At 70.5% G+C, this 113,784-nt stretch carries 98 protein-coding genes and 2 pseudogenes (1 of these 100 only partly in view); 57 read left to right on the forward strand and 43 right to left on the reverse strand.

What is annotated here, in order from left to right:
* From ACIHIX_RS16035 to ACIHIX_RS16055, 5 genes are all read right to left on the reverse strand, one after another.
* Positions 1-370: DUF475 domain-containing protein (locus ACIHIX_RS16035; protein WP_399955638.1), on the reverse strand; the 370-nt coding region annotated here is incomplete at its 3' end.
* Between the two features lie 148 nt (positions 371-518).
* A complete protein-coding gene (locus ACIHIX_RS16040; protein ID WP_399955641.1) occupies positions 519-1,094 on the reverse strand; it encodes a TerD family protein in 576 nt (191 codons plus the stop codon).
* A gap of 103 nt (positions 1,095-1,197) precedes the next feature.
* Positions 1,198-1,773 (reverse strand): calcium homeostasis/redox stress adaptation protein, encoded by a 576-nt coding sequence (locus ACIHIX_RS16045; RefSeq protein ID WP_329339676.1) that lies wholly within the window; start codon positions 1,771-1,773, stop codon positions 1,198-1,200.
* Between the two features lie 130 nt (positions 1,774-1,903).
* Positions 1,904-2,362, reverse strand: a complete 459-nt coding sequence (locus ACIHIX_RS16050; RefSeq protein ID WP_399955644.1) for a peroxiredoxin — start codon at positions 2,360-2,362, stop codon at positions 1,904-1,906.
* 125 nt (positions 2,363-2,487) lie between these two features.
* Positions 2,488-2,925, reverse strand: a complete 438-nt coding sequence (locus tag ACIHIX_RS16055; protein WP_181387409.1) for a DUF3052 domain-containing protein — start codon at positions 2,923-2,925, stop codon at positions 2,488-2,490.
* Positions 2,926-3,280: 355 nt separating this feature from the next.
* Here ACIHIX_RS16055 and aceE point away from each other — a divergent pair, with 355 nt between their 5' ends.
* Both aceE and ACIHIX_RS16065 read left to right on the forward strand, forming a co-directional pair.
* On the forward strand, positions 3,281-6,013 hold the full coding sequence (aceE, locus tag ACIHIX_RS16060) for a pyruvate dehydrogenase (acetyl-transferring), homodimeric type (RefSeq protein WP_399955648.1): 2,733 nt from the start codon (positions 3,281-3,283) through the stop codon (positions 6,011-6,013).
* Positions 6,014-6,103: 90 nt separating this feature from the next.
* A complete protein-coding gene (locus tag ACIHIX_RS16065; protein ID WP_399955651.1) occupies positions 6,104-6,889 on the forward strand; it encodes a potassium channel family protein in 786 nt (261 codons plus the stop codon).
* On the opposite strand, the gene ACIHIX_RS16070 is transcribed toward ACIHIX_RS16065, so the two are convergent.
* The gene (locus ACIHIX_RS16070) at positions 6,886-7,194 is read right to left on the reverse strand and encodes a small hydrophobic protein (protein ID WP_399955653.1); all 309 of its coding nucleotides are present in this window, start codon (positions 7,192-7,194) and stop codon (positions 6,886-6,888) included. The two genes, ACIHIX_RS16065 and ACIHIX_RS16070, sit on opposite strands and share 4 nt — an antisense overlap.
* A 286-nt stretch (positions 7,195-7,480) precedes the next feature.
* A complete protein-coding gene (locus ACIHIX_RS16075) occupies positions 7,481-9,097 on the reverse strand; it encodes an MFS transporter (RefSeq protein ID WP_399955657.1) in 1,617 nt (538 codons plus the stop codon).
* Between the two features lie 66 nt (positions 9,098-9,163).
* Here ACIHIX_RS16075 and ACIHIX_RS16080 point away from each other — a divergent pair, with 66 nt between their 5' ends.
* The 3 genes from ACIHIX_RS16080 (at position 9,164) to ACIHIX_RS16090 (ending at position 12,002) form a co-directional block, all read left to right on the forward strand.
* Positions 9,164-9,790: a TetR family transcriptional regulator gene (locus tag ACIHIX_RS16080; protein ID WP_399955660.1), complete on the forward strand. Its 627-nt coding sequence runs from the start codon at positions 9,164-9,166 to the stop codon at positions 9,788-9,790.
* Between the two features lie 82 nt (positions 9,791-9,872).
* A complete protein-coding gene (locus ACIHIX_RS16085) occupies positions 9,873-11,090 on the forward strand; it encodes an alpha/beta hydrolase (protein WP_399955663.1) in 1,218 nt (405 codons plus the stop codon).
* A 57-nt stretch (positions 11,091-11,147) separates the two neighbouring features.
* On the forward strand, positions 11,148-12,002 hold the full coding sequence (locus ACIHIX_RS16090; protein ID WP_399957258.1) for a DUF4429 domain-containing protein: 855 nt from the start codon (positions 11,148-11,150) through the stop codon (positions 12,000-12,002).
* A gap of 20 nt (positions 12,003-12,022) precedes the next feature.
* On the opposite strand, the gene ACIHIX_RS16095 is transcribed toward ACIHIX_RS16090, so the two are convergent.
* Together ACIHIX_RS16095 and ACIHIX_RS16100 are read right to left on the reverse strand one after the other, a co-directional pair.
* Complete coding sequence (locus ACIHIX_RS16095) at positions 12,023-13,039, reverse strand: aldo/keto reductase (RefSeq protein ID WP_399955665.1); 1,017 nt, start codon at positions 13,037-13,039, stop codon at positions 12,023-12,025.
* On the reverse strand, positions 13,036-13,503 hold the full coding sequence (locus tag ACIHIX_RS16100; RefSeq protein WP_329339660.1) for a MerR family transcriptional regulator: 468 nt from the start codon (positions 13,501-13,503) through the stop codon (positions 13,036-13,038). Before ACIHIX_RS16100 ends, ACIHIX_RS16095 begins: the two co-directional genes overlap by 4 nt.
* 96 nt (positions 13,504-13,599) lie before the next feature.
* Between ACIHIX_RS16100 and ACIHIX_RS16105 the strand changes: the two genes are divergently transcribed.
* A complete protein-coding gene (locus tag ACIHIX_RS16105) occupies positions 13,600-14,070 on the forward strand; it encodes a GNAT family N-acetyltransferase (RefSeq protein WP_399955668.1) in 471 nt (156 codons plus the stop codon).
* A gap of 18 nt (positions 14,071-14,088) precedes the next feature.
* Positions 14,089-14,913, forward strand: a complete 825-nt coding sequence (locus ACIHIX_RS16110) for a serine hydrolase domain-containing protein (protein ID WP_399955671.1) — start codon at positions 14,089-14,091, stop codon at positions 14,911-14,913.
* Between the two features lie 173 nt (positions 14,914-15,086).
* Here the strand turns inward: ACIHIX_RS16110 and ACIHIX_RS16115 are convergent, their stop codons facing one another.
* The gene (locus ACIHIX_RS16115; protein WP_399957261.1) at positions 15,087-15,737 is read right to left on the reverse strand and encodes a pirin family protein; all 651 of its coding nucleotides are present in this window, start codon (positions 15,735-15,737) and stop codon (positions 15,087-15,089) included.
* A 74-nt stretch (positions 15,738-15,811) separates the two neighbouring features.
* Here ACIHIX_RS16115 and fasR point away from each other — a divergent pair, with 74 nt between their 5' ends.
* From fasR to fabF, 5 genes are all read left to right on the forward strand, one after another.
* Positions 15,812-17,017, forward strand: a complete 1,206-nt coding sequence (gene fasR / locus ACIHIX_RS16120) for a fatty acid biosynthesis transcriptional regulator FasR (protein ID WP_399955674.1) — start codon at positions 15,812-15,814, stop codon at positions 17,015-17,017.
* A gap of 89 nt (positions 17,018-17,106) precedes the next feature.
* Positions 17,107-18,021 (forward strand): ACP S-malonyltransferase, encoded by a 915-nt coding sequence (locus tag ACIHIX_RS16125; protein WP_399955677.1) that lies wholly within the window; start codon positions 17,107-17,109, stop codon positions 18,019-18,021.
* A gap of 17 nt (positions 18,022-18,038) precedes the next feature.
* On the forward strand, positions 18,039-19,040 hold the full coding sequence (locus ACIHIX_RS16130; RefSeq protein ID WP_399955680.1) for a ketoacyl-ACP synthase III: 1,002 nt from the start codon (positions 18,039-18,041) through the stop codon (positions 19,038-19,040).
* A gap of 82 nt (positions 19,041-19,122) precedes the next feature.
* Positions 19,123-19,371, forward strand: coding sequence for an acyl carrier protein (locus tag ACIHIX_RS16135; protein WP_015660680.1), 249 nt, complete (start codon positions 19,123-19,125; stop codon positions 19,369-19,371).
* Between the two features lie 85 nt (positions 19,372-19,456).
* Positions 19,457-20,728 carry a beta-ketoacyl-ACP synthase II gene (gene fabF / locus ACIHIX_RS16140; RefSeq protein WP_399955683.1) on the forward strand — a complete coding sequence of 424 codons (1,272 nt, stop codon included), beginning with the start codon at positions 19,457-19,459 and terminating at the stop codon, positions 20,726-20,728.
* Positions 20,729-20,795: 67 nt separating this feature from the next.
* Here the strand turns inward: fabF and ACIHIX_RS16145 are convergent, their stop codons facing one another.
* The gene (locus ACIHIX_RS16145) at positions 20,796-21,290 is read right to left on the reverse strand and encodes a DUF3145 domain-containing protein (protein WP_399955685.1); all 495 of its coding nucleotides are present in this window, start codon (positions 21,288-21,290) and stop codon (positions 20,796-20,798) included.
* A 269-nt stretch (positions 21,291-21,559) separates the two neighbouring features.
* Between ACIHIX_RS16145 and ACIHIX_RS16150 the strand changes: the two genes are divergently transcribed.
* Both ACIHIX_RS16150 and ACIHIX_RS16155 read left to right on the forward strand, forming a co-directional pair.
* Positions 21,560-22,453 (forward strand): SGNH/GDSL hydrolase family protein, encoded by an 894-nt coding sequence (locus tag ACIHIX_RS16150; RefSeq protein ID WP_399955688.1) that lies wholly within the window; start codon positions 21,560-21,562, stop codon positions 22,451-22,453.
* A gap of 15 nt (positions 22,454-22,468) precedes the next feature.
* On the forward strand, positions 22,469-23,443 hold the full coding sequence (locus tag ACIHIX_RS16155) for an aldose epimerase family protein (protein WP_399955691.1): 975 nt from the start codon (positions 22,469-22,471) through the stop codon (positions 23,441-23,443).
* 94 nt (positions 23,444-23,537) lie between these two features.
* Here ACIHIX_RS16155 and ACIHIX_RS16160 read toward each other — a convergent pair whose 3' ends face one another.
* Positions 23,538-25,970: a glycoside hydrolase family 3 protein gene (locus tag ACIHIX_RS16160; RefSeq protein ID WP_399955693.1), complete on the reverse strand. Its 2,433-nt coding sequence runs from the start codon at positions 25,968-25,970 to the stop codon at positions 23,538-23,540.
* Positions 25,971-26,072: 102 nt separating this feature from the next.
* Between ACIHIX_RS16160 and ACIHIX_RS16165 the strand changes: the two genes are divergently transcribed.
* Positions 26,073-26,651 carry a TetR/AcrR family transcriptional regulator gene (locus ACIHIX_RS16165; RefSeq protein ID WP_399955696.1) on the forward strand — a complete coding sequence of 193 codons (579 nt, stop codon included), beginning with the start codon at positions 26,073-26,075 and terminating at the stop codon, positions 26,649-26,651.
* A 9-nt stretch (positions 26,652-26,660) separates the two neighbouring features.
* Here ACIHIX_RS16165 and ACIHIX_RS16170 read toward each other — a convergent pair whose 3' ends face one another.
* Genes ACIHIX_RS16170 through ACIHIX_RS16180 form a run of 3 tightly spaced genes read right to left on the reverse strand, consistent with a single transcriptional unit; the run spans position 26,661 to position 28,223 of the window.
* A complete protein-coding gene (locus ACIHIX_RS16170) occupies positions 26,661-26,990 on the reverse strand; it encodes a YrdB family protein (protein ID WP_399955698.1) in 330 nt (109 codons plus the stop codon).
* A gap of 24 nt (positions 26,991-27,014) precedes the next feature.
* Positions 27,015-27,416, reverse strand: a complete 402-nt coding sequence (locus ACIHIX_RS16175) for a RidA family protein (RefSeq protein WP_399955701.1) — start codon at positions 27,414-27,416, stop codon at positions 27,015-27,017.
* Positions 27,417-27,425: 9 nt separating this feature from the next.
* The gene (locus tag ACIHIX_RS16180; RefSeq protein WP_399955704.1) at positions 27,426-28,223 is read right to left on the reverse strand and encodes an NAD(P)-dependent oxidoreductase; all 798 of its coding nucleotides are present in this window, start codon (positions 28,221-28,223) and stop codon (positions 27,426-27,428) included.
* A 50-nt stretch (positions 28,224-28,273) separates the two neighbouring features.
* Between ACIHIX_RS16180 and ACIHIX_RS16185 the strand changes: the two genes are divergently transcribed.
* Both ACIHIX_RS16185 and ACIHIX_RS16190 read left to right on the forward strand, forming a co-directional pair.
* The gene (locus ACIHIX_RS16185; protein WP_399957264.1) at positions 28,274-29,227 is read left to right on the forward strand and encodes a LysR family transcriptional regulator; all 954 of its coding nucleotides are present in this window, start codon (positions 28,274-28,276) and stop codon (positions 29,225-29,227) included.
* A 178-nt stretch (positions 29,228-29,405) separates the two neighbouring features.
* Positions 29,406-30,641 (forward strand): pyroglutamyl peptidase, encoded by a 1,236-nt coding sequence (locus tag ACIHIX_RS16190; protein WP_399955707.1) that lies wholly within the window; start codon positions 29,406-29,408, stop codon positions 30,639-30,641.
* Here ACIHIX_RS16190 and ACIHIX_RS16195 read toward each other — a convergent pair.
* Genes ACIHIX_RS16195 through ACIHIX_RS16205 form a run of 3 tightly spaced genes read right to left on the reverse strand, consistent with a single transcriptional unit; the run spans position 30,613 to position 32,933 of the window.
* Positions 30,613-31,227: a LysE family translocator gene (locus tag ACIHIX_RS16195; RefSeq protein WP_399955710.1), complete on the reverse strand. Its 615-nt coding sequence runs from the start codon at positions 31,225-31,227 to the stop codon at positions 30,613-30,615. The two genes, ACIHIX_RS16190 and ACIHIX_RS16195, sit on opposite strands and share 29 nt — an antisense overlap.
* Positions 31,224-32,009 (reverse strand): EI24 domain-containing protein, encoded by a 786-nt coding sequence (locus ACIHIX_RS16200; protein WP_399955713.1) that lies wholly within the window; start codon positions 32,007-32,009, stop codon positions 31,224-31,226. The genes ACIHIX_RS16195 and ACIHIX_RS16200 overlap by 4 nt, the downstream gene beginning before the upstream one ends.
* Positions 32,010-32,069: 60 nt before the next feature.
* Positions 32,070-32,933: a hypothetical protein gene (locus ACIHIX_RS16205; RefSeq protein ID WP_399955716.1), complete on the reverse strand. Its 864-nt coding sequence runs from the start codon at positions 32,931-32,933 to the stop codon at positions 32,070-32,072.
* A gap of 170 nt (positions 32,934-33,103) precedes the next feature.
* Here ACIHIX_RS16205 and ACIHIX_RS16210 point away from each other — a divergent pair, with 170 nt between their 5' ends.
* Both ACIHIX_RS16210 and ACIHIX_RS16215 read left to right on the forward strand, forming a co-directional pair.
* Positions 33,104-35,650 (forward strand): M14 family zinc carboxypeptidase, encoded by a 2,547-nt coding sequence (locus tag ACIHIX_RS16210; protein ID WP_399955719.1) that lies wholly within the window; start codon positions 33,104-33,106, stop codon positions 35,648-35,650.
* Complete coding sequence (locus ACIHIX_RS16215; protein ID WP_399955721.1) at positions 35,647-36,798, forward strand: serine hydrolase domain-containing protein; 1,152 nt, start codon at positions 35,647-35,649, stop codon at positions 36,796-36,798. The genes ACIHIX_RS16210 and ACIHIX_RS16215 overlap by 4 nt, the downstream gene beginning before the upstream one ends.
* Before the next feature lie 94 nt (positions 36,799-36,892).
* Here the strand turns inward: ACIHIX_RS16215 and ACIHIX_RS16220 are convergent, their stop codons facing one another.
* Positions 36,893-37,312, reverse strand: a complete 420-nt coding sequence (locus ACIHIX_RS16220; RefSeq protein WP_399955723.1) for an organic hydroperoxide resistance protein — start codon at positions 37,310-37,312, stop codon at positions 36,893-36,895.
* 96 nt (positions 37,313-37,408) lie between these two features.
* On the reverse strand, positions 37,409-38,407 hold the full coding sequence (locus tag ACIHIX_RS16225) for an NADP-dependent oxidoreductase (protein WP_399955725.1): 999 nt from the start codon (positions 38,405-38,407) through the stop codon (positions 37,409-37,411).
* Positions 38,408-38,496: 89 nt separating this feature from the next.
* Between ACIHIX_RS16225 and ACIHIX_RS16230 the strand changes: the two genes are divergently transcribed.
* The gene (locus tag ACIHIX_RS16230; protein ID WP_399955727.1) at positions 38,497-38,934 is read left to right on the forward strand and encodes a MarR family winged helix-turn-helix transcriptional regulator; all 438 of its coding nucleotides are present in this window, start codon (positions 38,497-38,499) and stop codon (positions 38,932-38,934) included.
* A 239-nt stretch (positions 38,935-39,173) separates the two neighbouring features.
* On the opposite strand, the gene ACIHIX_RS16235 is transcribed toward ACIHIX_RS16230, so the two are convergent.
* The 6 genes from ACIHIX_RS16235 to ACIHIX_RS16260 form a co-directional block, all read right to left on the reverse strand.
* Complete coding sequence (locus ACIHIX_RS16235; RefSeq protein WP_399955729.1) at positions 39,174-40,133, reverse strand: hypothetical protein; 960 nt, start codon at positions 40,131-40,133, stop codon at positions 39,174-39,176.
* A gap of 146 nt (positions 40,134-40,279) precedes the next feature.
* Positions 40,280-41,311 (reverse strand): galactofuranose ABC transporter, permease protein YjfF, encoded by a 1,032-nt coding sequence (gene yjfF, locus ACIHIX_RS16240; RefSeq protein ID WP_399955731.1) that lies wholly within the window; start codon positions 41,309-41,311, stop codon positions 40,280-40,282.
* Positions 41,311-42,393 (reverse strand): ABC transporter permease, encoded by a 1,083-nt coding sequence (locus ACIHIX_RS16245; protein ID WP_399955733.1) that lies wholly within the window; start codon positions 42,391-42,393, stop codon positions 41,311-41,313. The genes yjfF and ACIHIX_RS16245 overlap by 1 nt, the downstream gene beginning before the upstream one ends.
* Complete coding sequence (locus ACIHIX_RS16250; RefSeq protein WP_399955734.1) at positions 42,390-43,940, reverse strand: sugar ABC transporter ATP-binding protein; 1,551 nt, start codon at positions 43,938-43,940, stop codon at positions 42,390-42,392. Before ACIHIX_RS16250 ends, ACIHIX_RS16245 begins: the two co-directional genes overlap by 4 nt.
* A 774-nt stretch (positions 43,941-44,714) precedes the next feature.
* Positions 44,715-45,722, reverse strand: coding sequence for an ABC transporter substrate-binding protein (locus ACIHIX_RS16255; RefSeq protein ID WP_399955735.1), 1,008 nt, complete (start codon positions 45,720-45,722; stop codon positions 44,715-44,717).
* A gap of 112 nt (positions 45,723-45,834) precedes the next feature.
* Positions 45,835-46,854 (reverse strand): LacI family DNA-binding transcriptional regulator, encoded by a 1,020-nt coding sequence (locus ACIHIX_RS16260; protein ID WP_399955736.1) that lies wholly within the window; start codon positions 46,852-46,854, stop codon positions 45,835-45,837.
* A 289-nt stretch (positions 46,855-47,143) separates the two neighbouring features.
* Between ACIHIX_RS16260 and ACIHIX_RS16265 the strand changes: the two genes are divergently transcribed.
* The 8 genes and pseudogenes from ACIHIX_RS16265 to ACIHIX_RS16300 all read left to right on the forward strand — a co-directional run bounded on the left by ACIHIX_RS16265 (position 47,144) and on the right by ACIHIX_RS16300 (position 57,294).
* Complete coding sequence (locus ACIHIX_RS16265) at positions 47,144-48,304, forward strand: mandelate racemase/muconate lactonizing enzyme family protein (protein WP_399955737.1); 1,161 nt, start codon at positions 47,144-47,146, stop codon at positions 48,302-48,304.
* Complete coding sequence (locus ACIHIX_RS16270) at positions 48,301-49,305, forward strand: zinc-binding dehydrogenase (RefSeq protein WP_399955739.1); 1,005 nt, start codon at positions 48,301-48,303, stop codon at positions 49,303-49,305. Before ACIHIX_RS16265 ends, ACIHIX_RS16270 begins: the two co-directional genes overlap by 4 nt.
* Before the next feature lie 154 nt (positions 49,306-49,459).
* A complete protein-coding gene (locus ACIHIX_RS16275) occupies positions 49,460-50,428 on the forward strand; it encodes a hypothetical protein (protein ID WP_399955741.1) in 969 nt (322 codons plus the stop codon).
* Between the two features lie 141 nt (positions 50,429-50,569).
* The gene (gene chvE / locus ACIHIX_RS16280) at positions 50,570-51,676 is read left to right on the forward strand and encodes a multiple monosaccharide ABC transporter substrate-binding protein (RefSeq protein ID WP_399955744.1); all 1,107 of its coding nucleotides are present in this window, start codon (positions 50,570-50,572) and stop codon (positions 51,674-51,676) included.
* Positions 51,677-51,724: 48 nt separating this feature from the next.
* Entirely contained in the window at positions 51,725-53,275 is a 1,551-nt protein-coding gene (mmsA, locus tag ACIHIX_RS16285; protein WP_399955747.1) for a multiple monosaccharide ABC transporter ATP-binding protein, read from the forward strand.
* On the forward strand, positions 53,272-54,516 hold the full coding sequence (gene mmsB, locus ACIHIX_RS16290) for a multiple monosaccharide ABC transporter permease (protein ID WP_399955749.1): 1,245 nt from the start codon (positions 53,272-53,274) through the stop codon (positions 54,514-54,516). Before mmsA ends, mmsB begins: the two co-directional genes overlap by 4 nt.
* A gap of 51 nt (positions 54,517-54,567) precedes the next feature.
* Positions 54,568-55,629: pseudogene (locus ACIHIX_RS16295) on the forward strand (aldose epimerase family protein); the annotation flags it as partial.
* A 162-nt stretch (positions 55,630-55,791) separates the two neighbouring features.
* A complete protein-coding gene (locus ACIHIX_RS16300; RefSeq protein ID WP_399955752.1) occupies positions 55,792-57,294 on the forward strand; it encodes a pyridoxal phosphate-dependent aminotransferase in 1,503 nt (500 codons plus the stop codon).
* A 67-nt stretch (positions 57,295-57,361) separates the two neighbouring features.
* Here ACIHIX_RS16300 and ACIHIX_RS16305 read toward each other — a convergent pair whose 3' ends face one another.
* The 3 genes from ACIHIX_RS16305 to ACIHIX_RS16315 form a co-directional block, all read right to left on the reverse strand.
* Positions 57,362-58,795 carry a family 43 glycosylhydrolase gene (locus tag ACIHIX_RS16305; protein ID WP_399955755.1) on the reverse strand — a complete coding sequence of 478 codons (1,434 nt, stop codon included), beginning with the start codon at positions 58,793-58,795 and terminating at the stop codon, positions 57,362-57,364.
* Complete coding sequence (locus ACIHIX_RS16310) at positions 58,777-59,748, reverse strand: arabinan endo-1,5-alpha-L-arabinosidase (protein WP_399955758.1); 972 nt, start codon at positions 59,746-59,748, stop codon at positions 58,777-58,779. Before ACIHIX_RS16310 ends, ACIHIX_RS16305 begins: the two co-directional genes overlap by 19 nt.
* A 182-nt stretch (positions 59,749-59,930) precedes the next feature.
* Entirely contained in the window at positions 59,931-61,184 is a 1,254-nt protein-coding gene (locus tag ACIHIX_RS16315) for a DUF3500 domain-containing protein (protein ID WP_399957267.1), read from the reverse strand.
* A gap of 169 nt (positions 61,185-61,353) precedes the next feature.
* Between ACIHIX_RS16315 and ACIHIX_RS16320 the strand changes: the two genes are divergently transcribed.
* Positions 61,354-62,331: a serine hydrolase domain-containing protein gene (locus tag ACIHIX_RS16320; protein WP_399955761.1), complete on the forward strand. Its 978-nt coding sequence runs from the start codon at positions 61,354-61,356 to the stop codon at positions 62,329-62,331.
* A 271-nt stretch (positions 62,332-62,602) separates the two neighbouring features.
* Positions 62,603-63,373, forward strand: coding sequence for an intradiol ring-cleavage dioxygenase (locus ACIHIX_RS16325; protein WP_399955763.1), 771 nt, complete (start codon positions 62,603-62,605; stop codon positions 63,371-63,373).
* A gap of 283 nt (positions 63,374-63,656) precedes the next feature.
* Here the strand turns inward: ACIHIX_RS16325 and ACIHIX_RS16330 are convergent, their stop codons facing one another.
* The gene (locus ACIHIX_RS16330) at positions 63,657-64,313 is read right to left on the reverse strand and encodes a DUF4360 domain-containing protein (protein ID WP_399955765.1); all 657 of its coding nucleotides are present in this window, start codon (positions 64,311-64,313) and stop codon (positions 63,657-63,659) included.
* Between the two features lie 226 nt (positions 64,314-64,539).
* On the opposite strand from ACIHIX_RS16330, the gene ACIHIX_RS16335 reads away from it, so the two are divergent.
* Positions 64,540-65,412 (forward strand): intradiol ring-cleavage dioxygenase, encoded by an 873-nt coding sequence (locus tag ACIHIX_RS16335; protein ID WP_399955768.1) that lies wholly within the window; start codon positions 64,540-64,542, stop codon positions 65,410-65,412.
* A gap of 9 nt (positions 65,413-65,421) precedes the next feature.
* On the opposite strand, the gene ACIHIX_RS16340 is transcribed toward ACIHIX_RS16335, so the two are convergent.
* A complete protein-coding gene (locus tag ACIHIX_RS16340) occupies positions 65,422-66,336 on the reverse strand; it encodes a sulfite exporter TauE/SafE family protein (protein ID WP_399955771.1) in 915 nt (304 codons plus the stop codon).
* A 136-nt stretch (positions 66,337-66,472) separates the two neighbouring features.
* Positions 66,473-66,943 carry an RrF2 family transcriptional regulator gene (locus ACIHIX_RS16345; protein ID WP_399955774.1) on the reverse strand — a complete coding sequence of 157 codons (471 nt, stop codon included), beginning with the start codon at positions 66,941-66,943 and terminating at the stop codon, positions 66,473-66,475.
* Between the two features lie 93 nt (positions 66,944-67,036).
* Between ACIHIX_RS16345 and ACIHIX_RS16350 the strand changes: the two genes are divergently transcribed.
* Together ACIHIX_RS16350 and ACIHIX_RS16355 are read left to right on the forward strand one after the other, a co-directional pair.
* Positions 67,037-69,667 (forward strand): beta-galactosidase, encoded by a 2,631-nt coding sequence (locus tag ACIHIX_RS16350; protein WP_399955777.1) that lies wholly within the window; start codon positions 67,037-67,039, stop codon positions 69,665-69,667.
* Positions 69,668-69,701: 34 nt separating this feature from the next.
* Positions 69,702-70,817 carry a hypothetical protein gene (locus ACIHIX_RS16355; RefSeq protein WP_399955780.1) on the forward strand — a complete coding sequence of 372 codons (1,116 nt, stop codon included), beginning with the start codon at positions 69,702-69,704 and terminating at the stop codon, positions 70,815-70,817.
* 4 nt (positions 70,818-70,821) lie between these two features.
* Here ACIHIX_RS16355 and ACIHIX_RS16360 read toward each other — a convergent pair whose 3' ends face one another.
* The 5 genes from ACIHIX_RS16360 to ACIHIX_RS16380 form a co-directional block, all read right to left on the reverse strand.
* Positions 70,822-72,333 (reverse strand): alpha-N-arabinofuranosidase, encoded by a 1,512-nt coding sequence (locus tag ACIHIX_RS16360; protein ID WP_399955783.1) that lies wholly within the window; start codon positions 72,331-72,333, stop codon positions 70,822-70,824.
* Between the two features lie 67 nt (positions 72,334-72,400).
* On the reverse strand, positions 72,401-73,372 hold the full coding sequence (locus ACIHIX_RS16365; protein ID WP_399955786.1) for an arabinan endo-1,5-alpha-L-arabinosidase: 972 nt from the start codon (positions 73,370-73,372) through the stop codon (positions 72,401-72,403).
* Positions 73,369-74,226 (reverse strand): carbohydrate ABC transporter permease, encoded by an 858-nt coding sequence (locus tag ACIHIX_RS16370; RefSeq protein WP_399955788.1) that lies wholly within the window; start codon positions 74,224-74,226, stop codon positions 73,369-73,371. Before ACIHIX_RS16370 ends, ACIHIX_RS16365 begins: the two co-directional genes overlap by 4 nt.
* Complete coding sequence (locus ACIHIX_RS16375) at positions 74,223-75,161, reverse strand: carbohydrate ABC transporter permease (protein WP_399955791.1); 939 nt, start codon at positions 75,159-75,161, stop codon at positions 74,223-74,225. Before ACIHIX_RS16375 ends, ACIHIX_RS16370 begins: the two co-directional genes overlap by 4 nt.
* The gene (locus ACIHIX_RS16380; protein WP_399955794.1) at positions 75,158-76,507 is read right to left on the reverse strand and encodes an extracellular solute-binding protein; all 1,350 of its coding nucleotides are present in this window, start codon (positions 76,505-76,507) and stop codon (positions 75,158-75,160) included. Before ACIHIX_RS16380 ends, ACIHIX_RS16375 begins: the two co-directional genes overlap by 4 nt.
* Before the next feature lie 288 nt (positions 76,508-76,795).
* Between ACIHIX_RS16380 and ACIHIX_RS16385 the strand changes: the two genes are divergently transcribed.
* The 3 genes from ACIHIX_RS16385 to ACIHIX_RS16395 are packed head-to-tail and all read left to right on the forward strand — an operon-like array spanning position 76,796 to position 80,026.
* On the forward strand, positions 76,796-77,392 hold the full coding sequence (locus tag ACIHIX_RS16385) for a toxin-antitoxin system, toxin component family protein (protein WP_399955797.1): 597 nt from the start codon (positions 76,796-76,798) through the stop codon (positions 77,390-77,392).
* 44 nt (positions 77,393-77,436) lie between these two features.
* Positions 77,437-78,621 carry an MAB_1171c family putative transporter gene (locus ACIHIX_RS16390; protein ID WP_399957270.1) on the forward strand — a complete coding sequence of 395 codons (1,185 nt, stop codon included), beginning with the start codon at positions 77,437-77,439 and terminating at the stop codon, positions 78,619-78,621.
* Entirely contained in the window at positions 78,614-80,026 is a 1,413-nt protein-coding gene (locus tag ACIHIX_RS16395) for an FAD-dependent oxidoreductase (protein WP_399955800.1), read from the forward strand. Before ACIHIX_RS16390 ends, ACIHIX_RS16395 begins: the two co-directional genes overlap by 8 nt.
* Positions 80,027-80,029: 3 nt before the next feature.
* Here ACIHIX_RS16395 and ACIHIX_RS16400 read toward each other — a convergent pair whose 3' ends face one another.
* Together ACIHIX_RS16400 and ACIHIX_RS16405 are read right to left on the reverse strand one after the other, a co-directional pair.
* Positions 80,030-80,887 carry an SMP-30/gluconolactonase/LRE family protein gene (locus tag ACIHIX_RS16400; RefSeq protein ID WP_399955803.1) on the reverse strand — a complete coding sequence of 286 codons (858 nt, stop codon included), beginning with the start codon at positions 80,885-80,887 and terminating at the stop codon, positions 80,030-80,032.
* Complete coding sequence (locus ACIHIX_RS16405) at positions 80,884-81,657, reverse strand: IclR family transcriptional regulator (RefSeq protein WP_399955806.1); 774 nt, start codon at positions 81,655-81,657, stop codon at positions 80,884-80,886. The genes ACIHIX_RS16400 and ACIHIX_RS16405 overlap by 4 nt, the downstream gene beginning before the upstream one ends.
* A 209-nt stretch (positions 81,658-81,866) precedes the next feature.
* On the opposite strand from ACIHIX_RS16405, the gene ACIHIX_RS16410 reads away from it, so the two are divergent.
* Both ACIHIX_RS16410 and ACIHIX_RS16415 read left to right on the forward strand, forming a co-directional pair.
* Positions 81,867-83,927, forward strand: coding sequence for a TerD family protein (locus ACIHIX_RS16410; protein ID WP_399955809.1), 2,061 nt, complete (start codon positions 81,867-81,869; stop codon positions 83,925-83,927).
* Between the two features lie 31 nt (positions 83,928-83,958).
* Positions 83,959-85,305 carry a TerD family protein gene (locus ACIHIX_RS16415; RefSeq protein ID WP_399955812.1) on the forward strand — a complete coding sequence of 449 codons (1,347 nt, stop codon included), beginning with the start codon at positions 83,959-83,961 and terminating at the stop codon, positions 85,303-85,305.
* 42 nt (positions 85,306-85,347) lie between these two features.
* On the opposite strand, the gene ACIHIX_RS16420 is transcribed toward ACIHIX_RS16415, so the two are convergent.
* Together ACIHIX_RS16420 and ACIHIX_RS16425 are read right to left on the reverse strand one after the other, a co-directional pair.
* A complete protein-coding gene (locus tag ACIHIX_RS16420) occupies positions 85,348-86,589 on the reverse strand; it encodes a helix-turn-helix domain-containing protein (RefSeq protein WP_399955815.1) in 1,242 nt (413 codons plus the stop codon).
* A gap of 3 nt (positions 86,590-86,592) precedes the next feature.
* Complete coding sequence (locus tag ACIHIX_RS16425; protein ID WP_165951142.1) at positions 86,593-86,745, reverse strand: hypothetical protein; 153 nt, start codon at positions 86,743-86,745, stop codon at positions 86,593-86,595.
* 182 nt (positions 86,746-86,927) lie between these two features.
* On the opposite strand from ACIHIX_RS16425, the gene ACIHIX_RS16430 reads away from it, so the two are divergent.
* From ACIHIX_RS16430 to ACIHIX_RS16475, 10 genes are all read left to right on the forward strand, one after another.
* Positions 86,928-87,905 (forward strand): DUF3068 domain-containing protein, encoded by a 978-nt coding sequence (locus ACIHIX_RS16430; RefSeq protein ID WP_399955819.1) that lies wholly within the window; start codon positions 86,928-86,930, stop codon positions 87,903-87,905.
* A 199-nt stretch (positions 87,906-88,104) separates the two neighbouring features.
* Positions 88,105-89,256, forward strand: a complete 1,152-nt coding sequence (locus ACIHIX_RS16435) for a glycosyltransferase family 4 protein (protein WP_399955822.1) — start codon at positions 88,105-88,107, stop codon at positions 89,254-89,256.
* Between the two features lie 56 nt (positions 89,257-89,312).
* Positions 89,313-90,038: a class I SAM-dependent methyltransferase gene (locus ACIHIX_RS16440; RefSeq protein WP_399955825.1), complete on the forward strand. Its 726-nt coding sequence runs from the start codon at positions 89,313-89,315 to the stop codon at positions 90,036-90,038.
* On the forward strand, positions 90,035-94,219 hold the full coding sequence (locus tag ACIHIX_RS16445; RefSeq protein WP_399955828.1) for an alpha-(1->3)-arabinofuranosyltransferase family protein: 4,185 nt from the start codon (positions 90,035-90,037) through the stop codon (positions 94,217-94,219). Before ACIHIX_RS16440 ends, ACIHIX_RS16445 begins: the two co-directional genes overlap by 4 nt.
* Positions 94,216-95,574, forward strand: a complete 1,359-nt coding sequence (locus tag ACIHIX_RS16450) for a condensation protein (RefSeq protein ID WP_399955831.1) — start codon at positions 94,216-94,218, stop codon at positions 95,572-95,574. The genes ACIHIX_RS16445 and ACIHIX_RS16450 overlap by 4 nt, the downstream gene beginning before the upstream one ends.
* Positions 95,571-96,314 carry a methyltransferase domain-containing protein gene (locus tag ACIHIX_RS16455; RefSeq protein WP_399955834.1) on the forward strand — a complete coding sequence of 248 codons (744 nt, stop codon included), beginning with the start codon at positions 95,571-95,573 and terminating at the stop codon, positions 96,312-96,314. The genes ACIHIX_RS16450 and ACIHIX_RS16455 overlap by 4 nt, the downstream gene beginning before the upstream one ends.
* 24 nt (positions 96,315-96,338) lie before the next feature.
* Positions 96,339-97,250, forward strand: coding sequence for a hypothetical protein (locus ACIHIX_RS16460; RefSeq protein ID WP_399957273.1), 912 nt, complete (start codon positions 96,339-96,341; stop codon positions 97,248-97,250).
* The gene (locus ACIHIX_RS16465) at positions 97,247-97,465 is read left to right on the forward strand and encodes a Trm112 family protein (RefSeq protein WP_399955837.1); all 219 of its coding nucleotides are present in this window, start codon (positions 97,247-97,249) and stop codon (positions 97,463-97,465) included. The genes ACIHIX_RS16460 and ACIHIX_RS16465 overlap by 4 nt, the downstream gene beginning before the upstream one ends.
* Positions 97,462-98,292 carry an FkbM family methyltransferase gene (locus ACIHIX_RS16470; protein WP_399955840.1) on the forward strand — a complete coding sequence of 277 codons (831 nt, stop codon included), beginning with the start codon at positions 97,462-97,464 and terminating at the stop codon, positions 98,290-98,292. Before ACIHIX_RS16465 ends, ACIHIX_RS16470 begins: the two co-directional genes overlap by 4 nt.
* A complete protein-coding gene (locus tag ACIHIX_RS16475; RefSeq protein ID WP_399955843.1) occupies positions 98,249-98,839 on the forward strand; it encodes a hypothetical protein in 591 nt (196 codons plus the stop codon). Before ACIHIX_RS16470 ends, ACIHIX_RS16475 begins: the two co-directional genes overlap by 44 nt.
* A 12-nt stretch (positions 98,840-98,851) precedes the next feature.
* Here ACIHIX_RS16475 and ACIHIX_RS16480 read toward each other — a convergent pair whose 3' ends face one another.
* Positions 98,852-99,727, reverse strand: coding sequence for a RimK family alpha-L-glutamate ligase (locus tag ACIHIX_RS16480; protein WP_399955846.1), 876 nt, complete (start codon positions 99,725-99,727; stop codon positions 98,852-98,854).
* Between the two features lie 126 nt (positions 99,728-99,853).
* Here ACIHIX_RS16480 and ACIHIX_RS16485 point away from each other — a divergent pair, with 126 nt between their 5' ends.
* The 7 genes from ACIHIX_RS16485 (at position 99,854) to ACIHIX_RS16515 (ending at position 110,256) form a co-directional block, all read left to right on the forward strand.
* A complete protein-coding gene (locus ACIHIX_RS16485; RefSeq protein ID WP_399955849.1) occupies positions 99,854-100,888 on the forward strand; it encodes a MerR family transcriptional regulator in 1,035 nt (344 codons plus the stop codon).
* A gap of 94 nt (positions 100,889-100,982) precedes the next feature.
* The gene (locus ACIHIX_RS16490; RefSeq protein ID WP_399955853.1) at positions 100,983-102,467 is read left to right on the forward strand and encodes an acyl-CoA synthetase; all 1,485 of its coding nucleotides are present in this window, start codon (positions 100,983-100,985) and stop codon (positions 102,465-102,467) included.
* On the forward strand, positions 102,460-103,785 hold the full coding sequence (locus tag ACIHIX_RS16495) for a carboxyl transferase domain-containing protein (protein ID WP_399955856.1): 1,326 nt from the start codon (positions 102,460-102,462) through the stop codon (positions 103,783-103,785). The genes ACIHIX_RS16490 and ACIHIX_RS16495 overlap by 8 nt, the downstream gene beginning before the upstream one ends.
* Before the next feature lie 182 nt (positions 103,786-103,967).
* On the forward strand, positions 103,968-105,005 hold the full coding sequence (locus ACIHIX_RS16500; RefSeq protein ID WP_059191590.1) for a rod shape-determining protein: 1,038 nt from the start codon (positions 103,968-103,970) through the stop codon (positions 105,003-105,005).
* Positions 105,006-105,020: 15 nt separating this feature from the next.
* Positions 105,021-106,406, forward strand: a complete 1,386-nt coding sequence (locus ACIHIX_RS16505) for a GAF domain-containing sensor histidine kinase (RefSeq protein ID WP_399955860.1) — start codon at positions 105,021-105,023, stop codon at positions 106,404-106,406.
* A gap of 86 nt (positions 106,407-106,492) precedes the next feature.
* Positions 106,493-109,108, forward strand: coding sequence for an ATP-binding protein (locus tag ACIHIX_RS16510; protein ID WP_399955863.1), 2,616 nt, complete (start codon positions 106,493-106,495; stop codon positions 109,106-109,108).
* Positions 109,105-110,256, forward strand: coding sequence for a hypothetical protein (locus ACIHIX_RS16515; RefSeq protein ID WP_399955866.1), 1,152 nt, complete (start codon positions 109,105-109,107; stop codon positions 110,254-110,256). The genes ACIHIX_RS16510 and ACIHIX_RS16515 overlap by 4 nt, the downstream gene beginning before the upstream one ends.
* 340 nt (positions 110,257-110,596) lie before the next feature.
* Here the strand turns inward: ACIHIX_RS16515 and ACIHIX_RS16520 are convergent.
* Positions 110,597-110,800 (reverse strand): annotated as a pseudogene (locus ACIHIX_RS16520) (MEDS domain-containing protein); the annotation flags it as partial.
* A 328-nt stretch (positions 110,801-111,128) separates the two neighbouring features.
* On the opposite strand from ACIHIX_RS16520, the gene ACIHIX_RS16525 reads away from it, so the two are divergent.
* Both ACIHIX_RS16525 and ACIHIX_RS16530 read left to right on the forward strand, forming a co-directional pair.
* A complete protein-coding gene (locus tag ACIHIX_RS16525) occupies positions 111,129-111,824 on the forward strand; it encodes an ANTAR domain-containing response regulator (protein WP_399955869.1) in 696 nt (231 codons plus the stop codon).
* A 246-nt stretch (positions 111,825-112,070) separates the two neighbouring features.
* Positions 112,071-113,784, forward strand: the 5' portion of a protein-coding gene (locus ACIHIX_RS16530; RefSeq protein ID WP_399955872.1) for a M4 family metallopeptidase. The gene runs 689 nt beyond the window's last position; 1,714 of the gene's 2,403 nt are visible here — the first part of the coding sequence; the start codon lies at positions 112,071-112,073; its stop codon lies off the right edge, out of view.

A 113,784-nucleotide genomic window follows, 5' to 3' on the forward strand; every position in this document is an offset into this window, starting at 1 on the left:
CACCGAACGCGGCGATCGCCGGGTGGGCGTCGGTGACGAGTTCCTGGTAGTGGTCCTTGTTGTTGAGGGCGAGGTCGACGGCCTCGATCGGCCCCATCTTGGCGCTGATCGCGACGATGACGACCGGGAAGACCAGTCGCATGCCGAACACGGCGATGAGGACACCGACGGTGAGGAAGATCTTCTGCCAGAAGGCATTCATCTTCTTCAGGATCCCGGCGTTGACCACCGCGTTGTCGAAGGACAGCGAGATCTCCAGGACCGAGAGGATCGCGACGATGCCGAAGGCCTCCCACCCCCCGTAGAAGACCGCTGCGACGAGGCCGAGCGCGGTGATCGCGAACGACCAGCCGAAGGTTTTCAGAACCACTGGCTACCCAATCCTTGTGTACGGGTCTCCCCCGCGCCGTACTCGGCTTTACGAAGACTTTGAAGCCGAAGTCTAGTCCCGAGCCCTTCGCCGCCCACCAGGGACCGGCTTTTGCTCATAACGCGTTATGAGACCTTGTCCCGGCGGGTCAGGAGACGTGGACCCCGAAGTCCAGGGCGATGCCCCTGAGTCCGGACGCGTACCCCTGTCCGACCGCGCGGAACTTCCACTCGCCGCCGTAGCGGTAGACCTCGCCGAAGATCATCGCGGTCTCGGTGGAGGCGTCCTCGGAGAGGTCGTAGCGGGCGAGTTCCTGGCCGTCGGCCTGGTTCACCACGCGGATGAACGCGTTGCTGACCTGGCCGAAGGTCTGGCCGCGGTTGTCCGCGTCGTGGATCGAGACCGGGAAGACGATCTTGTCGCACTGGGCCGGCACCTTGGAGAGGTCGATCAGGATCGACTCGTCGTCGCCCTCGCCCTCACCGGTGAGGTTGTCGCCGGTGTGCTCCACCGAGCCGTCGGGGCTCTTGAGCTGGTTGTAGAAGATGAACCACTCGTCGCCCATGACCCGTCCACCGGCGCAGATCAGCGCACTGGCGTCGAGGTCGAAGTCGGCTCCGGTGGTGGAGCGTGCGTCCCAGCCGAGCCCGATCATCACCTGAGTGAGGTTGGGTGCGGCCTTGGACAGGGAGACGTTGCCCCCCTTGGCGAGCGTGACGCCCATGATGTGGTCCCTCCCCGTGTGCTGCTGTTTCTCTGGTGGTCCTGCGCGTCCGGCGCCGCACGTAAACCGTGCGGCGCCGGACGATGAGACCTTGTGACGTGTCTCAAACGTTGACGCCGAAGTCCTGCGCGATGCCGCGCAGGCCCGAGGCGTAGCCCTGGCCGATGGCGCGGAACTTCCACTCCGCGCCGTGCCGGTACAGCTCACCGAAGACCATGGCGGTCTCGGTGGAGGCGTCCTCGGAGAGGTCGTAGCGGGCGATCTCGGCCTCGCCCGCCTGGTTCACGACGCGGATGAACGCGTTGCGGACCTGGCCGAAGGACTGCTGGCGGTTCTCGGCGTCGTAGATCGAGACCGGGAACACGATCTTCTCGATGTCGGCCGGGACGGCCGCGAGGTTGACCTTGATCTGCTCGTCGTCGCCCTCGCCCTCACCGGTGATGTTGTCGCCGGTGTGCTCGACCGAGCCGTCGGGGCTCTTGAGGTTGTTGAAGAAGACGAAGTTGGCGTCGCTGCTGACCTTGCCGGAGTTGTTCAGCAGCAGTGCGCTGGCGTCCAGGTCGAAGTCGGTACCGGTCGTGGTGCGGACGTCCCAGCCCAGACCGATGATGACCGCGGTCAGGCCGGGGGCCTCCTTGGTCAGCGATACGTTGCCGCCCTTGCTGAGGCTGACTCCCACGAGTCCTCCATTGGTGTCCAGGGGCGGGGAGCCCCGCCATGCGTTTGATACCGGATCAACGAGTCGATCCTAGTGACGGGTTCCCGCCCTACGCAGGGCTTGGGACCCAACAATCACAGGGTGTCCCGACTCAGATGGCGTCGAGGGCCTTCACGTACTCGTTCAGGTCACGGGCGTCGGGCAGCGCGTTGACGACGGTCCAGCGGACCACGCCCTCCTTGTCGATGACGAAGGTGCCGCGCACCGCGCAGCCCTTGTCCTCGGCGAAGACGCCGTAGGCGCGGGAGACCTCGCCGTGCGGCCAGAAGTCGCTCAGCAGCGGGTATTCGAGGCCCTCCTGCTCGGCGAAGACGCGCAGGGTGTGGATGGAGTCGTTGGAGACGGCGAGGAGCTGGGTGTCGCGGTCGGAGAACTGCGGCAGGTTGTCGCGCAGCTCGCAGAGCTCGCCGGTGCACACCCCGGTGAAGGCGAAGGGGTAGAAGAGCAGGACGACGTTCTTGCTGCCACGGAAGTCCGACAGCTTCACGGACCTGCCGTGGTTGTCCTTGAGCTCGAAGTCGGGGGCCTTTTCGCCGACCTGGATGGCCATCGTCGTGAATCCCTTTCGGATGGGACTGTTCGGGTGACACCCACCCTACGCAGTGATCACGACAGACTGACGGACGGGCTGAGCACGACGCGCGGCTCAGCCCGTCCGGGGCTAGCGGATGGAGGTCACCGCTTCGACTTGGCGCCCTTCGGCGTCACCAGACGGCTGCCGCTCCAGTCCTTGCCGACGCTGACGCTCTTGGAGGCCGAGAGCCCCGCCGTCGTCGCGGCTTCGGAGATGTCGCTGGGCTCGACGTAGCCGTCACGGCCGGTCTTCGGCGTCAGCAGCAGGATCGAGCCGCCCTCCTCGATGTACGTGGTGGCGTCCACCAGTACGTCGGTGAGGTCGCCGTCGTCATCGCGGAACCACAGCACCACGGCGTCTGCGACGTCGTCGTACTCCTCGTCCATCAGCTCACCGCCGATGACTTCCTCAATGGCCTCGCGGAGCTCCTGGTCGACGTCGTCGTCGTAGCCGATCTCCTGGACCACCTGCTCGGGCTGGAACCCCAGCCTTGCGGCAGGGTTCGTCCGCTCCTCCGCGTGGTCCGCGGTCGCGCTCACGGGTTGCCTCCTGATCATGTCTTAGGGAATGACTCAGCCACGCGCGTGCGCGAAGCATTGGCCGTAGTCCACACGGGCGGGACGGATCGCGCAAGTACCCGGCCGTTCAGACCGCCGAAACGGTGACGTTCCTGGCCGTGTCACCGCAACTCCAGGCACGCCATTCCGCCCATAAGTGACCTACACCACACCTTTCTGCCCCCTTTGTGTGGTTGTGAACCAGGAGGACACTCGAGAGTGCAGTCGCAGCAGTTTCGTTACCTCGCGGTAGAGATGACGTTTCGCGCCCCGAGGTACACGATGGGGGGCGGTGCAGACATACAGAAATACGGCCCTCTGACAGGTAAGGAACAGCGTGGCTTCCGGATCCGATCGCAACCCGATCATCATTGGCGGCCTTCCGAGTCAGGTTCCTGACTTCGATCCCGAGGAAACCCAGGAGTGGCTCGACTCCCTCGACGCCGCCGTCGACGAGCGCGGCCGGGAGCGGGCCCGCTATCTGATGCTGCGGCTGATCGAGCGAGCCCGCGAGAAGCGCGTGGCCGTGCCCGAGATGCGCAGCACGGACTACGTCAACACGATCGCCACCAAGGACGAGCCGTTCTTCCCGGGCAACGAGGAGATCGAGCGGAAGGTCCTGAACGCCACCCGCTGGAACGCCGCGGTCATGGTCTCCCGCGCCCAGCGGCCCGGCATCGGGGTCGGCGGCCACATCGCCACCTTCGCCTCCTCGGCCTCGCTGTACGACGTGGGCTTCAACCACTTCTTCCGCGGCAAGGACGAGGGCGACGGCGGCGACCAGGTCTTCTTCCAGGGCCACGCCTCCCCGGGCATCTACGCCCGCGCGTTCCTCCTCGACCGGCTCAGCGAGCAGAACCTCGACGCGTTCCGCCAGGAGAAGTCGAAGGCGCCGTACGGCCTCTCCAGCTACCCGCACCCGCGGCTCATGCCGGACTTCTGGGAGTTCCCGACCGTGTCGATGGGCCTCGGCCCGATCGGCGCGATCTACCAGGCGCGGATGAACCGCTACATGCACGCGCGCGGGATCGCCGACACCTCGAAGTCGCATGTGTGGGCGTTCCTCGGCGACGGCGAGATGGACGAGCCGGAGTCGCTCGGCCAGCTGACCATCGCCGCCCGTGAGGGCCTCGACAACCTGACCTTCGTCGTCAACTGCAACCTCCAGCGCCTGGACGGCCCGGTGCGCGGCAACGGCAAGGTCATCCAGGAGCTGGAGTCGGTCTTCCGCGGCGCCGGCTGGAACGTCGTCAAGCTGGTCTGGGACCGCTCCTGGGACCCGCTGCTGGCCCAGGACCGCGACGGGGTGCTGGTCAACCGGATGAACACCACGCCGGACGGCCAGTACCAGACGTACGCGACCGAGTCCGGCGCGTACATCCGCGAGCACTTCTTCGGTGACGACCACCGGCTGCGGGCGATGGTCGAGAACATGAGCGACGACCAGATCCTGCATCTGGGGCGTGGTGGTCACGACCACAAGAAGATCTTCGCGGCGTTCGCGGCGGCCAAGGCGCACAAGGGCCAGCCGACGGTGATCCTCGCCAAGACGGTCAAGGGCTGGACGCTGGGCCCGAACTTCGAGGGCCGCAACGCGACCCACCAGATGAAGAAGCTGACGGTCGACGACCTCAAGGGCTTCCGCGACCGGCTGCACATCCCGATCACCGACCAGGAGCTGGAGTCCGGCGCCCCGCCGTACTACCACCCGGGCCGGAACTCGGAAGAGATCCAGTACATGCACGACCGCCGCAAGAGCCTCGGCGGTTACGTCCCCACGCGCGTGGTGCGGGCCAAGCCGCTCGCGCTGCCGGACGACAAGACGTACGCGACCGTGAAGAAGGGTTCCGGTCAGCAGTCCATCGCCACCACCATGGCGTTTGTACGACTGCTCAAGGACGTCATGCGGGACAAGGAACTCGGCAAGCGGTTCGTGCTGATCGCGCCGGACGAGTACCGCACCTTCGGCATGGACTCGTTCTTCCCGAGTGCGAAGATCTACAACCCGCTCGGCCAGCAGTACGAGTCGGTGGACCGTGATCTGCTCCTGGCCTACAAGGAGTCGCCGACCGGTCAGATGCTGCACGACGGCATCTCGGAGGCGGGCTGCACGGCCTCGCTGATCGCGGCGGGTTCGGCGTACGCCACGCACGGCGAGCCGCTCATCCCGGTCTACGTCTTCTACTCGATGTTCGGTTTCCAGCGCACCGGCGACCAGTTCTGGCAGATGGCCGACCAGTTGGCGCGCGGTTTCGTCCTGGGCGCGACCGCGGGACGTACGACGCTGACCGGTGAGGGTCTTCAGCACGCGGACGGCCACTCGCAGCTGCTCGCCTCCACCAACCCGGGCTGTGTCGCGTACGACCCGGCGTACGGGTTCGAGATCGCGCACATCGTGCAGGACGGTCTGCGCCGGATGTACGGTCCGCAGGCCGAGGACGTCTTCTACTACCTCACCGTCTACAACGAGCCGATCCGGCACCCGGCCGAGCCGGAGAACGTCGACGTCGAGGGCATCCTGAAGGGCATCCACCGCTTCAGCGAGGGCACTTCGGGCTCCATCCCGGCGCAGATCATGGCGTCCGGTGTCGCGGTGCCGTGGGCGGTCGAGGCGCAGCAGATCCTCGCCGAGGAGTGGAACGTCAGGGCGGACGTCTGGTCGGCGACCTCCTGGAACGAGCTGCGGCGCGAGGCGGTCGACGTCGAGCGGCACAACCTGCTGCACCCCGAGGAGGAGCAGCGCGTGCCGTACGTGACGCAGAAGCTGTCGGGTGCGCAGGGGCCGTTCGTGGCCGTGTCCGACTGGATGCGGGCGGTGCCGGACCAGATCGCGCGCTGGGTGCCGGGCACGTACCAGTCGCTGGGCGCGGACGGGTTCGGTTTCGCGGACACCCGGGGCGCGGCCCGCCGCTTCTTCCACATCGACGCGCAGTCGATCGTGCTGGGCGTGCTGACCGAGCTGGCGAGGGAGGGCAAGGTCGACCGGTCGGCGCTGAAGCAGGCGATCGACCGCTACCAGCTCCTCGACGTCTCGGCGGCGGACCCGGGGGCGGCGGGCGGCGACGCGTAGCGCTGCCGTTGCGCGCTGATGCACCTGTGCGCTGAAGGGCGGTGGGGCCTCACGGCTCCACCGCCCTTACTGCTTCTTTACGATGCGGTCATGAAGGAACCTTCGGCGCAGGACCGCTGGGAACACCTGACCCAGCGGCCTCTGATGGCGCTCGCGGTGCTGTTCGCCGTCGCCTATGCCGTGCCGATCGTCGACGACTCGGCCGGCCATGAGGTGGCGGCCCTGTGCACGGGCGTCGAGTGGGTGGTGTGGGCGGCGTTCGCCGTCGACTACGTCGTACGGCTGTCGGTCGCGCGGGACCGGCGGGAGTTCGTACGGCGGCACTGGCTCGACCTGGGGGCGGTGGTGCTGCCGCTCCTCCAGCCGCTGCGGTTGCTGCGGCTCGTCGCCACGCTGCTGCTGGTGCAGCGCAGGGCTCGGATGGCCTCGCAGATCCGGCTGACGACGTATGTCGCGGGGGCGGTGGTGGGGCTGCTGATGTTCGGCTCCCTGGCGGTCCTCTCGGTGGAGCGGGACTCACCGAACGGGAACATCCGGACGCTGGGTGACGCGGTGTGGTGGTCGTTCACGACGATGACGACCGTGGGGTACGGCGACCACGCCCCGACCACCGGCCTGGGCCGTGTGATCGCGGTCGGCCTGATGCTGTCCGGCATCGCCCTGCTCGGTGTCGTCACCGCGAACATCGCCGCGTGGTTCATCGCCCGCTTCGAGAAGGACGACGTGGAGGAACGCCGCCAGACGGAGGCGATCGTGGCCCTGACGGAAGAGGTACGGGCGCTGCGGGCGCAGGTCGCGGAGTTGCAGCAGCGCTCAGACACCGAGGCGGGCCCCCGGCTCACCAGACCAGGGGCCCTCCCTCACTCCCCCGGCTAGAACATGCCGTTCCCCGGGGACGCCGCCCCCGCCAGCCAGATGACTGCCAGGAGCGTGTCTATGGCGCCCAACACGAAAGCGACCAGGGCCGTGACCGGGCGCGAGCGCGACCAGGTGCGGCCCATGGCCAGCCATCCGCACACGATCGCGACCGGGCCGAGGATGATCCCCAGCACGAAGAAACCCGCGACCGCGCAGATGACTCCGATGATTCCGAGCGTCGCGCGGTCCGGCCCGGTCCGTGACCACGTCCGGCCACGTGAGCGGGGGTGCCTGCGCGTTCCTTGTCCGAAGCCCGCCATCATCAACAACTCCCAGAACCCCTAGGCAAGTTGGGTTCGAGGAGGCGAGTACCCACGGGTGAGTTTCCAATCCTCCTCCGGACTTGCGGCGCGCCGCCCCCCTCCGGCAGCGCGCCGCAACGCCGGTCACCCGTCCCGCACTTGCCTGAGGAACATGCCGTACCGGAGGGCTTCACCTACTGTGACGTGCGGTGCGTGCCGAGGGCGAGGAATCTTTAGCCTCTTCACTCTGATGAGGGAAGTTGTTCTTAATTTGCCCTGAATTCCGGTCAGATGACGTCAAAAGACCTCAGATATGTCCTACTCCCGCGCCCGCCTCCGCGTTCGCGCCCCTCTTGGTCAGCAGCGCGACGAAGATCGCCGCGGCGGCCACCCCGGCGGCGACCAGCGACGCCAGACTCATGCCGGAGATGAAGGTGTCGTGCGCGACGTCGGTGATCTTCGCGGCGATCGCCTCCGGAGTGCCCTTGGCGATCGGCGGTACGCCCACCTGGACCGCCTCGGAGGCCTTGGCCTGGTCGGCCGGGGTGAGTTCGGGCAGCCCCGCCGCCTTCCAGTTGCCGGCCAGGTCGCTGTCGACCTTGGACGCCATCACGGCACCGAGCACGGCGGTGCCGAGGCTGCCGCCGATCTGCATCGCCGCCTGCTGGAGACCGCCGGCCACCCCGGACAGCTCCATGGGCGCGTTGCCGACGATGACCTCGGTCGCGCCGACCATGACCGGGGCGAGGCCGAGGCCGAGCAGGCCGAACCAGAGGGACATCACGGCGCTGCCGGTGTCGGTCTCCAGGGTCGACATGCCGTACATCGCGATCGCGGTGGCCGCCATGCCGCCGGCCAGCGGGACGCGCGGGCCCAGCTTGGTGATCAGCACGCCCGCGAGCGGGGAGCCGACGATCATCATGCCGGTGAGCGGAAGGAGGTGCAGGCCCGCGTCGATCGGGCTCATGCCGTGGACGTTCTGGAGGTAGAACGTCACGAAGAACAGGCCGCCCATGAAGGCGATGGCCATCAGGACCATCAGGACCACGCCCGCGGAGAGGGCGACCGAGCGGAAGAGGCCCAGGGGGATCAGCGGCTCGCCGACCTTGGTCTCCCAGAAGGCGAAGAGCGCGAAGCCCAGCACCGACGCGGCGATGAACGCCCACGTCTTGCCGTCGCCCCAGCCCCACTCCGGGGCCTTGATGAGGGCCCAGACCAGGCAGAACATCGCGCCCGACAGCAGGCCGATGCCGAGCAGGTCGAAGGAGCGCGGGGCGTTCTCGGCCCGGTGGTCGAGCAGGATCAGCACCCCGAGCACGAGGGCGAGGAGGCCGACCGGGACGTTGATGAAGAACACCGACTGCCAGTTGACGTGCTCGACCAGCACACCGCCGAGGATCGGGCCGCCCGCGGTGGAGGCACCGATGACCATGCCCCAGATGCCGATGGCCATGTTGAGCTTCTCGGCCGGGAAGGTGGCGCGCAGCAGACCCAGCGCGGCCGGCATGAGCAGCGCGCCGAACAGGCCCTGGAGGACGCGGAAGGTGACGACCGCGGCGATGCTGCTGGAGAGCCCGATCGCACCGGACGCGGCGGCGAAGCCGACGACCCCGATCAGGAACGTCTGCCGGTGGCCGAAGCGGTCACCGAGCTTGCCCGCGGTGATCAGGGAGACCGCGAGGGCGAGGAAGTACCCGTTGGTGATCCACTGGACCTGCGCGAAGGTGGCGCCGAGGTCCTTCTGGATGGCCGGGTTGGCGATGGCGACGATGGTGCCGTCGAGGGCGACCATCATGACGCCGACCGCCACGGTTATGAGCGTGAACCAGGGGTGGCCGCGCAGCCCCGAGGCCGGTGACGCCGACGGGGCGGACGTCGCGTCGTCCCCCGGCCCCGTCTTGTCGAGCGTGGTCTGACTAGTCATGCTCCGAGGCTAGTGACAGCCACTGACAATTGACAAAGCAATTCACAAGTCGGTAACTGACACAGCATGGAAAACCTGCGCGAACGCAAGAAGCAGCGCACCCGTGAGGCCCTGCTGCGGGCCGCCCTCGAACTGTTCACCACGCGCGGGTACGAGCAGACGACCGTCGACGACATCGTCGGCGCCGTCGATGTCTCCCAGCGCACCTTCTTCCGGTACTTCGCCAACAAGGAGGAGGCCGCCCTCGCGGTGGTGGAGCTGGCGGTGGCGCACTTCGTCGAGGCGGTGCGCGACCGGCCGCCGCACGAGGCGCCGATGGAGGCCCTGCGGCAGGCGGTCGTGGAGGGCTGGGACTCGCTCAACGACACCATCGAGTCCGTCGTACCGGTGGAGCTGTACCTGCGGATGTACCAGGTCGTCGAGTCGACGCCGGTGCTGCTCGCGGCCCATCTGCGGCGGTCCATGGAGGTCGAGGAGACGCTCGCGCGGGTGATCGCCGAGCGCGAGGGGCTCGATGTGGACGCGGACCTCAGGCCACGGCTCGTGGTGGCCGTCTTCAGCGGGGTGATGCGGGTGACCGAGCGCCGGTGGAGCACGGGCGCCGACCTCGGCCTGGACGCGATGCGGGCCCTGACGGCGTCGTATCTCGAACAAGTGGGCCCGGCACTCACAGGCGACTGGCGAACCCACTGAGGTCATCGTCACCCCGGCCGAAACGTGATCCCCGTCACTCGGTTAACGCGAGACCCTCTCGTTCTCCTAGTGTGTCCTTTCAGTGACTTCCTTCGACACCTCTCCCCAACTCAACGTCTGGCGCGCACTGCTCGCGCTGGCCGTGGTGTTCGTCATGCTGGCGACCACCGGCTGGACCGCGCTCAAGGGCCACCGGGCCACCACCCCGCTCCAGGCCTCGCTCAGCGCCTGGGAGGACGGCCGGATAGCGGGACACGACCTCCCCGACCCGGACGCCTCCCCCGTCCGGCTCGCCGCGTTCTTCGCCTCGCTCACCGCTCCCCAGCGCGCCACACTCGCCCGCCGCTACTCGCTCGCGGTCGGCAACATGAACGGCGCACCCGTCGAGCTGCGCTACCGCGCCAACCGGATCGCGCTGGACAAGGCCCGCAAGACCGAGCGCAAACGCATGCACGACCCCCGCCTCTCGCCCGACGGGCAGCAGGAAGCGGGCCGTCGTATGCACCGCTACGAGGCGTTGATGAGCGGCAAGCGGCACATCCTCGCCTTCGACCCGGAGGGTTCGGGCCGGGTCGCCGAGGTCTTCGGCAGCCTCAGCAAGGCGGAGCGGATCTCGGTCGTCGTCCCCGGCGTCGACACCGACCTGCTCACCTTCCAGCGCACCTACCGCAAGTACTCCGCCCCGGTCGGCATGGCCAAGTCCCTGTACGCGGCCGAGAAGGCGGCGAGCCCCTCGACCCGTACGGCCGTGATCGCCTGGGCCGACTACACCGCGCCCGGCGGACTCGGCCTCGACTCGGCGACCGGCGTCCGCGCGGCGGAGGGTGCGATCCGGCTGAACGCGCTGGTGCGGGCGCTGCCCGGCAGCGCGCCCGTCTCCCTGTTCTGCCACAGCTACGGCTCGGTGGTCTGCGGGGTCGCCGCACGTGAACTGCCCGGCCGGGTCGCCGACATAGCGGTGGCCGGCAGTCCCGGGATGCGTGTCGAGAAGGCGTCCCATCTGCACACCTCGGCGCAGGTGTGGGCGATGCGGGACGCGGACGACTGGATCCAGGACGTGCCGTACCTGGAACTCGGCGGGCTCGGCCACGGAGCCGACCCGGTGTCCTCCGCGTTCGGGGCCCGGGTGCTGTCGGCGGCGGACGCGAAGGGGCACAGCGGCTATTTCGAGCCGGGTACCGAGAGCCTGCTGAACTTCGCTGACATCGGCGTCGGCGCATACCGGTCGGTCCACTGCGCCGACGCGGACAAGGCGTGCCGGGCGGGTTTGTCCGGCACCACGACGGACGGACGCGCGTAGAGGCGCAGGAATTGCGGTCTGCGCAGGGAGGCGACGGAGGAGCTCGTGCCGCATACGATGAGCCGCATGGGTGACGTACTGGCCGGATTTCATGCCGCCTGGGAGTTCGAGTCCGACTCTGTGCTCATCCGCTACGAACGAGGTATTCGAACACCCAAGCTCTTCCAGTCCCTGGGCGAGCGTCGGATTCCCCTGCGGGCCCTGTCCGGGGTGACCCTGACCCCCGGCAAACGCGGCACGGTCGTCCTGCGCGCCGAGCCCCGCCCCGGTGCCGACCCCCTGATGGAGGCGGCAGCCGGGCAGCTGAAGGAAGGCTGCGATCCGTACCGGCTGGTGCTGCCGGCCGAGCGGGCCGTCCTCGCCGAGTACTACGCCGACGAGCTGCGGGCCTCGCTGCCCGCGGACGACGGACCCGCGGATCGTTTCCTGGTGCCGGCGCCCGAGGTGCCGCTGTCTTTCAAGGCGTACGACGGGAAGGCGTCCTTCGACGGGAAGACCGTGTTCTTCCGGTGGTTCTGGACGGGGGCGTCGTCGGCGAAGTGGAAGGCGGGCGACCAGAGTTTCGCCGTCTCCGAGCTGAGCGGGGTGGAGTGGCGCTCACCGGAGGTGTTCGAGGGGCATCTGCGGTTGCTCCGCGGGGACGTGGTGTCGCCTGCGCAGGCCGACCAGGATCCGGCGACGGTGGTGTTCGGGCTGGGGTACGGGCCCGTGCACGAGTCGTTGCCGTTCGCTGCGGCGGTGCTGGCGGCGGTACGGGAACGCGGGCCGGCCGCGGTGGTCCCGGCTGCGGCGCGCCGGGACCCTGCGGACATCGCTGAGCGGATTCGCCATCTGGGAGAGCTGCATCAGGCTGGGCTGGTCACTGATGAGGAGTTCTCGGTGAAGAAGGCGGAGTTGTTGGCCGAGTTGTGAGGTGGTGCCCTTAGGCGTCTCTACTCACGGCCGGCAGAGGTGAACGTCATGTCCGCGTATCGATCGCCTGCCACCTTCCCGGCGATCGGCTCCAGCAAGGCCATGTCCCCCTCCGTCAGTTGGATCCTTGCCGCCCCCACGTTCTCCTCCACCCTGCTTGCCTTCCTCGTGCCCGGGATCGGGATCACCGGCAGCTCGTGCACCTGGGACTGCTGCTGGACCCAGGCCAGCGCGACCTGGCCCAGCGACGCCCCATGGGCCTCGGCGACCGTGCGGACGGGGTCCAGGAGGGCCACGTTGGCCGCCGCGTTCTCGCCGGTGAAGCGGGGCTGTTGACGGCGGAAGTCGCCGGCGGTGAGGTCCTTGTCGGCGTTGGCGAAGGAGCCGGTGAGGAAGCCGCGGCCGAGCGGGGAGTAGGGGACGAGGGTGACGCCGAGGTCGCGGGCGGTGGGGACCACGCCGGACTCGATGTCGCGGCTGAACAGGGACCACTCCGACTGGACGGCGGCGATGGGGTGGACGCCCTGGGCCGCCCGCAGTTCGGTGCCGGTGACCTCGCTGAGGCCCAGGTGCTTGACCTTGCCCTCGCGGACCAGCTCGGCCATGACGCCGACGGTCTCCTCGATGGGGACGTTCACATCGCGCCGGTGCATGTAGTAGAGGTCGATGACGTCGACGTCGAGGCGCCTGAGGCTGGCCTCGACGGCCTGGCGGATGTAGGGCGGGTCGTTGCGGATGATGCGCCGGGTCGGGTCGTCCGGCGGGACGGCCAGGGCGAACTTGGTGGCGATCACGACCTCGTCGCGGTGGGCCTTGAAGAACGGGGAGAGGAACCTCTCGTTCTCCCCGGCGCCGTACGCGTCCGCGGTGTCGTAGAGCGTGACGCCCAGTTCCAGGGCGCGTTCCAGGGTGGCCCGCGACTCGCCCGCGTCCGCGGGGCCGTAGGCGAAGCTCATGCCCATGCAGCCGAGGCCCTGCACTCCCACCTCGGGGCCGTCGGCACCCAGTCGTGCGGTGGGGATCGTGCTGTCGCTCATCCGGCTTTCTCCGTTTCGTAGGCGTGACCGGCGTCGGCATAGAAGCTGATCTTCCGGTCGAGAACGGCGAGGGTGTCCTGGAGTTCCGCGATCCGGGACAGGACGTCCTGCCGGGTCGTCTCCAGGAGCTCGAACCGTTCGGTGAACGTGTGGTCGCCCTCGCGCACCAGTTCCGCGTACCGCACCATGGCGGCGACCGGCATGCCGGTGAGCCTGAGCTTGCCGACGAGGTCGAGCCAGTCCAGGTCGCGGTTGCTGTACCGGCGCTGTCCGGTGTGCGAGCGGTCGATGTGCGGCATCAGGCCGATGCGCTCGTACCAGCGCAGGGTGTGCGCGGACAGGCCGGTAAAGGCGACGACCTCGCTGATCGTGTAGCTGTCCTGGCCCTCGGGCCGCCGGTGTGGGTGCGGCGGGGCGGCACAGCTGTCGGTCCTGGTACCCGGGGTGGTCTCCATCACCGTCATGACCCTTACGCTAAAACCTTGGAGTGCACTCCAAGCAAGCGGAACAGGTAAGAATTCGCAGGACGTCGGCCGGGCACGGTCACTAGCGTGCGGGCCATGACTCTCGTACGACGTGCCGTGCCCGAGGACGCCGGGGAAGTGCTGCGCCTCCGCCAGGTGATGATCGACTCGATGGCGGACGCCGATCCGTCCACAGCGTGGCACATCGAGTCGCTCCCGGTACTGACGGGACGGCTCGCGGAGGCGGACGGGGACTTCGCGGCGTTCGTGGTCGATCACCCGGAGCGGGCGGGCACGTTGGCCGCCCTGGTGTGCGGGACGGTGGAGTACCGGATCGGCAAGGCTGGCAACCCGCGGGGCGTCACCGGTTTCGTCTTCAGCGTCGCCACCGACCCGGACGCCAGGCGGCGCGGGTACGCGCGTGCAGGCATGACCGCGCTGCTGGAGTGGTTCCGCGAGCGCGGGGTCCGGCGCGTCCAGCTCACCGCGTCCGTCGAGGCCAGGGCGCTGTACGACGCTCTCGGGTTCCGGCCGAAGCCCGACCCGTTGCTGGAGCTGAGGCTCTGAGCGCTTAGGCTCGGCGGCATGTCGTTGAAGAGCCTCGCGCTGATCGAGAACTGGCCGGTTCCCACCGCTGCGGCGGGGGTGGTGCGGGCCGACGGTACGGTGCTCGGCGTGCAGGGGCCGGCCGGCCGGCGCTTCCCCTTGGCCTCGGTCACCAAGCCGCTCGCGGCGTACGCGGCGCTCGTCGCGTACGAGGAGGGGGCGATCGAGCTCGACGAGGCGGCGGGACCCGCCGGGTCGACGGTTCGGCATCTGCTCGCCCACACCTCCGGGCTGGCCTTCGACGAGCACAAGGTGATGGCGCCGCCCGGGGAGCGGCGGCTGTACTCCAACGCCGGGTTCGAGCAGCTCGGCGACCACATCGCCAAGGCGACGGACATCCCCTTCGCCGAGTATCTGCGCCAGGCGGTGCTGGAGCCGCTGGGGATGACGGGGACGAGTCTGGAGGGCTCTCCGGCGAAGGACGGGGTGTCGACCGTCGAGGATCTCGTCCGGTTCGCGGCCGAGGTGCAGGCGCCCAGGCTGCTCGACCCGCGCACGGTCGCCGACGCCATGACCGTCCAGTACCCGGGCACCAAGGGTGTCCTGCCGGGCTACGGCCACCAGAACCCCAACGACTGGGGCCTCGGCTTCGAGATCCGCGACTCCAAGTCCCCGCACTGGACGGGCTCTTCGTCCTCCCCGCGCACCTTCGGGCACTTCGGCCAGTCCGGTACGTTCCTCTGGATCGACCCGGCCGCGGGGGCCGCCTGCGTGGCGCTGACGGACCGGGCGTTCGGGCCGTGGGCGGTCGAGGCGTGGCCGCCCTTCACCGACGCCGTGCTCGCCGAGATCAGCGGCCGCTAGGTCGTGTCCGTAAAGTCCCGTCGTCCGCCCGGAGGGCGGGCCGGGCGGCGTCAGGTGCTTGCTCTCGGCGTGCCGGGCACGAACCCGCGTACTGGTTGTACGTGGGTTCGTGCCCGGTGCGGCGAGAGTGCGTGCATGGCGGCTCCCGGCAGGCGGGACTTTGCGGACACGACCTAGGCCATCTCCCACAGCAGCAGTTCGGCTCGCGTCACGGCCACCGCGTCCAGCCCCTCGGCGTCGGTGATCCGGGCCGCGTCGCCGGGGCCCAACTCCTCGGTGTCCAGCCGCACTTCACCGCGTACGACATGGACGTAGACATACGGGGCGTCGGGCACCGCCGTTCGCTCCCCCGGCCCCAGCCTCCGTGCGTGGAGCATCGCGGCCGCCCCGGGGACGGCGTACGGGGTGGAGTCGGCGATGCCGCGGACGATCTCGTACGAGGGGTCGCCGCCGGGGTCGCGGGGGGCCAGCCACATCTGGAGGAAGGTCAGCGGCTCCACGCCGTCGTTGCGCTCGACGTGCCGGACGCCGCCCGCGGAGCTCAGGCGCTGGACGTCTCCGGGGCGGACCTTCGTCTCATGGCCCGCGCTGTCGCGGTGCGTGAGCTCGCCCTCCACCACCCAGGTCACGATCTCGGTGTGGCTGTGCGGGTGCTCGTCGAAGCCGGCGCCGGGGGCGAGACGCTCCTCGTTGCAGGCGATCACCGCGCCGAAGCGGAGGTTGTCGGGGTCGTAGTGGGAGCCGAAGGAGAAGGCGTGACGGGAGTCGATTCCGGCCGCCCGGTCGCCCCCTGGATAGCGCTCGTCGGCGCGTCGCACGTCCATCACGGACCCCACCGTAGACCCCGTCCCGGACCCCGCCAGCGCATGCTCCCGTCCGGATAAGGCAGTCTTGTCCCGTGCCCGAACCCGAAACCGGCAACACCGCAGCCGCCGCAGCCGCCGCCCACTCGCACTCCGCGACCCTGAAGAGGCTGGAGAGGTCGTCCGGGTCGCTCGCCGCGCAGGCCATCGCGCGGATGGACGAGACGCTGCCGTGGTACCGGGCCATGCCCCCGGAGAACCGTTCCTGGATCGGTCTCGTCGCCCAGGCCGGTATCGCGGCCTTCACCGAGTGGTTCCGGTATCCCGACGCTCCGCAGGCCATCTCCACCGACGTCTTCGGGACCGCTCCGCGCGAGCTGACCCGGGCGATCACCCTGCGGCAGACCGTCGAGATGGTGCGCACCACCATCGAGGTCATGGAGTCCGCCATCGACGAGGTGGCCGCTCCCGGCGACGAGGGCATTCTGCGGGAGGCCCTCCTCGTCTACGCCCGGGAGATCGCCTTCGCCACGGCCCAGGTGTACGCCCAGGCCGCGGAGGCACGGGGTGCCTGGGACGCGCGTCTGGAGTCACTGGTCGTCAACGCCGTGCTCAGCGGCGAGGCCGACGAGGGGGCGGTCAGCCGCGCCGCCGCGCTCGGCTGGAACGCTCCCGAACATGTGTGTGTCGTCCTCGGCACCGCTCCCGACGGGGACTCCGAGCTGACCGTCGAGGCGATCCGGCGGGCCGCCCGGCATGCCAAGCTCCAGGTGCTCACCGGTGTCCTCGGGGACCGGCTCGTCGTCATCGCGGGCGGCAGCGACAACCCGATCGCCGTCGCCAAGTCGCTGATCGGGCCCTATGCGGCGGGGCCGGTGGTCGCCGGGCCCGTCGTGCCCGACCTGCTGGCCGCGACCCGGTCCGCACAGGCCGCCGCGGCCGGGCTGAAGGCCTGTTCCGCCTGGCAGGACGCCCCGCGCCCGGTCCTCGCGGACGATCTCCTCCCGGAGCGCGCGATGGCCGGTGACCCCAGCGCTCGCGAGCAACTGGTGGAGGAGATCTACAGACCGCTGGAGGAGGCCGGATCGGCGCTTCTGGAGACGCTCTCCGTCTATCTCGAACAGGCGAGCAGTCTCGAAGGCGCGGCCCGGATGCTCTTCGTCCATCCCAACACCGTGCGCTACCGGCTTCGACGTGTGACTGACGTCACCGGCTGGTCGCCTTCGGACGTACGTTCCGCGTTCACGCTGCGGATCGCGCTGATCCTGGGGCGTCTGGCCGACGGGGATCTCCCGCTCTAGCCTTTTGTCGGGGGTCCACAAAACCCCCTCGTGTTCTTCGTCCCTGTCCCCACGGGCGGCCATGGCCGTCCACAAGAGAGAGTGTGAGAGTGCTCGTACTCGTCGCTCCCGGCCAGGGCGCCCAGACGCCCGGCTTCCTGACTCCCTGGCTCGAACTCCCCGGTGCCGCCGACCGCGTCGCCGCGTGGTCGGACGCCATCGGCCTGGACCTCGCCCACTACGGCACACAGGCCGACGCGGACGCCATCCGGGACACGGCTGTCGCCCAGCCGCTCCTGGTCGCGGCCGGGATCCTGTCCGCCTCGGCACTCGGTGCCGTCGCCCCGGGCGCGGTCGCGGGCCACTCCGTCGGTGAGTTCACCGCCGCCGCCCTCGCCGGTGTCCTCGACGACACCGCCGCGCTGACCCTCGTACGCAAGCGCGGGCTCGCCATGGCCGAGGCCGCCGCGGTCACCGAGACCGGAATGTCGGCGCTGCTCGGCGGCGACCCGGAGACCTCCGTCGCGCACCTGGAGAAACTCGGCCTGACGCCGGCGAACGTGAACGGCGCGGGCCAGATCGTGGCCGCCGGCACGCTGGAGCAGCTCGCCGCGCTGAACGAGGACAAGCCCGAGGGCGTCCGCAAGGTCATCGCCCTGAAGGTGGCCGGCGCCTTCCACACGCACCACATGGCGCCCGCGGTCGACGCGCTGGCGAAGGCCGCCGAGGCCGTCACGCCCGCCGACCCGACGCTCCCCTACGTCTCCAACAAGGACGGGCGGACCGTCGCCACCGGCACCGAGGTGCTGGCACGGCTGGTCGGCCAGGTCGCCAACCCGGTCCGCTGGGACCTGTGCATGGAGACCTTCAAGGAGCTCGGCGCGACCGCGATCATCGAGGTCTCCCCCGGCGGCACGCTGGTCGGCCTCGCCAAGCGCGCGCTGCCCGGCGTCAAGACGCTGGCCCTCAAGACCCCCGACGACCTCGACGCCGCTCGCGAGCTCATCGCCGAGCAGAGCGCCTGAAAAGGAGCCAACGAGCAATGTCGAAGATCAAGCCCAGCAAGGGCGCCCCGTACGCGCGGATCATGGGCGTGGGCGGCTACCGTCCGACCCGGGTCGTGCCCAACGAGGTGATCCTCGAGACGATCGACTCCTCCGACGAGTGGATCCGTTCGCGCTCCGGCATCGAGACCCGGCACTGGGCGAACGACGAGGAGACCGTCGCCGCCATGTCGATCGAGGCGTCAGGCAAGGCCATCGCCGACGCCGGGATCTCAGCCGAGCAGATCGGCGGCGTGATCGTCTCGACCGTCTCGCACTTCAAGCAGACCCCGGCCGTGGCGACGGAGATCGCCGACAAGCTGGGCACGCGGAAGGCCGCCGCGTTCGACATCTCCGCGGGCTGCGCCGGTTTCGGCTACGGCCTGACCCTCGCCAAGGGCATGATCGTCGAGGGTTCGGCGGAGTACGTCCTGGTCATCGGCGTGGAGCGGCTGTCCGACCTGACCGACCTGGAGGACCGCGCGACGGCCTTCCTGTTCGGTGACGGGGCCGGCGCGGTCGTCGTGGGTCCCGCGAAGGAGCCGGCCATCGGCCCGACCGTCTGGGGCTCCGAGGGCGACAAGTCCGAGACGATCAAGCAGACCGTGCCGTGGACCGACTACCGCGAGGGCTCGGTAGCCAAGTTCCCTGCGATCACGCAGGAGGGCCAAGCGGTGTTCCGCTGGGCCGTGTTCGAGATGGCGAAGGTCGCCCAGCAGGCGCTGGACGCGGCCGGAATCAGCCCGGACGACCTGGACGTCTTCATTCCGCACCAGGCCAACGAGCGGATCATCGACTCGATGGTGAAGACTCTCAAGCTGCCGGAGCATGTCACGGTCGCCCGCGACGTGCGCACCACCGGCAACACCTCGGCCGCCTCGATCCCGCTCGCGATGGAGCGGCTCCTGGCGACCGGCGAGGCGAAGAGCGGCGACACCGCGCTCGTCATCGGCTTCGGGGCGGGTCTCGTCTACGCCGCCACTGTCGTTACCCTCCCCTAGGCACTCCGTGCCGGATCACCTGGTCCGGTGCGGGAAGCACCATCTGCCACACCCTCTGGATCAAGAAGAAGGAGCGCCTCACATGGCCGCCACTCAGGAAGAGATCGTCGCCGGTCTCGCCGACATCGTGAACGAGATCGCCGGCATCCCGGTCGAGGACGTCCAGCTGGACAAGTCCTTCACCGACGACCTGGACGTCGACTCGCTGTCCATGGTCGAGGTCGTCGTCGCCGCCGAAGAGCGCTTCGACGTCAAGATCCCGGACGAGGACGTCAAGAACCTCAAGACGGTCGGCGACGCGACCGACTACATCCTCAAGCACCAGGCCTGAGCCACCGCTTAGGCCCGGCTGCGCAGGCCCCGCCACCCGGCGGTGGCGCCGCTGAATCCTCGTGATACTTGGAGAAAGATTTCCCGTGAGCCCGACCAATCGCACCGTGGTCGTCACCGGTATCGGCGCAACCACACCGCTGGGTGGCGACGCAGCCTCTACCTGGGAGGGTCTGATCGCCGGCAAGTCCGGTGTGAAGCCCCTGGAGCAGGAGTGGGCGGCCGACCAGGCCGTCCGTATCGCGGCGCCCGTCGCCGTGGAGCCGACCGAGGTCATCCCCCGGCCGCAGGCCCGCCGGCTGGACCGCTCGGCGCAGTTCGCGCTGGTCGCGGCCAAGGAGGCGTGGGCGGACGCCGGGTTCGAGGCCAAGGCCGGTGAGGACCGCAGCGTCGACCCCGACCGTCTCGGCGCGGTCATTGCCTCCGGCATCGGTGGCGTCACGACGCTGCTCGACCAGTACGACGTGCTGAAGGAGAAGGGCGTCCGCCGCGTCTCCCCGCACACCGTCCCCATGCTCATGCCGAACGGCCCGTCCGCCAACGTGGGTCTCCTCGTGGGCGCGCGTGCCGGTGTGCACACCCCGGTGTCCGCCTGCGCGTCGGGCGCCGAGGCCATCGGCTACGCCATCGAGATGATCCGCACCGGCCGCGCCGACGTCGTCGTCGCGGGTGGCACGGAGGCGGCGATCCACCCGCTGCCCATCGCCGCGTTCGGCAACATGATGGCGATGTCCAAGAACAACGACGACCCGCAGGGCGCCTCGCGTCCCTACGACACCGCGCGCGACGGCTTCGTCCTCGGCGAGGGCGCCGGCGTCATCGTCCTGGAGTCCGCGGAGCACGCCGCCAAGCGCGGTGCCCGCGTGTACGCCGAGGCCGTGGGCCAGGGCATCTCCGCCGACGGCCACGACATCGTGCAGCCCGAGCCGGAGGGCCGGGGCATCGCCCACGCCCTGCAGAACCTGCTCGACAACACCGACCTGAACCCGGCGGAGATCGTGCACGTCAACGCGCACGCGACCTCGACGCCGGCCGGTGACGTGGCCGAACTGAAGGCGCTGCGCAAGGTGTTCGGCGACGACACCGACCACTTCGCGGTGTCCGCCACGAAGTCCATGACGGGCCATCTGCTGGGTGGCGCCGGTGGTGTCGAGTCCGTCGCGGCGATTCTCGCCCTGTACCACCGTCTCGCCCCGCCGACCATCAACGTCGAGAACCTCGACCCGGAGGCGGAGGCCAACGCGGACGTCGTCCGCGGGGAGGCGCGCAAGCTGCCCGTGGAGGGCCGTATCGCCGCGCTGAACGACTCGTTCGGCTTCGGCGGGCACAACGTGGTGCTGGCGTTCCGGACCGTGTGAGACACGTTCGTACGTAACTGAAGGGCCCCCACCGGCCGGTGGGGGCCCTTCGGCATGTCCGCGATTCCTAGACCACCTGGTGCAGCCAGCGCACCGGTGCTCCCTCACCGGCGTACCTGAACGGCTCCAGCTCGTCGTCCCAGGGCTTGCCGAGGAGTTTGGCGATCTCGGCCTCCAGGTCCGTCTCGCCCTGCTGGGAGCGGCTCAGGGCGGCGCGCAGACGGTCCTCGGGGATGAGGATGTCGCCGTGGATGCCGGTGACGGCGTGGAAGATGCCGAGGTCGGGGGTGCAGCTGTAGCGCTCGCCCTCCGCGGTGGAGCAGGGCTCGGCCGTCACCTCGAAGCGGAGCAGGTGCCAGCCTCTGAGGGCCGAGGCGAGCTTGGAGGCGGTGCCGACCTGGCCCTGCCAGGAGAACTCCGAGCGCCAGGTGCCGGGGGCCGCGGGCTGCCGGATCCAGTCGAGGTTGACGCGCGTGCCGAGGACTCCGGCGACGGCCCACTCGACGTGCGGGCACAGCGCGCGCGGAGCGGAGTGCACGTACAGAACTCCACGTGTCGTCACCGGGACCTCCGGGCAGAGCGGGACCATTGTGCGGACGAGATGAGTGGCGGTGGCGGCAGCCACGTTGATGGCGAGGCTACCGTGCGGTGGCGCAAGGAGTGTGACGTACCGTCGGTCCCGATGCCGTGAAACGCCCGCCATTCACCCGGCAGGACGCTAGAAGCGGGCCGCGGCGTTGCGCGGGAGCGGGTCGGGAACTCCCGTGCGTTGTCATGGAGGGGGACGAAGTTCGCGGGAGAGCGCATGTCGACCGAGGAGGTCACCAGGGGATGGGAAGCCGTCGTTCGCGTGCCGTACTCGCCGTCGTGACGGCGACCGTCCTGGGCGCCGCGGGGTGCGACGCCGTCGGTGGCAACGCGTCGGAGCCGTCCGGCGCCGCGGCGCACAGAGCGAAGCCGTCCCCGTCGCCGACGTCCCTGTGGGACCGCAGCCCGGCGTCCCTCGCCGCGGTCGGCGACTCCATCACCCGGGGTTTCGACGCGTGTGCGCTGCTCAAGGACTGCACGGAGGCGTCCTGGGCGACCGGCAGCAGTGCCGAGGTCGACAGTCTCGCCGTGCGGCTGCTGGGGCGGGCGAAGGCGGCCTCGGCCAGTTGGAACTACGCGGTGACCGGGGCGCGGATGGCCGATCTCGCCGGGCAGATGGCGCAGGCGGCGACGCGCAAGCCGGAGTTGGTGACGGTGATGGCGGGGGCCAACGACGCGTGCCGGGACACCGCCGCGGCGATGACGTCGGTGGCCGACTTCCGGGCGCAGTTCGAGGAGGCGATGGACACGCTGCGGGCCGCGGCGCCGAAGGCGCAGGTGTATGTGGCGAGCGTGCCGGACCTGAAGCGGCTGTGGTCGCAGGGGCGGACCAATGAGCTGGGCAAGCAGGTGTGGAAGCTGGGCATCTGCCCGTCGATGCTGGGCGACCCCGACGATCTGGCCGCGGCGGCGACCGAGCGGCGGGACACCGTGCAGGACCGGGTGGAGGCGTACAACGAGGTGCTGGCGGAGGTGTGCGCGAAGGACGAGCGGTGCCGCTTCGACGGCGGCGCGGTCTACGCGTACCGGTTCGGCACCGACCAGTTGAGCCACTGGGACTGGTTCCACCCGAGTGTGAACGGGCAGGCCCGGCTGGCCGAGATGGCGTACCGGAAGGTCACCGCCACAGCCGGGTGACCTAAAGTTCCGCACATGAACGAACTCTTCGGCACACTTCCCGACGGCACCCCGGTTCACCGGTGGACCCTGGAGCGCTCCGGTGTGCGGGTGCGGGTGTTGTCGTACGGCGGGATCGTGCAGTCGGTGGAGGTGCCCGACCGGGACGGGCGGACGGCGGACGTGGTGCTGGGGTTCGCGGACCTGGACGGCTATCTCACGCACACCGGGCCCTACTTCGGCGCCCTGATCGGCCGGTTCGCGAACCGGATCGCCGGGGGGCGTTTCCCGCTGGACGGAGCGACGTACGCCCTCGCGCTCAACCCCGCGCCCAACTCCCTGCACGGCGGGGAGCGCGGCTTCGACAAGCGGGTGTGGGACGTCGCGCCCGTCGGTGAGCACGGGCTGCGGCTGTCGCGGGTCAGTCCGCACGGGGAGGAGGGGTTCCCGGGGCGGCTGGAGGTGTCCGCGACCTATGCGCTGGACGCCGACGGGGCGCTGCGGATCTCCTACGAGGCCACGACGGACGCGCCGACCGTCGTCAACCTCACCAACCACAGCTACTTCAACCTGGCCGGGTCCGGGAACGCGGGCGGTCATGAGCTGCGGCTGGCCGCCTCCCGGTACACGCCGGTGGACGCGGACCTGATTCCGACGGGGGTGCTGGAGGAGGTGACGGGCGGGCGGTTCGACTTCCGGGAGGGGCGCAAGACCGGGTCGGGCTACGACCACAACTTCGTGCTCGACAAGGGGGTGACGGACACTCCCGTCGAGGTCGCCGAGCTGCACGATCCCTCCTCCGGCCGCGTCCTGACGGTCTCGACCACCGAGCCGGGGCTCCAGCTCTACACCGCCGACCATCTGCCCGAGCCCTTCGCCCCCTGTGACGGTGTCGCGCTGGAGACCCAGCACTTCCCCGACTCCCCCAACCAGCCCGCGTTCCCGACCACGGTCCTGCGGCCGGGCGAGGTCTTCCGTTCGGAGACGGTGTACGCGTTCGGCACGCGCTGAGGTTCCGGGAAAGCAGAGGTCCCGGTAAGGCATTTGCCCCGGCCCGGGTGTCAGGTCCCGGGCCGGGGCTGCTCATGGGGAGACTTGTCCCGGATCAGACGTTAATCGTCTCGGTGAGTCGGCGGTCCGTGATCGACCGCCCGACCTGGATCTCGTACGAACCCTTCACAAACGACCACGCCCCCTCCTCCTCGCTCCAGGTCTCGAAGGCCCGGCGGGGGATCTCCACCGTGGCCTCGACGGTCTCGCCAGGGGCCGCCTCGACCGCGGCGAAGCCGGCGAGGACGCGCTCCGGGCGGTCGCCCGTCCCGGTGGGCGCGAGGTAGACCTGGACGACCTCACGGCCGGCGCGCCCGCCGGTGTTGCGGACGCGGACCCTGACGGTCGTACCGGTGACCTCGACGGATTCGTAGGCCCAGTCGGTGTAGCCGAGGCCGTGGCCGAACGGGTACGAGGGGGTGCGGCCCTCCTTCGTCCAGGCGCGGTAGCCGATGAAGACGTCCTCGGTGTAGCGGAGCCGGCCGTCTTGCGGGGTGACCTGGGTGACCGGGGCGGCGTCCAGGGAGCCCCAGGTGGTGGGGAGCCGGCCGCCGGGCTCGTGGGCGCCGGTGAGGACGTCCGCCAGGGCCGCGCCGCCCTCCTGGCCGGGGAACCAGCTGAGCAGGACGGCGGCGACCTCGTCGCGCCACGGGAGCTCCACCGGGGAGCCCGCGTTGACGACCACGACCGTGTTCGGGTTGGCGGCGGCGACGGCGCGGACCAGGTCGTCCTGGCGGCCGGGGAGGCGCATGTCCTTGCGGTCGAAGCCCTCGGACTCGACGCGGTCGGTGGTGGCGACCACGACGACGGCCGTGTCGGCGTTCCGGGCGGCCTCGACGGCCTCGGCGATCAGCTCGTCGGGGTCGCGCTGCGGCTCCTGGTGGGCGAGGGCGAACGCGATGACCTTGAAGGGGAAGTCCTCGGGGAGCTGGAAGACATGGGTGAGGGAGACCTCGACCGGTTTGCCCGCGGTCAGTTCGGCCTCGCCGCGGGGCACCGGGGAGCCGAAGAAGGCCTCGAAGGGGTCGCTGGTGTCGGCGGGGAGCTGGAGGTCGTCGAAGGACGTGGTGCCGTCGACGGTGAGGGTGAAGGCGCCGACGCCCTTGATGCCGAAGGTGTGGGTGCCGGTGTCACGCGGGGTGAAGGTGCCGGTCAGTTCGATGGTGTGGAGGGTGTCGTGGGTGACGCCCTCGGGCAGGTCGTCGCCCATCCACTGGATCTGGCCGTTGGGCGCGGAGCCGGTGCCGAGGACGTTGCCGTCGGCGTCCCGGCAGACGGCGCGCAGGGTGAAGCCCTTGTCGGCGACGGCGAGTTCGGTGTTCGGGTCGGCGCCGACGGCGTACGTGAGGTCGGGCAGGGCCGCGCCGAGGCCGTCGAGCGGGGAGACGATGCGGGCCGGGAAGACGGTGGCGGAGCCGCCGCCGAGGACGCGGGCGTCGCGGGCGGCGGCGCCGAGGAGGGCGACGCTCCCGGACCTCAGCGGAAGGGCGCCTTGGTTGCGGACCAGCACGAAGGCGCGGCGGGCGATCTCGCGGGCCAGGGCCTCGCCGTCGACGGGGTCGGGGAGTTCGGTGACGACGGGTTCGGCGTCCGCCAGGATGCCGACGCGGGCGGCGAGCCGCAGGACGTTGCGGACGGCGGCGTCGACCTTGGCCTCCTCGACCTCGCCGTCCCGCACGGCCTGGGCGAGCGCGGGGCCGTACACGGTCCGCGGGCCGGGCATGGCGACGTCGAGGCCGCCCTCGATGGCGCCCTTGGTGGAGCGGGCGGCCATCCAGTCGGAGACGTTGTAGCCGTCGAAGCCCCACTCGCCGCGCGCGATCCCGTTCACCAGGTGGTGGTGCTCGGTCATGGTGACGCCGTTGACCTGGTTGTAGGCGGTCATGATGCCCCAGGGGTGGGCGTTCTCGACGATGAGCTCGAAGGGCCGCAGATACAGCTCGCGCAGGGCGCGTTCGGAGACGAGGTTGTCGACGGTGAAGCGGTCGGTCTCGGCGTCGTTGGCGACGAAGTGTTTGACGGTGGTGCCGATGCCGCCGGACTGGACGCCGGTCACATAGCCCGAGCCGATCAGACCGGTCAGGTACGGGTCCTCGCTGTAGGCCTCGAAGTGGCGGCCGCCGAGCGGGGAGCGGTGCAGGTTGACGGTCGGCGCGAGCAGCACGTGGACGCCCTTGCGGCGGGCCTCCTGGGCGAGCAGGACGCCTGCGCGGCGGGCGAGTTCGGGGTCCCAGGTGGCGCCGAGGGCGGTCGGGGACGGCAGTGCGATCGACGGGTCGTCGGCGGTCCAGCGCACACCCCGGACGCCGATCGGGCCGTCGGACATCACGAGGGACTTCAGACCGATCTCGGGCAGGGCGGGCAGCGTCCACATGTCCTGGCCGGAGAGCAGCCGGGCCTTGGCGTCCAGGTCGAGCTTGCCGAGGGCGGCTTCTACGGCCGCCTCGCGGGCCTGGTCGGCCGGGGTGTGGGAGTGGGTGCCCGCCATGGGGTCCTCCTGGGTTCTGGTCCGTGCGGTCCCTCCATCGTGCACCCGTTACCTGTAGGTCGGTAGGTTTCGTTACCTCTACGTTATATTCGTCGTACGGTCATGTCGTACGGTGAGTTCATGAACGCCAGGGTCAGGAGCGAGGAGCGGCGCGCGGAGATCGTGCGGGCGGCCCTGGAGGTGATCGCCGAGCGCGGCTACCGGGCGGCCAGCCTCGCCGCCGTCGCCGAACGGGTCGGACTGACCCAGCAGGGGCTGCTGCACCACTTCCCGACGAAGGACGCGCTGCTGGTCGCCGTGCTCACCGAGCGGGACCAGTGGGACGCGGTGCCGGACACCCAGTGGCGGGTCGATCTGCTCGTCTCGCTCGTGGAGTACAACGCGATGCGGCCCGGCATCATCCAGACCTTCTCGGCGCTGCTCGGCGAGAGCGTCACCGAAGGGCACCCGGCACGCGGCTACTTCACCGAGCGCTATGCGAAGGTGCGGGAGAACATGGCGGCGGTGCTGCGCGCCGAGTACGGCGACCTGCTGCCGAACGGACTGACGCCCGAGCGCACGGCACCACTGCTGGTGGCGGTGATGGACGGGCTTCAGTACCAGTGGCTGCTGGACCCGGAGTCGGTCGACATGCCGGGCGCCTTCCGGGACTTCCTCACACTGCTGGGCGAGCAGGGCTGAACCTCCCGGCTACTGGCGCCAGATGACGGCGAGGGCCTTGCTCACCGCGCACACGGCAGCGAAGGCGACGGCCCAGCCGACGGCCCCGGCGGCGGCCAGCGCGGCCACGCCCGCCCCGAACCAGAGCAGTTCGAAACCGACTCGGACCGCACCCCGGGTCTTGTACGGGGCCTTCCGGGAACCGAACCGCGACCACAGCACGATGAGTACGGCCGGGGCGCCGAGGCCGAACAGCCAGGTGAGCGGGGTCGCCACGGCGCGGGTGAAGCCCCAGTAGCCGACGGCCGCCAGGGCGCCCAGCTCGATGAGGAAGAGCACGCCCAGGTTCGTCGTCTTCATGGGCGGCAGTATCACCCGGAAGGATCACTCCGGGGCGGGCACCACGGCGGGCACCGCGGCGACGACCTCCACCTCGACCTGGGCCTCCTCCCGAAAAAGGCGCGGCACCTCGAAGGTCATGCTGGTGGGCGGGGTGCCGGTGAGGAACTCCCGTCGTACGGCGCCGTATTCGTCGAGGCGGCCGATGTCCGTCAGATAGGTCCGGATGTTGATGACGTCGGCGAGCGTGGCGCCGTGCGCCTTCAGCAGCGCCTCGATGGTCTCGAAGACACCCCGGCTCTGCTCGGCGAGGGTGTCGCCGTCGGCGATCTGGCCGGAGAGGAACAACAGGACGCCGCCGTCGGCCTGTTCGACGCGGGCGACCTGGGAGTAGTAGGGGCTCAGCGGCTGGGGTGCGCAGGCCGGGTTGCCGAGGGTGATCTTCACGGGGTTCCTTCAGCTGAGGGTGGTGCGGATGCGGGCGGCTGCTCGGGAGATGTCCTCGCCGGGCTCGGCGATCTTCCGGTAGAGCCGCAACGCGGCCTCGGTGGTGGGGAGTTCGACCGTGTCCACGGCCAGGGACAGGTCCTTGACCGCGAGCGCCGTGTCGAAGTGGACGTCCTCGGCGAAGGCGCGGGCGACGACTCCGGCGAGCGGGCCGTTCGCGAGGGCGGTCCGGGTGGTCTCCCCGTCCAGACCGAGCGCGTCGGCGAGCCGCAGCGCCTCGGCGACGACGGCGATACCACTGATGACGGACGCGTTGAGGACCAGCTTGAGGGCGGCGCCGGAGCCGAGGGGGCCGGTACGGGTGACGGTACCAAGAGGGGCGAGGACATGCTCGACGCGGGCTGTGTCGCCGCCCGCGAGGATGCCGAGCGTACCCGCGCCGGCCTTGTCGGTGCTGCCCATGACCGGGGCGTCGACGACGGAGACCCCGGTGAACCGGTCGAGGCGGCGTACGGCGTCGGGCCCGACGGTGGACATGTCGATCCAGCAGGTGCCGGGACGCAGGGCGCCGGTCACGGCCTCGGCGACCGCGTCGAGCGCCTGCGGCCCGGCCAGCATCGTGATCACGACGTCGGCGTCCCGTACGGCGTCGGCGGGCGACGTGGCCGCGACGGCACCGTCGGCGACGAGGGGCGCGGTCTTCTCCGCGGTGCGGTTCCAGACGGTCAACGGGTGGCCCGCGGCGAGGAGTCGGCGGGCCATGGGGGCGCCCATGTGTCCGAGGCCCAGGAATGCGATGTGCTCCATGGCGACGACGCTATGCGGCGGCCGATGGATGCGACAAGCGAATGTCTAGCATGGCCGTCATGCCGAAGTCGCATGAATTGGAGACGCTCGATCTCTCGACCGTCTGGCTGCGGGCGTTCCTGGAGGTCGCCCGGCAGGGCTCGTTCACGGTCGCCGCCCGGAGCCTCGGCTGGACCCAGTCCGCGGTGTCCCGGCAGATCGCCTCGCTGGAGACGGCGCTGGGTGGCGCCCCGCTCTTCGACCGGCTCCCGCGGGGTGTCCGGCTCACCGAGGCCGGCCGCGTCCTCGTGCCGTACGCGGAGGCTGTCACCGAGGCGCTTCGCGGGGCCGGGCGCGAGTTGGCGTCCCTGCGTGAACTCGCGGGCGGGCGGCTGCGGTTCGGGGCGTTCGCGACGGCCGACGCGGCGCTGGTGCCGCAGGCGCTGGCCGCGTTCCGGGGCCGGCATCCGAAGGTGCGGGTCTCTCGGGAGGAGGGCCTCACGCCCGGGCTCCTGGAGCGGCTCAGTGCCGGGCATCTGGACCTGGCGGTCGTCTCGACGACGGGCCGTCCGCCGCTGGAGTCGTACGACCTTCGTCATCTCCTCGACGAGTCCCTGTACGTCGCCGTCCCCGCCGACCATCCGCTGGCGGGCGGTGGGCCGGTGCGGCTCGGGCGGTTCGTCGACGCGGAGTGGATCTCGGGGAGCGCGCGCCCGGAGGGGACATTGTTGGACGCGGCCCTGCGTGAGGGGTTCCGGCCTCGGGTCGCGCATGTGGTCGCCGAGTGGACGGCCAAGCAGGGGTATGTGGCGGCGGGGCTGGGGGTGACGTTGGTGCCGGCGCTGGCGGCGGGGTCGGTGCGGGCGGATGTCGCGCTGGTGCCGGTGTTGGACGACGGGGGGCTCGCGCGGGCGGTGTATGCGGCGACGGTGCGGGGGCGGTCCCCTTCGCCGGTGGTGGAGGCGTTCGTGGGGGCGTTGCGGGAAGGGGTGGGGCGGATCGTGGGGGGTGGGCGTGGTGAATGACCTGCGGGTCGGTGGGGGCTGGTCGCGCCCACGCGGCGGAGCCGCAAATCGATACAGCCCCGCGCCCCTTGAGGCGTTGGCGCACGCCGGCCCTTGCAAGTCGCGCCCCATGGCGTAGACCACTTCCGTCACGGGATACTCAGGTCACTCCCCCACACCATACGGAGGCTGAACTCCCGTGACTTCTTTACGTGTTCGGATCGGCGTTCTCGGATTCGCCCTGGTGGCCGGGCTTACCGTCGCCCCGCACTCGGCACAGGCAGCCACCGCCACCGTCGAGGAGCAGCGGCTCGGCAGCGCGGTGCCGCAGGAGATTCTCCGGCGGTCCGGATTCGACTCCGTGGCACCGGAGTTCGCGCGGGCGCTCGGCTCGGCGCACAGCTATGCGCAGGCCCGCCGGATCGTCGTACGCGAAGGATCGGCTCTGTGGGAGCGGGCCGTCGACCGGGCGCAGGGGCGGGGGCCCGCGGGTGGGGATCTGAGCCGGGACGATGATCGGCCGCTGTACTGGGCGCGGTTGGGGATGACCAGGGAGGTGCGGGGCTGGGAGCCGGAGTTCGGGCTCGATGAGGCCCAACGGGTATCTCTGCTCGACCAGTTGGAGCGGACCTCGCGTGGGCAGACCGATATCCACTACCCCAAGGGCCCCCACAAGCGGGTCCTCGTCACCGGGTTCGATCCGTTCACCCTCGACCGGGACATCCGGATCTCCAACCCGTCCGGGGCGACGGCGCTCGCGCTCGACGGGACGGTGATCCAGACGGCTGACGGGCCCGCGCGGGTGGAGACCGCCATGTTCCCCGTGCGGTGGCAGGACTTCGCGGACGGGACCGTCGAGCGGACACTGCGGCCCTGTCTGAAGAAGGTCGATCTCTTCACGACCGTCAGTCAGGGGCGGGTCGGGCGGTTCGACGTGGAGCGGACCAACGGCGCCTGGCGGGGCGGGTTCCCGGACAACGAGAACGTGAGCCGGACGGAGACCGTGCCGGTGGCCGATCCGGCCTCGCAGCCGCAGTGGACGACGACGACCCTGCCGTACGAGGACATCGTGTCCGCGACCACCGGCCGGTTCCCCGTCTACGACAACACGAGCGTGACCGAGATACCGGCCGGAGCGACCGATCCTGTCGTCCGTCCGGACGGGCCGACGGAGGGGTCGACGGCCCGGGCCGGGGGCGGCGGGAACTACCTCTCCAACGAGATCGCCTATCGCGCCACGCTGTTGCGGGACCGGCTCGGGCTGCACGACACCCTGCCGGGCGGGCATGTGCACACGCCCGTGCTTCAGTTCGGGGCGGGGAACACCACCGAGGTGACCGACCCGGAGTTCGTGGCGAACCGGCTCGACATCATCGCGCAGGTGAGGGCGATCCTGACGGTCGCCGTCAGTGCGACGGAGCGAACGCGAGGCTGATGCCGAGGCCGGCCAGGACCGAACCGATCACCTTGTTGAGGATCTTCTGGCCGCGCAGCATCAGGGTCCGCATCCGGTCGTGCGAGAAGAAGACCGCGACGACACCGAACCACAGCAGGTGGGCCAGCGACATGAACAGCCCGTAGCCCACCTGCTGGTAGACCGGGGTGCCGGGGCTGACGACCTGGGCGAAGGTCGAGACGACGAAGAGGGTCGTCTTGGGGTTGAGGACATTGGTGAGGAAGCCGGAGCGCAGGGCCTGGAGCGGGGTGAGGTCCGACTGGGTCTCCAGGTCCACCTCCACCTCGCCGCGGGCGCGGAAGGTGCGGACGCCGATGTAGACCAGGTAGGCCGCGCCGACCAGCTTGATGATCGTGAACAGGAAGGTGGAGGAGGCGATCAGCAGGCCCACGCCGAGCATCGTGTAGGTGACGTGGACCAGGACGCCGGCGGCGACGCCGGTCGCGGCGAGCACACCGGTGCGGCGGCCGTGGAGGTAGCTGTTGCGGACGACCATGGCGAAGTCGGCGCCGGGGGCGATGACGGCCAGGACGGTGATGACGGCGACGGCGAGTATCTCGGTCAAGAGGTGACTTCCTCTGCGTCGTTGGAGTCGTCCAGCGTCTCCTCGCCCAGGAGCTCGCGGGCCATGAGGGTGGCGCCCGCGACCGCGCCCGGCATCAGGAACACCGCGACGAACGGGACCAGGAAGGCCAGGCCCAGGGGTGTGCCGAAGCCCCAGACCAGGGTCCTGCGGGAGCGCAACAGGGCGAGCCGGTCACGGAGTTCGACGCCTCGGCGCTGCATCGCGACGGCGACGAGTTCCTCGGTGAGGAAGAAGCCGGTGACGAAGAAGCCGAGGACGGGGACGACCGTCTGCCCGACGAACGGGATGAAGCCGAGGGCGAAGAGCAGGACGCCCCACAGCAGGGCGCGGGCGAGGATGCGGAGGCTGTCGCGCGCCGAGATCCACAGCTCCTGCCAGAGGGGGAGGTTCGACTCGGGGGCGGTGCCGTCCGGGGAGACGTCACGGTCGACCTTCTCCGACAGGCTCTCGTAGAAGGGCTGGCCGATCAGGAGCGTGACCGCGGTGAAGGTGAGGACCGCGAGGAGCAGGGCGAGCGCCCACAGCACGACCGTGAGGAGACCGCGGAAGAGCCCCGGCCAGGGACTCGACCAGTCGTCGGCGAACGGCGTCGCCCACCCGACGAAGTCATCGCCCCAGATCGCGAGCGACACCAGGGCCGCCCCGTAGAGAACGAGGGTGATGAGTCCCGGAATCAGCCCGAACTCGTACTGCTTGCCGTGCCGGGCCACCCACCGCTGGCCCTTCAGGAGATATGTGAACCCCACCCCAAGATCGCGCATGGTCCGCACTCTATCGGGCGACCCGCTTGAGGTCCGCGGTCGCGTGCGCCGCCCTTGAGCTCACACGGCCGCCACCGACACCACCACCCCCGGCTCCGCCGCGGGACTCACCGCCGCCGACACCCGTACCGCAGCCGCCCGCGCCACCCGCCCCGCCCGGGAGGCACCGGCCAGCAGGGCAGGCTGGAGGTGTTCCAGGCCGGCCACCAGCAGCTCCTCGCCCGCGACCAGCACCGGTCCGGCCGCCTTGGCCGTCGCCGCGGCCGCCTCCGTGAGGTCGGCGAGGGGCAGGAGGGAGGCTCGGACCACGCCCGCTCCCGCCGCTGCCGCGCGTTCGGCGAGGGCCACCTGGAGCGGCATCAGCGGGGCCAGGGCGGCGGTCGACGCGTCGGCGATACGACGGAGCTCGGGGGACGAGTCGCGCAGGACGTCCGCCGCCGCGCGGATCAGCGGGGTGAGGGCGAGCAGGGCGCCGGCGGTGAGGCCCGCCGTCGCGGGCAGCAGCGGGGACATGGCCTCCACCAGCTCTCCGAGCGCCGTCGCGAACTCCTCCACCGCCGGTTCCACCGCGTCCAGCACCGGCAGCAGGCTGTCGCCCAGCGCGGTGAGCAGGGCCTGGGCCGGTGCGCTGACGGGGTGGGCGGCCAGCGGGGCGCCGCTGGTGCCGAGGCGGGTCAGGGTGTCGACGATGCGGTAGAACGCCTCCTGCGCCTGGGGCGACGCGCTCGCCTCCGCCAGTTCGGCCGTGGTCCGCCGCAGGACCCGGAGCACCTCCTGGCCCGAACCGTCCCTCGGGTCGAAGGTGTTGATCGCGATCCGGGTGATGTTGCCTGCGGTGTCCAGGAGTTGGCCGGTGATGTCCGTCGTGCTGCGGGCCATGCGCAGCACGTCGTCCCTGCTGGGGAGCGAAGGGATGGTTGCCATGGGTGGCTCTCCTCGTCCTCGGCTCGTTCGCCCTCAGCATGCCCCGTCCGGGGGCGGCGGGATGCGCCATCCGGGGCATCCGTGACACCAACTCCCTCTTGTTCCGGTTGAGTCGAACAGGTACATGTCGCCGTACCGATCTCAGGAAGCTCCCGGAGGAGGTACGACCCGTGCGCATCACGAGACCCGCCCCTGCGAGACCCGTACTGATCGCCACCCTCGCCCTGACCACGGCGGGGTCCCTGCTCCTCACCCCGCAGTCGGCCGGGGCGGACCCCGAGCCCGCCCCCACCCGGCACGAGCCCGCCCTCGACGCGCGCGCCGCCCAGGCCCCGGCGAGCGCCGCCCGGCGGGCCCTCGGCACCGAAGCCCCCACGGGCACCCCGATCACCGGCTATCCGCGCGAACAGGTCCTCTCCCCCGACCCCGAGAACCCCGCCGACAAGTCCCTCAAGCTCGGCCTCACCCCCTACCACGCCATCGCCCCGAAGCTGAACGCGCTCCAGGCCCTCGGTGACCGGGTGAGTGTCGAGGTGACCGGGACGTCGGCCGGCGGGCACCGCCTCTATCTCGTCACCGTGACCGCCCCGGAGACCGCCCGCGAGGCCCGCGCCCAGGAGCGGATGCGCGAGCTCATCGAGAACGCCCCGGCGACAGCCGCCACATCGGCCGAGATCAAGGCGCGTTACAAAGCCCCCGTCTACTTCAACAACAACATCCACGGCAACGAGTGGGAGGGCACCGACGCCTCCCTCGAACTCATCGAGCAGCTGGCCACCGCCAAGGACAGGCGCACGGCGGACCTGCTCACCCGTTCCCGCCTGTACTTCAACATCACCGCCAACCCCGACGGCCGTATCGCCGGGACCCGCGCGAACGCCAACGGCTTCGACCTGAACCGGGACTTCGTCACCGCCTCCCAGCCCGAGACACGGGCGATGCGGCGGATCGAGATCGACAAGCAGCCGGCCGTCATGCTCGATCTGCACGGGTACGTCAACGGCACCCTCATCGAGCCCACCACTCCCCCGCACGGCGAGAACTACGAGTACGACCTCTTCCTCAAGAACACCTACGCCAACGCCCTCGGCATGGAGGCCGCCGTCAACGGCCTCGGCTACACGCCCGCGAAGGACGGGGTGGACCCGGCCCAGATCCCCTTCCGGGACCAGCAGGAGGGCTGGGACGACTGGCCGCCGATCTTCACCCCGCAGTACGCGGCCTTCCACGGCACGGTCGCCGCGCACACGGTCGAGATCCCGCTCCAGGTGAACAACTCGGCCTACACCAACCTCCCGGTCGAGGAACTCCGCCGCCGCTCAGCCATCAACACGGCCGTCGCGGGCGCCGCGATCCGGGCCACGCTCGACTTCGTGCAGACCCACCGGACGTCACTCGTCGCCGACCAGATCGAGGTCTTCCGGCGCGGGGCGGCCGGCGCCGCGCAGGTGCCGGTGTCCGAGAAGACGGTGCCGGGCGTGCCAGGGATCGGTCCGGAGGACGTCTACACCACCACCTTCCCCCGCGCCTACGTCATCCCCGCGGGCACGACCGCCGCCGCCCGCCTGGTGGACCACCTCCTCGCCAACGACGTCCGGGTCACCCGCGCCACCAAGGCCTTCCGGCTGACCGGTCGGACGTACGCGAAGGGCTCGTACGTCGTCGACATGCACCAGCCCAAGCGCGGCCTCGCGAACGTCCTGCTGGCGGACGGCCGGGACATCAGCGACAAGGTGACGGTGATGTACGACATCTCGGGCTGGAGCCTGGGCCGGCTGTGGGGCGCCGAGGTGACGGCAGTGCCGTCGGCGCGGCTCACGGGCCTCCCGCTGCGCACCGTACGTGAGGCGACGGCCGTCGGCCGGGTCGCCCCGCGCGGCGACCTGAGCCTGCGCCTGGACGACCCGGCGGCGATCGCGGCCCTCAACTCCCTTCTCCAGCAGGGAGTTCCGGTACGACGCACAGCGGACGGCAGTACGGCGATCGTCCCGGCGTCGGCCCGCCCGAAGGCAACGGCCCTGGCCCGCACCCACGACGTCACCTTCGACGCCACGCGCCTGACGGGCAGCACCCCGCTCCACCGCACGCGCGTCGCCGCGGCCGTCACTCCGGGTGAGCTGTTCGCCCTCCGGGAGATGAACTTCGAGGTCACGCCGGTCTCGACGGACATCCTCAACGCCGGGTTCGACTGGTCGGCGACGGATGTGCTGATGGTGTCGACGGGGCTGGAGTACGCCGGCCTGACCACACCCGCCCGCACGGCCCTCGACACGTTCCTCTCCGGAGGTCATGGCCTGGTCGGACGCGGGATCGGCGGAGCCGAACTTAGCGCCGCCACCGGCCTGCTGGCCGCGAAGCCCGTCGAGGGCAACGGGGACGCGAACGGGGTGGTCCGCATGGTGAACGCGGGAACGATCACCACCGGCACCCCGGGTTACGGTTTCGTGTACGCGCCCGTCTGGTTCACCGACCTCGGACCGCAGGTCCGCGTGGAGCAGTCGTACGCGACCGGCAACCCCTTGCTCTCCGGGCACTGGCGCGCCCTGGAGGACGGCACCGGCGGACCCTCCGCCGCGGCCGGACAGCCCTCGGTGATCAGCGGTCCGCACGCGGTCCTGTTCGGCACCGAGCCTCTCTTCCGGGACCATCCGAAGGGAGAATTCCCGCAGGTGGCAAGGGCATTGTTCAGCATGTCAGCAGTCAAGGAGAGCGGATGACGCAGGAGATCCACGGCACCGTCGCCGACGGCTTCGAGGCGGTGCGCGAGGAGTTCGCCGCGTTCGTGGCCGGTGAACGCCCCGACTACGAGGGCCAGTTGTGCGCCTATGTGCACGGTCGCAGGGTCGTCGACCTGTGGACCGGCGAGGGCAACGAGGCGGACTCCCTCCACGCCGTCTTCTCCTCGACGAAGGGCGCCGCGCATCTGGTGGTGGCGCTGCTGGTCCAGGACGGCACCCTCGAACTCGACCGCAAGGTGACCTACTACTGGCCGGAGTTCGCGGCCGAGGGCAAGGGCGGGCTCACCCTCCGTGAGCTGCTCGCGCACCGGGCCGGACTGGTGGGCCTGGACGCCGGCTTCACCCGGGCCGAGATGGCGGACGACCGCGTGATCGCCGAACGCCTCGCCGACCAGCGCCCGTTCTGGCGTCCCGGCACGGCCTTCGGCTACCACGCGCTGGTCATCGGCGCCCTCACCGGCGAGGTGGTCCGCCGGGCCACGGGCCGTACGATCCAGGACCTGTGGGAGGAGCGCATCCGCTCCCCCTACTCCCTGGACTTCCACCTGGGCCTGCCGGAGTCCCTCGATCCCCGCTACCGCCCGATCCAGCCCATGCTCCCCACCCCCGAGCAGCAGGCCCTGATCGACGCCTCGCCGCAGGGCCCGCACTCCCTGACCTCGATCGCGTTCAACGCACATGTCCCGGACGCGGGCGACCTCGTGGACTACGCCAACTCCCGCACCGTACGTGCCAAGGGCCCGGCGTCGGCCGGCGGAGTGGCGGCGGCGCGCGGTATCGCCGGCATGTACGCGGCGACCATCAGCGAGCTGAACGACCGCCCGCCCCTCCTCAAGCCGGACACGATCGCCGAGGTGGGCCAGATCCACTCGATCGGCTACGACCTGATCGCCCGCGCCCACCGCTCCTACGGCCTGGGTTTCCAGGCCACGGCGGACACCTGGCACCCATTCCTCGGCGCCGGCGCCTTCGGCCACAGCGGCGCGGCCGGCTCCCAGGGCTTCGCCGACCCCCGCAGCGGCCTGGCCTACGGCTACACCCGCCGCCGCCTCGCCTTCCCTGGCGGGGCAGCCCCAGAAAACAACCAGTTCGCCAGGGCGGCCCACACAGCAGCACTGGCCCACTGAAACCACCACACCCCACGGAACAGGCCCACCCCGCACAAAAGGGCCGTACCCGACGTCCACGGGTACGGCCCTCTCGGGTACGCAACGAGCGACCTCAGACCAGCGTCACCGTGATGTTGCCGCGGGTCGCCTTCGAGTAGGGGCAGACCTGGTGGGCCTGCTCCAACAGCGCCCGGCCCGTGGCCTCGTCCACGTGGGGGATGTGGGCCGAGATCTCCACGATCAGCCCGAAGCCGTCGTCGTTCCTGCCGATGCCGACCTTCGCGGTGACGGTCGAGCCGGTGATGTCGGCCTTGGTCTGCCGGGCCACGACGCCCAGGGCGCCCTGGAAGCAGGCGCTGTAGCCGGCCGCGAAGAGCTGCTCGGGGTTGGTGCCCTCGCCGCTGCCGCCCATTTCCTTCGGCGGGTTCACGACGACGTCGAGGCGGCCGTCCTCCGTGGCGACACGGCCGTCGCGGCCGTTCTCGGCGGTGGCGACGGCGGTGTACAGGACGTCGGTCTGCTGGATGGACATGCGGTACTTCCTCCTAGGTCCGCCGTGCGACTCGCGCCCACGATCGACGACGGTTTCGGAAAGAAGTTACCGCATACCGGAAAACGACAGAAGACGTCAGAGCTTGACGATCATCTTTCCGGTGTTGTCGCCCCGCAGTACCCCGAGGAACGCCTCCAGGTTGTTCTCGATGCCCTCGACGACCGTCTCGCGGTACTTGAGCGCACCGGACGCCACCCACGGGCCGACCTCGGAGACGAACTGCGGCTGGAGGTCGTAGTGGTCACCGACCAGCAGGCCCTCGATACGGCCGCGGGTCTGGATGAGCCGGGCGAGGTTGCGCGGACCGGGAGCGGCCTCGGTGTTGTTGTAGACCGAGATCATGCCGCAGATCGCGATCCGGCCACCCTGGTTCAGCGAGCCGATGGCCGCCTCCAGGTGGTCGCCGCCGACGTTGTCGAAGTAGACGTCGACACCGTCCGGCGCGGCCTCGCGCAGCTGCTGGCTCACCGGGCCGTTCTTGTAGTTGAAGGCCGCGTCGAAGCCGTACTCCTCCACGAGGAGCTTGACCTTCTCGTCGGAGCCGGCCGAGCCGATGACCCGCGAGGCACCCTTGAGCCTGGCGATCTGGCCGACCTGGCCGCCCACGGCACCGGCGGCGCCGGAGACGAAGACCGAGTCGCCCTCCTTGAAGGACGCGGTGCGCAGCAGACCGGCGTAGGCGGTGAGGCCGGTCATGCCGAGGACGCCGAGATAGGTGGACAGGGGCGCGGCGTCCGGGTCGACCTTGACGGCCTGCGCGGCGTCGAACGTGGCGTACTCGCGCCAGCCGCCGAAGTGCAGGACGTGGTCGCCGACGGCGATGTTCTCGGCGCCGGAGGCGATGACCTCGCCGACCGCGCCGCCCTGCATGACCTTGCCGAGTTCGAAGGGGGCGACGTAGGACTTGGCGGCCGACATGCGGCCCCGCATGTAGGGGTCCACCGACAGGTACTTGTTCCGCACCAGCACCTGACCCTCACCCGGCTGCTTCACCTCGGCCTCGACCAGGGCGAAGTCCTCGGGCTTCGGCCAGCCGACGGGACGGCTGAGCAGGTGCCACTCGCGGTTGATCATGACAGAACCTTTCCGATTTACTTCAGTACCTGAAACAACCATGCTCCTGAATATTTCAGGTTGTCAAGTAATGGGGGTAGTCTTGAGCCATGGCCACTCCTCCCAAGACCCGCCGCCCCGACGCGCTGACCATGGAAGTCGTCGAGCTGATCGGTGACGTCGTGGCGCGCTTCTACGAGGACTACGAGGAGGCCGCCGGCGATCACGCGCTCACCGGCCCCCAGGCGCGGCTGCTCAGCCTGCTGTCGCTGGAGCCGCTGCCCATGCGGAAGCTGGCGCAGAAGCTGAAGTGCGAGCCGTCGAACGTGACCGGGATCGTGGACCGCCTGGAGACCCGCGGCCTGGTGGAGCGGCGGCCCGACCCCGCGGACCGGCGGGTGAAGGTGGCGGCGGTGACGGACGAGGGCCGGGACGTGGCCCGGAGCCTGCGCGAGGGGCTGCGGTTCGCCCGTGAGCCGCTGGCCGGGCTGTCGGACGAGGAGCGGGAGTCACTGCGGGACCTGCTGCGGCGGATGCTCAACTCCTGAGACCGGCCTGGCGATCGGCCGAGCCAGGCGACCGGCCGAGCCAGGCGACCGGCCGAGCCAAGCGACCGGCCGAGCCAAGCGACCCACCCAGTCGAGTGATTGGCCCGGTCGGGCGATCGCCCTAGGGCCTGTCCGGCGGATCAGGTCGCGGGAAAGCCGCGGCGCCTCATCGACGCCGGCGTGCCAGCCCCCGCGTCTGCGGCATGATCCGCCGGACAGGCCCTAGCCGGGCGACCGGCTCAGGTGCACCACCACAGGAACCGCTCGCACGGTGTCTCCGACGGAGCCGGCGTCGGGTCGGCCGTGGTCGGGTCGGTCGTGGGCGTGGCCGACGCGGCCGGGCCGGTGGCCGTCGGGGTCGGGGTGGAGGCACCCGGAACGGCCGTGGCCCCCGCCGACTGGGGATCCTTGTCCTTGTCGTCCTTCTCCTTCTCGGAGGCGGACGCGGAGGCCGAGGCCGACGGGGACGTCGAGGTGTTCGCGGACGCGGAGGCCGAGGGGAGCGCGTTCGCGTCGTCCAGCGGCTCGGCGGTCTTGCCCGCCTCCGCCGAGGCGGCTCCCTCGGCGGACTCGTCGCCGGCCGCGGCGGGCGTGGAGTGGGAACCGGGCGCGTCCATGCCGAGCTCGGCGAGGCTCAGGCCGCCGGCGGCGAGCACGAAGCCCGCGGCGACGAGGAGCACCCGGCGGCGTCTGCGGCGATGGGCCGCGGCTTTACGGTCACGGCGGCTTCCGGCGCCGGCGGAGCCGTCGCCGTCCTCGTCGCCGTCCTCGTCGTCGTACTCGAGGTCGCCCTCGTCGTCGTACTCGTCCGGCTGTTCCACGACGGGGGCCCGGCCGCGGCGGCCCTGCGCGCGGCGGCGGGCCGCCCGGCCCCCGGTGACGACCTCGGGCTCCTCGCGAGGCTCCTCGGGGGACTCCGCGTACGACTCCCCATGGGGCGCTTCGTCGCTCTCCACGGCTTCGGGAGCGGCCTCGGGGACGGTGTGGGAGGCGGCTGCGTACGCGGTGTCCGCGTATCCGCCGTCGTACGCCTGGTACGCGCCGTCACCCATCGGCTGCTGCGGCTGCTGCGCGTACTGCTGTGCGTGCTGCTGGGCGGGCTGGGTCGCGTAGGCGCGGAGCTGTTCTACGGAGGTGCCGCACCCGGGGCAGGCGAGGGCGCCGTTGAGGTGCCGTCGGCACGGGAGGCAGTAGTCCATGACGCGGGAAGATTAAGTTCCCGATCCGTAGCGTTCCTAGAGGCAGCTGTGAATGTTGTGTGGGGAACTGGCCGTTCCGGTGCGGCGAGTTGAGGATGATCCACCCATCCACCCTCAACCCGCCGAAACCGGCCGCAGCGCTCCGCTCAGGCCTTCTTACGCGTCGTCATCACCCGCTGGATCAGGATGAAGGCGCAGAGCAGCACACCGGTGGCGATCTTCGTCCACCAGGAGCTGAGCGTGCCCTCGAACTGGATGATGCTCTTGATCAGACCGAGCACGAGGACACCGAACAGCGTGCCGAGCACATAGCCGGAGCCGCCCGTCAGCAGGGTGCCGCCGATGACCACCGCGGCGATCGCGTCGAGTTCCATGCCGACCGCGTGCAGCGGGTCGCCGGACTGGATGTAGAGCATGAAGAGCAGACCGGCGAGCGCGGAGCAGAAGCCGCTCATCGTGTAGACCGCGATCTTCGTGCCGCCCAGCGGGAGGCCCATGAGGAGGGCCGACTGCTCGTTGCCGCCGATGGCGTAGATCCGGCGGCCGAAGCGGGTGTAGTGCAGGAGGTAGAAAGCGGCCGCCAGGACGACGAGGGCCACCACGGCGCCGATCGACAGGTCGCCCACGCCCAGTGACACCCGGGTCTCGGCGAGGCTGCTCACCGCGGAGTCGTTGATCGCGATCGACTCCTTGCTGATGACCAGGCACAAGCCCCGGAAGAGGAAGAGGCCCGCGAGGGTCACGATGAACGGCTGGATCTCGAAGTTGTGGATCACATAGCCCATGAGGAAGCCGCCGAACGCGCCCACTCCCAGGGATATGGGGATGACCACGAGGAGCGGCAGGCCCACGTCCTGGACCAGCCACGCCGTGAGCATCGTCGTGAAGCCGATCACCGAGCCGACGGACAGGTCGATGCCGCCGGACAGGATGACGAAGGTGGCGCCTACGGCGGCGACCAGCAGATAGCCGTTGTCGATGAACAGGTTGAGGAACACCTGCGAGTCGCCGAAGCCGTAGTTCTGGTAGCGGCTGAGGCCGGCGATGTACATCGCGAGGAACAGGGCGGCCGTGACCAGGACGGGGAGTCGGCGGTCACCCAGGACGCGCGCCGCCTTGGACGGCGTACGGGCTTCGGGCCGGTCCGGTGTCGTGGGGGTCTTGGTCGTCGTACTCATCACGACACCTCCATCTTGGGAGCGGCGGGCTCGGTGGTGACCGCGGCCGGTGCCGTCGGGGGCGTCTTCTTCGCGCGGGCGCCGAAGACCTTCGCCCGGAACTTCGGGGACTGGAGCAGGCAGACGACGATGACGACGGCGGCCTTGAAGACCAGGTTCGTCTGGGTCGGTACGCCGATGGTGTAGATGGTGGTGGTGAGGGTCTGGATGACCAGGGCGCCGACCACCGTGCCGCCGATGGAGAAGCGGCCGCCGAGCAGCGAGGTGCCGCCGATGACCACGGCGAGGATGGCGTCGAGCTCGATCCACAGGCCGGCGTTGTTGCCGTCCGCTGCCGAGGTGTTGGAGCTGACCATCAGGCCCGCGATGCCCGCGCACAGGGCGCAGAAGACGTACACCATGATCTTGATGCGCATCGACCTGATGCCGACCAGCCGGCTGGCCTCGGCGTTGCCGCCGACCGACTCGACGAGCAGGCCGAGGGCGGTGCGACGGGTCAGGGCGACGGTGACGGCGACGACCGCGGCGACCACGAAGATGGAGAACGGCAGGGTCAGCCAGTAGCCGCCGCCGATGAGCTTGTACGGCTCGCTGTTGATGGTGATGATCTGGCCGTCGGTGATCAGCTGGGCGACGCCGCGACCCGCGACCATGATGATGAGGGTCGCGATGATGGGCTGGATGCCCATGCGGGCGACGAGGAAGCCGTTCCACAGACCGCAGACGACCGCGGCGACCAGGCCGAGGCCCATCGCCAGCAGGACTCCGGCCAGAGCGTCCTGGTCCTTCTGGTCGCTGATGTACGAGCAGGTCAGTGCGCCGGTGATGGCGACGACCGCGCCGACGGAGAGGTCGATGCCGCCGGTGGCGATGACCAGGGTCATGCCGACCGCCACCAGGATCAGGGGCGAGCCGAACAGGACGATCGAGACGAGGCTGCCGTAGAGGTGGCCGTCCGTCATGTGGATGGCGAAGAAGTCGGGCGTGAAGGGGAGGTTGACGAGCAGCAGGGCCACCAGGACCGCGACCGGCCAGAAGAGGTTGTGGCGCGTCAGTGCTCGCCAGCGGGGGTTGGGGGTCACTGCTGTTCTCCGCTCTGCTCTCCGCTGGCGATGGTCTCTAGGATCTTGCTGGGGGTGATCTCGGGCCCGTTGGTGAGCCGGGCCACGAGCTTGCGGTCGCGCAGCACGCCGATGGTGTGGCTGAGGCGGAGGACCTCCTCCAGCTCGGCCGCGATGTAGAGGACCGACATGCCGTCCTCGGAGAGGGAGACGACCAGCTTCTGGATCTCCGTCTTGGCGCCGATGTCGATACCGCGGGTGGGCTCGTCGAGGATCAGCAGCTTGGGCTGGGTGATCAGCCAGCGGGCGAGAAGCACCTTCTGCTGGTTGCCGCCGCTCAACTGGCCTACGCGGGCTTCGGGGTTGGCGGGGCGGATGTCGAGGGCCTTGATGTACTTGGCGACGAGTTCGTCGCGCTGGGCCGTCGGGATGGGGCGGGTCCAGCCGCGGGCCGCCTGGAGGGCGAGGATGATGTTCTCGCGGACGGTCAGGTCGGGGACCAGGCCCTCGGTCTTGCGGTTCTCGGAGCAGAACGCGACGCCGGCGCCGATGGCGTCGTTGGGGGCGCTCATCGCGACCTGCTTGCCGCCGATGGTGACCTTGCCGGCGTCGGGCTGGTCGGCGCCGAAGAGGAGCCGGGCGAGTTCGGTCCGCCCCGACCCCAACAGGCCCGCGAGACCGACGACTTCACCCTTCTTGATGTCGAGGTCGAAGGGCGCGATGCCGCCGGTGCGGCCGAGGCCCTCCGCGGTGAGCAGCGACTCACCGACGTCCGCGTGGAGTTGGTGGTCGTGCAGTTCCTCCAGCTGGTCCAGGGCCTTGCCGATCATCAGCTCGATGAGGCCGACCTGGTCGAGGTCGCGGACCAGGTGTTCGCCGACGAGGGTGCCGTTGCGCAGGACCGTCATGCGGTCGCAGATCTCGTAGATCTGGTCGAGGAAGTGGGAGACGAAGAGGATCGCCACGCCCTCGTCGCGCAGCCGCCGCATCAGGCGGAAGAGTTCGAGGACCTCGTCGCGGTCGAGGCTGGAGGTCGGCTCGTCGAGGACGAGGACCTTGGTGCCGGAGCCCGAGCCGTCGCTGTCGCCGTGGCCCACCGACCGTACGATCGCGACGAGTTGCTGTACGGCGAGGGGGTACGAGGACAGCGGCGCGGTCACGTCGATGTCGAGGCCGAGACGGTCGACCATCTCCGCCGCCTCCTTGCGCATCCGCTTCCACTGGATGCGGCCGGCGCGGGTGGGCTCACGGCCGATGAAGATGTTCTCCGCCACCGAGAGGTTGGGGCAGAGGTTGACCTCCTGGTAGACGGTGCTGATGCCGGCCTGCTGCGCCTGGAGCGGGCTGCCGATCCGCACGGCCCTGCCGTCCAGGGTGACGGTGCCGCCGTCCAGGGTGTACACCCCGGTCAGCACCTTGATCAGGGTGGATTTCCCGGCCCCGTTCTCGCCCATCAGGGCGTGGATCTCGCCGGGGAAGAGCCGGAAGTCGACGCCCGACAGAGCCCTTACCCCCGGAAACTCTTTGACTATGCCCGTCATCTCCAGGACGGGCTGCGGCTCTGCCATGGCAGCGCTCCTCGTGGATCGTCGATTCGGTTCAGGCCCCCAAGGGGCCAACCCCGCGGGGAGCCTGGCCGACCGAGAGGTACTCGGCGGGCCGGGGGCTCCCTGGGGGTGGTGCGGTCTTTCATTCACGGCCGGTGGTCATGTGCGGCGGGTGGTCATCTGCGGTGGTTGGTCGTGTGCGGCCGTTGGTCGATACGGCGCCCGGTCGGCACCGTGGCCGGTCGATACGGCGGCCGGTCGGCACCGTGGCCGGTCGGCACCGTGGGCCGGTGGGCCGGTGGCAGCTCCAGTCGGCGGCCACCGCCGATCCGTCGGCACCCACTCTCGGTGGCACCGCCGGCCAACAGTCACCGCCGCCGGTCGGCACCGCGACGGCAGCACGCCCCCGAGCGCCGGCCCCTGCGGGGCCACCGTCACGGTGGTGGCCTCCGAGGCGGTCAGCACCGCCGATCCCTCGGCGCCACCGATCCGCCGACACCGCCGACCAACGGCCTCCACGCCGGGCGACACCACGACCGGGCGACACCACGGCCGGAAGGCGCCCGGGGCGGCCGGTCGGTACCGGTCGCCGTTCGCCGATCCGCACCGATCGCCGTTCGCCGGTCCGCACCGCCATCCGGCGACCGCACCCCTGGAGGGCGACCGCACCCCCGGAGGGCAACCGCACCCCCAGCCAGCCAGCGCGCCCGCAACCGGCGAGCGCGCCGCCGTCCGGTCGGCGTCGACGCGGGTCGGCACTGTCCAGTCGCCGGTGCCGCACCGCCGTCGCCCCCGTCAGTACTTGCGGCTCGGGAGGGCGGCCTTTGCCTGGTCCTGCATGAAGTCGCCCTCCTTGGTCTTGATCCAGCGCTCGACCGTGCCGCCGTCGTGGACCGTCTTGACGACCTCCATCAGCTGGGGGCCGAGGAGCGGGTTGCACTCGACGATGGCGTTGATCTTGCCCTCGGACATGGCGACGAAGCCGTCCTTCACGCCGTCGACCGAGACGATGAGGATGTCCTTGCCGGGCTTCTTGCCGGCCGCCTCGATGGACTGGATGGCGCCGATGGCCATGTCGTCGTTGTGGGCGTAGAGGACGTTGATGTCCGGGTTGGACTGCAGGAAGGCCGCCATGACCTGCTTGCCGCCGGCGCGGGTGAAGTCGCCGGTCTGGGTGACGACGATCTTCCAGTCGTCCGCGTGGTCGGCGTCCATGACCTCCTTGAAGCCCTTGGCGCGCTCGATGGCGGGGGCGGCACCGGTGGTGCCCTCCAGCTGGGCGATCTTCACGTCGCCCTTGAGGCCGGCCTTGGCGATGACCTTCTCGAGGATCTTCGCGGCGCGGCGGCCCTCGTCGGTGAAGTCGGAGCCGACGAGGGTGACGTACAGGGACTCGTCGGAGGTCTCCACGGAGCGGTCGGTGAGGACGACCGGGATCTTCGCGGCCTTGGCCTCCTTGAGCACCGCGTCCCAGCCGGTGACGACCACCGGGGAGAAGGCGATGACGTCGACCTTCTGCGCGATGTAGCTGCGGATGGCCGAGATCTGGTTCTCCTGCTTCTGCTGGGCGTCGGAGAACTTCAGGGTGTAACCCGCGTCCTTGGCTGCGGACTTGACCGAGTCGCTGTTGGCGGTGCGCCAGCCGCTCTCGGAGCCGACCTGGGAGAAGCCGAGGGTGATCGCCTTGGAGCCGCCGCTGCCCGCGGAGTCGCTGGAGTTGTCGTCCTCCTTGGCGCAGGCCGCCAGGGTGCCCGCCGCCGCAACGCCGATCGCCGCAGTCAGGAAGTTCCTTCTGTTGAGCATGTTCTTCTCCTTTGAAGAGCCAGGACAGATCGCACCGCGTCCAGCCTGTCGATCATTATTCGAAATATCGGTCACACTGGTGTGCGAATTGCGACGTTTGATGGAGGTCGGGTCAGTCGGGTGCCGTGCTGGCCCTGACGACGAGTTGGGGTTCGATGACCACTCCGGGCGCCCCGGAGGGAGCCCGGCCCTCGATGAGGTCCAGCAGCAGGGCGATGCTGTGCTTGCCCACCGTCGCGAAGTCCTGCCGGACGGTGGTGAGCGGAGGCGCGAAGAACTCCGACTCCGGGATGTCGTCGAAGCCGACCATCGCGACGTCCTGCGGCGTGCGCACCCCCGCTTCCCGCAGCGCCCGCAACACCCCCAGCGCCATCTGGTCGTTGGCGACGAAGACCGCGGTCAGTCCACGGCCCACCCAGCCGGCCAGTTCCTGGCCCGCCCGGTAGCCCGAGAGCGGACTCCAGTCCCCCCGCAGCGGCGTCGGCGGCTCGATGCCCGCCGCTTCGAGGGTGGCCCGCCAGCCGGTGACCCGGTCGGCGGCCTCCTGCCAGTCCTCGGGTCCGGCGAGGTGCCAGACCGTACGGTGCCCGGCGGCCAGCAGATGCCCGGTGGCGAGCCGGGCGCCGAGCTGCTGGTCCACGTTGACGCTGGGGATCTCGGCGCCGGATCCGGTGCCGACGACCACCACCGGGAAGGGGTGGCGGAGTTCGGCCAGGGCCTCGACCGCCGAGCGCTGCGGGGCGAGGGCGATCACTCCCTCCACGCCGCCGTCGCTGAGGTGGTCCAGGGCCTCGGACAGGGTCTCCTTCGCCAGCTTGTGCAGGCTGACCGTCGAGACGGTGTACCCCGCGGCCCGGGCCGCGTCCTCCAGCGCGAACAGCGTGCTGGCCGGGCCGTACAGCGTGGTGTTGGAGGCGACCACACCCAGGGTGCGGGTGCGGCGGGTGGCCAGGGCGCGGGCCGAGGAGTTGCGGCGGTAGCCCATCTCCTCGATCGCCCGCAGGACCTTGGCCCGTGTCTCGTCCCGGACGTTGGGATGATCGCCCAGTACCCGGGACACCGTCTGGTGGGACACCCCGGCGAGGCGTGCCACATCGGCCATGGTGGGCGGCCGGAGCTCTAAGTGGTTCACGGCCGCACCTCCTGGCGGTCAGCGATCGGTTGAATGCGAGGCACATTGTGAGCGCTAACAATTCATGGCGGTCAAGAGGGCTGCATCGGGAAGGTCGTCACGGTTGAATAACGCAGCAGGCTGCGGGAGTTGAGATACCGGACGGATGTGCACGTCATCAAGACCGTTACGCCGTTCGACCCTCCGACCCATTGACACCCCGACCGAGACGTCCTTACGGTCGGGCCAGCATTTCGAACGTGAGCCGAAATTTCGAACAACAAGCTTGAGAGCCTAGGGAGTAGCTGACGTGCGCATCACGGGAATCAGCACGCACGTGGTCGGGACGCCATGGCGCAACCTGACCTACGTCCAGGTGCACACCGACGAGGGACTCACCGGAGTCGGCGAGACCCGCATGCTGGGCCACACCGACGCCCTCATCGGCTATCTGCACGAGGCGAAGACCAACCACATTCTCGGGTCGGACCCGTTCGCTGTCGAGGATCTGGTCAAGCGCATGAAGTACGGCGACTACGGCCGTGCGGGCGAGATCGTGATGTCCGGCATCGCCGTGATCGAGATGGCCTGCTGGGACATCAAGGGCAAGGCGCTCGGCGTGCCGGTCTGGCAGCTGCTCGGCGGCAAGGTCACCGACAAGGTCAAGGCGTACGCCAACGGCTGGTACACCACCGAGCGCACCCCGGAGGCCTACCACAAGGCCGCCCAGGGCGTCATGGAGCGCGGCTACAAGGCGCTCAAGATCGACCCCTTCGGCACCGGGCACTTCGAGCTGGACCACGAGCAGAGCCTGTACGCCGTCTCGCTCATCGAGGCCGTCCGCGACGCCATCGGCCCGGACGCCGAGCTGATGCTGGAGATGCACGGCCGCTTCTCCCCCGCCACCGCCGTACGCCTGGCCAAGGACCTGGCGCCCTTCAAGCCCGCGTGGCTGGAGGAGCCGGTGCCGCCGGAGAACCTGAAGGCGCTGGAGAAGGTCGCCGCCAAGGTCGAGATGCCGGTCGCCACCGGTGAGCGCATCCACGACCGGATCGAGTTCCGCGAGCTCTTCGAGAGCCAGGCCGTGGACATCATCCAGCCCGACGTCGGCCACATCGGCGGCATCTGGGAGACCCGGAAGCTGGCCGCGACCGCCGAGACCCACTACATGCTGGTCGCCCCGCACAACGTGGGCGGCCCGGTGCTGACGGCGGCCTCGCTCCAGGTCGGCTTCACCGCGCCGAACTTCAAGATCCTCGAGCACTTCAACGACTTCGCGGACGCCGACATCAAGAAGGTCGTCAAGGGCGCCCCGCAGGTCGTGGACGGCTACTTCGAACTGTCGCACGAGCCGGGCCTGGGCGTGGAGCTGGACGTCGACGCCGCCGCGGAGTTCCCGCAGCAGCAGGCCCGCTTCGACCTGTGGGCCGACGGCTGGGAGCAGCGCAAGCCGAAGGGCACCGAGCAGTGAGCAGCGCGGTCGTCGTCGGGGCGCCCGGCGAGCACGAGCTCGTCGAGCACACCCCGCGTGCGCCCGGCGCCGGCGAGGCCCTGGTCCGCGTCCACGCGGTCGGCATCTGCGGCAGCGACCGCGAGGTGTACCAGGGCAACCGGCCCGAGGGGTACGTCCGCTACCCGCTGACCCCGGGCCACGAGTGGTCCGGCACGGTCGAGGCCGTGGGTCCGGCCGTGCCGGAGTCCCTGGTCGGCCGGAAGGTGGTCGGCGAGGGCTTTCGCAACTGCCAGGTCTGCGACCGCTGCCACGCGGGCGAGACCACGCTGTGCACGGACGGCTACGAGGAGACCGGGTTCACCCAGCCCGGCGCCATGGCCGCCACGCTCACCCTGCCGGCCCGGCTGCTGCACGCCCTGCCGGACGACGCCGATCTGACGGCGGCGGCACTCCTGGAGCCCGCAGCGTGCATCGCGGCCGCCGCGATCAAGGCGAACGCGCGGCCCGGCGAGCGGGTGGCCGTGGTGGGCACGGGGACGCTCGGGATCTTCGCGGTGCAGTTCCTGCGGGCGGGCTCGCCCTCGGAGCTGCTGGTGGTGGGCACCCGCCCGGACCGCGCGGAGCTCTCGAAGACCTTCGGCGCCACCGACTTCCGCACCCGGGACCAGGAGCTGCCCGACGACTTCGACGTCGTCATCGAGACCGCCGGGTCGGCGACCGCCGCGAACACCGCGGCCTCGCTGCTCCGGCGCGGCGGCCGGCTCGTCCTGACGGGCATCCCGGCCGCGGGCGCCGACGGACTCGACCCCACCGATCTCGTCGTACGCCAGCTGGAGGTGCACACCGTGTTCGGGGCGCCGCCGGACGCCTGGTCGCACACGGTGCGGGTCTTCGGGGCCGGGCTGCTCGATCCGCTGCCGCTCGTGACGCACGAGCTGCCGCTGGAGGAGTTCCCGCGCGCCATCGAGCTGGTCGGATCCGGTGACCCGACGGTCGGCAAGGTCCTCCTGAAGCCATGACGACCCCCTGAGCCGTACGCCGGTACGGAGTACCTGACGACTTCGTACCGGCGTACACCCAAATCCCTGCGCCTTTTTAAGCCATGTTGCACGAAGCCTTGTTGCACGCAGAGCCGCGATCCACGTCCGAAATACCGAACACGAAGGACAGCTTGTGACCGAGACCACCGCCAGCGCGGCCCGACGACCCGGTGAGCAGGCGCTCGCCGCGCTCGGTCTGGGCGCTCCCGCCCTCGACCCGGCCGACGCCTCTGCGCACACCTTCCCCGGTGGCGGCCGCTGGCGCACCGAAGTGCCCTCCGTGGAGGGGCCCGAGGCCCTCTCCGTGGTCCTCAAGGAGTCCTCGCGGCTCGATGTGCCGATCCACCGGATCAGCCAGGGCAGCGGCGTGTGGATGCTCACCGACGCCGAGATCACCGAGATGGTGGAGGCGACCGCCGAGCGGGACATCGAGCTCTGCCTGTTCACCGGCCCTCGCGGCACCTGGGACATCGGCGGCTCCACCCGGACCGACTCCAAGGGCGCCGGGCTGCGTGCCCGCGGCCACGACGCGGTCGCCGGGTGTGTCGAAGACGCCGTGCGGGCGACGGAGTTGGGCGTGAAGTGCCTGCTCGTGGCCGACGAGGGCGTGCTGTGGACGCTGCACCGGGCGCGCGTCGCCGGGATCATCCCGGCCGACACCACGCTCAAGGTGTCGGCGCTGATCGGTCCGGTGAACCCGGCCGCGTACGCCGTCTACGAGAACCTCGGTGGTGACTCGATCAACGTGCCCAGCGATCTGACGCTGGATCAACTCACCGAGATCCGCCGGGTGTCGGGCGCTCCGATGGACATGTACATCGAGGCTCCGGACGATCTCGGCGGCTATGTGCGGATGTACGAGGTCGCCGAGCTGATCCGGCGCGGCGCCCCGCTCTATCTGAAGTTCGGCCTGTCGAAGGCTCCCGGGATCTACCCGTACGGCCATCACATGCGCGAGCTCACGCTGTCCACCGCCAAGGAAAGAGTGCGGCGCGGACGGCTCGCCCTGGACCTGCTCGCACGGCACGGGGCGGACGGCGACATGGCGCCGCTCGGCTCAAGACTGCCGGGCGCGCTGACGCGATTCGAAACGCCTGCATAACGTTCCGGACAACGCCCCTTCACAGAAGCCGACGTAGTCGAACAGACTCCGACACAACTTCTCTCGGTCGATCCAGCACCACCGACAGGCGCCCGCATCGCCGGACCGCCCACAGTCTCTAGAACATCAAGGATGATGATCATGCTTAACCGCAGAGCTGCACTCTCCGCCATAGCCACCTCGGCCGTCCTAGCCCTCTCCCTGACCGCCTGTGGCCAGGACAGCGAGGGTGGCAGCGCGGAGAGCAAGGGCGACGCCAAGGGCGGCACCATCGGTATCGCGATGCCGACCAAGTCCTCCGAGCGCTGGATCGCCGACGGCAAGAACGTCGAGACCAACCTGCAGAAGCTGGGCTACAAGACCAAGCTGGTCTACGGCGAGGACGAGCCCGACCAGCAGGTCTCGCAGATCGAGAACCTGATCACCCAGGGCGTCAAGGCGCTGATCGTCGCCGCGATCGACAACAAGTCGCTCAACAACGTGCTCCAGGAGGCGAAGGACGCGGGCATCCCCGTCATCGCCTACGACCGTCTGATCCTCGGCACGCCGAACGTCGACTACTACGCCTCCTTCGACAACTCCAAGGTCGGCGAGCTCCAGGCCAACTACATCGTCGAGAAGCTCGGCCTCGCCTCCGGCAAGGGCCCCTTCAACATCGAGCTGTTCGCCGGCTCCAACGACGACAACAACACCAAGTACTTCTTCAACGGCGCGATGAGCGTCCTGAAGCCGTACATCGACTCCAAGAAGCTCGTCGTCAAGTCGGGCCAGGTCGACCTCAACAAGGTCACCACCCTGCGCTGGGACGGCGCCACCGCCCAGCGCCGCATGGACGACATCCTGACCGGCTCCTACAAGTCCGGCCGGGTCGACGCGGTCCTCTCCCCGTACGACGGCATCTCCATCGGCATCCTGTCGGCGCTGAAGTCCGACGGCTACGGCACCAAGTCCAAGCCGCTTCCGGTCCTGACCGGTCAGGACGCCGAGCTGGCCTCCGTGAAGTCGATCATCGCGGGCGACCAGACGCAGACCGTCTACAAGGACACCCGCGAGCTGGCCAAGGTCGCGGCCAACATGGTCGACGCGGTGCTCAACGACAAGAAGCCCGAGACCAACGACACCAAGACCTACGACAACGGCTCCAAGGTCGTCCCCGCCTACCTGCTCAAGCCGGTGAGCGTCGACAAGAGCAACTACAAGCAGGTCCTGGTCGACGGCGGCTACTACACCGAGGGCGAGCTCAAGTAGTCCCCGTCCTGTAGTCGCCTGCAAGAAACCAGATTGGAAGGCACGACCATGGCGGGACCCGTCCTGGAAATGCGCTCGATCGTCAAGACCTTTCCCGGTGTGAAAGCGCTGTCGGACGTCACGCTGACCGTCCGCCAGGGCGAGGTCCACGCCATCTGCGGTGAGAACGGCGCCGGGAAGTCCACCTTGATGAAGGTGCTCTCCGGAGTCCATCCGCACGGCACGTACGAGGGCGAGATCCTCTTCGAAGGGGACGTCTGCGAGTTCAAGGACATCCGGGCGAGCGAGGCGCACGGCATCGTCATCATCCACCAGGAGCTGGCGCTGGTGCCGTACCTCTCCCTCGCGGAGAACATCTTCCTCGGCAACGAGCACGCCTCGCGCGGTTTCATCGACTGGCGCGAGACCCTGCGGCACGCGAGCGAGCTGCTGCGCCGGGTGGGGCTCAGTGAGCACCCCGAGACCCGGGTCGCCGACATCGGTGTCGGCAAGCAGCAGCTCGTGGAGATCGCCAAGGCGCTCTCCAAGAAGGTGAAGCTGCTGATCCTGGACGAGCCCACCGCCGCCCTGAACGACGAGGACAGCGGCAAACTCCTGGATCTCATCCTGGAGTTGAAGAAGCAGGGCATCACCTCGATCATCATCTCCCACAAGCTCAACGAGATCCGCAAGGTGGCCGACTCCGTCACGATCATCCGTGACGGCAAGACCATCGAGACCCTCGACGTGAAGTCCGAGGAGACCTCCGAGGACCGGATCATCTCCGGCATGGTGGGCCGCGACCTCGACCACCGCTTCCCCGAACGCACCGCGTATGACGGTGAGTTGGACGCGGCCCCGGCCCTGGAGATCCGTGACTGGACCGTGCACCACCCGATCGACCAGCAGCGCAAGGTCGTCGACGACGTGTCGATCCATGTCCGGCGCGGGGAGATCGTCGGCATCGCGGGCCTGATGGGCGCGGGCCGCACCGAGCTCGCGATGAGCGTGTTCGGCCGCTCCTACGGGCGGCACGCGGGCGGCACGGTCCTCAAGGACGGCAAGGAGATCCGCACCAAGTCGGTCGCCGAGGCGGTCGACCACGGCATCGCCTATGTCACCGAGGACCGCAAGCACTACGGCCTCAACCTCATCGACACCATCAACCGCAACATCTCGCTCAGCGCCCTGAACAAGGTCGCCAAGCGCGGGGTGGTCGACGAGCACGAGGAGCGGAAGGTCGCCGAGGGCTTCCGCAAGTCCATGAACATCAAGGCGCCGACCGTCTTCGAGCCGGTGGGCAAGCTGTCCGGCGGCAACCAGCAGAAGGTCGTCCTCAGCAAGTGGATCTTCGCCGGTCCCGAGGTGCTCATCCTGGACGAACCCACCCGAGGCATCGACGTCGGTGCCAAGTACGAGATCTACACCGTCATCGACCAGCTGGCCGCGCAGGGCAAGGCGGTCGTCTTCATCTCGTCCGAGCTGCCCGAGCTGCTCGGCATGTGTGACCGCATCTACACGATGGCCGCCGGGCGGCTGACCGGCGAGTTCTCCCGTGCCGAGGCCTCGCAGGAATCGCTGATGCGCCAGATGACCAAGGACAAAGAGGTAACCCGATGAGCACGGATGTGACCGCCAAGACGCCGGCCCCGGCGCCGCCGGGCAAGAGCGGCTCCGCCTCCGGCGACAACCTGCTGCAGCTGATGCTGGACGGCCTGCGGCGCAACATGCGCCAGTACGGCATGCTGATCGCCCTCGGCCTGATCGTCGCGCTGTTCGCGGTGTGGACCGACGGTGACCTGCTGCTGCCGCGCAACGTCTCCAACCTGGTCCTTCAGAACAGCTACGTCCTGATCCTCGCGATCGGCATGATGCTGGTCATCATCGCGGGCCACATCGACCTGTCGGTCGGCTCGGTCACGGCGTTCGTGGGCGCGTTCGCGGCGGTACTGACGGTCCAGCACGACGTGTCCTGGCCGATAGCCGTGGTGCTGAGCCTGGCGGTCGGCGCGGGCGCGGGTGCGGCACAGGGCTTCCTCATCGCGTATCTCGGCATACCGTCGTTCATCGTCACCCTCGCGGGCATGCTGGTCTTCCGCGGCTTCACCGAGATCCTCCTTGAGGGCCAGACCCTCGGCCCGTTCCCCGGCGGCCTCCAGAAGATCGGCAACGGCTTCCTGCCGGAGACCGGCCCGGACACCAACTACCACAACATCACGCTGCTCCTCGGCCTGGCCCTGATCGTCTTCGTGGTCCTCCAGGAGGTCCGTGACCGGGGGCGCCAGCAGGAGTTCTCCCTCGACGTGCTGCCCAGGAACATCTTCCTGCTGAAGCTCGTCTCGATCGTCGCGGCGATCCTCGTCGTCACCATGCTGCTCGCCAGCTACAAGGGTGCCCCGATCATCCTGCTCATCCTGGGCGCGCTGGTCGTCGGCTACGGCTACCTGATGCGCAACTCGATCTTCGGCCGGCACATCTACGCGATCGGCGGCAACCTGCCGGCCGCGAAGCTGTCCGGTGTGAAGGACAAGAAGGTCACCTTCCTCGTCTTCCTCAACATGGGCGCGCTCGCGGCCCTGGCGGGTCTCGCGATCGCCGCGCGACTGAACGCGGCGTCCCCGAAGGCGGGCCTCAACTACGAACTGGAGGCCATCGCCTCGGCGTTCATCGGCGGCGCGTCCATGAGCGGCGGTGTCGGCACCGTCCTCGGTGCGATCATCGGCGGTCTCGTCCTCGGCGTGCTGAACAACGGCATGAACCTCCTCAGCGTCGGCTCCGACTGGCAGCAGGTCATCAAGGGCCTCGCCCTGCTGGCCGCGGTCGGGTTCGACGTGTGGAACAAGCGCAAGTCCGGTTCGTAGCAGACCGGTTCGAACGGTTCGGGCCCCGTCGGACGACGGGGCCCTTTCCATGGGAGGAGACACCCGGTGCAGGAACTCTTCGGCAAACTGGCCGACGGGACACGGATCCACCGCTGGTCGCTGGAGAACGGCGGCACCCGGATGAAGGTCCTGTCCTACGGCGGGATCGTGCAGTCCCTGGAGGTCCCCGACCGGCAGGGCCGGTACGCGAACGTCACCCTGGGCTTCACCCGCATCGAGGACTACGTCGACGCCAGCCCGTACTTCGGGGCGCTGATCGGCCGGTACGGCAACCGCATCGGCAAGGGCACCTTCACGCTGGACGGTTCGGCGTACCAGCTCTCCGTGGACGACGGCGAGAACAGCCTGCACGGCGGCGAGGCCGGCTTCGACACGGTGGTGTGGGACGTCGAGCCGTTCGAGCGGGGCACCGACGTCGGTCTGCACCTGTCGTACACGTCCCCCGACGGCGAGATGGGTTACCCGGGCACGCTGGCGGCGAAGGTCACGTACACCCTCACCGCCGACGGCGACTGGCGCATCGACTACGAGGCCACCACCGACAAGCCCACGATCGTCAACCTCACCCACCACGCCTACTGGAATCTCGCGGGCGAGGGCAGCGGCACGATCGGGGATCACGAACTGACCATCCCCGCGGCCCACTTCACACCGACCGACCCCGGCCTGATCCCGACCGGTGACCTGGCGCCGGTGGCGGGCACCCCCTTCGACTTCCGCGAGCCGAAGCCGATCGGCCGGGATCTGCGCACCGGGCATCCGCAGCTGCTCGCGGCCAAGGGGTACGACCACAACTGGGTGCTGGACAAGGGGATCACGGCGGAGCCGCAGGAGGTCGCGGCTCTTCGCGACCCGTCCTCGGGCCGCTCCCTGCGGATCGCCTCCACCGAGCCCGGCCTCCAGTTCTACTCGGGCAACTTCCTCGACGGCACGCTGGTCGGCCCGGCCGGCCGCACCTACCGTCAGGGCGACGCGCTGTGCCTGGAGACCCAGCACTATCCTGACTCCCCGAACCACGAGAACTTCCCGTCGACCATGCTGCGACCTGGGCAGACCTACCGGTCGACGACCGTGCACTCCTTCCACACGTGACCCTCCTTCACAGGTGGCACACAATTTCTTACCGATTTCTCAGCGGTTGAACAGTGCCACCCCAGCCCCCGTATGTATGAGCGGCCCGTGCTCCCCCGCGCGGGCCACCCAAAGACGACGGACCCGGCCGTCCCCAACGGGTCCGCCCCATACGGAGGTTCCATGGCCGAGAACGTCACCTCGCTGTTCCGCAGCACCGCGGCACACAGCCCGTCGATGGCGGCGCTGACGCGGGCGGCCGGCGACGGGGCAGGCCCGATCGACTTCTGTATTCCGGTGAACCCCTACTTTCCCACCCCGGGGATGTGGGACGAGATGTCCAGCCGCCTGCGCGACATCATCACGTACTACCCGTCCAGCGCCGACACCATCACCGCTGAGCTCTGCAACCTCCTGCAACTCCCGCCGCAGGCCGTGGCGATGGGCAACGGCTCCACCGAACTGATCACCTGGATCGACCACCTGCTGGTCCGCGAGTCCCTCGCCATCCCCGTCCCCACCTTCGGCCGCTGGACCGACCAGCCCATGGAGACCGGCAAGCGGGTCGACATGTTCCCGCTCCAGGAGTCCAGCGGCTTCGCCCTCGACCTCGCCCAGTACGCCGAGTTCATCCGGGCCAGGGGGACCCGGGCGGCCGTGATCTGCAACCCCAACAACCCCGACGGCGGCTTCCTCCACAAGCATGCGATCGTCCAGTTCATGGACGCGATGGCCGACCTCGACCTGGTCGTCATCGACGAGAGCTTCCTGGAGTTCGCCGACGCGGAGGCGGAGCCGAGCGTGGTCCAGGAGGCCATGCTGCGGCCGAACGTCATCGTGCTGCGCAGCCTCGGGAAGAACTTCGGACTGCACGGCATACGCTTCGGCTACATGGTCGCCAACCCGGCCCTCGCCGGCCGCGTCCGCTCCATGCTGCCGAAGTGGAACCTCAACGCCTTCGCCGAGTACGTGGTGTTCATGCTCAAGGAGCACGGCGCCGAGTACGCGCAGAGCCTTCAGCAGGTCTACCGGGACCGCCTCGACATGTCGAGCCAGCTCTCCGCGCTCCCCGGTCTGACCGTCTACCCCTCCCAGGGAAACTTCCTCTTCGTGCGCCTCCCCGTGGGCGCCGAAGGCACCGTGGTCCGGGACCGGCTGCTCTCCGAGCACCGGATCCTGGTCCGCGAGTGCGGCAACAAGATCGGCTCGTCCAGCCGCTTCCTGCGTCTCGTGGTGCGCCCCCAGACGGACGTCCGTCGCCTGGTGTCCGCAATGGAACAGGTGCTCTACGGGACCAGGAGGGGAGCCGCCGTGCCTGAGCTGGCTACCGGGACCAGCTACAGCTCGGGCACGGCGGCCGTGGACCGGCTGATGAGCAACGGGGTGGGCATGCCCCTCGCTGCGCAGGCCATGGCGGCGGCTCCCCCTCAGCCGGCGGCGCCCATGCCTGCGCCCATGCCTATGCCGGTTGCTCCTCAGCCTCAGCCGATGCCCATGCCGATGCCGGTTGCTCCTGCCGCCGCTGTTCAGTCGCCGTACGGGGCTGGGGGTGGGCTTACGCCGCCTGGGGTGCCCGCTCGGGGTGGGCTTACCGCCGCGCAGGTTCGGGGGACCGATGGGTTGGCGCCGGCGCCGGCTCAAGGGTGGCCCAACAGTGGTGCCTGGCCCAATGCTGCGGGGGCCTGAGGAGCGCGGGCGGGTGCGGCCGGTTTGTGGCTGGTCGCACAGTTCCCCGCGCCCCTGGGTACGTCACCTACACGGGGTTCAATTTCCACTGTTGGCACGCGTTGTTCAGCCACGTCCACTGACGTACGTCTGCCGCATCCGCCGTTGAGCAGTTCGCTACGTCCGCCACTTTGCCTGTGGCCTCGTTCACGATCCTCACGTAGCTGCTGTCCGTCACCACGAAACGGAAGCGTTGGCAGGTGTTGTTCAGCCAGCCCCACTGGCGTAGGTCAGCGCCATCCGCACTCGAACAGTCCGCCGTGTCCAGGACCTTGCCGCTCGCCACGTTCACGAGCCTGCTCGTGTCGTCGCCCTGGTCCTCGACGCGCCACTTCTGGTTGTTGCCGCCGTTGCAGGTGTACTGCTGGACGTTGGCACCGTCTGCGGTCGAACTGCCGGCGACGTCGAGGCACTTGCCGCTGTTGCGGTTCGTCAGGGTGTACGTCGTGGAGGTGGCCGAAGGCTCGCCGGACGGGCCCGTCATGCTCGACCCCAGTGCCACCGGGGTGCCGAGGTTCGGGGTGCCGTCGGAGTTCCAGGTGAACTTCTGGGCCCGGGTCGTACGGCCGTTGTCGCAGCCGTCGGACGACGAGTCGTTGGCGTGGTAGACGATCCAGTTCTCGGTGCCGTCCGGCGAGGTGAAGAAGCCGTTGTGGCCGGGGCCGTAGACGCCGGCGGAGTCGTTGCGCTGGAAGACGGGGGTGGACTTCTTCGTCCAGGACGAGGCGGAGAGCGGGTCGGAGCCCGTCAGGGTGAGCTGGCCGAGTTTGTAGTCGGGGGTCCAGCAGCCGCTCGCCGAGTAGATGAGGTAGGTCTGGCCGCCCCGCTGGAGGATCTCCGGGCCCTCGTTGACCGTGCCGCCGCTCGTCTCCCAGGAGTAGGTCGGCGTGGAGATGGTCGAGAAGCCGGTGGCGAGGGTGTACGGGTTGGACATCCTGGCCGCCACCAGGTTCTGTGTACCGCCGCTCGCGCTGCCGAAGAGGTACAGCCGGCCGTCGATCGTGCCGACCGTCGGGTCCAGCATCCAGGCGGAGTTGAGCTGGTTCTTGTAGGTGTACGGGCCGGTGGGATCCGTCCCCGCGCTCTCCAGGACATGGGTGCGCTGGGTGGCGTTGTAGTCGGTGACGTTCTGTCCGGCGACGTAGTACAGGTACCACTTGCCGTTGAGGAAGTGGATCTCCGGCGCCCAGATGTTGCAGCACCGCGAGGACGCGTCGCCGGTCCACACCTGGTAGTTGGGCGCGGTGGCGAGCCCGGCCAGCGTGGTCGACTTGCGCATGGTGATGACGTTGGTCCAACTCGTCGTCACCATGTAGTAGTTGCCGTTGTAGTAGGAGATCCAGGGGTCGGCGCCTTTCTGCGCCTTGATGGGGTTGCTGACGGAGGCCGCGCTCGCGGAGGACTGCCCGAGCGACAGGGCGAGCAGCAGCGCGGCCAGCAGGGTCAGTAGGCGACGGGCCATCCGCTGCTCCAGTTCAGAAGGTTGATGCCCAGCTTGGGCGTGCCGTTGTCGTTGCCGTCGTAGTAGTGGTAGACGATCAGGTCGCCGTCGGAGTCGTTCATGATCGACTGGCCGCCGGGGCCGATGACGCTGCCGTGCGACTCCAGGACGGCGGTGCCGCCGTTGTTCGTCATCGCGACGCCGCTCTTGTCGTAGTACGGGCCGGTGACGCTGGTGGCCCGGCCGACCTTGACCTTGTAGGTCGAACTCGTGCCGGCGCAGCAGGTGTCGTACGAGGCGAAGAGGTAGTAGTAGCCGTTGCGCTTGACGATGTACGGCGCCTCGACGGCCTTGGTCCCGGTGGGGCGGGACGCGAGCGAGTAGCGGGTGGTGTTGGAGGCGAGCTGCTTCCCGGTCGACGGGTCGATCTGGATCATCTTCAGCCCGGTCCACCAACTGCCGAAGGACAGCCACCACTTGCCGTCGTCGTTCACGAAGAGGTTCGGGTCGATGGCGTTGTAGTCGCTGGAGGTGGTGGAGGTGTAGACGACGCCGTAGTCGGTCCAGGAGCCGGGAAGACCGGTCGTCGAACCGGCGAGCCCGATCGCCGACTTGTTGGAGCCGAAGGTCGAGACGGCGTAGTACATCAGGTACTTGCCGCCGTGGTACGAGATGTCGGGCGCCCAGGCCTCGGTGGCGTACGAGGACCACCAGCCGGGCTTGGTGGTGAAGGCGTCGCTGCCCGCCGTGAAGGCGATCCGGTCGGTCGAGGTGCGGTAGCCGAGGCCGCCGCCGGTGCCGTAGAGGAGGTAGCGGCCGGCGGAGGTGCGGATCATCGTGGGGTCGTGGATGACCGTGGCGCCGGTGACCGTGCCGGGGTTGGGGTACGCCGACGCGGTGGAGGGGATCAGGGCGAGCAGAGCGGCGGCGGGAAGGGCGAGGAGGGTGGTTCGGACGCGCGAGGTGCGGCTCACACGGGCCTCCTTGACGGAAGGGGGAATCGCTATCCGAGATCTCGAACAGCGATCGTCAATTCGGACGGACCGTAGAATCGAATCACTTGCGCGTCAACAGCCCTGACATTCACAGCTTGTCGCCAGTCGAACTTCTCATGTGGCCTGCGCGGCCAACTGGCCTGAAGTCCGCTGCCCCACCGTCAGTGATCGTTCTCCAGATGGAGCTTGAGCAGGTCGATGCCGTAGTCGCCGCCGTTGGGTGTGCGGACGATGGTGTGGATGTGCTCCTGGGAGGGATCGCTGCCGCCGGAGCCCCCCTTGTAGAAGAGGGGGGCCTGGGCGTCGTACTCGATGAGGACGACCGGACTGTGGATCCGGTAGTAGAAGGCGGAGTCGTCCTTCGTCTCGCCCATCCAGAAGAAGTACGTGTCGTCCAGGTGGTCCTCCACCTCGGTCATCCTGACCTCGGCGTGGCCCTCGTTGACGTAGCCGACGTACACCCGCGCCAGCGCCAGCAGCTTCTTCCGCTGCGCTGAGGTGAGTTCGGAGCCCTTGAGTCCCTCGTAGGCGAGCTTGAGGTTGTCCTGGCCGGCGCCGGCCTTCATGTCCTCGTTGCCGTTGGACTGCGAGGAGACCGCCTTGGTGCGCTGGGCGGAGGTGAGGGAGCGGATCATGGCGAGGCCGGCGGTGGTCTCCGGCCGGAAGAGGGTGATCTTCTCCCCCTTGTACGTCCCCGTCGTGGGTTCGGATCCCATGAACGTCGGCGTCATCACGACCTGGTCCCCCAGGACGAAGTAGTTGATGGCGACGTGATGGCCCTCGTACTGGAAGCCCCACGGCTTCGTGGTCGACGGGGTGCCCATGAAGGTGAAGAAGTAGTGCCCCTCGGTCAGGGTCTTCTGGTTTCCGCCGTTGGAGTCCCCGAGGAACGCGTTGAGCTTCATGATCCCGCGCGTCTGGGCGAGGCCGTCGGCGGAGAGCGCCTTGCCGAGGAGCGCGTAGCCGAGGTTCCGCTGCTTTTCCGTGAGGTCGCCCATGCGGACGCCCTTGCGGTCGTAGCCGTCGACATTGCTCCACGCCGTCCATTCATCGGCGTCGACGTCGAACGTGCAGGACTTGCGCTCCTTGGCGGACAGCCCGTCGAGGAACGTCTGGGCCGCCTTGACGAGTCCGTCCGTGGAGACGTCGGTGGAGTGGATCGTGAACAGGTCCTCGACCGCCTTGCCGTCGGTGGTGACGCCGACGACGTCCGCGTACTTGACCTGGGAGGCGCCAGGGCCCATGCCGCCGCCTCCACCGCCACCGGGTCCCCCGGGTCCACCGGAGGGCATGCCGCTGGGGGCGCCACCAGGGGCGGTCGAGCTGGAGGCGGCGGCCGTGTCGTCGGCGCCCGACGAACAGCCGGTCATGGTCGCCATCGCGGCGACGCCACCGGCGAGCAGCGCCTTGTTCATGAACCAGCGGCGGCTGCGTTCGGCGTCGGGGGTGCGGGGCCGGTGCCCGTGGCTGTGGTCGTGTCCGTTTCCGTGCATACGGACGAGGATCGGGGTCATACCTGAAGCGTTCCTGGGTGAAGTCTGTGGACGAGGGGCCGGCCATGGCCCCCTCAGTAGCATGCTGACCGTGGATCTTCAGGAGCTGATGAACGAGCAGACCGGTCTTGATGCCGTCCCCGCGGTGGTGGCGGGGGCATCGCGGGCGGGGATACGTACGACGGTGACGCGCGGAGCGGCTGGGAGCGTGGCGCCGGAGTCGTCCTTCCGCATCGCGTCGCTGACGAAGGTCTTCACCTCCGCGGCCCTGGTCCGCACGCTGCGGGAGAAGGGCGTACCGCCGGCCACCCCCGCCATCGACCTGCTGCCGGCCCTCGCCCCCGACTGGCGTGCCGACCCCCGACTCTCCGTCGAGCAGCTCCTGGGCCAGGTGTCGGGCCTGCGCGAGTCGGTGGACGCGGCGATGGTGAAGGCGCTGGGCGAGGGGGACGACGCCCATCTGGAGGCCGCACGGCTGGTCGTGCGGGCCGGCAACGACCGTGCGCCCGGCGAGCGTTGGTCGTACTACAACGGCAACTACTTCCTGGCGGGGGCGATCCTGGCGGGCCTGAGCGGTACGACGTACGAGCGGGCGGTACGGGAACGCGCTCTGGCGCCCTGGAACCTGCCGCACACGGGCTTCCCCATCCCGCCCACGGCCGTACCCGGCTGGGACGGTACGAACGAACTCGCGCCCCTCGCCTACCCCCGCACCCGGCGCCCCAGCGGGGGTCTGTGGTCGTCGGTGCCGGAGCTGCTGACGGCGGGCGAGGGTCTCTTGGCCGACCGCTCCCTGCTGGCGGAGATCCGCCGCCCGCGCACCCGCGCCGATGACCCCATGACGTACGGCCTCGGGTGGGCGGTGGGCCCATCGGGCCAGCTGTACCTGAACGGACGGCTGCCCGGCTATCGGGCGGCGATGGTCCTGATCCCGGACGAGGAGTACGTGAGTGTGGCGCTCGCCAACGAGCAGAACGCGCTGCCCGCGCTGGCCACGCTGCTGAGCGCCATGCAACAGGCCCTCACCGGGGACGACATCGCGGGGTTGATCAACGACTTCGCGGCCTGAGACGGTCGCGGCGCGGTTTCCGTCGGGCGGCATTCGGACATTGCGTCGCGCGCGGCTGACGTAAGCCAGGAGCGGGCGGCCGGCGCGCGGACTCGGCAAACGGGATCGCCAACAGAATCGTCGACAGCCGATGCGTCGAGTCACGTACGAAGGCCCAGATCAGAGCCTCTTGGCGGCGACCGATCACCGTGTCCTGCACACCTCTTGACGCTCCGTCGCTTTGCCTAACTGACAGGCCTCCGACAGCATCCGTTTCTACGGTGCCGTGTCCATGACAGACACTTCGGAAGCAACCCCCACCCCGGTCGGGCGCCGCACCGTTCTGATCGCAACCGGCGCCACGGCGGCGGCAGTCGCCGTAGGCGTCGCCGCGCCCGAAGCCCCCACAGCCGACGCGGCCGACCACACCGCCCCGGTCGCCGCCGCGGCCGTCTGCACCCTCACGAAGGAGATGACCGAAGGCCCCTACTACCTGGACGGCGCGCTCGTCCGCTCCGACATCCACGAGACCAAGACCGGCTTCGTGCTCAAGCTGGCGCTCACCGTCGTCAACGACGACACCTGCGCCGCGATCCCCAACGCCCTCGTGGAGATCTGGCACGCCGACGCGCTCGGCGAGTACTCCGGCTACGTCGGCAACAACGGTCACAACGAGGCCGACAACGGCACGTTCCTGCGGGGCGGTGTCCTCACCAACTCCAGCGGCGTCGCCAACATCACCACGGTGTACCCGGGTTGGTACCGGGGACGCTGCGTCCACATCCACGTCAAGGTCCACACGGGCGTGACCCTCACCTCGGACGGCTCCTTCACGGGCGGCAACGAGGTCCACACCGGCCAGCTGTTCTTCGACGAGACGATCACGGCGAGAGTGGGCGCGCTGTCCCCGTACTCGGCGAACACGGTCACCCGTACGACGCTGGCCCAGGACTCGATCTACGACGACGCGGGTGCCTCCTCCGGCCTCCTGACCCTGACGGCGATCGGCAGCTCACCGTCGTCCGGGTACACCGGCACGCTGACCCTCGGCGTGGAGGTCTGACCCAGCCCCTCCCGCGATGCCCCACCTCCCTGGGGCCCGCTGCCGGCGGCGGGTCCCAGGGAGACCGCGTGCCGCGCACCTCCAGCACGAACAGAACCCCCTTGGCCTCGCCTCGGGCCTCGCCGTCGGCCTTGCCCTCCAGGTAGGCCGTCTCACGAACCGTCCCCCGGCCGGGGAAGTGACGAGCCCCGTCGGGACGGTATCGCCGGAGAGAATCCCCGAGGAAACCATCTCCGGCGATACCGTCCTGCGGCCCGAGCCGCACCCGCTCGCGCCTACCGGGCTACTTCTCCGGGCACTCCTTCCACGCCAAGTGGTACACCGTGCTGATGTCCCCGTCCGTCGAGTCCATCGTCATGAAGCTGACCTTGTTCGCGGACGTCGAACCCGCCGCCACCCTCAGCTCCGTGTTGATGTTGAAGTTGCGCTGAACTCCGCAGGGCGCCCAGACCAGTTGGGCCCAGTCGGTGGTGTCGGTCGCCTGCCAGTTGTCGTTGTAGGGGCCGGCGAAGGGGTGGGAGCGGGAGGCCGTGTTCGGGGAGCCCTGGAAGTAGTACGAGGCTCTCTGGGTGCCCGTCGCGCCGGACTGGAGTGCGGCGAAGCCGCGGTAGTCCGCGCTGGCGATGGCGTACGTGAAGCCCTGCGGGACGTGGACTATCAGGTTGAGTTGGCAGTTCTTGCGGAAGGCGGTCGGGTCCGAACCGCCGCCCGCCTGGGCGAGGTAGTCGCTGTAGGTGACCGTGAAGGCCGTGTTGTCCTCGGAGACGGCGACCGCCGTCGTACCGGCCGGGCAGCCCGAGCCGTTCACCGTCGCCACCTTGATGACGATCTTGTCCGGCGGCGGGTCCTCGAACCCGCCGGACGACGTGGCGGCCTGCGCCGGTAGTGCCGTGGTGAGCAGAGCGGCTACCGCACCGCTCAGCAGGAGCCCACGAGTCATGGTCTCTCCGTAACAGTTGGGGGGTGGCTGACGTGCCACCCGGACCGTAGGGACAGACCGGCGCCGCCGACAGGATGAACTCAAGCCATTCACAGACGCGGTTTTCACAGCATCTTCACAGTGTCTGAACTCTGGTGACATAAGCGGCCGTTGACGAATCCGTCCCCAGGTCATTCACAGCCGCACATTAAGGATTTCTTCAGCTGGCCCCCTAACTTCACTCGGCATGACGGGAAACCACACCGAGCCCAACGAGCTCGAAGAGCAGCAGCAGGAATCCGGCAGGCACCGCCTGGACAACTCCGTCCGACGGCGCCGTGTCCTCATCGGCGGCGGCGGTGTCGCCGTGGCCGGCGGTCTCGCGGTCGCCGGCATCGCCTCCGCCGACCCTGCCAAAACAAAGACCAAGAAGCCCGGGAAGGGAGCCTCCACCACCGCCTCCGCCTCCACCACCGCCTCCACCGAAGCCTCCGCCACCAGCAGCGTCTGTGTGCTGAACGCCGAGGTCACCGAGGGTCCGTACTCCCTCGAAGGCGCCCTCGTCCGCGAGGACATCCGGGAGGACAAGGAAGGCTTCGAGGTCCGGTACACCTTCACCGTCGTCGACGTCGGCAACGACTGCGCACCCCTCGCGGACGCGCTCGTCGAGATCTGGCACTGCGACGCCCTCGGCGAGTACTCCGGCTTCGTCGGCGGCAACGGCCATGACGAGGAGGACAACGGCACCTTCCTGCGCGGCGGTCAGCTGACCGACGAGAACGGGCAGTGCGGCATCACGTCCATCTGGCCGGGGCACTACGTCTCGCGCGCCGTCCACGTCCATATGCGGGTGCACACGGACGTGACGCTCACCGACGACTCGTACACCGGCGGCGAGATCATCCACACCGGTCAGCTCTTCTTCGACCAGGACATCAACACCGAGGTCCAGGCGACCTCGCCGTACACCGAGAACACCACCCAGGAGACGCTGCTGGAGAACGACTCCATCTACGACGACGGCGGCGCCTCCTCCGGCCTGCTGACCCTCACCGCCCTCGGCGACAGCGTGTCCGACGGCTACGCCGCCACCCTCACCGTGGGCGTCAACAGCGACTGACGATGACCGTCATGCGCTGACGGGCCGCCGTCCTTCCGCGTGCTCGGTCTGCGCCGCCGCCTTCTCCCGGCGGTAGGCGCGGATCGAGTACGTGAGGGCGGCGGCCCACACCGCGTACAGCAGCACGTACACCGCCGCGCTCACCCCGCCGCCCGCCCCGATCCAGTCGCTCTTCAGCAGCGTACGGACGTTGGTGACGATGATGACTCCGCCGACCGCCGAGCCCAGCACCCGCGGCGGGACCAGGCGGACCAGCCACGCGGCGACCGGCGCGGCGATCAGGCCGCCGAGGAGGAAGGCGAGGACCCAGGTCCAGTCGAGGCCCTGGGAGCCGAGGGAGAAGAGGAAGCCGAGGCTCGCGGCCAGGGCCACCAGGAACTCGCTGGTGTCGATCGAGCCGATCACCTTGCGGGGTTCCATCCGGCCGCTGGCCAGGAGAGCGGGTGTGCCCACCGGGCCCCAGCCGCCCCCGCCGGTCGCGTCCAGGAAACCGGCGACCAGGCCCAGCGGTGCCAGGAACCGCTTCCGCAGCGGCTGGCCCAGACGGTCCTTCGGGAGGCCGCGGAAGGTGAAGCGGGACATGACGTACAGGCCGAGGCCGAGCAGGATCAGCGACATCACCGGCTCCGCCAGCTCCGTCGACAATGACGACAGGACCGTCGCGCCCAGGAACGAGCCCACCGCACCCGGCACACCGATCTTCGCCACGACCTTCCAGTCGACGTTGCCGAAGCGCCAGTGACTGGCGCCGGACATCAGCGTCGTACCGATCTCCGCGAGATGGACCGTCGCGGACGCCGCGGCCGGATTCGTCCCCATGGCCAGCAGCAGGGTCGTGGAGGTCACGCCGTAGGCCATGCCGAGGCTGCCGTCCACGAGCTGGGCGCCCAGACCCGCGAGGGCGAGCAGTATCAGCGTGCGCATGGGGAACGTCCCGTCCGTCTTTTCCTGGCTTTCCCACCGGGGAGGTAGGGATGAACGGGAGGGGACGCTAGGGCGTCAAGCTGAGGACAGGCTTAGACCCGGATGAGGACGTTCACAGGCAGCGCCCCCGAAGGACTCAGGGGTTCTCCCAGGCCGCCGGCTCCGCCGCCAGCCGCTGCACCGGCTCCGGCAGCGCGTCCGCCGCGATGTCCGCGATCGTCACGCCCTCCAGGATGCGGCGCACATTCGCGCGCAGGGCGATCCACAGGGGCAGCAGGGGCTGGGCGGAGCCCGTGTACGCGAGGCCCGTGGGCCGTTCGCCCCGTACCGACACGATCGGGCCGTCGACCGTCCGGATCACGTCCGCCACCGTGATCTTCGCCGCGTCCCGCGCCAGCGTGTACCCGCCGTTGCCGCCGCGCCTGCTGTCGACGACCCCGCCGCGGCGCAGGTCGCCGAGGATGCCTTCGAGGAACTTGTGCGGAATGTCCTGCGCGACGGCGATGGCCTCCGCCTTGACGGGCGTCTTCACAGGTCCGCCGCCCTGTCGTACGGCGAGCTCCAGTACCGCTCGTACCGCGTAGTCCGCCCGTGCCGAGATCCTCATACGGACCATTGTGAGGTGTGCCGCCCCGGGCATGGAGAATGGTCCCTCACTCGCGTCCCGGGAAACGCAGGCACAACAGGAGGCGACGCTCGCGTGGAGCTCAGCAGACGAACTTTCAGCACCCTCGCCGGTACGGCCGCGCTCGGCTTCGCGCTGGCCGGCAGCGGCGGTGCGCTGCCCGCGCGGACGGGTCCCCGCGTCGTGCCCACGGGGCCGCCGCCGGCTCCGCCCGTCGCCGACGGGGTCGCGCACACGGTCGGCCACGACCGCTACTCCCTGCTGGTCGACGGCCGACGGCTGACGCTGTGGCCCGGCGAGATGCATCTGTTCCGGCTGCCCAGCCCCTCGCTGTGGCGGGACGTGCTGGAGAAGGCGCGGGCGTACGGCTACAACGCCGTCAGCCTCTCCGTCGCCTGGAACTACCACTCCCCCGCCCCCGGCCGGTACGACTTCACCGGCGTCCGGGACCTCGACCGCTTCCTGCGCACGGCCGCCGAGACGGGGCTGTACGTCGTCCTGCGCCCCGGTCCCCACCTCGGCGCCGACATCGACGCGGGCGGCTTCCCGGGCTGGCTGACGGCGACCGAGGGCCGGGCCAGGACCACCGATGCGACCTATCTGGCGTACGCCGACGAGTGGTTGACGCGGGTGAACGCGATCGCCGCCCGGCATCTCTACACCAAGGGCAAGGGCACCGTCCTGCTGTACGAGCTGGAGCAGGCCACGGACACCGCCTACCTCACCCACCTCCACAGGAAGGTGCGGGCCGACGGCATCGACGTCCCCCTGTCCGTGCCCCGGTCCCCGCTCACCGGCTTCCCCGACCCGCCCATGGCGTACGGCGGGACGACCTGGGGCTGGCTGCCCGCGCCGCGACTCTCCACCACGTCGTACGACGACGGCGCGGCCCTCGGCGCGGGGCGCCGGCCCACCGCCGCGCTCGCGCCGGCCCACCGGCTCGGCCAACTGCTGCGGACCGTCCCGGACTTCGCCAGGCTGGACCGGGCGAAGGGCGTCAGGTCTCCGGGCGGGCGACTGGAGGTGGAGCACCTGGCCAACCGCGACACCGACTCCCAGGTGTACGTGGTGCGCAACGACTCCGCCAAGCCCGTCTCCACCCCGCTGCCGGGCGCCGGGATCGAGGTGCCGGTCAATGTCGCGGCCCATGACACCAAGGTGCTCGGCACCCGACTCAGGCTCGGTGGGCGGACCCTGCGCTACGCCACCGCCCAGCTGATGTTCTTCCTCTCCGCCGGGCGGCAGGACATCGCCGTGTTCGCGGGGCGGTACGGCGACATGGCGCAGGTCGTCCTGGAGTGCCCGGAGGAGCCCACGGCGACCCGGCTGGACGCGGAACCGGCGTGGATCTACGACCGTGGGCTGCTGCGGGTGACCTGCCCGCTCGGCGTCGGTGAACTGGCCCGCGTGAAGGTGGAGAACGGCGGCTCCGACCGGCCGTTGCTGCTGCTGTTCGCCGACGACGCGACCGCGCTGCGGCTGTGGCCGTACGAGACGCCGTCCGGATCGGCGCTGGTGTACGGGCCCTCGCTGGTGCGGCAGCTCCGGATCCAGGACACCACGGTCCATCTCACCGGCGACACCACCAAGTTGACCGGTCTGGAGGTGTGGGGGCCGCGCGGCATCGAGCACGTCACCTGGAACCAGCGGCCGGTGGCCTCCCGGATCAGCGCCACCGCCAGCCTCCTCGCGCTCCAGCCGCTCCAGGGGCAGGGGCCGGTGACCCTGCCCGCGCTGGACGGCTGGCGGCGAAAGGCCGAGAACCCGGAGTCCGCACCGGACTTCGACGACTCGGCGTGGGTGAAGGCCGACAAGAAGACCTCCTTCAGCACCACCCCGGTCCCTGACGGACAGCCCGTCCTCTTCGCCGACGACTACGGCTTCCACTACGGCGACGTCTGGTACCGGGGCCGGATCACCGACGCCGAGGACCTCGCATCCGTCTCGCTGGCCTACAGCACGGGAACACAGGGGCTGTTGATGGCCTGGCTGGACGGGAAGCCGCTCGGCACCCACCGGATGCCGGCGCCGGACACCGGGACCGCCCGGCAGGGCACCTGGACGGACACGGCCGTCTTCGAGGTGCCGGAGAAGCTGCGGGCGCGGGACGAACACATGCTGTCCGTGCTCGTCCGGCGGATGGCGCACGACACCGACGAGACCTCCCGCGACACCCACAAGGCGGCCCGCGGACTCACGTCGGTCCGCTTCAAGGGGGCTTCCCCGGACGTCAGTTGGCGACTCCAGGGTGCCGGAGCGGCCGACCCCGTGCGCGGGCCGCTCAACAACGGCGGGCTGTTCGGCGAGCGGGAGGGCTGGCATCTGCCCGCCTTCGACGACCGGGCATGGGACGCGGTGAAGCTGCCGCGGGCCGACCGCCGTCAGGGAGTCGCCTGGTACCGCACCGGCTTCCGGCTCGCCGTCCCCGCCGGCGTCGACGCCTCGGTCGGACTGACCCTCGAAGACGATCCGAAGCGTGCCTACCGGGTGCAAATCTTCCTCAACGGCTGGAACATGGGCCAGTACGTCAACGACGCCGGCCCCCAGCACACCTTCGCCCTGCCGAACGGCATCCTGCGCACCCGGGGCAGCAACTCCCTTGCCCTGGCAGTCCTTTCGGACGGCACGACCGAGGCGGGTCCGAAGGACGTACGGCTGACCCTGCTGGGCGCGTCGGCGGGCGGGGTGACGGTGGAGAACGTCTGAGAGCGTCCGTGAACCTCTGAGGGGGGAGAACCTCGTGCGAAGACGGCGATTCATCAGCGGGTTACTCGGGGCGGGGGCGGCCATGGGTCTCGCCCCGGAGAGCAGCGGGGCCACCACGGCCGCCGCCGTCCCCAGGGCCGCCGGCCCACACGACTGGCAGTCGGTCCCCGCCCCCGCCTGCGCGACCGCCGCCCAGCTCCTGGGCGTTGCGGCGGCCGGCCCCGATCTCGCCTGGGCCGTCGGCGAGGAGGGCCGTAACGGCTCCACCCGCGGCAAGCCGCTCGCACTGGTGTGGGACGGCCAGACCTGGACCCGCCTCGACCTCACCCATCTCGGCCTCACCGGCGGCTATCTGCGCTCCGTCGCAGGGTCGTACGGCGCCGCGTGGGCCGTCGGCACCGACGCGGCCGGTGTGGCCCGCCTGCTCCACTGGGACGGCACGACCTGGCAGGAGGCCGACTTCACCGGACGGTCGGCCTCCGGGACGGCCCTCACCTCCGTCGCACTCGACGCCGACGACCGCGTATGGCTGTCGGGCCGCACCAGCGACGGCTGTGTGCTGCTGCGCGGCGACACGGACGGCTGGCTGTGGCTGCCCCGCCCGCCGAGCGGCAGCACGGCCACCCCGGCGGGCCTGCGGGTGACGCGCTCCGGGGACGTGTGGGTGTACGACAGCGCGCTCATCGCCCGCTGGGACCACGAGGAGTGGACCGAACTGCCCGCGCCGGCGGGCCTGCGCCCCTCTGTCACCGGGCTGCTCCCGGTCGCCGACGACGACATCTGGCTCACCGGCTTCGACTACGGCGTGGGCGGCCCGCCCGGCAAGCCCCCGGGCGTCACCCTCCGGCACTGGGACGGCAGCGCGTGGAGCTACGCCACGACCCCGTTCACGGTCGGCATGCTGACCGGGATCGTCGACGACGGGCTCGGCGGCCCGGACCGCATCGCGGGCTGGGACTTCTGGGACCAGACCCGCTCCCACCATCTCCGCTGGGAGGCGGGGAGTTGGGTGAGCGAACGCGGGCCCGTCTCCTCAACCGCCGTACTGGTGAACGCACTTGCTGCCGTACCCGGCGCGGGCGGGTACTGGGCCGTCGGAATGACACCTTCGTCCCCGTACCCGCCCGCGCAGGTCCACATCGAGCGATAGTCCGCTAGGCCAGGCGGATCACGTTCCATGACAGCGGTTCGAGTACGGCGCTCAGGGTGCCGTCCGTGAGGGCGGTGCCCTCGACCGCGTGCGGGGCGACCCGCTCCGGCTCGGCGAGGGTGTTGCGGGCGTCCGGGTCGGCGTCGGCGAGGGCGCTGTGCTCGACGAGGGTCGTCAGGTTCAGGCCGCTCAGGGCGACTTCGAGGGGCAGCGCCTCCGTCCGGCTGCGGTTGACGGCGAAGACGGTGACCGAGCCGTCCTCCGCGCGTACGGCGGTGGCGTGCAGCAGGTCGGTCTCGCCGTACTTCTTCGTCTCGTACGTCGGGGAGTCGACCCGTACGTCGAGGACCTCGCCGCGCCCGTACCGCGCGGCCTGCGCGAACGGGAAGAACGTCGTCTGCCGCCACGCGGGGCCGCCCGGCTCGGTCATGATCGGGGCGATCACGTTGACGAGCTGCGCGAGACAGGCGACGGTGACACGGTCGGCGTGCCGGAGCAGGGCGATGAGGAGCGAGCCGAAGACGACGGCGTCGGTGACGCTGTAGTTGTCCTCCAGCAGACGGGGGGCCTCCGCCCAGTCCCGCGTGTCGGAGTTCTCGATCTCGTGCCAGTCCGAGATGTACCAGACGTTCCACTCGTCGAAGGAGAGGTTGATCTTCTTCTTGGACTTGAGCTTCGCGCCGATGTGGTCGGCGGTGGCGACCACGTTCTCGATGAACGACTCCATGTCGACGGCCGAGGCCAGGAAGGAGTCGATGTCGCCGTTCTCGGGCTGGTAGTAGGCGTGCAGGGAGATGTGGTCGACGAGGTCGTACGTCTCCTGGAGGACCGTCGCCTCCCACTCGGCGAACGTCGGCATCGACTGGCTGGAGGAACCGCAGGCGACGAGTTCGACGTTCGGGTCGATCTGGCGCATCGCGCGGGCCGTCTCGGCGGCGAGGCGGCCGTACTCCGTGGCCGTCTTGTGGCCGGTCTGCCAGGGACCGTCCATCTCGTTGCCGAGGCACCAGAGCCTGATGCCGAAGGGCTCCTTGTCGCCGTGCGCCGCGCGGAGGTCGGCGAGGGCCGTGCCGGCCGGGTGGTTGGCGTACTCCTGGAGTTCGAGGGCCTCGGCGACACCGCGCGTGCCGAGGTTGATGGCCATCATCGGCTCGGCCTGGGGGCCGACCTTCTTCAGGAAGGCGATGTACTCGGAGAGGCCGAACTGGTTGGTCTCGGTGGAGCGCCAGGCCAGGTCGAGGCGGCGGGGGCGCTCCGCTTGCGGGCCGACGCTGTCCTCCCACTTGTAGCCCGACACGAAGTTGCCGCCGGGGTAGCGGATGGCGGTGACGCCGAGTTCCCTGACCAGTTCGAGGACGTCCTGGCGGAGGCCGGCCGCGTCCGCGGTGGGGTGGCCGGGTTCGAAGATGCCGGTGTAGACGCAGCGGCCGAGGTGTTCTACGAAGGATCCGAAGAGACGGGGGTTGACCTTGCCGACCTTGAAGGCGGGGTCAAGGGTGAAGCGGGCGGTGCTCATGCTTGCCTTTCGAGGTTGTGATTTGGCTGCGGGTGCGTGGGGGCTGGTCGCGCAGTTCCCCGCGCCCCTAAAGGACGACTGGCCAGCCGTTCTTTTTCCAGCTCAGCCTGTTTAGCCCTAGCTTCGGCGTGCCACTGTCCTCTGCGTCGTAGTAGTGGTACGCCAGCCAGTCTTGGCCATGGTCGCGGAAGACGGACTGGCCTCCCGTGCCGACGTATCTCCCGTGACCCTCCAGGACCAGGTCACCGCCTCCCTCCAGCATCGGCTTGCCCGTGCTGTCGACGTACGGGCCCTCCACGTCCGTCGCGCGGCCCACCTTGATCTTGTAGGTGGAGTTCACGCCGGCGCAGCAGGCGTCGTAGGAGGCGAAGAGGTAGTAGTAGCGGCCGTGCTTGACGACGTACGGGCCCTCGACGGCGTAGGGGAGGTCGGGGCGGGTGGCGAGGTGGTCGACCGTCGCTCCTTCGATCGCCTTGCCCGTCACCGGGTTCAGTTCGACCATGCGGATGCCCGTCCAGTACGAGCCGAACGCCATCCACAGCTTGCCGTCGGCCTTGACGACGCCCGGGTCGATGGCGTTCCAGGAGTCGGTGGTCTCGGAGGAGAAGACCTTGCCGTGGTCGGTCCAGGTGCCGGGGAGGCCGGAGTCGGACGTGGCTACGCCGATCGCGGAGTGGTTGGTGCCCCAGGACGAGACGGCGTAGTAGAGCCAGTACCTGCCCGCACGGTAGGAGAGGTCGGGGGCCCACGGGTCGCCGGTGTCGTTGTACTCGTACCACCAGCTCGGCGGCTCGGCGAAGGCGTTGCCCGCGTCGTCCCACTGCTTGCCGTCCTTCGACAGGCGGGCGCCGATGACGCCGCCGGTCGAGTAGGCCACGTACTGGCCGGACCTGAGCTTGAGGACGGTCGGGTCGTGGATGATCTGCTGGCCGGTGATGGGGCGGGGGTCGGGGTAACTCGCCGTCGCCTGCGCCGTGTTGGGCAGGAGGGCGAGGAGCGTGGCCGCGGCCACTGCCGTCAGGCTTCTGCGCAGGGTCACTGTCCCGCCAATCCCGTGTGGGCGACGCCCGCCACGATCTGCCGCTGGAAGAAGACGAAGACGACGATCAGGGGCAGGCCCGCCATCAGGCCGCCGGCCATGAGCTGGGCCCACTGGATGCCGTAGGAGTTCATGACGGTCGCGATGCCGTTCGGCATGGTCATCAGGTCGGGGTTGTTGGTCACCATGTACGGCCACAGGAAGTTGTTCCAGGAGGCGATGAAGGTGAAGATGCCGACCGCCGCGAGCGAGGGCCTCGCCAGGGGGACGACGATGGTGAAGAAGACGCGCCAGCGGCCCGCGCCGTCGATGAAGGCGGCCTCTTCGAGTTCGCGCGGGATGCCCTGGAAGAACTTGTAGAGGATGTAGACCATCGCGGCGGGCGCGCACTGGGGAAGGATCATGCCCCAGTAGGTGTCGACCATTCCCATCTGCTGGACGGTGGTGAAGAGGGGGACCCCGAGGACTGCCGGGGAGACCATCAGGCCCGACATCACGACACCCATGAGCAGGGACTTGCCCCTGAACTCCGTGCGGGCGAAGCCGTATCCGGCCAGCGCGCTCACGATCAGCACGATGGTGGTCACGCACACCGAGACGACCAGCGAGTTGACGAACCAGTTGCTGACGTTGCCGGTCTCCCACAGGGACTTCCACGCCTGGAGCGTCCACACCTTCGGCAGCCAGTGCGGCGGGATCTCGGCGGCCTCCGCCTCGGACTTGAGGGAGGTGAACAGGGCGGCGGCGATCGGGGCGACGAAGACGAAGGAGACAGCCGCGCCGATCAGGGTGAGGACGATCTGGCTCGGCGTCCAGGGCTTGCGGGTCTTGAGCCGTACCTGGGTGGTGCTCATCGGGTGCCCTCCTCACGGGTGCGCAGCAGCGCCATCCGGCCGAGGGCGACGGCGGCGATGATCACGAAGAAGATGATGGACATCGCGGAGGCGTAGCCCACGCGGTAGCTGGTGAAGCCCTGTTCGAGGGTGTACTGGACGAAGGAGCGGGTGGAGAGCTCGGGTCCGGGGCCGAAGTCCATCATCACGACGGCCTGGTCGAAGAGCTGGAGCGAGGCGAGGATCTGGAGCGCGATCACCAGGCCGGTGATGTTGCGCAGCATCGGCAGGGTGATGTGGACCATGCGGTGCCAGGCGTTGGCGCCGTCCAGCTTGGCCGCCTCGTAGAGGTGGTCGGGGATGCCCTGGAGGGCGGCGAGGTAGAGCAGGAAGCTGAAGCCGACCGTCCACCACAGGGTGGTGATGACGATGGCGAGCATGGCGTACGACTTGTCGGTGAGCCAGGGGGTGTCGAGGCCGAAGGTCTCGTTGAAGAGGCCGATGCCCTGGGTGAACAGCCACTGCCACATGTTGGCGGCGACCGTGGAGGGGAGGAGGAAGGGCGCGAAGAAGCAGAGGCGCCACAGCCATTTGCCGCGCTCGATGTGGTGGGCCAGCATCGCGAGGAGGAACGCGAGGAGCGTGATGCAGGGGACCACGAGGAGTGTGAAGTAGGCGCTGTGGCCGAGCGCGTCCCACATCGCCTGGTCGTTCAGGGCCTCGCGGTAGTTGTCGAGGCCGACGAAGTTCGCGCCCTCGCCGGAGATGTTGGCGTCGGTGAAGCTGAGCCAGACGCCGCGCAGCAGCGGCCAGGCCACGAACAGGGCGAAGAGGGCCAGGAACGGGGCGATGAACCAGCCGCCGTGCTGGAAGCCCTGCTTGCGGCGGACGGTCGCGACGGCGGTCGCGGTCTTCGCGCGGGCCGGTACGGCGACGGTCTGAGCGCTGGTCGTCATGCGACCGCACCTCCCTGCGCGGCGGTCCTGCCGTCCATCGGGTTCTTGGACGCGAGGAGCTTGGTGAGATGGCTCTTCATGGTCTGGGCGACCTTGTCGGGCCCCGCGGAGCCCATCGTCGAGGAGACGACGACCGGGCCGAGGTCCTGGGCGAGGACGCCGGTGGAGCCCGCGAACCACACCTTGGGCTCGGTGGCCTGGTGGTCCATGGCGCTGACGTACTCGTTCTGCGGGGTGAGCTTCTGGTACGCGGGTGTGGAGAGGGTCGGCGTGTAGGCGGGGATGTGGCCGCCGGCCGCCCACTGCTGGGCGTGCTGGACGACGTAGGCGGCGAGTTGGTGGGCGCCGTCGTTGGTGGCGCCGCCGCGGCCGGCCTGGTGGGGCAGGACGAAGGCGTGCGACTCGGCGTGGGTGGCCTGTTTGCCGAAGACCGGCGGCAGCGGGGTGGCGCCGTAGTCGAGCTCGGCGCCGGAGAAGACCGGGACGGACCAGTTGCCCTCCCAGGTGAAGGGGGCGCCGTTGATGAACTGTTCGCCGGTGGGGGCGCCGGGGATGACATAGCCGTCGGTGACGTGCTGCCGGAGGAACTCCAGGACCTGGGTGGCCTTGTCGGGGTCGAAGAGCACCTCGGTGTTCTCGGCGTTGAACCACTCGCCGCCGAGCTGGGTGTAGAAGGCGACGAAGAACCACCACTGGAAGTTCTGGTCGTTGGTCCACAGGCCGATGGTCTGAAGGCCCTTCTTCTGGACCGCCTTGGCCTTCTTCAGCACGTCGAACCACTCGGTGGTGGAGCCCACCGGAATCATGCGGCCGTCGTCGCCGAGCAGGCCGGCCTTCTTCAGCACGTCCTTGCGGTAGAAGCAGAGCTGGACGTGGATGTCGAGCGGCAGGGCGTAGAGCTTGCCGTCGATGACGCCGCGCTTCCACAGCGCGGGGTTGAAGTCCTGCTCCCGTACGCCGTACTTGGCGAGCAGGTCCACGTCCCAGGGGTCCAGGAGGCGGCCCGGCGAGAAGCCGGTGACCCGGCCCATGTGCATCACGCCCAGTTCGGGGGCGCGGTTGCCCGCGGCGGCCATGGCGAGCTTGGTGTAGAAGGGGTTGCCCCACTGGAGGGTGGAGTCCTTCACCGCGATGTCGGGGTGTTCCTTGCGGAAGGCGTCCAGCATCGTGATCATGTTGGCGCCGTCGCCACCGCTGAAGAGGTTCCAGTACCGTACGCGGGTGTCCGCGCCGGAGGCCAGTGCGTCGGCCCCCGTCCCGAGCGCCGCGAAGCCGAAGCTGCCGGCGACGGCGAGTCCGCCCGCCGCGGTGAGCAGTTGCCTGCGATTCAGGTCAGGTCGTCCCATTGCCTGCCCTTACTTTCCGAGTTCGGAGAAACGTGTCAGTTGTTCGGTATTTCGAAAGGCGCCCGTAACTTCGAACGGGACCGTAGATAGGAAGCGCTTGCTAGTCAATGGTCCGGACAGGATTCTCAGAACCGGCGGAGTCCGTTCCCACCTGCTGACAACGCTGTCCGGGACGGTTCAGGCCATGTCGTTCCCGCTTGAACAATCGGTCGCCGGATCGCATGACGCGGACACTTCCCGCCGCGTACTCTCGGACGAACTGCCGTGCGGTGGTGAGAAGGGGGATCGATGGACATCGCGGGCGCGCGCAGGAGTTCGGGGCGGATCGCCGCGGCACTGCGACGGGCGAGAAACGGTTCCGCGATGCGCGATCTGGCGCGCGAGCTCACCGCCGCCGTACAGGCCGCGCCGCGGCCCCCGACCGGGGCGCGCGAGGTGTGCCGGGCGCTGTGCGAGGCGATGAGCGTGCGCCGCGGCGGACGGCCCGTGGAGCTGCGGTTCGAGCGGTTCCCCGACGAGATCGAGGTGACCGGCCTGTGCGTCGAGTTCCAGGACTTCGATCTGATCATCGTCGAGGAGCGGGCCGAGGCGGTCCAGCAACTGGTCATCCTCGGGCATGAGTTGTGGCATCTGCACGCCGGGCACCGGCACGGCGTGGGCTCGGCCGCCGCACGCGCGCTGGCCGGCGAACCCGACTGGAAGGACGCCCTGACCGTCGCCGCCCGTGACGGCTCCCGGCAGACGGACGAGGCCGAGGCCGACGACTTCGGACACCGCCTCGCGGCCGTCTTCCGGCCCTGTCTGTCGGGCCACGGCGGTCGGCAGCACCTCGAACCGCTGGAGCGGTCCCTGGGCTACCGCGGACGCCGGGGCACCGGGAGGTGAGCGACGCCTTCGGGACGCTCGCCGCGGGAAACCTCCTCAGCGGGATGTACATCTCCTTCTGGCTGCCCACCGCCGTGCTGACCGCGGCCCTGGCGATCAAACTGCCCAGCATCCTCAAGCTGTGGCGGGACCCGCTGCTGCGGGCCGTCGGCGGGCTGCTGCTGTTCGCCTGCGCGGTGTTCGTCTTCGCGGCCCCCTCCACCATCGCCTGGACCAACCGTGTCACCGGCGTCCCCAACATCGCCGCGCCCTGGGTCTACTCACTGCTCACCGCGCTGTGCGCGTCCTGGCTGCTGCTGGTCGTGCACTGGCGCAACGGCCGCACCGAACGCCACGCCCAGACCCGCCGCGCGACCCGCTGGGTGGTCGCCCTCTACGCGGCCGTCGTCGCCGCTCTGTGGATCCTGTTCGCGCTCGCCGACGTCCCCGTGGAACAGATCCGGGACCTGGACACGTACTACGCCTCCACGCCCTTCATGCGGGAGCTGATCCTCCTCTATCTGACCGCGCACACCGTGGCCAGCCTGATCACGTCCCGGTTGGTGTGGAACTGGATCCGCACCGACGGCCTCGACGCCTGGCTGCGCTGGGGACTGCGCTTCCTCGGCGTCGGCTTCGCCACCAACCTGCTCTTCAGCGCGGCCAAACTCAGCGCCGTGGTGGCCCGTTGGACGGGCCACGACCTGGACTGGCTCAACACCAACGTGGCGCCTTCGGCCGCCTGTATCGCCGCCACCTTCGTCGCGGTCGGCTTCATCGTGCCGCACGCCGGCCAGTACCTCCAGGAGCGCTGGCGGGTCCGCCGCCGCCATCGCGGCCTGGCCCCGCTGGCCCGCCTCATGCGGACCGTCGCCGGCGGCCGCGAACCCCTCGGTCTGCGGGCGACCCCCGAGATGCGGCTCATCCGCCGCGAGACGTTCATCCGCGACACCCTCCTCCAACTCGCCCGCCGCCTCGACGAGGACCTGCGCACCCGGTCCTACGACGCCGCCCGCGCCCTCGGCTTCGCACCCGGCCCCGCGCAGGCCCTGGCCGCCGCGGTGACGATCCTGGACGCCGTGGAGGCCGAGCGCCGCTCCCCCGACGCCGGCGGCACCAACGCCCCCGACACCACTTACCTGCTGCAGGAGATCCAGGCCGTGTCCCAGGCCCTGCGCAAGCCCGAGGAGATCAAGGCGGTGCGCGCCCGCGCGGCCGTCCCGGCAGAGAGCATGTCCACGCATGATTGAAGCTCCGTCCCCCGTCAGAACCGCCGTAGTCCTGGGGGGATCCCACACCGGCATGCTCGCCGCCGCCGCGCTCGCCGGGCTCGCCGAACGGGTCGTCGTCGTGGAGCGCGACGCACTGCCCGCCGGGCCCGCGCCCCGCAAGGGACTGCCACAGGCCCGGCACGCCCACATGCTGTGGTCGGGCGGTGTGCACGCGCTGGAGGAGCTCCTGCCCGGCGTCACCGGGGAACTCCGCGCCGCCGGGGCCCGCCGGGCACCGGTCACCACGGACATGGTCGTGCTGTCGGCACACGGCTGGTTCCGCCGCTGGCCCGAGTCCCACCATGTCATCCTCGCCGGCCGCGATCTCCTCGACGCGACGCTCCGCACACGGGTCCTCGCGTCCCCGCACGTCGAACTCCTCGACGGCACCCAAGTGTTGGGGCTCGTCGGCGACGCCGAGGCGGTCACCGGGGTCCGGGTACGGGAACGCGACGGCCGGGAGCGGACGATCGACGCCGGGCTGGTCGTCGACGCGAGCGGGCGGGGTTCGGGCACGCCGGGCTGGCTCACCGGGCTGGGGCTGCCGGCACCGGAGCAGCGCGAGGTCGACTCCGGCCTCGCCTACGCGAGCCGGCTGTACCTGGCCCCCGAACAGGCCCGTGACGGCTTCCCCGTCGTCAACGTCCAGTCCGACACGCGCGCCGACGGTCCCGGCCGCGCGGGCTTCCTGCTGCCCATCGAGAACGGCCGCTGGATCGTCACCCTCAACGGCACGCGCGGCGGCGAGCCGACCTCCGCGAACGCCTCCGGTGACGACTTCGTGCGCTTCGCCCGTGAGTCGTTGCGGCACCCTCTCATCGGCCAACTCCTTGAGCGCGCCGAGCCGTTGTCGGATGTGGCGTTCACTCGGACGACCGTCAACCGGCGGTACTTCTACGAGCGGATGCGGGCGTGGCCGGACAACTTCACCGTCCTCGGTGACGCGTTGGCCGCCTACAACCCCGTCTACGGGCACGGGCTGGCCGTGGGGGCGCAGAGCGCGGTGATCCTTCGGGATGTCGTACGCCGGCATGGCTGGGGTGCGCCGGGGTTGTCCCGTCGGGTGCAGAAGGCGGTGGCGCGGCCGGTGGGGGCGGCGTGGGATCTCGCGACCGGGCAGGACGTGTTCTATCCCGGGGCCACGGAGAGCGGGCCCACGGGACGGGATCGGCTCGTGGCCGCGTACGTGGATCGGCTGATGTACGCGGCCACGGGGAATGGGCGGATCGCTCGCCGGGTCACCGACGTGACGTCCCTTGAGCGGCGGGCGGAGGTGTTGTTGGCGCCGTCGGTTCTGTTGGCGGCGCTGGTGGGGCCGTTGCAGCCGACACTTGGTGAGCCGCCCTTGACCGCTGAGGAGTTGAAGGCGGCGGGGCTTCGGTAGTCGTCAACCGGCGAAAGACGGTTGCTCCAGGCCTTTCCCTGCGCCCGGCACCACCAGGAGCGAGCCCGCCACCGGATGGGGACTCTCCAGCCCCACCCTGGCCGTCGTGATGTACAGGTCCGTCAGGTCCGTGCCGCCGAACGCGCACGCCGTGACCCTCGGCGTCGGCAGGGTGACGACGCGGTCCAAGGCGCCCGACGGCGTGTAACGGCGTACCGCTCCCCCGTCCCACAGGGCCACCCATACGCAGCCGTCCGCGTCGATCGTGAGGCCGTCGGGGAAGCCGGCGCCGTCCTCGATCTCCACGAAGGGGCGCCGGCCCGACACCCGGCCTGCCTCATGGTCGAAGACGTCGACGCGGCGGGTCGGGGAGTCGATGTAGTACATGAGGCGGCCGTCGGGGCTCCAGCCGGTGCCGTTGCTGACCGCGACGTCGTCGAGGACCGTTTCCGCCGTGCCGTCGGCCGTGAAGCGGGACAGGGTGCCGCCGCCGGGGGCCTCGTCGTAGCGCATGGTGCCGGCCCAGAGGGAGCCGTCGGGGGCGATCGCCGCGTCGTTGGCGCGGCGGCCCGGCACCGGCTCGTGGTGGAGCCAGCGGAAGGTGTCGTCCGGGTCCAGGAGGGCGACGCCGTCCCGGAGGTTCAGCACCAGGCCGCCGCCCGCGCGTGGCTTCGCGGCGCCGACGTGCTGGTCGGTGACGCGGACCGAGCTGCGGCCCGTCGCCGGGTCGTAGCTGTGCAGGCGGGCGCCGAGGATGTCCAGCCAGAGCAGCCGGCCGGTCGCCGGGTCCCAGGTCGGGCCCTCGCCGAGGGTCGCCTCGGCGCGGACGGCGACCTCGTACTCGTACGTCTTCGAGGTCATCCCACGCTCCGGTGGCCCAGGCGCTCGGACAGCTCGACGGCGCCCTTGGCGGCGAGCTGCTCCAGCTCCTCGCGGCGGTCCTCGCTCCAGCGGATCATCGGCACCGAGATCGACAGCGCGGCGACGACCCGGCCGGTGCGGTCGCGGACCGGGGCGGCCACGCAGGAGACGTCCGGGTTGGACTCGCGGCGCTCCACGGCGACACCCCGGTCACGGATCTCGGCGAGGGCCTCGCGCAGGGCGGCCGGGTCGGTGATGCTGTTCGGAGTCATCGCGGCCAGGCCGGCGTCGTCCGGGATACGGGAGCTGAGCTCCGGCTCGGGCAGCGAGGCCAGCAGCATCTTGCCGACGGAGGTGCAGTGGGCGGGCAGCCGGCGGCCGGCGGCGGACACCATGCGCACCGCGTGCGTGGAGTCGACCTTCGCGATGTAGATGACGTCGGTGCCCTCCAGGATGGCCACGTGGACGGTCTCGTCGCAGGTCTCGGCGACCGAGCGGGCGACCTGCTGGCCCTCGGCGGCGAGGTCGAGCTGCTCGGCGTAGCGGCTGCCGAGCTGGTACGGACGTACGCCGAGCCGGTAGCGTCCCGGCTGACCCTGGACCGGGACGATGTACGACCGCGCGGCGAGCGTGGTCACCAGCTCATGCACGGTGGTGCGCGGCAGCTGGAGCTTGCGCACTATGTCGGGGGCGGAGAGCGTGCCGTCCCCGTCGAGGAAGAGCTCGAGGATGTCGAGCGCCCGGGTCACGGCAGGTACGAGACGTCCCACGTCCGGTCCCCTCCCTTGGTGCCTGTAAGGCTGTGTTCGAAATTTCAACAGCCGATCGGAATGACGAACACAGGTTACTCAACACCAGTTTGACCGGGCAATGGTCCTACGCGTGCGAGCTGCCAGTACTACTGTGTCCGTGTGTGACACGTCACATTGCGTGGCGGGTCTTGGGGGATGCGGTTCCTGGGGGGAATCTCGTGCGCGAAATGACCAAGGGGTCCAATGCCGCCCTGTCGGCGCTGAGTGAGAACACCGGTTCGGTGATCGTCAGCCTGGGCTGGAGCAGCCCGGCGGGTGACGGCGACGCCGATGTGTCCGTCTTACTCCTGGGGCCGGACGGCAAGGTTCGCAGCGACGCGGACTTCTACTTCTACAACAACCCGGTGGCCGCCGACGGAAGCGTGCACCTGCTCGACAAGACGCCCACCGAGGACGGCAACGAGGACCGGATCAGCTTCGACCTGACCGTGGTGCCGCCCGAGGTCGACCGTGTAGTCGTCGCCGCGAGCCGCTACGGCGACGCGCACTTCGGGGAACTCGACGACCTGCGGGTGACCCTGTCCGACGCGGTGGGCGAGAACCTCCTCCGCTTCGCCATCGGCGACCCCGACAAGGTGAGCGCGATCATCTTCGGCGAGCTGTACCGCCGCGGTGGGGAGTGGAAGTTCCGAGCCGTCGGCCAGGGTTACGCATCGGGGCTGGCGGGCCTCGCGACGGACTTCGGGGTCGACATCGACGACGAGGCGGAGGCCACCGACGAGGATGCGGGCGGTACGGCGCCCGCGGCGACGCCGGAGCCGACCGGGAACGGCGAGCCGGCCGGTCCTCCCTCGGACGCGGCCCCCGCGCCGGATCCGGCCGAGACCCTGAACGCCGTACCGGCTCCCCGCCGCGCCACCGACGAGGCCAGGCCGCGCAAACCGGCCGCCCGGCCGCGCACCGCCAAGAAGCGGGCGGCCCCGCCCAGCGCGCCGCAGAAGTCCCTGGGGGAGAACGACTCCTGGCGTCCGGCCAGGCTCTTTCCGCTCTCCGCGCTCAAGAGCGACCGGGACCGGGAGATGCGCGCCACCTCGGTGCTGTTGTCGGTGATGACCCAGGTACCGCGGTTCGGCCGACGGCTCACCGCCGCGTTCGGCGCGCCGTCCGGCCGTATGGAGACCTTCACCGAGGTCTCCCTGCCGCACGGCGACACACCCCGGCGGCCCGACGGAGTGATCCGCATCGAGCGGGCCGGCAAGTTGTGGACGGCGCTCGTCGAGACCAAGACGAACGGCAACGCCCTCAAGGCCGACCAGGTGCAGGCCTACATGGACATCGCCGCCCGGCGCGGCTACGAAGCGGTGATCACGCTGTCGAACGACGTCGCGCTGGAGGGCACCCCGCTGGTCGACGTCAGGATCGACCGGCGGCGCAAGCACCAGGTGGCGCTCTGGCATCTGTCCTGGGCCGAGGTGGCCCATCAGGCACAGCTGCTGATCCGGCACGAGGGGGTCGGCAACGCGGCGCGCACCTGGCTGCTCCAGGAACTGCTGCACTATCTCCAGCACGAGAACTCCGGTTGCCACGGCTTCCAGAACATGGGCTCCGCCTGGGTGCCGGTACGCAACGGCATCAACGACGAGACCCTCTGCCAGGGCGACCCACGGGCCCTCGAAGTCGTCGAGAGCTGGGAGCGGCTCATCCGCCAGGTGTGCCTCAGGCTCGGTGGCGAACTGGGCCAGAAAGTGCTGCCCGCGCAACGCGTCAGGCGCGGCACCGACCATGGCACCCGCCGGATCCAGCTGGCCGACCAGCTGTGCCTGGAGGGGCGGTTGCAGGCACAGCTGCGTGTCGACGAGGCGCCCGGCCTGCTCACCGTCGGTGCCGATCTGCGGACCGGCAGACTGCGCACGTCCATCGAGATCCCGGCGCCCGAGCAGGGCTATCCCCTGAGTTGGGTCAAACGGCTCGTCCGTCGCCTCGCCGAGGCACCGGCGGATCTGCATGTCGAGTCCCTGGTCGAGGGTGACGCCCTGGGTCCGCGCGGCACCCTGGAAAGGCTCCGCCCGGAACCCGCGGACCTGCTCCCCAAGAACGGCACGCAGATCACCGGTTTCCGGCTGTCCCTCCTGAAGGGCATGGGCAGCACCCGCGGCAACGCCGAGTCCGGCTTCATCCGCAGCGTGGACGACGCCGTGCACCGCTTCTACACGAGCGTGGTGGTCCACCTGGACGGGCCGGTCCCTCGGCGCACCCCCTTGCCTTCCAGGTCCGATGTGACAAGGTGACGTCACATCTACGGGGTGGGGGGTAGTAGCTGTGCCTGAACTTCTCAAGGGCGGCAACACCGGGGTCGGGGCGGGGCCGCTGACCGTCGAACTGCACTCCGCGGGCGACCCGGTGGACCTCAGCGCCCTGCTGGTCGGCGTGGACGGCAGGGTCAGGTCCGATGCCGACCTCGTCTTCTACAACCAGCCCACCGCCGAGTCCGGCGCGGTCCGCCACCTCACCGCGGACGCCGCCGCCCCCGAGCGGATCGCCGTGGATCCGGGGGCGCTGCCCGCGGACGTGGAGCGGGTGGTGCTGGTCGCGAGCTGCGACCCGGACGACACGCGTCGCACGTTCCGGGAAGTCGGGGGCGTCACCGTCCAGGCCGCGCAGGACGGGTCCGAGCCCGTCGTCTTCCGGCAGCCGCCGCTCGTCGACGGTGAGCGGGCCGTCCTGCTGGTCGAGCTGTACCGGCGGGGCGAGGGCTGGAAGCTGCGGGCCATCGGGCAGGGGTACGCGGAGGGGCTGGCGGGGCTGGCGACGGACTTCGGGATCGATGTGTCGGAATCCGAGGCGCCCGCGGAACCGACTCCGGCTCCGGCTCCGACTCCGGCTCCGACTCCGGCTCCGGCTCCGGCTTCGATGACCATGCCTGCCCCGGAGACCGCCCCGGCCCCGGTGCCCGCCGCCGCTCCCACCAGCCTCGTCAAGCCCCCGCTCGGCAAGGTGAGCCTCGACAAGGGCGGCCAGGTCTCGATCAGCCTGGACAAGAAGGATCGCGAACTGGTGGTCACCGTGTCCCTGGAGTGGGACGGCGGCAGCGACCAGCGGCGCCGGCGGGGTGCCGACCTCGATCTGTACGCCCTGTTCGTCCCGGCGTCGAAGGCGCAGCGGGGCGGGTCCGAGGCACCCGGGACGATCGTGAAGACCGGCCTCGCGAAGCAGATGCCGCAGAAGGGCGACAAGGGCCCGAAGGCGGACGTCGTCTATTACAAGAACCTCGGCTCGCTCCAGCAGGCGCCCTACATCCAGCTCGACGGCGATTCCAAGGTCCCCGGCCGCGAGACGGTCCGGATCGTCCGCCCGGACCAGCAGGGCTATGTCCTGCTGTGCGCCTACTCAGCCCTCAGCAACGGCTTCGGCTCCTTCAAGAGCTTCGGCGCACAGGTCGTCGTGGACGACGGCCGCGGCTCCAACGTCACCGTCCCGCTCTTCGAGAACACCAAGACCCGCTACTGGGTGGCCATCGCCCTCGTCGACTTCACCTCGGCGGACGGCGCGGCGATCCAGCACATCGAGGCGTACAGCGGCCGCATGACGGAACGCCGCCCGGTCCTGCACCCGGACGGCACGATCGAGATGAACGCGGGTCCGGTGGAGTTCAAGGGCCGCGACTAGGTAGGACGGTCCGGGCCTGCGGCATGATCCGCCGGACACGACCTAGTCGCGGCCGGCCGTTCCCAGCGCCCCCCGCAGCCTCTGCGCCCGCAGCACCAGTTCCAGTTCGAAGCGGCGGTCCGGGTCGTCTATCTCGGCGCCCCAGAGTTCGCGGATCTGGCGTAGGCGGTAGCGGACGGTCTGGGGGTGGACGCCCAGGCGGGTGGCTACTTCGGGGGCACCGCCGCGAGTCTCCAGCCAGGCCAGCAACGTCTCGGCGAGGCGGCGGCCGTGGGTGGGGCCGCAGTGGGCGAGGGGAGCCAGGCAGCGCAGGGCCAGGTCGTCGATGAGTTCCTCCGGTTGCAGAAGGACCAGCGCCTCGGTGTGCTCGGTGCAGTACAGGACCTCGCCGGCCGGCAGCAGTCGGCGTTCCATGAGGCTCACCGCCGCCTCCGCCCAGCGCAGCGACTTCGCCGCGTCGGCGAGCGGGACGGGCGGGCCGATGGCGCCGGCCCAGCCGGTCAGGGCGCGGTGGAGGAGTTCGGGGCGCCCCGCGCAGTCCGGTTCGGGGACGACCATGCGGGGCTGCTCGTACTCCATGTCTAGGAGGACACCCTGGCCGACCGCGGGTGCCATGGCCTCCCGCGCCGGGCGCAGCAGGACGCCGACGGCGACCTTCTCGGGGAGCGTCCAGCCGATCCGGGCGGCGCGCTCGGTGAGCAGGTCGTCGGGGTTGCCGCCGCGCGGGCGTTCCGCCAACAGCAGTTCCATCAGCCCGCGTTGGAGGCGTAGGCGTTCACCGGCCTGGCGGGCCGCCGCCTCCGCGTAGCCGCGGACCGACTGGTCGACGAGGCCGTCCAGGTACTCGTAGCCCGCGTCGACGAGTTCGTACATCGCGGGGGGCGGGATCTCGACGCGCTGGCCGATCTCGGCGAAGCGGCGCCAGGCGAGCCGTACGCCCATGCGGTAGATCGCCTGGAGCGAGTCCAGGCTGCGTCCGCCGAGACCCTCGCCTCGGCCGAACTCCTGGAAGACGCCGGGCGGGACGGTGGGGCGTCCCTCGGCGGTCTCCAGGTGCTGGACGAAGACCTCGATGGCGCGGCGGATGCCGACGAGTGCCATCGGCTCGCCGGACTCGTCGAGGACGACGGGCAGATGGGGGTACTCGCGGCGGATCTCGCGCAGGATCTCGTCGGCGAGCTCGGGCGCCTCGGCCATGGCGATCGCGGCGAACCGGCGCACCTGGAGGCGCGGTACGTCGAGCCAGGCCGAGCGGGAGCTGACGGTTGCCGGGCGGGCCGTCACGGCTCAACTCCCCTGGCCCGCTTGCTCATAGGTGATCAAGGGGGTGTTCGGCTGGTCGGGCGTGGCGTCGAGCAGGGCGACGATGCCGAGCGCGGCACCCACGGCGAGCACGGCGGCGGCCACGACGGTCAACGCGGCGGCAAGCAGTCTGGACATCGCAGGGTCAGCCTCTCAGTGGCCTCAGTGGCTCTCTTCCGGCGGTCCCCACCCCGGCGCGCTCCACCCTGACGGTCCGCCCCAGTGTCGACATGAGATTGACACCTCGTCAAGACGGCTCTACGGTTCCCGGCCCATAGAGCGGCCCGAACTCCGTACCCTCACGCCCCTGGAGTGCCCGGATGCGCCGTACAGCCTCACCACTTTCCCTGATTCTGCTGGGACTCGGCACGTTTCTGCTGGTCCTGGCGCCCCTGCTGGCGTGGTACGTGACCCCGCGGGCCGCCGTGAACCCGATCGACATCGACCAGACCGCCGTCTACAAGGGCACCGGCAGCGTCTTCGACACCGACAAGGTCGAGACCGTGCCCGGCCAGGAGATCACCGTCACCCAGCGGGTGCGCGGCAACGTCGAGGACAGCGAGCGCAGCGGCGACGCGGTCTGGGACGTGACGACGACGGTCGACACCGACAAGTCGCTGCCGGCCTCCGATCCGCATGACGCGCTGGAGTTCGTCCCGCACCGCTGGGTGATGAACCGCGAGACGACCAAGCCGGTCCACTGCTGCGGCGAGAAGCCGTACATCGAGGGCGAGGCGTATCTGAAGTTCCCCTTCGACGTGCAGAAACGCTCGTACCAGTGGTGGGACAACTCCCTCGGTTCGACGGTCGTGCTGACCTACCGGGACACCAAGAAGGTCCAGGGGTACACGGGTTACCGGTTCACCGGCACGGTCGCCCCGGCGAAGGTCGGCACCCGACTGGTGCCGGGCAGCATCGTCGGCCTGAAGAACCAGCCGCAGGTGCTCGCCGAGGAGTGGTACTCCAACCACGGCATCGAACTGGTCGTCGACCAGCGCACCGGCCGGGTGATCTACGCACAGGTCGGCCCGAAGCGCACCCTGCGGGCGCCGGGCGCGAAGAAGGACGCGGTGGTGCTGCTGGACAGCGAGAAGATCGCGTTCACCACGGCGACGCAGAAGGACGCCGTGAAGCAGGCCAAAAGGGACAGCGGGCAGCTGAAGGCGATCGGCGTGACGCTGCCGATCGGGGCGGCCGTGGGCGGCTTCGTCCTGGTGGTGGCCGGTTCCGTTTTGTTGGTACGGGGGAGGCGGCATCCCGGTTCTTCCGATACGCCCGATCCCACGCTCACGATGTGACGTGACGTCAGCTCTAATAAGCCCGGAAATTGTCATCCCGGTGAGTAGCAATGAGGAACGGGTGGGCGAAAACTGTCCACCCCCACCCGAGCACAGTCCGCCCACACCGTCCTCGTAGGAAGCACTCACCTCCCCCACAGGAACACAAAGCACCTCCCCACGCTTCAAGTTCCGCACCCTGAGACGAGTTGGAGCACGCATGCCCCAGCACGTGCCTTCGTCGCTGCGCGCCACGCACACCCCGGCACCGCAGCACCCCTCGGCGCTCCCCCCACCTCCGCGCCGAATCGTTTTCCTCGCCCATCGTGATCTGGGCAACCCGGCCGCCGGGGGCTCCGAGCTCCTGGTCGACCGGCTCGCCGACGGTCTCACCCGGCTCGGTCACCAGGTCACCCTGCTGTGCGGCGGTCCCGCGTCGTACCGCGACTACCGGGTCGTCTCCGCGGGCGGCGAGCTCGGTCACTTTCTGCGCGCCCGCTCGGCCTTCTCCCGCCAGGTCGGCGACTGCGATCTGCTGGTCGAGGTCTGCAACGGGATGCCGTACTTCGCACCTCTGTGGCACCGCGGCCCCACGCTGTGCCTGGTCAACCACGTCCACACCGACCTGTGGAAGATGCGGTTCGGCGGGCCGATGGCCCCCGCGGCGCGGCTCGGCCGAAGACTGGAGCACTGGGCGCTGACCGGTGCGCAGCACCGGAGTCTGCTGGTCGCCGTGTCGCCGTCGACCGCGCACGCGCTGCGGGCGATCGGGGTGGAGCGTGAGCGTATCCGCGTCGTCCACAACGGAGTCGAGGAGCCCGGGCCGCGTGCCGACCGGTCGCCCGAGCCGTTGTTCGTCGCGGTGGGCCGGCTGGTCGAGTACAAGCGGATCGATCTGCTGCTGCGGCTGTGGGAGCGGGTGCGTCCCGTGACCGGCGGGCGGCTGGTCATCGTCGGGGACGGGCCTGAACGGGAGCGGCTGGAGCAACTCGCCGGTCCTGGAGTGGAGTTCACAGGCCATGTCTCCGAGGCCGAGAAGCATCGGCTGCTGTGCGAGGCGTGGCTGTTGATGCATCCGTCGGCGGTCGAGGGGTGGGGGCTGGTCGTGACCGAGGCCGCCACGCGCGAGACGCCGACGATCGCCTTCGACGTGCCCGGACTTCGGGATTCCGTCGTGGACGGGGAGACGGGTGTGCTGGCGCGCGGGGAGTCCTCGTTCGCCGCTGCCTGGTGCACCCTCGCGTTGTCCGGTGAGCGGCGGGAGTTGATGGGCAAGGCGGCTCGGGAACATGCGGCGCGTTTTCGCTGGGAGCGGTCCGTCAGACAGTTCCGGGCTGTTGCTGCGGAGGCGGTGAGGGGCTGGGGGCCGTGAGGCGGCTGCGGGTGCGTCGTGGCTGGTCGCGCAGTTCCCCGCGCCCCTTCAGCGGCATGAAGGACCCCTCGATTCGTAGATCCGTTGCCCTGTTTCGTGCCTTCCTCAGCGAGCAGGACGACCCCGAAGCCTGCTACTCACTCCTCGCCCGCGACTCCGTCAACCAGGTCGAGGCCTACGACGGGCCCGTCACCGGCCGTACCGTCGTCGACGTCGGCGGGGGCAGCGGATGCTTCACCGAGGAGTTCCGGCGGCGCGGCGCCCACGCCTACCTCTTCGAACCCGACGTACGGGAACTCGGCGCCAAGCCGCCCGACGGGGCGGTGATCGCCGACGGCTATCTGCTGCCGCTGTACGACGGGGTCGCGGACGTCACCTTCTCCTCCAACGTCCTTGAGCATGTCGCCGATCCGCAGACCTTCGTCAGTGAGCTGGTGCGGGTGACGCGGCCCGGTGGGCTGATCTATCTGTCGTTCACCAACTGGCTGTCCCCGTGGGGCGGTCATGAGTGGGCGCCCTGGCACTATCTGGGCGCCGAGCGGGCGCGGGCCCGTTATCGGCGCCGTACCGGAAGGGCCGCGAAGCACACCCTCGGCGAGAACCTGTTCGCCGTGCACATCGGCCCGACCCTGCGGCAGGTGCGCGCCCGTGACGACGTCAGGGTCGTCTCGGCGCGCTCCCGCTACTGGCCGTTCCTCGCCGAGACCGTGGTGAAGGCGCCCGGGATCCGTGAGGTGGCCACCTGGAACCTCCTCCTCATCCTCCGGCGGTGCCCACCATGACGACGTCCACGGTCCAGGCCCCTCCTCCGGCCGCCGTTCCCTCCACCGCGCGCAGGTCGGGCCCGCCGGAGGGCCCGCGGTCACGCCGGTGGCTGGTGGGGTTCTGGGCCGTGGTGTTCGTGCTGTTGCTGGTGGTGCATCCGGGGCGGCAGACCTTCGACACCAAACTGGGTGTCACCGTCGACCCGGGTCGGTTCTTCTCGGATCTCGGGCAGCTGTGGCAGGACCAGGGGTCGTTCGGCGGGATCTCCGACCAGTACGCCGGCTATCTGTGGCCGATGCTGCCGTTCTACTGGCTGGCCGACGCCGTACGGCTGCCGGTGTGGCTGGCGGAACGGCTGTGGCTGTCGCTGATCGTGTCGGTGGCCTTCTGGGGCGCGCTGCGGCTCGCGGAGCGGCTGCGGATCGGGAGCGGGGCGTCACGGCTGCTCGCCGCTCTCGCGTACGCGCTCTGGCCGGTCTTCACCGTCGTCATCGGGTCCACCTCGGCCGCCGCCCTGCCCGGCGCCTTTCTGCCCTGGGTACTGCTGCCGCTGATCGACGAGCGGTACAGCGCCCGGGTCGCCGCCGTGCGGTCGGCGCTCGTCATCCCGTTCATGGGCGGGGTGAACGCCGCCGCCACCCTCGCGTCCCTGCTCCCCGTGGGGCTCTATCTGCTCACCCGCCCGTCCGAGCCCCGGCAGAGAAAGCTGCTCGCCTGGTGGGTGCCCGGTGTGATCCTCGCGACCGCCTGGTGGTGGATCCCGCTGCTGCTGCTCGGCGTCTACGGGGAGAACTTCCTGCCGTACGTCGAGAGCGCGCAGACCACCACCGAGACCATGTCGGCGACGGAGGCACTGCGTGGCGGCGGCAACTGGGTCGCGTATCTGCACTTCGGTGAGGCGTGGCTGCCGGCCGGGTGGACGGTCGCGTCCTCGGTGATCGTGATCGTGTGCTCGGCGCTGGCCGCCGGGCTCGGGCTCGCGGGGCTCGCGCGGCGGGACCTGCCGGAGCGGCGCTGGCTGACGCTGACCGTGATCGTGGCCGCGCTGATCCTGCTCGCCGGGTACGGCGGCGGGTTCGGGGCACCCTTCCACGGCGTCGTGCGGGACTGGCTGAACGGGGGGCTCGCGCCGTTCCGGAACATCTACAAGTTCCAGACGGGCCTCGCGCTGGCCCTGATGCTGGGGCTCGCCCATCTCGTCGGGGTCGCCGCCGAGACGCGCGGGGCGCGGCCGGTGCGGGGGCGGCGGTTCGCTCCGCTGGTCGCCGCCGTGCTGATCCTGCCGGGGCTGATGTGGCCGTATCTCAACGGGTCGATCCTGAACCCGGGTTCGTTCCAGGAGATCCCCAAGTACTGGAAGTCGACGGCCACCTGGCTGGAGAAGTACTCCCCCGACTCGCGCGCCCTGGTCGTCCCGGCGACCGCGCACGGCATCTACACCTGGGGCTCGACCATCGACCAGCCGCTGGACGTGGTCGCCAAGTCCCGCTGGGCGCAGCGCGACTACGTCCCCTTCGGCACGGCCGGCAACCGGCGGGCCATGGACGCCGTGGAGGACGCCCTGACGAGCGGGGGCGAGGTCCCCGGGCTCGCCGACTTCCTGGCCCGGTCAGGCATCCGCTACATCGTGGTCCGTAATGACCTCGACCCCGATCAGATCGGCTATGTGCCGACGACGGTCGTCAAGCGGACGCTGGAGCAGTCCGGGTACAAGCGGGTCATCGGCTACGGGCCGATCATGACCGGCGGCCGGATCGTGCACGACGCGCCGCTCGCGGTCGAGGGGCTGTACCCGAGGCAGCGGGCGGTGGAGATCTACATGCCGCCCGACGGCACCACGAACCCGGGGCATGCCGCGCTGCTGCCGGTCGCCGACACCGCCGCCGTCTCCGGCGGCCCCGAGTCGCTGCTGCCGCTGGCGTCCGAACTGCGCGGCCGGGCGACCGTCCTGACCGGCGACAACCACCCCGGGCTCGGCACCCCGCAGCTCCAGATCACCGGCGACGGACTGCGCCGCGCCGACACCCGGTTCGGTCTGGTCAACGCCAACACGTCGTACACGTACACCAGTGGTGAGCGCAACGCGCCCGAAGCCTCCGAGGACGCGGGCGACAAGCCGCACCAGATCCTGCCGACGACCGGCATCGACCACCAGACGGTCGCCCAACTGCGCGGCGCGAGTTCGGTGACGGCGTCCTCGTACGGCAACTGGCTGTTCCATCTCCCGCAGTTCGACCCCGTCAACGCCTTCGACGGCAACCCCGACACCGCGTGGGTGGAGGGCTCGCTGGGCTCGGCGGACGGGCAGTGGCTGCGGATCGGGTTCACGGACGACGCGTACGACATGCCGTCGTCGTTCAAGGTGACGCCGCTGCCGCAGGAGAGCGTGCGCGCGGCGCCGACCGAGGTGCGGGTGGAGACGGAGAACGGCTCGCGGACCAGTTTCCTGCGCCCCGACGGCATGACGCAGTCGGTCAAGGCGCCGCCCGGGCCGACGAGTTGGATGAAGCTGACCATCGTCGACTCGATCGAACGCCGCTCCGGGCTGCTGGGCGCGGGCTTCTCCGAGATCGGCCTCCCCGACGTCCAGGTGACCCGGCTCCTCCGGCTCCCCACCGACGCCGACGACACCGCCGCCGACGCCGACCTGATCTCCCTGCACCGGGCGGCCGACGGCACCGAGGCCGGCCTGCACCGCCGCTTCTCGACGGCCACGGCGGGGACGTACGAGGTGAAGGCGAGCGCGACCACCGTGCCGGGCCCGGAACTCGACCGGCTGCTGTACGAGGTCGCCCCCGACCAGGACAACCGCATCGTCGCCACCGCCGACTCCACGGCCGCCCTCGGCACCGGCCTGTCGGCCCGCAACCTCACCGACGGCGACCTGACCACCGCGTGGATCGCGGGCGACCGCCCCACCATCCACCTCAGCTGGGACGGCAGACAACCGGTGAGTGAGCTGGTCCTGGCCCCCGCCGGAGGCCTCGCCACCCGCCCCACCCAGGTCGACATCAGCTCCCCCGACGGCTCCACGACCGCGGGCGTCGACGAGAACGGCTGGGTCCGCTTCCCGGCCATCACCACCGACCACCTCGACATCACCGTCACCGACACCGCACCGGTCACCCTCTACAACCCGGTCGTCGACGAGAATCTGCGCCTCCCGGTCGGCCTCACCGAGGCCTACATCCCCTCCCTCGACCAGTACCGCACACCCCAGCCCCGCGACACCCGGACGTTCTCCCTGCCGTGCGGCGAGGGACCGGTGGTGTCGGTGGACGGCGAGTTGTACCGGACGAGCGTGAAGGGAACGGTGGCGGACCTGCGGGAGCGCCGACCGGTATCGGTGACGCTCTGCCAGGAGGGGAAGTCCGACGCCGGGTTGGAGCTGTCGGCCGGTGCCCACCGGGTCGAGGGCGGAGACGCCGGGCCGCTGACCCTCACCGACGTGACCCTGACCCGCGGCACGGTCACCGAGCCCACCGCGGCGAGCCGGGAGCTGAGCATACGGGACTGGCTCGGCGACCGCCGCGAGGTGACGGTCGGCTCGGGCGCGGCCATGTACCTGACGACGTACGAGAACTACAACGACGGCTGGAAGGCCACGCTGAACGGCAAGGAGCTGTCGCCGGTACGGCTCGACGGCTGGCAGCAGGGCTGGCGGATCCCGGACGGGGCGGGCGGCACGGTCAAGCTGTCGTACGAGCCGGCGGTGACCTACGACGGCGCGCTCATCGGCAGTGGCATCGCGCTGCTGCTCCTGCTGGGCCTCGCCCTGTGGCGGCGCCGCTCCCCCAACCCGGACGATACGCAGCCGGTGGCCCCGCCGCCGGGCCTGTGGCTGGGCACGGTCGCGCTCACCGTGGTGGGCGTGCTGATCGCCGGCTGGTTCGCCCTGCTGGTCCCGGCGCTGGCGCTGCTCGCGTACCGGCGCCACGCCTGGCTGGTCCCGATCGCGTTCGTGGCCCTCGCGGGGGCGGGGATCGCGGCGGCGACCGGCGCGGGTGAGCCGGTGGCTGCGGGCGAGGGCGCGTTCGGGCGGGTGGCCCAACTGCTGGCGCTGATCGGCCTGTTCGCGGCGGTGGTGAGCGTGCGCGATCCGGACGACGACGGGGAGGCGGGCGAGTCGGAGGCGCCGACGCGGGTGCTGCCCAGGGTCCGAGGGGTCCACGGGGTCGAGGGGGGAGAAAAGGCGTGAGGACCATCCCGTTCCCCGTGGTGGACGAGGTCGCCCGGCACTGCCTCCAGGAGGCGGAGCCGGAGACCGTCCACATCGAGGTCCACCTGCCCGGCCGCCTGGACCCGGCGGGCCTGCGCAAGGCGTTCCACGAGGCCCTCCTGCGCCATCCCCGCATCCTGATGCGGGAGGCGCAGGGGCGCTGGTACCGACGCCGCTACGCGTGGGAACTGACCGAGCGGCCGGACGTGGAGGTCGTGACGTTCCCGGCCCCGGGGAGGGACGCGCTGCGGGACGCGAGGACGCGCGCGCTGACGACGGCCCCACCGCTGACGGATTCACCGCCGGTGCGGTTGGAGGTGGTGGAGCGAGTCGGCCGGGTGGAGGGAAGTGAGGCGACAGATGCCGTCGGCGCCGCCGGCACCGCTGCCGCGGCTGCGGCACCCCGCAAGCTCGGGCGAGCGACCCCCGCCCAGCGGCAAGGCACGGTCCTGTTCCTCACCATCAACCACACCGCCCTCGACGGCCCCGCCTGCCTCCGCGTCCTCGCCACCGCCGCCGAGATCTACAGCGGCAAGGACAACTCCCCCACCGCACCCCCCACCCGCGCCCCCGAACCCCAGCCCGCCCCCACCGACACCCCCTCCAACTGGTCACCCCCCGCCCGGGTGGCCCCCGGCACCCCCGAGCCCTCTCCCGGCAACGGCATGCTCGTCACCGAACTCCCGCTCCCCCACCGCCCCAAGGGCGCCCCCTACACCGTGAACGACCAGCTCATGGTCTCCACGGCCCTGACGATCGCCCACTGGAACAGAGAGCACGGTGCCCGCCCCCGCCCCCTCCGCATCACCATGCCGGTGGACGACCGTCCGCGCGACACGACCATGCCGATCGGCAACGGCACCCGCCTGGTCGAAGTCCCCTTCGCGCCGCACGAGTTGACGACCTCCGACATGGAGGGCCTCCTCGCCCGCACGGCGACCCGCACCCGCGCCCTCAAGTCCCTCCCGCGCCCCCAGCTCGGCCACGGCGCGGCCATCCTCACCGCCCCCGTCACCCCCGTGGCCTGGCGAGCGGCGCTCACCCGCGGCCTGCGCCGGGCCGCCGCCCCCTGGACGTCGACGACCCTCCTCAGCAACATCGGTCGTATCCCCTACCCCCTCGACTTCGGCGAGGACGCGGGCCGCGCGCACGCGGTGTGGTTCTCGGCGCCGGCCAGGATGCCGCGCGGCCTGACCGTCACGACCGCGTCCACGGCCGGCCGGCTGCATCTCGCCCTGCGCTGGTCACGGTCCCTGCTCAGCCACGGCGACGGCGCCCATCTGCGCGACCTGTTCGAGCACTACTTGCACACCACGGACGTGGAGCAGTCATGACCACCGCCCAGAGCGACCGCACCGCCGCCAAGCCCCGTGAACTGCGCGACTTCTACGAGAACCCCGCCGTCCCCGTCGCCTCCGGCACCCCACGCAGCCTCCGCCAGGCCCGCATGCTGGCGGCCGCCCTCCACAAGCGCCCCGCGCAGACGATCCTGGACATCGGCTGCGGCGACGGAACGGCCGCGGCCACCGCCGCGCCCCTCCTCCCCGGCCACCACCTCGTCGGCGTCGACTGGTCCCAGGACGCCCTGCGCCGCGCCCGCACCCGGCTGCCGTACGCCGTGCGCGGTGAACTCACCGGCGGAGGGCTGCCGTTCGGCGCCGAGTCCGTCGACGCCGTGCTGTTCAGCGAGGTGATCGAGCATCTCGTCGACCCGGACGCGGCGCTGGACGAGATCAGCCGGGTGCTGCGCCCGGGCGGCCATCTCCTGCTGTCCACGCCGAACCTGGCCGCCTGGTACAACCGCGCCCTGCTGCTGGCCGGGGTGCAGCCGGTGTTCTCCGAGGTCAGTCTGCGGGCGATCCACGGGCGCCCGGGACATGAGGTCGTGGGGCATCTGCGGCTCTACACCGCGCGTGCCCTGCGCGAGTTCGTCGCCGCGGCCGGCTTCACCGTCGTACGGGTGGAAGGGGCCCCCTTCCACGGCGTACCGCGTCCGCTGCGGCCGCTGGACCGGCTGGCGTGTCACAGACCGTCGCTCGCCTCGATCCTGTTGTTGCACGCGCGAAAGACCTAGGGGGCGTGGACCATGTGGTGGGGAGTGGCGGCGGCCCTGTTGGCGAACACCCTGTACAGCGTCGGTTTCGTCCTGGAGAAACGAGCGCTCACGTCGTTGCCCGAGGTGTCGATCCGGGAACCGGCACGGCTGCTCCGCCTGGTCCTCGGCAGCCCCCTGTGGATCGGCGGTTCGCTCGCACTGGCCGCCGGTTTCGGGGCCCAGCTCGTGGTCTACCGGACGCTGCCGATCGCCGCCGCGCAGGGCATCTTCGTCTCGGGGCTGGTGCTGCTGGTGCTGCTGTCCGCGCGGCTGCTGGGCGAGGAGACGACCGGGCGGGAGCGGTACGCGCTGGGAGCGATCCTCGGGGCGCTGCTGATGGTGGTGCTGTCGCTGGACGAGAGCGCGGACGCGGTGAGCCAGGCGGCGCCGTATCCGCTGATCCTGCTGGTGTGCGTGCCGTCGCTGGCCGCCGGGGTGTGGCTGTACGGGTCGGCGGAGCGCCGCTCCCGGCACCGGCACCGGCTGCCGACGACCGGGGTCGAGTACGGCGTGGCGGTGGGCCTGCTCTACGGCGTGAGCTCGCTGGCCATCAAGGGGGTGTCCACGCGCCTGACCTCAAGTGGGCTCGGGACGGCCGTGGTTGACGTGCTCCGCTCCCCGTATCCGTATCTCCTGCTCTTCACCGGCGCGTTCGGGCTCGTCATGTCGCAGGCCGCGCTCCAGCGGTGCCGTGCCTCGCTGATCGTGCCGGTGTGCACGACGGTGACGTGTCTGTTCACGGCGGTGCTCGGCACGCTGTCGTTCGGCGAGACCCTGCCGCACGACCCGCTGCGCCTCGCACTGCGGCTGGCGGGCACGGTCCTCGCCGTCTCCGTCCTGCTGTCCATGCCCAAGCACGACCCGCAACCCGACCCTCAACCCCCCATCGGTGCCAAGGAGTTGACACCCCCATGAACCCCGACGACCCGCTGCTGCGGATCCTCGCGTGCCCGCTCGACAAGGGCCCGCTGCACCTCGTCGTGCCGGACGAGGCCCTCTACAACCCGCGGCTGCGCCGCCGTTACCCGATCGTGGACGGCATCCCGCAGTTGCTGCCCTCCTCCGGGGAGCAGGTGTCGGACGACGAACACGAGCAATTGCTCAAACGGATGACAGGGACGATGTCGTGACGCTCGCCGCGCGCATCGCCCCGTTGCTGCCCGACCGCCTGGTGGCCGCCGTCGCGCGGGCCGTCTATCCGCGCTTCGAGCCGGAGTTGGCCCGGCTGCCCGAGTTGTGCCCCGAGGGCTGCGGCACGGCCGTGGACGTCGGCGGCTGGTACGGGCCGTGGACGCGCCGTCTCGCGACGCGGGCCGACCGGGTGGTGACCGTGGAGCCGGTGCCGCGGCTGGCCCGGCTGCTCGCGGCGACCGCCCCGCCCAACGTCCGGGTCGTCCAGGCCGCCGCGGCCGAACGCCCCGGCACCGCCCGGCTCTGGCTGCCGCCGGACGACACGGGCGAGCGCGGGGTGTCGTCGCTGGTCCGCCGGGACATCCATCAGCGGGCGCTGTCCGTCGGCTGTGTCACCCTGGACGAACTCGGGCTGAAGGACGTCGGGTTCATGAAGGTCGACGTGGACGGCAGCGAGCTGGCGGTGCTGCGCGGCGCGACCGCCGTCCTGGCCCGCGACCGCCCCGCCCTCTTCGTCGAGCTGGAGTCACGGATCCAGCCGATCGGCCCGGTGGTGACGTATCTGTCGCTGCTCGGCTACGCGGGCTGGGTGCTGCCGGGCGACACCTGGGTGCCGCTGCGCTCCTTCCCCCTGGAGGCCCACCAGGAGGGCGCCTCGTACGTCGTCTCCCACGGCCTGCTGCGCCGGGTGCTGCCGTTCCGGGGCCCGCGGTACGTCAACTCGGCGCTCTTCCTTCCGGACGGCCGCCGTCCCGGCGCCGGCGTCGGCGACCATGGGACACATGCCCTCCGCCAAGCCCCCCGCCAGCCCCTTCGGCCCCGCTGACTTCCAACTGGTCCTGCTGCGCCGCATGGCCGACCACAACCCGGACCTGGTCGAGGACGCCCGCCGGGAACTCGGTGCCTCGCTCGCCGAGATGCGCGAGGCCAACAAGCGCTGGCAGGCCATGCTGCGCTCCCCGCGTGCGCGGGCCGCCGCCTCCCGCTACCGCTCGGTCCTCGGCGCACCCGAGTCGGTGCTCACCCGCAAGGTCGGCGACATGGAGTGCGAGGCGTGGCTGTGGCCGCTGCCCCTCTGGCCGGACCTGCGCTTCGAGGTGCTGCTGGCGCCTACGGGGACGGCGGTGTGGAACGAGTGGCTGGTCCGGACACCGGGGGCGCCCGGCCCTGACCTGCGCACTCTGGAGGACCTCACCCCCTGGTCGTGCACGGTCGACGAGGCGGCCCGGGCCTTCGCACCGGCCCGCCCCCTGGAGGGGACGGCCCCCACCCGGTGGGGGCTGGCGTTCACGGCGCCGGACGCGCAGGGCGTACGCCGTCAGTGCGCGGCGGAGTTCACCTGGGGACTGCTCCAGCGGCTGGCGGTGCGCTGAGCGCCGGTGAGCTCACCGCACAACGGCCGCCCCCAGCACCGCCTCCACCACTCGCGGCAGCGACTCCGGGTGCAGGAACAGGAAAAGGTTCGGCTCGACGAGCTCCAGCTCCATCACCACCGGCTCCCCACCGTCCCCGTCGACCAGGTCCACGCGCGCGTACAGCAGCTCGGGAGCGTCCGGTACGGCGGCCAGGGCGCGCTCGGCGACGTCCAGCTCGGCCGGGGTCGCCGTCCACGCCTCCAGGCCCGGGTGGGCGACCTTGTCCGCGTCGAAGGCGGTACCGGGCGCGAGCACGGCCCGCTTCCGGCTGGCGTGCAGCAGCCGCCCGCCGAAGAACTGGAGGGCCCGCTCCCCGCCGGCGTCGATGCCCCGCATGTACGGCTGGATCATCGCGGTGAACCCCTCGGCGTGCATCCGCTGAAGCTGCCGTACGGCCGTGTCGTGCTGGTCCGCCGTGTATCGCGCGGCATAGCGGGCCCCGGCCCCGGAGGTCGGCTTCACCACGTACTCGTGATCGTCGGGCAGCTCGACGGCGTCACCGGGGGCGAGATACGCCGTGGGCACGGTCGGCACCCCGGCCGCGGCCAGCTCCCCGAGGTACCGCTTGTCGCTGCTCCAGCGCACCACGTCGGCGGGATTGGCGAGCCGGGTCACCTTGCCGACCCGCTCGGTCCACGCCGTGAACTCGGCGGACCGCCAGCTGTAGTCCCAGGTGGACCGGATCAGGACGAGGTCGTACCCGCCCCAGTCGACCTCGGGATCGTCCCAGTACACGGCCTCCGCGTCGGCCCCGGCCGCCCGCAGCGCGTCCACCAGCACGGGCAGATCACGGTCGCGGGAGGGCTCGGGCCGGGGGTCGTAGGTGGCGAGGGCGACACGGGGCACGGGTGGGGTCCCTTCAGCGACGGTTTTCCGAGGTCACGGCAGGCTAACCGGAGAGACCGGAACCGCGGCAACCGGTTTGACCTTCCCCCTTGGTGAAGCTCCACCATCGAGCCGGGGAGGACGAGCATGCTGACGATCGGTGCCTTCGCACGGGCGTGCCGGCTGTCGCCGAAGGCCCTGCGGCTGTACGACGAGCTGGACCTGCTGCGCCCCGCGCGCGTCGACCCGGACACCGGGTACCGCTACTACGCGCCGGAGCAGCTGGAGCAGGCCCGGCTGGTGGCGTGGCTGCGGCGGATCGGGATGCCGCTGGCCCGGGTCCGCGAGGTGTGCGCCCTCACGCCGGACGCCGCCGCCGGGGAGATCCGCGCCTACTGGGACCGGGTGGAGGCGGAGACGGCCCAGCGCCGTGACCTGGCCGCCTTCCTGGTCGACCACCTCACGACGGCCGGGCGGGCGGAGGACACCCCGATGCTGGAACTGCGCTACGCCGCCCACTCGGACCCGGGGCGGGTCCGCCCGCAGAACCAGGACACGGCGTACGCGGGCACCCGTCTGCTCGCGGTCGCGGACGGCTTCGGGCCCGGGGGCGCACCGGTGAGCAGGGCGGCCGTGGAGGCGCTGAAGACGCTGGAGACACGGGAGATCCCGGCGGGAGACGTCCTCGGTCTCCTCCAGGAGACGCTGGAGGAGGCGACGGAGGGGGCGGGGCAGGACTCGGGGACCACCCTCACCGCCCTCCTGTGGACCGGCTCCCGCCTCGCCCTGGTCCACATCGGCGACTCCCGCGCGTATCTCCTGCGCGACGGCGCGCTGTTCCGCATCACACACGACCACACCCTCGTCCAGTTCCTGATCGACGAGGGCCGGCTCACGCCGGAGGAGGCCACGTCCCACCCCCGACGCACCCTGCTTCTGCGGGTGCTCGGCACCGCGGCCCCGGACCTCCGCCTCCGGGACGCGGCCCTGGGCGACCGCTACCTCCTGTGCTCCGACGGCCTGTCGGGCGTGGTCCCCGACGCCCGGATCCGCGCCGCCCTCACCGCGGCGGACTCGCCCGAGGCGGCCGTCCACACGTTGATCGGCGCGGCGAACGAGGCGGGCGGCCCGGACAACGTGAGCTGTGTGGTGGCGGACGTGGTGGGGGCGCGAGGGGTGTGATGCCGGCTCGCCGGGCGCCATCGCGGATCATAGGGGTGCGATGCGAACGAAGGCTTGCACAGCAGCTGGCTCACCAGACGAAGGAGTACGCCGCGTGTCCTCGCTCTTCCCGGCCCTGACAGCAGCCCGGACCACCGACCGGACCTCCGACCGAGCCACCGCCCGCACCGGTGGTCCCGCCCTGCGGTTCGGCGACCGTTCCCTGACGTACGGGGAGCTCGCCGCCGCCACCGGTGCCCTCGCGGAGCGGATCGCCGGGGCGGGCAGAGTGGCCGTCTGGGCGACTCCGGCGCTGGAGACCGCGGTGGCGGTGGTGGCGGCGCTGGAGGCCGGTGTCGCCGCCGTACCGCTCAACCCCAGGTCCGGGGAGAAGGAGCTCGGGCACATCCTGTCCGACAGCGCACCGACGCTGGTCCTGGCCGCACCCGGCGACGAACTCCCGCCCGCGCTGGGCCACTTGGACCGCCTGGACGTCTCGACGCAGCCCACCGCGGCCGGCACCTTCCCGCACCCGGACGTCTCCGCCGAGACCCCGGCCCTCGTCGTCTACACCTCCGGCACCACCGGCCCGCCCAAGGGCGCGGTCATCCCGCGCCGGGCGATCGCCGCCACGCTGGACGCGCTCGCGGACGCCTGGCGGTGGACCGGCGAGGACGTGCTGGTGCACGCGCTGCCCCTGTTCCATGTGCACGGCCTGGTGCTTGGCACCCTGGGCCCGCTGCGGCGCGGCGGCTCGGTGCGCCACCTGGGCCGCTTCTCCACGGAGGGCGTGGCGCGTGAGCTGAACGCCGGTGCGACGATGCTGTTCGGGGTGCCGACGATGTACCACCGGATCGCCCAAGCCCTGCCCGAGGAACCCGAGTTGGCGAAGGCGCTGGCCGGCGCCCGCCTCCTGGTCTCGGGCTCGGCCGCCCTCCCCGTGCACGACCACGAACGCATCACGGCCGCGACCGGCCGCCGGGTGATCGAGCGGTACGGCATGACGGAGACCCTGATGAACACGAGTGTGCGGGCGGACGGGGAGGCGCGCGCGGGCACCGTCGGCGTGCCGCTGCCGGGCGTGGAGCTGCGGCTCGTGGAGGAGGACGGGGCGCCGATCACGTCGTACGACGGCGAGACGGTGGGCGAGATCCAGGTGCGGGGAACGAACCTGTTCACCGAGTACCTCAACCGCCCCGACGCGACGGCCGCCGCCTTCACGTCCGACGGCTGGTTCCGTACGGGAGACATGGCGGTGCGCGATCCCGACGGGTACGTCCGGATCGTCGGCCGCAAGGCCACCGACCTGATCAAGAGCGGGGGTTACAAGATCGGGGCGGGTGAGATCGAGAACGCGCTCCTGGAGCATCCGGGGGTGCGGGAGGCGGCGGTGACCGGCGAGCCGGACGCGGACCTGGGTGAGCGGATCGTCGCCTGGATCGTCCCGACGAACCACCAGTGCCCTCCCTCTCTCGACGAGTTGGCCGACCACGTCGCCAGTCGCCTCGCCCCGCACAAGCGCCCCCGCGTCCTGCACCTCCTGGACGCCCTGCCCCGCAACGACATGGGGAAGATCATGAAGCGGGCCCTGCATGCCTGAGCGCCTCTCCGCCCGCGAGGCCCTGGCCCTGGTGACCGACGACTTCACCGAACTGCCGTACCCGGCGGGGGAACCAGGCCCACCGGACGGCCCGCTCGGCTGGGCGGGTTACGACGACTCGCGTGCCCGCGCCGCCGAGCGCACCGGTGAGGAGGAGTCGGTCGTGTGCGGGACGGGAGACGTCGAGGGCACCCGGGCCGTGCTGATCGCGTTCGAGTTCGGCTTCCTCGGCGGATCACTGGGCGTGCGCACCGGCAACCGGCTGGAGGCGGCGTACCGGTACGCCCGCGAGCACCGCCTCCCCGTGGTCCCGTTGGTCGCGACGGGCGGCAGCCGGATGCAGGAGGGGATGCTCGCGCTGACCCAACTCCAGCGGGTGGCACGCCAGTCGGCGCTCACCCGCGAGGCGGGCCTGCCGCAGATCGCCGTCCTGCGCGACCCCACCACGGGCGGCGGCTGGGCCACCCTCGGCGCGGGTGCCGACGTGACCCTCGCACTGCCCGGCGCCCAGGTCGGTTTCGCGGGCTCCCGGGTCCGCCCGGCGGACGCGGACCCGGCGGCGTACACGGCGGAGGCGCAGGTCGCGGCGGGCGCCGCCGACGCCGTGGTGGAGCCGGGGAGGCTCCGGGAGACGCTGGGCCGCTGGCTGCGGCTGCTGACGCGGCCGAGCCACGATCCGGCGCCGGTACCCGCCCCGCTCGGCACGACGGACCTGCCCGCGACCGGCTGGGAGGCGGTCCGCCGCGCCCGTTCGCCGCGGCGCCCCCGGGCCACGGCCTACCTGGACGCCTACTTCACGTACCGTCTGCCCCTCTCCGGTGACCGGTGCGGCGGCACGGACCCCGGGATGCTCTGCGGCTTCGGCGAGCGGGACGGCCGTACGGTCGCCTACGCGGCGCAGACCGGGACGGCGACCCGCCCGGCGGGCTACCGCACGGCCACCCGGCTGGTCCGGCTGGCGGACCGGCTCGGCATCCCGGTGCTGACGCTGGTGGACACGCCCGGCGCCGCCAATGACGCGGAGGCCGAGCGCCAGGGCGCGGGCGCGGCGATCGCGGACCTGTTCCTGACGGTCGCCGCCGCCCGCACCCCCCTCACCACGCTGCTGATCGGCGAGGGCGGCTCGGGCGGCGCCCTGGCCCTGGCGGCCCCGGGCCACACCTGGGCGACGCCGGACAGCTACTTCTCGGTGATCGCCCCGGAACTGGCGGCGGCGATCCTGAAGCGCCCGGCCACCGAGGTCGAACCGACGGCGAACCAACTCCGCATCCGCCCCCAGGACCTGACGGAGCTGGGCGTCCTTCGCGACGACGGGTAGGCACCCGGGTCCCCACCACTCCTTACCTAACACTTACATAGGACATAAGCCGCAAAAACCCCCATTCAGCCGCGCCCCACACAGCCCCCTCCAAAAGGCGCCCCACCCCCACCCCCCGGACGATGCCAGTGAGGCCCGCCACCCGGCGCGCCCCCCGGTCTGTGCTCTCGGGAGGACCTGCCATGACCGCCAGTCTGGAGCAGCTGCGCCGCTGCCACTTCGCCGTCGACCTGGGCGCGGCGAGGACGCGGGTGTACGTGAAGGGCGCCGGGCTCGTCGTCGACCAGCCGTCCGTCGCCGCCGTGAACACCCGCACCGGCGCGCTGATCGCGGTCGGGGACTTCGCGGAGAAGATGACGGGCCGCACCCCCGACTACATCCGCGTCGTCCGCCCCGTCTCCGGCGGCACGGTCGTCGACATCGAGATGGCGCAGCGCATGCTGCGGCACCTGCTCGGCGACAAGATCCGCCGCTCGCTGCGCCGCAAGCCGATCCTGCGCGCCGCCGCGTGCACCCCGCACGACGCGGACCCGCTGGCCCAGCGCGCCGCCATCGAGACCCTGGTCGGCCTCGGCGCACGCCGCGTCGAGCTGGTGGACACCCTCATCGCCGCCGCGGTGGGCTGCGGACTGCCCGTGGAGCGGCCCGAGGCCACCATGGTGCTGGTCTGCGGCGCGGCGGCCACCCAGGTCGCCGTCCTCTCCCTCGGCTCGATCGTGAACGCCGTCCGCATCCCCGTCGGCGGCGAGGCCGTCGACCACGCGATCGTGCAGCACCTGCGCCACCAGCACGAGCTGATGCTGCCGAGCCAGTCCGTACGACCGCTCCAGCTCGCCCTGTCCGGGAACGGTCTGACCGCCTCGGGGCCCGCCTCCACCGAGATCCACGGCCGGGACGTCGCCACCGGCCTCGCCCGTTCCGTCCAGGTCGACACCGCCGCCGTCCGCGACGCGATCCAGACCCCGCTCACGGCCGTCCTGGACGGCATCGGCAAGGTGCTGCGGGACTGCCCGCCCGACCTGGTGGCCGACCTCGCCGACCGCGGCATCATGATGGTCGGCGGCAGCGCGCTGCTCCCCGGCTTCGACCAGATGCTGCGCCAGGCGACCGGCATGCCGGTGCACATCGCGGAACGTCCCGAGGTGTGCGCGGTGGAGGGCCTGGGCGCGATGCTGGAGGGCCGGATCGAGCCGTTGGCGCTGGACCCGATCACCGACTGAGGCCGGGGCGCCGCGTTGACCGGCGAGGATCCCCTCCCGCCCCTCCTGGAGGCCGTCCTCAGCGTCGGCACCGACCTCGAACTGCGCACCACCCTCCAGCACATCGTGGACGCCGCCGCCGAGCTCACCGGCGCCCGGTACGCCGCGCTCGGCACGGCCGACCCGGGCCAGGACGGGCTCCTCGAAATGCGCACCCCGGGCGGCGCGATGCCGCAGACGGCAGCGGTCACCGTGCCGATCCGCGTACAGGACGAGGAGTTCGGCACCCTGCACCTCGCGGGGAAGGCGACGTTCACCGACGAGGACGAACAACTCCTCCACGTCCTCGCCGCCCAGGCCGGCATCGCGATCGGCAACGCCCGCCTGTACGAGGCGGCCCGGCAGCGGGAGCGATGGATCGAGGGCGCCGCGGCGGTCACGACGGCGCTGCTGAGCGACGAGCCGGCGGCCGACGCCCTGACGACCGTCGCCGAACGCGCCCGCATCCTCGCCGACGCCGCCGCCGGCGTCATCCTCCAGCCCACCGAGGCGGGCGGCATGGAGATCGTGACCGCCTCGACGTACGGCGATCCCGGTGACATCGTCGGCACCACGATCGCCCCCGGCAGCCCGGTCCTGAGGCAACTCCTGGGCGGGGAGCCGGTGTTCGTCGACGACTCGGCGACCGACCCCCGGATGACCACCCATGTACGGCACCGCTTCGGGCCCAGCATGATGCTGCCGCTCCAGGCCGAGGGACGGCTGATCGGCACCCTGGCCCTCCCGCGCCGGCGCGGCGACCGCCCGTACACCTCCGTCGAACGCCTGCTGGCCGTCCAGTTCGCCTCCCAGGCCGCCCTCGCCCTCGTCCTCGCGGACGCCCAGCACGGCCGTGAGCTCCTCGCCGTCTTCGAGGACCGCGACCGCATCGCCCGCGATCTGCACGACCTGGTCGTCCAGCGGCTGTTCGCCACCGGGATGATGCTGGAGTCGACACAGCGGCGGAGCGGGGCGCAGGACGTCCAGGAGGCGCTGGGCAAGGCGGTCGACGAGCTGCAGTCGACCATCCAGGAGGTGCGGACGACCATCTTCGCGCTCCAGCAGCCGCCCGCCGACGCCCCGACCACCTTCCGGGGCAGGGTCCTGCGGGAGACGGCCGGGGCGGCGGCCGTGCTGGGGTTCGCGCCGTCGGTCCGGTTCACGGGGGCCGTGGAGAGCCGGGTCCCCGAGCAGGTCGCCGGGCAGCTGCTGACCGCCCTGCGGCGGGCCCTCGCCGAGGTCTCGCGCCGTTTGGGCGTGTCCCGGATCGAGGTCGCCGTGGACGCCACCGCGGTACTGCCGGACGGGCGGGACGGGGTGCGGCTGACCGTGTTCGACGACGGAGGTGCGGGGACGACCGTCACCTGGCAGGCGCCGCTGTGAACCCCTCCCCCGGCTGAAGATCCGGCGATACCCTTCCGAATAACCCTTTCGGCGCGCCGAGTTGGGGTCGACGGGGGAGGTCGCCCATGCCTGAGATGTCGTTCGACTTCGAAGGTCTCATCCAGATGATCGCGAACAACCTCTACAGCGAGAAGAAGGTGTTCATTCGCGAACTGATCCAGAATGCGCATGACGGGATCCGCAAACGGGCCTGGGCCGACGGGGTGGCCGGCCGGATCGACGTGGAGACCCGGCCGCAGGACCTGGAGATCACCGTCCGGGACACGGGCATCGGCATGAACGAGAGCGACCTCGTCAAATACCTGTCCAACGTCGGCAAGAGCCTCACCAAGCAGGAGCGCGAGCAGGACGACACGCTGATCGGCCAGTTCGGCATCGGGTTCCTGGCCGCGTTCGTGGTGGCCTCCAAGGTGCGGGTGACGACCCGGAAGGTGGGCGAGGACACCGGCTGGCTGTGGGAGAACGAGGGCAGCAAGGAGTACCGGCTGACCGAGCACGAGGTCGCGGCACCGGGCACCACGGTGACCGTCTCCCTCGCGGGCGTCGAGGACCGCGGCATCATCCAGGAGGCCGAGGTCCGCGCGCTGATCCGGCGCTACGCCGACATGCTCACCACGCCGATCCACCTCAACGGCTCGCGCGAGCCCGAGAACACCATGCACATGCCGTGGGAGAAGGGCGGCCTCACCCCGGAGGAGCTCAGCTACGACCTGCGGTACTACGTGGAGCGCACGCTCAACGACCGGGTGCTGGAGGTCATCCCGGTCCAGCTGCGCGGGGAGGTGAAGGCGGAGGGCGTCCTCTACATCACCCGCGACCGCTTCTACACCGTCGACCAGCCCCGCAAGATCCAGGTGTTCCAGCGCCGGATGTTCCTGTGCGAGGACCAGCCGGACATCCTGCCCCAGTGGGCCCGGTTCGTGAACGGCGTGATCAACACCCCGGACCTGACGCCCACGGCGGCCCGCGACAACTATCTGCGGGACGACCAGTGGGCGGCCCTGCGCGACGCGCTCGGCAACCTCGTCATCGAGCACCTGGAACGGCTCCGCGACTCCCAGCGGGAGCGGTTCGCCGGGATCGCCCGCTACCACCGGATGAGCTTCGCCGCGGCCAGTTACTACTACGAGGAGTTCTTCGCGAAGTTCGCCGACCTGCTGCTGTGGCGGACCAACCGGCTCCCGGACGAGCCCGGCGACGACAGTGTGAGCGATCCGCTGGAGAACACCGGCACCGGTGTGGCCCTGCGCACGCTTCCCGAGATCCTGGACCGGCTGCCCGGCGCACCCGACCGGACCAAGACACTCCAGTGCGTGACCGGCGCGGACGCCGCCCGCCAGTTCTTCAAGATCGCCAACGCGGCCAAGACCACGGTGGTGGACGCCAGTTACCTGTTCGAACCCGAACTCCTCGACGCCTACACCGGTCTGCCCGGCGTCAACCTGCGGCTGGTCCACATCGACCGGGAGGACGCCCCGTCCGGCGACGCCATCTTCCGGCCGGCCGGCGGGGAGGACAGCGTGGCGGTGCAGAAGCTCGCGGACCGGATGAGCGCGGTGCTGCGCACCCCCCAGGGCCACGCCATCCGTACCGAGGCCCGGGAGTTCGAGCCCCCGGACATCGCCGCGGTGCTGCGGACGGACGCGCGGACGGAGGCCCAGATCAAGGCCGAGGAGGTGCTTCTCGACCCCAACGCCTCCCCCGGGACACGGGAGATGGCCGAGGCGGTCCAGCGCATGATGCGCGGCACCGGCCAGCGGCTGACCATCAACGCCCGCAACGACCTGGTGCAGCGCCTCGCCGCACACCAGGGCACCGCCGACGTCGAGGTCAGGAAGCTGATGCGGGCGCTGTACCACAGCGCGGTGCTGGCCAACGGGCAGTTGATCAGCGCCCAGGCGGCCACCGCCTTCCACGACCAGTTGCAGCAACTGATGGGCCGCAGCCTGGAGGCGCTGGAACTGGAGGCCCGCTGCAAGGCGTTGGACGACCGGCTGCGGGCGGTGCAGAGCCGCAACCGGGCGAGCGACGGGAAGCGGTCCGACCACCGCAGCTTCTTCATGATCACCCCGTTCGCCGACCGCTACCGCCCCGTGGTCGAGGCCTGCCGTGAAGTGGTCGAGCACCACTGGGGTTTCGAGCTCGTCCTCGCCAACGACCGGCTGGAGTCCGACCGGCTCCTCGACAACGTCCAGATCCTCATGGACGCGGCGGACGGCTTCATCGCCGAGATCACCGACAGCAACCCCAACGTGATGTTCGAACTCGGCGCCGCCTTCACCGACCGCCGGGACCGCCCGGTCGTCCTGCTGCGCGAGGGCGCTTCCACGAACGGCACCGCCCTCCCGGCCGACCTGCGGGCGATGCTGTACATCGAGTACTCGCTCGCCGACGTCTCACTCGCGGAGTCGCTGCGGGCCGCGATGTGGCGCTCGGGCGACATCCGCGAGCTGCTCGGCAGGGCCGGCCACCCCCGCTACATCTCCCCCCGGCGCCTCGCCGACCTCATCGCCCCGGTCGTACTGCCCCCGAAGTCCCTCGACCAGCTCGCCGCGCGCTACCGCACCGCCCAGGACTGGGTCAGCGCGCAGCCCGAGGAGGTGGGCAGGCTGCTCGGGCGGGAGAACCAGGACCTGGCTCCGATCATCATCGGCCGGGTGCGGCAGGCGGGCGAGGAATGAGCCCGGACGAGTACGCCGACCTGATGGCCAAGGCGAGGGAGGCGTACCGCGGCGGTGACATGTGGACCGCGGGCCTGTTGTACGAGCGGGCGTACCAGCTGGCCGTGGAGTTCGGCGACAAGCAGGCGGCGTTCGACGCGCTCCGGGAGGCCGCCGACGCCTGGTCCTACTCGGCCGACCCGGACCGCGGCATCCGGCTGCTCCTGGAGGCGCGGCAGCAACTGGAGTACCTGCACGACGCCGAGGGCCAGTACTGGCTGCACACCGTGTTCCTGATGCACGCCATCGACGAGGACCTGGCGGTCGGCGACCTGGACCGCGAGATGGAGGTCATGGCCGAACTGGCGGTCGGTGCCTGGGGCGACGAGGGCTCCAGGACCCACTACTTCAGGAGCGCGCTGCACGCCAACCGGGGGAACTGGGTCGAGGCGCTGGACGCCGCGGAGCGGTCCTGGGCCGGCCGGGAGGGGCCGGGCCCGCAGACCTACTCCTCCCATGCCGCCTCCGCCGCCTGCTACTTCTGCCTTCAGCTCGGCCGGCGCGAGGAGGCGGGGCGGTGGGCGGAACTGGTCGAGTCGACGCGGGAGGAGCCGATCACGCCCTGGCAGCTGGCCAAGTGCCGATGCAATCTGGCGCAGTTCGGCAACGACGGCCCGGCCGCCCGGTCGGCCTCCAGACAGCTGGACGCCCTGTCCAATCCGGAGATGCCGGGCGACGCCCTGGTCGCGATCGAGGAGTCCGTCTACTCGCTGCTCCTGTCCGCCGACGAGGGCGACCCCGCGGACCCCGTCCATCTGATCCGGCTACGGCTCGCCCATCAACCGCTCCCCGAACAGCTGCCGTTCTGGTTCCGCTACGACTGGCATCGCGCCCTGGCCTGTCTGGAGCTGGCCGGTGTCCGTCACGCGGCGGGCCTGCCGCCCGTCGACGACCGCTTCCACGCCGCCCCGGGGCCGCTGCCGGACCCGGCGGCCGCCCGTCTGCCCGCCGAGGTCCTCCCCCGCCTGGCGGCCTTCGACCGCGCCTGCGACGCCGCCCTCCCCCACGCCGTCGCGTCCGACGCCCGCTTCTCCTGCACCTGGCGCCGGCAGGACCTGACCGCCCTGCGCCGACGTGGTGCGGCCATGGCCGCCGCTTTCCGCGCCTGACGCCGCGCACCCGGCGGTCAGCGCCCGAACCAGCACCGTACGGTCGTGCCCGCTCCGCCGGTGTGGGTCGGTGGAGCCGGGCGGCGCCCCGCGAGGGGATCGGCCGGCACACCCGCGTCCCGCACCTCACACACCAGCGCCCCCTCCGTCCCGCCCTCCCCCACACCCGCAGCACCCCGCGGCCGGCCCCAGCCGGCCGGCCTCGTCGTCGGCACGGTGGCGGACCTCGGCCAGCGAGCCGCCGTCGAAGGGAAGGCTCACGGCCTGCACCTCCGGCACGGGGATGGGTGGCGTGGGCGTCGGCGAGCACCCGGCTGTCGAGGCGCCGGACGTCGTACGGGCACAGGATGGTCACCGTACGACCCTCGAAGGCGACGTTGATCAGGGCCTCGTGCTGGACGCAGGCCGGGTACTCGACGGAGCTGCGGCCCGCCCAGAACGGTTCGCCGCCGATCAGTACCCGACGCCCCGGCGCCTGCGCGTCGGCGAAGGCCCGCAGCACACCGGGGATGATCCGCCCGGGATGACGGCCGACTTCCCGCATGTCGAGCAGCCGTACGCCATCGGCATCGCCCCCGGGCACCGCCACGGCCACCGGCTCCCCCGCCTCCGCCCTGAGAGCCGACCCCGCCCGCCCAGCCAGGTCCACCCACCCCGCTCGCGTCGCTCATGCGGTGCCGCTCATACGGCTCCCCGCTGGTCCTGGACGAAGCCGCGACGCGTACCCGCCGTGGGGCCGGTCATTCCCCGCCGGGCGGGTGTAGCCCGTGGCGGGCAGGGCAGGCGGACGTCAGGCGTGCCGGCGGAACGAACGGGCGCGGACAGGGTCGTACGGCACCGTGGCGACGGGCGGGGATCGACGAGGCGGGGACATGGACTCAGCGGCGCACAGTTCTCTCGCGGGGCGGGTCAACCCCCTGGTCATCAGGGGACGTACGTACGCGGGCCGCGCCGAGCTGAGACCGCGCGGCGAGCTCGTGCACGGCTGCGCGGACGTCCTGGACGAGACGCTGACGGCCCTGCCGTCCGATGTCCGCAGGGTCGAACTGGACATGGCCGACGTGGTGTTCATGGACACGGCGGGTCTCCAGTTCCTGGAACTGCTCGACCACTACGGCCGCCACCGGCACATCCCCGTGGCCGCCACCCACTGGAGCGGCCAGCCGCGCCGCATCCTGGAACTCGCCGGCCTCGACACCACCGACCCCCTGCAAGTGACACCGCCCCCTGCAACGGCCCCCGCCTCCGAGCCCGCTTCGCCGGCCCGCTCCGTGGTGGCCCTGGAGCGCGCGGAGCAGCTGCATGTCCTGCGCACGGAGGTCCGGCAGCTGCGGCAGGCGATCGTCTCCCGGCCGGTGATCGACCAGGCCCGCGGCATCCTCATGGCCGCCCACGCCTGTACGGCGGACGACGCCTGGCAGATCCTGCGCGAGACGTCGCAGCTGTCCAACACCAAGCTGCACGCGGTCGCCGCGGCGCTCACCGCCGGCGCGGGGACCGACGGCCCGCCGCCGCCCGAGGCGGTGCGCACGGCCCTGCGCACGGCGGTCGCGCACCGCCTCCACTGAGGAAGTCCCGCCACGTGACACAGGCCGGACACAGAGGACGCACAGTCAGGTAGAGGGTTAACCCTCCATGGCTCCCGCCCAGCCCTCGATCGACCGCTCCACGCATGACATGCCTGCGTCAATTCTGTCATTCTCCCTCCACCTGCTCAGCCCTGCACTGCACCGCTCAGCCCGACCCGGACAGCACATCCGTCTGCCCGGTCTGTCACCGGCCGCCGTCGTGCGGCCGTCGCAGTAGGAGCAAGAGTGAGACGAACCCCCCGTCCGGCGGCCACCGCCGGAGCCCTCGCGGCGACGGCCGCACTGCTGGCCCTCGGCCTGCAAGCGGTCCCCGCGACCGCCGCACCCGCATCCCCCCACCCGAGCCCGCTGCGCACCGGCGGCCTGGAGGCCAAGCTCTCCCCGGTCCAGCGCACCGCCCTCATCAAGAGCGCCTCCGCGAAGACGGGCACGACCGCCCGGTCGATCGGCCTCGGCGCCAAGGAGAAGCTGGTCGTCAAGGACGTCGTCAAGGACAACGACGGCACGCTCCACACCCGTTACGAGCGCACCTACGCCGGCCTCCCCGTCCTCGGCGGCGACCTGGTCGTCCACACGCCCCCGGCCTCGCTGGCCGCCGGCACCGTCAGCACCACCTTCAACAACAACCGTCGTACCGTCTCCGTCAAGTCGACGACCGCGACGTTCGGCAAGTCCGCCGCCCAGTCGAAGGCGCTGAAGACGGCCAAGGCGCTCGACGCCACCAGCCCGGCCGCCGAGAGCGCCCGCAAGGTGATCTGGGCCGGCGAGGGCACCCCGAAGCTGGCCTGGGAGACGGTCGTCACCGGCTTCCAGGACGACGGCACGCCCAGCAAGCTGCATGTCATCACCGACGCGAGCACCGGCGCCGAACTCTCCCGCTTCGAGGGCATCGAGACCGGCACCGGCAACAGCCAGTACAGCGGCACGGTCACCATCGGCACCACGCTGTCCGGTTCGACATACCAGCTGTACGACACCACGCGCGGCGGCCACAAGACGTACAGCCTCAACAACGGCACGTCCGGCACCGGCACGCTGATGACCGACACCGACGACACCTGGGGCACCGGGTCGGGGTCCAACACCCAGACGGCCGGCGTCGACGCGCACTACGGGGCGCAGGTCACATGGGACTTCTACAAGAACACCTTCGGGCGCAGCGGCATCAAGAACGACGGTGTCGCCGCCTACAGCCGCGTCCACTACAGCACGGCGTACGTCAACGCCTTCTGGGACGACGACTGCTTCTGCATGACCTACGGCGACGGCACCAGCAGCACCCACGCGCTGACCTCGCTGGACGTGGCCGGCCACGAGATGAGCCACGGCGTCACCTCCAACACGGCGGGGCTCAACTACACCGGTGAGTCGGGGGGCCTCAACGAAGCCACCTCCGACATCTTCGGCACCGGCGTCGAGTTCTACGCCAACAACTCGACCGACGTGGGCGACTACCTCATCGGCGAGAAGATCGACATCAACGGCGACGGCACGCCGCTGCGTTACATGGACGAGCCCGACAAGGACGGTTCGTCGGCGGACAGTTGGTACTCGGGCGTCGGCAACCTGGACGTGCACTACTCGTCCGGACCCGCGAACCACATGTTCTACCTGCTGAGCGAGGGCAGCGGCTCCAAGACCATCAACGGCGTCACCTACAACAGCCCGACCTCCGACGGGGTCGCCGTCGCCGGCATCGGCCGGGCCGCCGCGCTGCAGATCTGGTACAAGGCGCTGACGACGTACATGACGTCCAGCACCAACTACGCGGGCGCCCGCACCGCCGCCCTCAACGCCGCCGCGGCCCTCTACGGCACCAGCTCCACGCAGTACGCCGGGGTCGGCAACGCCTTCGCGGGCATCAACGTCGGCAGCCACATCACGGTCCCGACCACCGGCGTCACGGTCACCAACCCGGGCAGCCAGACCTCCACCGTCG

Origin of the sequence: Streptomyces sp. NPDC051913, assembly GCF_044593635.1 — a bacterium.
GTDB lineage: Bacteria > Actinomycetota > Actinomycetes > Streptomycetales > Streptomycetaceae > Streptomyces.

What these genes read in the sequence shown, in the direction of transcription:
- ACIHIX_RS16380 (WP_399955794.1), bottom strand. Translation starts at nt 76,507, where the DNA reads ATGGGACGACCTGACCTGAATCGCAGGCAACTGCTCACCGCGGCGGGC.
- ACIHIX_RS16115 (WP_399957261.1), bottom strand. Translation starts at nt 15,737, where the DNA reads ATGGACGTGCGACGCGCCGACGAGCGCTATCCAGGGGGCGACCGGGCG.
- ACIHIX_RS16390 (WP_399957270.1), top strand. Translation starts at nt 77,437, where the DNA reads ATGTACATCTCCTTCTGGCTGCCCACCGCCGTGCTGACCGCGGCCCTG.
- ACIHIX_RS16340 (WP_399955771.1), bottom strand. Translation starts at nt 66,336, where the DNA reads ATGCGCACGCTGATACTGCTCGCCCTCGCGGGTCTGGGCGCCCAGCTC.
- ACIHIX_RS16425 (WP_165951142.1), bottom strand. Translation starts at nt 86,745, where the DNA reads ATGTCCAGACTGCTTGCCGCCGCGTTGACCGTCGTGGCCGCCGCCGTG.
- ACIHIX_RS16130 (WP_399955680.1), top strand. Translation starts at nt 18,039, where the DNA reads ATGTCGAAGATCAAGCCCAGCAAGGGCGCCCCGTACGCGCGGATCATG.
- ACIHIX_RS16040 (WP_399955641.1), bottom strand. Translation starts at nt 1,094, where the DNA reads ATGGGCGTCACGCTCGCCAAGGGGGGCAACGTCTCCCTGTCCAAGGCC.
- ACIHIX_RS16255 (WP_399955735.1), bottom strand. Translation starts at nt 45,722, where the DNA reads ATGCTCAACAGAAGGAACTTCCTGACTGCGGCGATCGGCGTTGCGGCG.
- ACIHIX_RS16110 (WP_399955671.1), top strand. Translation starts at nt 14,089, where the DNA reads ATGTCGTTGAAGAGCCTCGCGCTGATCGAGAACTGGCCGGTTCCCACC.
- mmsA (WP_399955747.1), top strand. Translation starts at nt 51,725, where the DNA reads ATGGCGGGACCCGTCCTGGAAATGCGCTCGATCGTCAAGACCTTTCCC.
- ACIHIX_RS16185 (WP_399957264.1), top strand. Translation starts at nt 28,274, where the DNA reads ATGGCCGTCATGCCGAAGTCGCATGAATTGGAGACGCTCGATCTCTCG.
- ACIHIX_RS16080 (WP_399955660.1), top strand. Translation starts at nt 9,164, where the DNA reads ATGGAAAACCTGCGCGAACGCAAGAAGCAGCGCACCCGTGAGGCCCTG.
- ACIHIX_RS16065 (WP_399955651.1), top strand. Translation starts at nt 6,104, where the DNA reads ATGAAGGAACCTTCGGCGCAGGACCGCTGGGAACACCTGACCCAGCGG.
- ACIHIX_RS16230 (WP_399955727.1), top strand. Translation starts at nt 38,497, where the DNA reads ATGGCCACTCCTCCCAAGACCCGCCGCCCCGACGCGCTGACCATGGAA.
- ACIHIX_RS16200 (WP_399955713.1), bottom strand. Translation starts at nt 32,009, where the DNA reads ATGCGCGATCTTGGGGTGGGGTTCACATATCTCCTGAAGGGCCAGCGG.
- ACIHIX_RS16510 (WP_399955863.1), top strand. Translation starts at nt 106,493, where the DNA reads ATGCCTGAGATGTCGTTCGACTTCGAAGGTCTCATCCAGATGATCGCG.
- ACIHIX_RS16410 (WP_399955809.1), top strand. Translation starts at nt 81,867, where the DNA reads ATGACCAAGGGGTCCAATGCCGCCCTGTCGGCGCTGAGTGAGAACACC.
- ACIHIX_RS16500 (WP_059191590.1), top strand. Translation starts at nt 103,968, where the DNA reads ATGACCGCCAGTCTGGAGCAGCTGCGCCGCTGCCACTTCGCCGTCGAC.
- ACIHIX_RS16305 (WP_399955755.1), bottom strand. Translation starts at nt 58,795, where the DNA reads ATGGCCCGTCGCCTACTGACCCTGCTGGCCGCGCTGCTGCTCGCCCTG.
- ACIHIX_RS16180 (WP_399955704.1), bottom strand. Translation starts at nt 28,223, where the DNA reads ATGGAGCACATCGCATTCCTGGGCCTCGGACACATGGGCGCCCCCATG.
- ACIHIX_RS16445 (WP_399955828.1), top strand. Translation starts at nt 90,035, where the DNA reads ATGACGACGTCCACGGTCCAGGCCCCTCCTCCGGCCGCCGTTCCCTCC.
- ACIHIX_RS16215 (WP_399955721.1), top strand. Translation starts at nt 35,647, where the DNA reads ATGACGCAGGAGATCCACGGCACCGTCGCCGACGGCTTCGAGGCGGTG.
- ACIHIX_RS16515 (WP_399955866.1), top strand. Translation starts at nt 109,105, where the DNA reads ATGAGCCCGGACGAGTACGCCGACCTGATGGCCAAGGCGAGGGAGGCG.
- ACIHIX_RS16375 (WP_399955791.1), bottom strand. Translation starts at nt 75,161, where the DNA reads ATGACGACCAGCGCTCAGACCGTCGCCGTACCGGCCCGCGCGAAGACC.
- yjfF (WP_399955731.1), bottom strand. Translation starts at nt 41,311, where the DNA reads ATGAGTACGACGACCAAGACCCCCACGACACCGGACCGGCCCGAAGCC.
- ACIHIX_RS16165 (WP_399955696.1), top strand. Translation starts at nt 26,073, where the DNA reads ATGTCGTACGGTGAGTTCATGAACGCCAGGGTCAGGAGCGAGGAGCGG.
- ACIHIX_RS16370 (WP_399955788.1), bottom strand. Translation starts at nt 74,226, where the DNA reads ATGAGCACCACCCAGGTACGGCTCAAGACCCGCAAGCCCTGGACGCCG.
- chvE (WP_399955744.1), top strand. Translation starts at nt 50,570, where the DNA reads ATGCTTAACCGCAGAGCTGCACTCTCCGCCATAGCCACCTCGGCCGTC.
- ACIHIX_RS16440 (WP_399955825.1), top strand. Translation starts at nt 89,313, where the DNA reads ATGAAGGACCCCTCGATTCGTAGATCCGTTGCCCTGTTTCGTGCCTTC.
- ACIHIX_RS16100 (WP_329339660.1), bottom strand. Translation starts at nt 13,503, where the DNA reads ATGACGGTGATGGAGACCACCCCGGGTACCAGGACCGACAGCTGTGCC.
- ACIHIX_RS16495 (WP_399955856.1), top strand. Translation starts at nt 102,460, where the DNA reads ATGCCTGAGCGCCTCTCCGCCCGCGAGGCCCTGGCCCTGGTGACCGAC.
- ACIHIX_RS16160 (WP_399955693.1), bottom strand. Translation starts at nt 25,970, where the DNA reads ATGGCGGGCACCCACTCCCACACCCCGGCCGACCAGGCCCGCGAGGCG.
- ACIHIX_RS16050 (WP_399955644.1), bottom strand. Translation starts at nt 2,362, where the DNA reads ATGGCCATCCAGGTCGGCGAAAAGGCCCCCGACTTCGAGCTCAAGGAC.
- ACIHIX_RS16225 (WP_399955725.1), bottom strand. Translation starts at nt 38,407, where the DNA reads ATGATCAACCGCGAGTGGCACCTGCTCAGCCGTCCCGTCGGCTGGCCG.
- ACIHIX_RS16485 (WP_399955849.1), top strand. Translation starts at nt 99,854, where the DNA reads ATGCTGACGATCGGTGCCTTCGCACGGGCGTGCCGGCTGTCGCCGAAG.
- ACIHIX_RS16475 (WP_399955843.1), top strand. Translation starts at nt 98,249, where the DNA reads ATGCCCTCCGCCAAGCCCCCCGCCAGCCCCTTCGGCCCCGCTGACTTC.
- ACIHIX_RS16235 (WP_399955729.1), bottom strand. Translation starts at nt 40,133, where the DNA reads ATGGACTACTGCCTCCCGTGCCGACGGCACCTCAACGGCGCCCTCGCC.
- ACIHIX_RS16335 (WP_399955768.1), top strand. Translation starts at nt 64,540, where the DNA reads ATGACGGGAAACCACACCGAGCCCAACGAGCTCGAAGAGCAGCAGCAG.
- ACIHIX_RS16430 (WP_399955819.1), top strand. Translation starts at nt 86,928, where the DNA reads ATGCGCCGTACAGCCTCACCACTTTCCCTGATTCTGCTGGGACTCGGC.
- ACIHIX_RS16075 (WP_399955657.1), bottom strand. Translation starts at nt 9,097, where the DNA reads ATGACTAGTCAGACCACGCTCGACAAGACGGGGCCGGGGGACGACGCG.
- ACIHIX_RS16250 (WP_399955734.1), bottom strand. Translation starts at nt 43,940, where the DNA reads ATGGCAGAGCCGCAGCCCGTCCTGGAGATGACGGGCATAGTCAAAGAG.
- mmsB (WP_399955749.1), top strand. Translation starts at nt 53,272, where the DNA reads ATGAGCACGGATGTGACCGCCAAGACGCCGGCCCCGGCGCCGCCGGGC.
- ACIHIX_RS16090 (WP_399957258.1), top strand. Translation starts at nt 11,148, where the DNA reads ATGAGCCGCATGGGTGACGTACTGGCCGGATTTCATGCCGCCTGGGAG.
- ACIHIX_RS16205 (WP_399955716.1), bottom strand. Translation starts at nt 32,933, where the DNA reads ATGGCAACCATCCCTTCGCTCCCCAGCAGGGACGACGTGCTGCGCATG.
- ACIHIX_RS16385 (WP_399955797.1), top strand. Translation starts at nt 76,796, where the DNA reads ATGGACATCGCGGGCGCGCGCAGGAGTTCGGGGCGGATCGCCGCGGCA.
- ACIHIX_RS16325 (WP_399955763.1), top strand. Translation starts at nt 62,603, where the DNA reads ATGACAGACACTTCGGAAGCAACCCCCACCCCGGTCGGGCGCCGCACC.
- ACIHIX_RS16455 (WP_399955834.1), top strand. Translation starts at nt 95,571, where the DNA reads ATGACCACCGCCCAGAGCGACCGCACCGCCGCCAAGCCCCGTGAACTG.
- ACIHIX_RS16315 (WP_399957267.1), bottom strand. Translation starts at nt 61,184, where the DNA reads ATGAACAAGGCGCTGCTCGCCGGTGGCGTCGCCGCGATGGCGACCATG.
- ACIHIX_RS16105 (WP_399955668.1), top strand. Translation starts at nt 13,600, where the DNA reads ATGACTCTCGTACGACGTGCCGTGCCCGAGGACGCCGGGGAAGTGCTG.
- ACIHIX_RS16150 (WP_399955688.1), top strand. Translation starts at nt 21,560, where the DNA reads ATGGGAAGCCGTCGTTCGCGTGCCGTACTCGCCGTCGTGACGGCGACC.
- ACIHIX_RS16360 (WP_399955783.1), bottom strand. Translation starts at nt 72,333, where the DNA reads ATGAGCACCGCCCGCTTCACCCTTGACCCCGCCTTCAAGGTCGGCAAG.
- ACIHIX_RS16525 (WP_399955869.1), top strand. Translation starts at nt 111,129, where the DNA reads ATGGACTCAGCGGCGCACAGTTCTCTCGCGGGGCGGGTCAACCCCCTG.
- ACIHIX_RS16400 (WP_399955803.1), bottom strand. Translation starts at nt 80,887, where the DNA reads ATGACCTCGAAGACGTACGAGTACGAGGTCGCCGTCCGCGCCGAGGCG.
- ACIHIX_RS16300 (WP_399955752.1), top strand. Translation starts at nt 55,792, where the DNA reads ATGGCCGAGAACGTCACCTCGCTGTTCCGCAGCACCGCGGCACACAGC.
- ACIHIX_RS16155 (WP_399955691.1), top strand. Translation starts at nt 22,469, where the DNA reads ATGAACGAACTCTTCGGCACACTTCCCGACGGCACCCCGGTTCACCGG.
- ACIHIX_RS16330 (WP_399955765.1), bottom strand. Translation starts at nt 64,313, where the DNA reads ATGACTCGTGGGCTCCTGCTGAGCGGTGCGGTAGCCGCTCTGCTCACC.
- ACIHIX_RS16220 (WP_399955723.1), bottom strand. Translation starts at nt 37,312, where the DNA reads ATGTCCATCCAGCAGACCGACGTCCTGTACACCGCCGTCGCCACCGCC.
- ACIHIX_RS16435 (WP_399955822.1), top strand. Translation starts at nt 88,105, where the DNA reads ATGCCCCAGCACGTGCCTTCGTCGCTGCGCGCCACGCACACCCCGGCA.
- ACIHIX_RS16345 (WP_399955774.1), bottom strand. Translation starts at nt 66,943, where the DNA reads ATGAGGATCTCGGCACGGGCGGACTACGCGGTACGAGCGGTACTGGAG.
- ACIHIX_RS16135 (WP_015660680.1), top strand. Translation starts at nt 19,123, where the DNA reads ATGGCCGCCACTCAGGAAGAGATCGTCGCCGGTCTCGCCGACATCGTG.
- ACIHIX_RS16395 (WP_399955800.1), top strand. Translation starts at nt 78,614, where the DNA reads ATGATTGAAGCTCCGTCCCCCGTCAGAACCGCCGTAGTCCTGGGGGGA.
- ACIHIX_RS16070 (WP_399955653.1), bottom strand. Translation starts at nt 7,194, where the DNA reads ATGATGGCGGGCTTCGGACAAGGAACGCGCAGGCACCCCCGCTCACGT.
- ACIHIX_RS16095 (WP_399955665.1), bottom strand. Translation starts at nt 13,039, where the DNA reads ATGAGCGACAGCACGATCCCCACCGCACGACTGGGTGCCGACGGCCCC.
- ACIHIX_RS16465 (WP_399955837.1), top strand. Translation starts at nt 97,247, where the DNA reads ATGAACCCCGACGACCCGCTGCTGCGGATCCTCGCGTGCCCGCTCGAC.
- ACIHIX_RS16170 (WP_399955698.1), bottom strand. Translation starts at nt 26,990, where the DNA reads ATGAAGACGACGAACCTGGGCGTGCTCTTCCTCATCGAGCTGGGCGCC.